Annotated in this window: 122 protein-coding genes and 2 pseudogenes (2 of these 124 running past the window's edge); 58 read left to right on the top strand and 66 right to left on the bottom strand. The window is 66.3% G+C overall.

Annotated elements, in window-relative coordinates; genetic code table 11:
• From J2739_RS13660 to J2739_RS13590, 16 genes are all read right to left on the bottom strand, one after another.
• Positions 1-317: the 5' portion of a hypothetical protein gene (locus tag J2739_RS13660; RefSeq protein ID WP_309902476.1), read on the bottom strand. 175 nt of this gene lie to the left of the window's left edge; only the first 317 of its 492 coding nucleotides appear in the window; it begins with the start codon at positions 315-317; the stop codon falls past the left edge of the window.
• Positions 317-1,483, bottom strand: coding sequence for an AAA family ATPase (locus J2739_RS13655; RefSeq protein WP_405053892.1), 1,167 nt, complete (start codon positions 1,481-1,483; stop codon positions 317-319). The genes J2739_RS13660 and J2739_RS13655 overlap by 1 nt, the downstream gene beginning before the upstream one ends.
• A 59-nt stretch (positions 1,484-1,542) precedes the next feature.
• A complete protein-coding gene (locus J2739_RS13650; RefSeq protein WP_309902473.1) occupies positions 1,543-2,427 on the bottom strand; it encodes a toprim domain-containing protein in 885 nt (294 codons plus the stop codon).
• The gene (locus J2739_RS13645) at positions 2,424-2,678 is read right to left on the bottom strand and encodes a helix-turn-helix domain-containing protein (protein WP_309902471.1); all 255 of its coding nucleotides are present in this window, start codon (positions 2,676-2,678) and stop codon (positions 2,424-2,426) included. Before J2739_RS13645 ends, J2739_RS13650 begins: the two co-directional genes overlap by 4 nt.
• A complete protein-coding gene (locus tag J2739_RS13640) occupies positions 2,671-2,862 on the bottom strand; it encodes a hypothetical protein (RefSeq protein ID WP_309902469.1) in 192 nt (63 codons plus the stop codon). The genes J2739_RS13645 and J2739_RS13640 overlap by 8 nt, the downstream gene beginning before the upstream one ends.
• Positions 2,859-3,065 (bottom strand): hypothetical protein, encoded by a 207-nt coding sequence (locus tag J2739_RS13635; RefSeq protein ID WP_309903011.1) that lies wholly within the window; start codon positions 3,063-3,065, stop codon positions 2,859-2,861. The genes J2739_RS13640 and J2739_RS13635 overlap by 4 nt, the downstream gene beginning before the upstream one ends.
• Before the next feature lie 207 nt (positions 3,066-3,272).
• A complete protein-coding gene (locus J2739_RS13630) occupies positions 3,273-3,932 on the bottom strand; it encodes a hypothetical protein (RefSeq protein WP_309902467.1) in 660 nt (219 codons plus the stop codon).
• 98 nt (positions 3,933-4,030) lie between these two features.
• On the bottom strand, positions 4,031-4,435 hold the full coding sequence (locus tag J2739_RS27910; protein ID WP_405053891.1) for an HNH endonuclease: 405 nt from the start codon (positions 4,433-4,435) through the stop codon (positions 4,031-4,033).
• Between the two features lie 161 nt (positions 4,436-4,596).
• On the bottom strand, positions 4,597-5,070 hold the full coding sequence (locus J2739_RS13625; protein WP_309902465.1) for a hypothetical protein: 474 nt from the start codon (positions 5,068-5,070) through the stop codon (positions 4,597-4,599).
• Positions 5,063-5,371: a hypothetical protein gene (locus tag J2739_RS13620; RefSeq protein WP_309902463.1), complete on the bottom strand. Its 309-nt coding sequence runs from the start codon at positions 5,369-5,371 to the stop codon at positions 5,063-5,065. The genes J2739_RS13625 and J2739_RS13620 overlap by 8 nt, the downstream gene beginning before the upstream one ends.
• Positions 5,372-5,502: 131 nt before the next feature.
• Entirely contained in the window at positions 5,503-5,724 is a 222-nt protein-coding gene (locus J2739_RS13615) for a hypothetical protein (RefSeq protein WP_309902462.1), read from the bottom strand.
• Between the two features lie 262 nt (positions 5,725-5,986).
• Positions 5,987-7,348: a tyrosine-type recombinase/integrase gene (locus tag J2739_RS13610; RefSeq protein ID WP_309902460.1), complete on the bottom strand. Its 1,362-nt coding sequence runs from the start codon at positions 7,346-7,348 to the stop codon at positions 5,987-5,989.
• A gap of 304 nt (positions 7,349-7,652) precedes the next feature.
• Positions 7,653-7,958: a hypothetical protein gene (locus J2739_RS13605; RefSeq protein WP_309902458.1), complete on the bottom strand. Its 306-nt coding sequence runs from the start codon at positions 7,956-7,958 to the stop codon at positions 7,653-7,655.
• A gap of 43 nt (positions 7,959-8,001) precedes the next feature.
• A complete protein-coding gene (locus J2739_RS13600) occupies positions 8,002-8,304 on the bottom strand; it encodes a hypothetical protein (RefSeq protein WP_309902456.1) in 303 nt (100 codons plus the stop codon).
• 79 nt (positions 8,305-8,383) lie between these two features.
• Entirely contained in the window at positions 8,384-10,672 is a 2,289-nt protein-coding gene (locus J2739_RS13595; protein ID WP_309902454.1) for a response regulator, read from the bottom strand.
• A 16-nt stretch (positions 10,673-10,688) separates the two neighbouring features.
• Entirely contained in the window at positions 10,689-11,138 is a 450-nt protein-coding gene (locus tag J2739_RS13590) for a response regulator (RefSeq protein WP_309903008.1), read from the bottom strand.
• 242 nt (positions 11,139-11,380) lie between these two features.
• Between J2739_RS13590 and J2739_RS13585 the strand changes: the two genes are divergently transcribed.
• On the top strand, positions 11,381-12,190 hold the full coding sequence (locus tag J2739_RS13585) for a response regulator (protein WP_309902452.1): 810 nt from the start codon (positions 11,381-11,383) through the stop codon (positions 12,188-12,190).
• Positions 12,191-12,204: 14 nt separating this feature from the next.
• Here J2739_RS13585 and J2739_RS13580 read toward each other — a convergent pair whose 3' ends face one another.
• The 9 genes from J2739_RS13580 to J2739_RS13540 form a co-directional block, all read right to left on the bottom strand.
• Complete coding sequence (locus tag J2739_RS13580) at positions 12,205-12,405, bottom strand: hypothetical protein (protein ID WP_309902450.1); 201 nt, start codon at positions 12,403-12,405, stop codon at positions 12,205-12,207.
• Positions 12,406-12,550: 145 nt separating this feature from the next.
• Positions 12,551-12,754, bottom strand: a complete 204-nt coding sequence (locus tag J2739_RS13575) for a hypothetical protein (protein WP_309902448.1) — start codon at positions 12,752-12,754, stop codon at positions 12,551-12,553.
• Between the two features lie 42 nt (positions 12,755-12,796).
• Positions 12,797-14,206 (bottom strand): type III secretion system inner membrane ring subunit SctD, encoded by a 1,410-nt coding sequence (gene sctD / locus J2739_RS13570; protein ID WP_309902446.1) that lies wholly within the window; start codon positions 14,204-14,206, stop codon positions 12,797-12,799.
• Positions 14,203-16,308, bottom strand: coding sequence for a type III secretion system export apparatus subunit SctV (sctV, locus tag J2739_RS13565; RefSeq protein WP_309902444.1), 2,106 nt, complete (start codon positions 16,306-16,308; stop codon positions 14,203-14,205). Before sctV ends, sctD begins: the two co-directional genes overlap by 4 nt.
• Positions 16,305-16,667, bottom strand: coding sequence for a type III secretion apparatus assembly chaperone SctY (gene sctY, locus J2739_RS13560; protein WP_309902442.1), 363 nt, complete (start codon positions 16,665-16,667; stop codon positions 16,305-16,307). Before sctY ends, sctV begins: the two co-directional genes overlap by 4 nt.
• A 2-nt stretch (positions 16,668-16,669) precedes the next feature.
• Entirely contained in the window at positions 16,670-17,059 is a 390-nt protein-coding gene (sctX, locus tag J2739_RS13555) for a type III secretion apparatus assembly protein SctX (protein ID WP_309902440.1), read from the bottom strand.
• Positions 17,056-17,448 (bottom strand): CesT family type III secretion system chaperone, encoded by a 393-nt coding sequence (locus J2739_RS13550; RefSeq protein WP_309902438.1) that lies wholly within the window; start codon positions 17,446-17,448, stop codon positions 17,056-17,058. Before J2739_RS13550 ends, sctX begins: the two co-directional genes overlap by 4 nt.
• Positions 17,448-17,753, bottom strand: coding sequence for a TyeA family type III secretion system gatekeeper subunit (locus tag J2739_RS13545; protein ID WP_309902436.1), 306 nt, complete (start codon positions 17,751-17,753; stop codon positions 17,448-17,450). The genes J2739_RS13550 and J2739_RS13545 overlap by 1 nt, the downstream gene beginning before the upstream one ends.
• On the bottom strand, positions 17,750-18,820 hold the full coding sequence (locus J2739_RS13540; RefSeq protein WP_309902435.1) for a hypothetical protein: 1,071 nt from the start codon (positions 18,818-18,820) through the stop codon (positions 17,750-17,752). The genes J2739_RS13545 and J2739_RS13540 overlap by 4 nt, the downstream gene beginning before the upstream one ends.
• A 351-nt stretch (positions 18,821-19,171) precedes the next feature.
• Here J2739_RS13540 and J2739_RS13535 point away from each other — a divergent pair, with 351 nt between their 5' ends.
• From J2739_RS13535 to J2739_RS13395, 29 genes are all read left to right on the top strand, one after another.
• Entirely contained in the window at positions 19,172-19,801 is a 630-nt protein-coding gene (locus J2739_RS13535) for an RNA polymerase sigma factor (RefSeq protein WP_309902433.1), read from the top strand.
• A 9-nt stretch (positions 19,802-19,810) separates the two neighbouring features.
• Positions 19,811-20,308, top strand: a complete 498-nt coding sequence (gene sctO, locus J2739_RS13530) for a type III secretion system stalk subunit SctO (RefSeq protein ID WP_309902431.1) — start codon at positions 19,811-19,813, stop codon at positions 20,306-20,308.
• A gap of 3 nt (positions 20,309-20,311) precedes the next feature.
• Positions 20,312-20,812: a hypothetical protein gene (locus J2739_RS13525; RefSeq protein ID WP_309902429.1), complete on the top strand. Its 501-nt coding sequence runs from the start codon at positions 20,312-20,314 to the stop codon at positions 20,810-20,812.
• Entirely contained in the window at positions 20,809-21,843 is a 1,035-nt protein-coding gene (gene sctQ, locus J2739_RS13520) for a type III secretion system cytoplasmic ring protein SctQ (RefSeq protein WP_309902427.1), read from the top strand. Before J2739_RS13525 ends, sctQ begins: the two co-directional genes overlap by 4 nt.
• The gene (gene sctR / locus J2739_RS13515) at positions 21,840-22,490 is read left to right on the top strand and encodes a type III secretion system export apparatus subunit SctR (protein ID WP_309902425.1); all 651 of its coding nucleotides are present in this window, start codon (positions 21,840-21,842) and stop codon (positions 22,488-22,490) included. Before sctQ ends, sctR begins: the two co-directional genes overlap by 4 nt.
• A gap of 10 nt (positions 22,491-22,500) precedes the next feature.
• On the top strand, positions 22,501-22,770 hold the full coding sequence (gene sctS, locus J2739_RS13510; protein ID WP_309902423.1) for a type III secretion system export apparatus subunit SctS: 270 nt from the start codon (positions 22,501-22,503) through the stop codon (positions 22,768-22,770).
• 4 nt (positions 22,771-22,774) lie between these two features.
• Complete coding sequence (gene sctT / locus J2739_RS13505) at positions 22,775-23,575, top strand: type III secretion system export apparatus subunit SctT (protein ID WP_309902421.1); 801 nt, start codon at positions 22,775-22,777, stop codon at positions 23,573-23,575.
• Complete coding sequence (gene sctU, locus J2739_RS13500) at positions 23,572-24,648, top strand: type III secretion system export apparatus subunit SctU (RefSeq protein ID WP_309902419.1); 1,077 nt, start codon at positions 23,572-23,574, stop codon at positions 24,646-24,648. Before sctT ends, sctU begins: the two co-directional genes overlap by 4 nt.
• Positions 24,638-25,039, top strand: a complete 402-nt coding sequence (locus tag J2739_RS13495) for a CesT family type III secretion system chaperone (RefSeq protein ID WP_309902417.1) — start codon at positions 24,638-24,640, stop codon at positions 25,037-25,039. The genes sctU and J2739_RS13495 overlap by 11 nt, the downstream gene beginning before the upstream one ends.
• Positions 25,040-25,048: 9 nt before the next feature.
• Positions 25,049-26,755, top strand: a complete 1,707-nt coding sequence (gene sctC / locus J2739_RS13490) for a type III secretion system outer membrane ring subunit SctC (RefSeq protein ID WP_309902415.1) — start codon at positions 25,049-25,051, stop codon at positions 26,753-26,755.
• Positions 26,752-27,918: a GNAT family N-acetyltransferase gene (locus J2739_RS13485; protein ID WP_309902413.1), complete on the top strand. Its 1,167-nt coding sequence runs from the start codon at positions 26,752-26,754 to the stop codon at positions 27,916-27,918. Before sctC ends, J2739_RS13485 begins: the two co-directional genes overlap by 4 nt.
• The gene (locus J2739_RS13480) at positions 27,915-28,946 is read left to right on the top strand and encodes a hypothetical protein (RefSeq protein ID WP_309902411.1); all 1,032 of its coding nucleotides are present in this window, start codon (positions 27,915-27,917) and stop codon (positions 28,944-28,946) included. Before J2739_RS13485 ends, J2739_RS13480 begins: the two co-directional genes overlap by 4 nt.
• Positions 28,947-29,029: 83 nt before the next feature.
• Positions 29,030-29,872 (top strand): hypothetical protein, encoded by an 843-nt coding sequence (locus J2739_RS13475; RefSeq protein WP_309902409.1) that lies wholly within the window; start codon positions 29,030-29,032, stop codon positions 29,870-29,872.
• Between the two features lie 62 nt (positions 29,873-29,934).
• Complete coding sequence (locus J2739_RS13470) at positions 29,935-30,231, top strand: hypothetical protein (RefSeq protein WP_309902407.1); 297 nt, start codon at positions 29,935-29,937, stop codon at positions 30,229-30,231.
• A gap of 35 nt (positions 30,232-30,266) precedes the next feature.
• The gene (locus tag J2739_RS13465) at positions 30,267-31,094 is read left to right on the top strand and encodes a hypothetical protein (RefSeq protein WP_309902405.1); all 828 of its coding nucleotides are present in this window, start codon (positions 30,267-30,269) and stop codon (positions 31,092-31,094) included.
• Positions 31,095-31,100: 6 nt separating this feature from the next.
• The gene (locus tag J2739_RS13460; RefSeq protein WP_309902403.1) at positions 31,101-31,703 is read left to right on the top strand and encodes a hypothetical protein; all 603 of its coding nucleotides are present in this window, start codon (positions 31,101-31,103) and stop codon (positions 31,701-31,703) included.
• A 3-nt stretch (positions 31,704-31,706) separates the two neighbouring features.
• Complete coding sequence (locus J2739_RS13455; protein WP_309902401.1) at positions 31,707-32,225, top strand: SycD/LcrH family type III secretion system chaperone; 519 nt, start codon at positions 31,707-31,709, stop codon at positions 32,223-32,225.
• 3 nt (positions 32,226-32,228) lie between these two features.
• A complete protein-coding gene (gene sctE / locus J2739_RS13450; protein ID WP_309902399.1) occupies positions 32,229-33,476 on the top strand; it encodes a type III secretion system translocon subunit SseC family protein in 1,248 nt (415 codons plus the stop codon).
• 15 nt (positions 33,477-33,491) lie between these two features.
• Positions 33,492-35,624: a coiled-coil domain-containing protein gene (locus tag J2739_RS13445; RefSeq protein WP_309902397.1), complete on the top strand. Its 2,133-nt coding sequence runs from the start codon at positions 33,492-33,494 to the stop codon at positions 35,622-35,624.
• Positions 35,625-35,631: 7 nt separating this feature from the next.
• Entirely contained in the window at positions 35,632-36,129 is a 498-nt protein-coding gene (locus J2739_RS13440) for a hypothetical protein (protein ID WP_309902394.1), read from the top strand.
• Positions 36,126-36,596 carry a tetratricopeptide repeat protein gene (locus J2739_RS13435; protein ID WP_309902392.1) on the top strand — a complete coding sequence of 157 codons (471 nt, stop codon included), beginning with the start codon at positions 36,126-36,128 and terminating at the stop codon, positions 36,594-36,596. The genes J2739_RS13440 and J2739_RS13435 overlap by 4 nt, the downstream gene beginning before the upstream one ends.
• The gene (gene sctI / locus J2739_RS13430; RefSeq protein ID WP_309902390.1) at positions 36,593-36,982 is read left to right on the top strand and encodes a type III secretion system inner rod subunit SctI; all 390 of its coding nucleotides are present in this window, start codon (positions 36,593-36,595) and stop codon (positions 36,980-36,982) included. The genes J2739_RS13435 and sctI overlap by 4 nt, the downstream gene beginning before the upstream one ends.
• Before the next feature lie 7 nt (positions 36,983-36,989).
• On the top strand, positions 36,990-37,832 hold the full coding sequence (sctJ, locus tag J2739_RS13425) for a type III secretion system inner membrane ring lipoprotein SctJ (protein ID WP_309902388.1): 843 nt from the start codon (positions 36,990-36,992) through the stop codon (positions 37,830-37,832).
• Entirely contained in the window at positions 37,829-38,500 is a 672-nt protein-coding gene (locus tag J2739_RS13420) for a SctK family type III secretion system sorting platform protein (RefSeq protein ID WP_309902386.1), read from the top strand. Before sctJ ends, J2739_RS13420 begins: the two co-directional genes overlap by 4 nt.
• Positions 38,470-39,228: an HrpE/YscL family type III secretion apparatus protein gene (locus J2739_RS13415; protein ID WP_309902385.1), complete on the top strand. Its 759-nt coding sequence runs from the start codon at positions 38,470-38,472 to the stop codon at positions 39,226-39,228. The genes J2739_RS13420 and J2739_RS13415 overlap by 31 nt, the downstream gene beginning before the upstream one ends.
• A gap of 50 nt (positions 39,229-39,278) precedes the next feature.
• Positions 39,279-40,601 (top strand): type III secretion system ATPase SctN, encoded by a 1,323-nt coding sequence (sctN, locus tag J2739_RS13410; protein WP_309903006.1) that lies wholly within the window; start codon positions 39,279-39,281, stop codon positions 40,599-40,601.
• 170 nt (positions 40,602-40,771) lie between these two features.
• Positions 40,772-41,218, top strand: coding sequence for a CesT family type III secretion system chaperone (locus J2739_RS13405; protein WP_309902383.1), 447 nt, complete (start codon positions 40,772-40,774; stop codon positions 41,216-41,218).
• A gap of 41 nt (positions 41,219-41,259) precedes the next feature.
• The gene (locus tag J2739_RS13400; protein WP_309902381.1) at positions 41,260-41,772 is read left to right on the top strand and encodes a type III secretion system chaperone family protein; all 513 of its coding nucleotides are present in this window, start codon (positions 41,260-41,262) and stop codon (positions 41,770-41,772) included.
• Between the two features lie 11 nt (positions 41,773-41,783).
• A complete protein-coding gene (locus J2739_RS13395; RefSeq protein ID WP_309902380.1) occupies positions 41,784-46,037 on the top strand; it encodes a hypothetical protein in 4,254 nt (1,417 codons plus the stop codon).
• A 75-nt stretch (positions 46,038-46,112) separates the two neighbouring features.
• Here the strand turns inward: J2739_RS13395 and J2739_RS13390 are convergent, their stop codons facing one another.
• Entirely contained in the window at positions 46,113-47,234 is a 1,122-nt protein-coding gene (locus J2739_RS13390) for an ATP-binding protein (protein WP_309902378.1), read from the bottom strand.
• Positions 47,235-47,424: 190 nt separating this feature from the next.
• Between J2739_RS13390 and J2739_RS13385 the strand changes: the two are divergent.
• Positions 47,425-48,429 (top strand): annotated as a pseudogene (locus tag J2739_RS13385) (sensor histidine kinase); the annotation flags it as partial.
• Positions 48,430-48,564: 135 nt separating this feature from the next.
• Positions 48,565-48,912, top strand: coding sequence for a sensor histidine kinase (locus J2739_RS28025; protein WP_473774981.1), 348 nt, complete (start codon positions 48,565-48,567; stop codon positions 48,910-48,912).
• Between the two features lie 110 nt (positions 48,913-49,022).
• On the opposite strand, the gene J2739_RS13380 is transcribed toward J2739_RS28025, so the two are convergent.
• From J2739_RS13380 to J2739_RS13360, 5 genes are all read right to left on the bottom strand, one after another.
• The gene (locus J2739_RS13380; RefSeq protein ID WP_309902374.1) at positions 49,023-50,501 is read right to left on the bottom strand and encodes a hypothetical protein; all 1,479 of its coding nucleotides are present in this window, start codon (positions 50,499-50,501) and stop codon (positions 49,023-49,025) included.
• Positions 50,502-50,749: 248 nt separating this feature from the next.
• Positions 50,750-51,190, bottom strand: a complete 441-nt coding sequence (locus J2739_RS13375; RefSeq protein WP_309902372.1) for a hypothetical protein — start codon at positions 51,188-51,190, stop codon at positions 50,750-50,752.
• 128 nt (positions 51,191-51,318) lie between these two features.
• Positions 51,319-51,765: an FHA domain-containing protein gene (locus J2739_RS13370; RefSeq protein WP_309902370.1), complete on the bottom strand. Its 447-nt coding sequence runs from the start codon at positions 51,763-51,765 to the stop codon at positions 51,319-51,321.
• A gap of 134 nt (positions 51,766-51,899) precedes the next feature.
• Entirely contained in the window at positions 51,900-52,700 is an 801-nt protein-coding gene (locus J2739_RS13365) for an alpha/beta hydrolase family protein (RefSeq protein WP_309902368.1), read from the bottom strand.
• Positions 52,700-53,875: a DUF3182 family protein gene (locus J2739_RS13360; protein ID WP_309902366.1), complete on the bottom strand. Its 1,176-nt coding sequence runs from the start codon at positions 53,873-53,875 to the stop codon at positions 52,700-52,702. The genes J2739_RS13365 and J2739_RS13360 overlap by 1 nt, the downstream gene beginning before the upstream one ends.
• Before the next feature lie 152 nt (positions 53,876-54,027).
• Here J2739_RS13360 and J2739_RS13355 point away from each other — a divergent pair, with 152 nt between their 5' ends.
• Complete coding sequence (locus tag J2739_RS13355; protein WP_309902364.1) at positions 54,028-54,207, top strand: hypothetical protein; 180 nt, start codon at positions 54,028-54,030, stop codon at positions 54,205-54,207.
• Positions 54,208-54,224: 17 nt separating this feature from the next.
• Here the strand turns inward: J2739_RS13355 and J2739_RS13350 are convergent, their stop codons facing one another.
• From J2739_RS13350 to flhB, 5 genes are read right to left on the bottom strand one after another with little or no spacing between them, the layout of a single operon-like run.
• Positions 54,225-54,965: an RNA polymerase sigma factor FliA gene (locus J2739_RS13350; RefSeq protein ID WP_309902362.1), complete on the bottom strand. Its 741-nt coding sequence runs from the start codon at positions 54,963-54,965 to the stop codon at positions 54,225-54,227.
• A 35-nt stretch (positions 54,966-55,000) separates the two neighbouring features.
• Positions 55,001-55,840 carry a MinD/ParA family ATP-binding protein gene (locus J2739_RS13345; RefSeq protein ID WP_309902361.1) on the bottom strand — a complete coding sequence of 280 codons (840 nt, stop codon included), beginning with the start codon at positions 55,838-55,840 and terminating at the stop codon, positions 55,001-55,003.
• Between the two features lie 55 nt (positions 55,841-55,895).
• Entirely contained in the window at positions 55,896-58,460 is a 2,565-nt protein-coding gene (flhF, locus tag J2739_RS13340) for a flagellar biosynthesis GTPase FlhF (protein WP_309902359.1), read from the bottom strand.
• Positions 58,457-60,550, bottom strand: a complete 2,094-nt coding sequence (flhA, locus tag J2739_RS13335) for a flagellar biosynthesis protein FlhA (protein WP_309902357.1) — start codon at positions 60,548-60,550, stop codon at positions 58,457-58,459. Before flhA ends, flhF begins: the two co-directional genes overlap by 4 nt.
• Positions 60,547-61,689, bottom strand: a complete 1,143-nt coding sequence (gene flhB, locus J2739_RS13330; RefSeq protein WP_309902355.1) for a flagellar biosynthesis protein FlhB — start codon at positions 61,687-61,689, stop codon at positions 60,547-60,549. Before flhB ends, flhA begins: the two co-directional genes overlap by 4 nt.
• A gap of 195 nt (positions 61,690-61,884) precedes the next feature.
• On the opposite strand from flhB, the gene J2739_RS13325 reads away from it, so the two are divergent.
• Both J2739_RS13325 and J2739_RS13320 read left to right on the top strand, forming a co-directional pair.
• Positions 61,885-62,094: a type II toxin-antitoxin system VapB family antitoxin gene (locus tag J2739_RS13325; protein WP_309902353.1), complete on the top strand. Its 210-nt coding sequence runs from the start codon at positions 61,885-61,887 to the stop codon at positions 62,092-62,094.
• A complete protein-coding gene (locus J2739_RS13320; protein WP_309902351.1) occupies positions 62,081-62,452 on the top strand; it encodes a type II toxin-antitoxin system VapC family toxin in 372 nt (123 codons plus the stop codon). Before J2739_RS13325 ends, J2739_RS13320 begins: the two co-directional genes overlap by 14 nt.
• 26 nt (positions 62,453-62,478) lie before the next feature.
• Here the strand turns inward: J2739_RS13320 and cheZ are convergent, their stop codons facing one another.
• The 18 genes from cheZ to fliE form a co-directional block, all read right to left on the bottom strand.
• Entirely contained in the window at positions 62,479-63,132 is a 654-nt protein-coding gene (gene cheZ / locus J2739_RS13315) for a protein phosphatase CheZ (RefSeq protein ID WP_309902349.1), read from the bottom strand.
• A 1-nt stretch (position 63,133) separates the two neighbouring features.
• A complete protein-coding gene (gene cheY, locus J2739_RS13310) occupies positions 63,134-63,532 on the bottom strand; it encodes a chemotaxis response regulator CheY (RefSeq protein WP_106560497.1) in 399 nt (132 codons plus the stop codon).
• A gap of 41 nt (positions 63,533-63,573) precedes the next feature.
• Positions 63,574-64,650, bottom strand: a complete 1,077-nt coding sequence (locus tag J2739_RS13305; protein WP_309902347.1) for a protein-glutamate methylesterase/protein-glutamine glutaminase — start codon at positions 64,648-64,650, stop codon at positions 63,574-63,576.
• Positions 64,647-65,261, bottom strand: coding sequence for a chemoreceptor glutamine deamidase CheD (gene cheD / locus J2739_RS13300; protein ID WP_309902346.1), 615 nt, complete (start codon positions 65,259-65,261; stop codon positions 64,647-64,649). The genes J2739_RS13305 and cheD overlap by 4 nt, the downstream gene beginning before the upstream one ends.
• On the bottom strand, positions 65,258-66,082 hold the full coding sequence (locus tag J2739_RS13295) for a CheR family methyltransferase (RefSeq protein WP_309902344.1): 825 nt from the start codon (positions 66,080-66,082) through the stop codon (positions 65,258-65,260). The genes cheD and J2739_RS13295 overlap by 4 nt, the downstream gene beginning before the upstream one ends.
• Positions 66,083-66,177: 95 nt before the next feature.
• A complete protein-coding gene (locus J2739_RS13290) occupies positions 66,178-67,485 on the bottom strand; it encodes an EAL and HDOD domain-containing protein (RefSeq protein WP_309902342.1) in 1,308 nt (435 codons plus the stop codon).
• A gap of 20 nt (positions 67,486-67,505) precedes the next feature.
• Complete coding sequence (cheA, locus tag J2739_RS13285; protein ID WP_309902340.1) at positions 67,506-69,530, bottom strand: chemotaxis protein CheA; 2,025 nt, start codon at positions 69,528-69,530, stop codon at positions 67,506-67,508.
• Positions 69,531-69,561: 31 nt separating this feature from the next.
• Positions 69,562-70,506 carry a flagellar motor protein MotB gene (gene motB / locus J2739_RS13280; protein WP_309902338.1) on the bottom strand — a complete coding sequence of 315 codons (945 nt, stop codon included), beginning with the start codon at positions 70,504-70,506 and terminating at the stop codon, positions 69,562-69,564.
• Between the two features lie 18 nt (positions 70,507-70,524).
• Positions 70,525-71,385 (bottom strand): flagellar motor stator protein MotA, encoded by an 861-nt coding sequence (gene motA, locus J2739_RS13275; protein ID WP_309902336.1) that lies wholly within the window; start codon positions 71,383-71,385, stop codon positions 70,525-70,527.
• Positions 71,386-71,430: 45 nt separating this feature from the next.
• On the bottom strand, positions 71,431-72,090 hold the full coding sequence (gene flhC / locus J2739_RS13270) for a flagellar transcriptional regulator FlhC (RefSeq protein WP_309903004.1): 660 nt from the start codon (positions 72,088-72,090) through the stop codon (positions 71,431-71,433).
• Between the two features lie 44 nt (positions 72,091-72,134).
• Complete coding sequence (gene flhD, locus J2739_RS13265; protein ID WP_309902334.1) at positions 72,135-72,509, bottom strand: flagellar transcriptional regulator FlhD; 375 nt, start codon at positions 72,507-72,509, stop codon at positions 72,135-72,137.
• Between the two features lie 245 nt (positions 72,510-72,754).
• The gene (locus J2739_RS13260; protein WP_309902332.1) at positions 72,755-73,057 is read right to left on the bottom strand and encodes an EscU/YscU/HrcU family type III secretion system export apparatus switch protein; all 303 of its coding nucleotides are present in this window, start codon (positions 73,055-73,057) and stop codon (positions 72,755-72,757) included.
• Entirely contained in the window at positions 73,054-74,394 is a 1,341-nt protein-coding gene (gene fliK / locus J2739_RS13255; RefSeq protein ID WP_309902330.1) for a flagellar hook-length control protein FliK, read from the bottom strand. Before fliK ends, J2739_RS13260 begins: the two co-directional genes overlap by 4 nt.
• Before the next feature lie 16 nt (positions 74,395-74,410).
• Positions 74,411-74,740 carry a flagellar protein FliT gene (locus tag J2739_RS13250; protein WP_309902328.1) on the bottom strand — a complete coding sequence of 110 codons (330 nt, stop codon included), beginning with the start codon at positions 74,738-74,740 and terminating at the stop codon, positions 74,411-74,413.
• Positions 74,741-74,765: 25 nt separating this feature from the next.
• Positions 74,766-75,173 (bottom strand): flagellar export chaperone FliS, encoded by a 408-nt coding sequence (gene fliS, locus J2739_RS13245; RefSeq protein WP_309902326.1) that lies wholly within the window; start codon positions 75,171-75,173, stop codon positions 74,766-74,768.
• Between the two features lie 19 nt (positions 75,174-75,192).
• Positions 75,193-76,635 carry a flagellar filament capping protein FliD gene (fliD, locus tag J2739_RS13240; RefSeq protein WP_309902324.1) on the bottom strand — a complete coding sequence of 481 codons (1,443 nt, stop codon included), beginning with the start codon at positions 76,633-76,635 and terminating at the stop codon, positions 75,193-75,195.
• Positions 76,636-76,749: 114 nt separating this feature from the next.
• Positions 76,750-78,075, bottom strand: coding sequence for a FliC/FljB family flagellin (locus J2739_RS13235; RefSeq protein WP_309902322.1), 1,326 nt, complete (start codon positions 78,073-78,075; stop codon positions 76,750-76,752).
• A gap of 176 nt (positions 78,076-78,251) precedes the next feature.
• On the bottom strand, positions 78,252-78,572 hold the full coding sequence (gene fliE / locus J2739_RS13230; protein ID WP_309902320.1) for a flagellar hook-basal body complex protein FliE: 321 nt from the start codon (positions 78,570-78,572) through the stop codon (positions 78,252-78,254).
• A gap of 264 nt (positions 78,573-78,836) precedes the next feature.
• On the opposite strand from fliE, the gene fliF reads away from it, so the two are divergent.
• The 14 genes from fliF to J2739_RS13160 all read left to right on the top strand — a co-directional run bounded on the left by fliF (position 78,837) and on the right by J2739_RS13160 (position 91,802).
• Positions 78,837-80,537 carry a flagellar basal-body MS-ring/collar protein FliF gene (fliF, locus tag J2739_RS13225; protein ID WP_309902318.1) on the top strand — a complete coding sequence of 567 codons (1,701 nt, stop codon included), beginning with the start codon at positions 78,837-78,839 and terminating at the stop codon, positions 80,535-80,537.
• Positions 80,534-81,529 carry a flagellar motor switch protein FliG gene (gene fliG, locus J2739_RS13220; RefSeq protein ID WP_309902316.1) on the top strand — a complete coding sequence of 332 codons (996 nt, stop codon included), beginning with the start codon at positions 80,534-80,536 and terminating at the stop codon, positions 81,527-81,529. Before fliF ends, fliG begins: the two co-directional genes overlap by 4 nt.
• 2 nt (positions 81,530-81,531) lie before the next feature.
• Complete coding sequence (gene fliH, locus J2739_RS13215) at positions 81,532-82,305, top strand: flagellar assembly protein FliH (RefSeq protein ID WP_309902315.1); 774 nt, start codon at positions 81,532-81,534, stop codon at positions 82,303-82,305.
• Positions 82,305-83,705: a flagellar protein export ATPase FliI gene (gene fliI / locus J2739_RS13210; protein WP_309902313.1), complete on the top strand. Its 1,401-nt coding sequence runs from the start codon at positions 82,305-82,307 to the stop codon at positions 83,703-83,705. Before fliH ends, fliI begins: the two co-directional genes overlap by 1 nt.
• A 19-nt stretch (positions 83,706-83,724) precedes the next feature.
• A complete protein-coding gene (fliJ, locus tag J2739_RS13205) occupies positions 83,725-84,180 on the top strand; it encodes a flagellar export protein FliJ (RefSeq protein WP_309902311.1) in 456 nt (151 codons plus the stop codon).
• A 19-nt stretch (positions 84,181-84,199) separates the two neighbouring features.
• Positions 84,200-85,561 (top strand): flagellar hook-length control protein FliK, encoded by a 1,362-nt coding sequence (locus tag J2739_RS13200; RefSeq protein WP_309902309.1) that lies wholly within the window; start codon positions 84,200-84,202, stop codon positions 85,559-85,561.
• Positions 85,562-85,699: 138 nt separating this feature from the next.
• A complete protein-coding gene (fliL, locus tag J2739_RS13195) occupies positions 85,700-86,191 on the top strand; it encodes a flagellar basal body-associated protein FliL (protein ID WP_309902307.1) in 492 nt (163 codons plus the stop codon).
• Between the two features lie 27 nt (positions 86,192-86,218).
• The gene (gene fliM, locus J2739_RS13190) at positions 86,219-87,220 is read left to right on the top strand and encodes a flagellar motor switch protein FliM (RefSeq protein WP_309902305.1); all 1,002 of its coding nucleotides are present in this window, start codon (positions 86,219-86,221) and stop codon (positions 87,218-87,220) included.
• On the top strand, positions 87,213-87,656 hold the full coding sequence (gene fliN / locus J2739_RS13185; protein ID WP_309902304.1) for a flagellar motor switch protein FliN: 444 nt from the start codon (positions 87,213-87,215) through the stop codon (positions 87,654-87,656). Before fliM ends, fliN begins: the two co-directional genes overlap by 8 nt.
• Entirely contained in the window at positions 87,653-88,132 is a 480-nt protein-coding gene (gene fliO / locus J2739_RS13180; RefSeq protein ID WP_309902302.1) for a flagellar biosynthetic protein FliO, read from the top strand. The genes fliN and fliO overlap by 4 nt, the downstream gene beginning before the upstream one ends.
• Complete coding sequence (fliP, locus tag J2739_RS13175) at positions 88,132-88,887, top strand: flagellar type III secretion system pore protein FliP (protein WP_309902301.1); 756 nt, start codon at positions 88,132-88,134, stop codon at positions 88,885-88,887. The genes fliO and fliP overlap by 1 nt, the downstream gene beginning before the upstream one ends.
• 14 nt (positions 88,888-88,901) lie before the next feature.
• Positions 88,902-89,171 (top strand): flagellar biosynthesis protein FliQ, encoded by a 270-nt coding sequence (gene fliQ, locus J2739_RS13170; protein ID WP_309902299.1) that lies wholly within the window; start codon positions 88,902-88,904, stop codon positions 89,169-89,171.
• A gap of 31 nt (positions 89,172-89,202) precedes the next feature.
• On the top strand, positions 89,203-90,000 hold the full coding sequence (gene fliR / locus J2739_RS13165) for a flagellar biosynthetic protein FliR (protein ID WP_309902297.1): 798 nt from the start codon (positions 89,203-89,205) through the stop codon (positions 89,998-90,000).
• 236 nt (positions 90,001-90,236) lie between these two features.
• Positions 90,237-91,802, top strand: a complete 1,566-nt coding sequence (locus J2739_RS13160; RefSeq protein ID WP_309902295.1) for a cation:proton antiporter — start codon at positions 90,237-90,239, stop codon at positions 91,800-91,802.
• A 118-nt stretch (positions 91,803-91,920) separates the two neighbouring features.
• Here J2739_RS13160 and J2739_RS13155 read toward each other — a convergent pair whose 3' ends face one another.
• The 8 genes from J2739_RS13155 to J2739_RS13120 form a co-directional block, all read right to left on the bottom strand.
• Positions 91,921-92,265: a hypothetical protein gene (locus J2739_RS13155; protein WP_309902293.1), complete on the bottom strand. Its 345-nt coding sequence runs from the start codon at positions 92,263-92,265 to the stop codon at positions 91,921-91,923.
• Positions 92,266-92,361: 96 nt separating this feature from the next.
• The gene (locus tag J2739_RS13150) at positions 92,362-92,670 is read right to left on the bottom strand and encodes a cytochrome C oxidase subunit IV family protein (protein ID WP_309902291.1); all 309 of its coding nucleotides are present in this window, start codon (positions 92,668-92,670) and stop codon (positions 92,362-92,364) included.
• Positions 92,671-92,682: 12 nt separating this feature from the next.
• Positions 92,683-93,390 carry a heme-copper oxidase subunit III family protein gene (locus tag J2739_RS13145; RefSeq protein WP_309902289.1) on the bottom strand — a complete coding sequence of 236 codons (708 nt, stop codon included), beginning with the start codon at positions 93,388-93,390 and terminating at the stop codon, positions 92,683-92,685.
• Positions 93,391-93,406: 16 nt separating this feature from the next.
• A complete protein-coding gene (locus J2739_RS13140) occupies positions 93,407-94,039 on the bottom strand; it encodes a cytochrome c oxidase subunit 3 (RefSeq protein WP_309902287.1) in 633 nt (210 codons plus the stop codon).
• Positions 94,036-95,808 carry a cytochrome c oxidase subunit I gene (locus J2739_RS13135; protein ID WP_309902285.1) on the bottom strand — a complete coding sequence of 591 codons (1,773 nt, stop codon included), beginning with the start codon at positions 95,806-95,808 and terminating at the stop codon, positions 94,036-94,038. The genes J2739_RS13140 and J2739_RS13135 overlap by 4 nt, the downstream gene beginning before the upstream one ends.
• Positions 95,809-95,839: 31 nt before the next feature.
• Positions 95,840-96,976, bottom strand: coding sequence for a cytochrome c oxidase subunit II (locus J2739_RS13130; RefSeq protein WP_309902283.1), 1,137 nt, complete (start codon positions 96,974-96,976; stop codon positions 95,840-95,842).
• Positions 96,977-97,014: 38 nt separating this feature from the next.
• Positions 97,015-97,530: a DUF1269 domain-containing protein gene (locus J2739_RS13125; RefSeq protein ID WP_309902281.1), complete on the bottom strand. Its 516-nt coding sequence runs from the start codon at positions 97,528-97,530 to the stop codon at positions 97,015-97,017.
• Positions 97,531-97,757: 227 nt separating this feature from the next.
• On the bottom strand, positions 97,758-98,243 hold the full coding sequence (locus J2739_RS13120) for a SixA phosphatase family protein (RefSeq protein WP_309902279.1): 486 nt from the start codon (positions 98,241-98,243) through the stop codon (positions 97,758-97,760).
• A 153-nt stretch (positions 98,244-98,396) separates the two neighbouring features.
• On the opposite strand from J2739_RS13120, the gene J2739_RS13115 reads away from it, so the two are divergent.
• The 9 genes and pseudogenes from J2739_RS13115 (at position 98,397) to J2739_RS13075 (ending at position 106,730) form a co-directional block, all read left to right on the top strand.
• Positions 98,397-98,789 carry a hypothetical protein gene (locus J2739_RS13115; RefSeq protein WP_309902277.1) on the top strand — a complete coding sequence of 131 codons (393 nt, stop codon included), beginning with the start codon at positions 98,397-98,399 and terminating at the stop codon, positions 98,787-98,789.
• 88 nt (positions 98,790-98,877) lie between these two features.
• The gene (locus J2739_RS13110; protein WP_309902275.1) at positions 98,878-99,618 is read left to right on the top strand and encodes a response regulator; all 741 of its coding nucleotides are present in this window, start codon (positions 98,878-98,880) and stop codon (positions 99,616-99,618) included.
• Positions 99,619-99,816: 198 nt separating this feature from the next.
• Positions 99,817-100,377, top strand: coding sequence for a thioredoxin family protein (locus J2739_RS13105; protein ID WP_309902273.1), 561 nt, complete (start codon positions 99,817-99,819; stop codon positions 100,375-100,377).
• 7 nt (positions 100,378-100,384) lie between these two features.
• A complete protein-coding gene (locus tag J2739_RS13100; RefSeq protein WP_309902271.1) occupies positions 100,385-100,507 on the top strand; it encodes a hypothetical protein in 123 nt (40 codons plus the stop codon).
• Positions 100,504-101,802, top strand: a complete 1,299-nt coding sequence (locus J2739_RS13095; RefSeq protein ID WP_309902269.1) for an ATP-binding protein — start codon at positions 100,504-100,506, stop codon at positions 101,800-101,802. The genes J2739_RS13100 and J2739_RS13095 overlap by 4 nt, the downstream gene beginning before the upstream one ends.
• A pseudogene (locus tag J2739_RS13090) lies at positions 101,799-102,563 on the top strand (cytochrome c biogenesis CcdA family protein); the annotation flags it as partial. The gene J2739_RS13095 and the pseudogene J2739_RS13090, both read left to right, overlap by 4 nt.
• A 115-nt stretch (positions 102,564-102,678) precedes the next feature.
• A complete protein-coding gene (locus tag J2739_RS13085) occupies positions 102,679-104,136 on the top strand; it encodes an NCS1 family nucleobase:cation symporter-1 (RefSeq protein ID WP_309902267.1) in 1,458 nt (485 codons plus the stop codon).
• A 142-nt stretch (positions 104,137-104,278) separates the two neighbouring features.
• Complete coding sequence (locus tag J2739_RS13080) at positions 104,279-105,250, top strand: JmjC domain-containing protein (RefSeq protein WP_309902266.1); 972 nt, start codon at positions 104,279-104,281, stop codon at positions 105,248-105,250.
• A gap of 79 nt (positions 105,251-105,329) precedes the next feature.
• Positions 105,330-106,730: a serine hydrolase domain-containing protein gene (locus tag J2739_RS13075; RefSeq protein WP_309902265.1), complete on the top strand. Its 1,401-nt coding sequence runs from the start codon at positions 105,330-105,332 to the stop codon at positions 106,728-106,730.
• Between the two features lie 12 nt (positions 106,731-106,742).
• On the opposite strand, the gene J2739_RS13070 is transcribed toward J2739_RS13075, so the two are convergent.
• The 4 genes from J2739_RS13070 to flgK form a co-directional block, all read right to left on the bottom strand.
• Positions 106,743-107,030 (bottom strand): hypothetical protein, encoded by a 288-nt coding sequence (locus J2739_RS13070; protein ID WP_309902263.1) that lies wholly within the window; start codon positions 107,028-107,030, stop codon positions 106,743-106,745.
• Positions 107,031-107,196: 166 nt separating this feature from the next.
• The gene (locus J2739_RS13065; RefSeq protein ID WP_309902261.1) at positions 107,197-107,436 is read right to left on the bottom strand and encodes a hypothetical protein; all 240 of its coding nucleotides are present in this window, start codon (positions 107,434-107,436) and stop codon (positions 107,197-107,199) included.
• A 241-nt stretch (positions 107,437-107,677) separates the two neighbouring features.
• Complete coding sequence (gene flgL / locus J2739_RS13060) at positions 107,678-108,889, bottom strand: flagellar hook-associated protein FlgL (protein ID WP_309902260.1); 1,212 nt, start codon at positions 108,887-108,889, stop codon at positions 107,678-107,680.
• A gap of 35 nt (positions 108,890-108,924) precedes the next feature.
• Positions 108,925-110,083, bottom strand: the 3' portion of a protein-coding gene (gene flgK, locus J2739_RS13055; protein WP_309902257.1) for a flagellar hook-associated protein FlgK. It continues 800 nt past the right edge of the window; only the last 1,159 of its 1,959 coding nucleotides appear in the window; the start codon falls outside the window, past its right edge; its stop codon occupies positions 108,925-108,927.

The following is a 110,083-nucleotide window of genomic DNA, read 5'->3' as shown; positions in this document are numbered from 1 at the left end:
AGCGTGTCGGCCAGAGTAGTAGCGTCGATCACGTTCGTGCCTCGCCTCACGAACAGATCCACGCGCGACACCAGCAGGTCAATTTCCGCCGTGTTCATAGCCGTGGTGTGCGGCCAGCACCAGCGGTCGGGATCTGGTGCCGGCTCATCGATGGCAGTCAGCCAATCGATCAGCGTTGCCTTACTGGCGCGGATCAACTCGCGCAGATCCGGTGTGAGCTTGCTTGCGGGGGCGACCTTCAGTGCCCGATCTGAGGTCAATTCCACGGCCAGGCCGGCAGCGCGCAGAAGGTCTGCAATATGATGCGCGGGAGCCATCAGAACACCTCCACGTCTTCGAGGGCGGGGCTCGGTACAGGCGGTGCCGAAGGTTCCAACCACCCCGAAGATTCCGTAGATTCCCCGTTTTCAAACGTGGAGCCTTCGGAACCTTCGGGGGAATCTTCGGGTGCAGATGGGTCCATCCTGCCTGGCAGGCGCCAATACCAACCGTCCTTCATGCCGCCCTTTTTGCGCTCGATGCGCAGCTTCTTGGATGCGTTCCAAATCTGCTTCTTGGTGAAACCGGCGTCCTTGAGCGGCTGGCAAGCGGCATCTGCGTTCGTCCAGCAGTCGGCTGTCAACTCCGCCCGCAGTAGGTCACTAGCATCATTGCCGTCTTGGCCTTGCTCATCCTGCTCTGCCAGAAGTTCGCGAGCGGTGCCTGTCACCGACTGTCCCCAGGCGATGCAGCTAGCCTGAATCCCAGGCAGAGGCTCTGTCTGGTCGATGTGGTACTCGAAGCCTCCATCGTCAGGACCAATGTTCGACTTGCCCCGCGCCAAGATGCGACGGTCTTCGCCATCGTCGCCCTTGACCTTGGCCGCCACCAGCACCACGCGAGCCACCGCCGTGAAAGCGATCGAGCCCACCACGCGGCTCGCTGGGTCCGTCCCTGCTCCGCCCTTGCTGAAGTGACTGATGCCCAGCACGGCGGTATTCAGCCGGGCTGCTAGATCGACCAGCGGCTGCAAGGCTCGGCGCACCTCTGTGTTCTTGTGACTGTCGCCCGCCACAGCCGACACCACAGGATCGACAACTAGGAGGCGCACGCCACCAATGGCAATGGCCTGCTGCTCCAACGCGGCCATGTCGCGCGCCGGATCGAAGGGCTGGACTTCACCGCCGATGCGCGTGCCGCTGACGAAATAGCAGCGCTTCCGATCAGCGCCGGCAGCGAGCAGGCGAGGAAGTAACGTATCGGCAGGATCGTCTTCCCCGCTCCAGATCAGGATGTTGCCCGATTCGCAGCGAGAACGGTCCGGCCAGCGACCGCCGATGGTGACGGTTGCCGCCACGGCGAGAGCAATGGTCGTCTTGCCCTGACCAGGCGCACCGGCCAGGATGTGCAGTTTGCCCAACGCCAACCAGTCAGGCCAAAGCCAGCGTACAGGCTCAGGCGTCAGATCATTGCCGTTGACGAGGATCACGCCATCGGCCGGCATTGGAATAGCCCCATCGAGGGCGGCCCGCACCGCGAGTGCGCTCTTGTCGAGTACCGCGCTCATACAGAAACCTCCACCGCGCCCGCCAACCGATGGAGGTCGTTGAAATCGGTGTCCTTGTCGCCCCTGGGTAGTCCGGTGAAGTTGGGCACCGCCAGCAGGGCGCCAGCCGCAGCGGCTGCTTGCCGAGCGGCGGTCAAACCGGGGTTACCGTCGGTCCTCCAGTCGTCGTCGGCCGCGATGATGATAGTGAGGCAGGGGTACTTGGCGCGCAGGGCCTGGGCTACTGGCTGCAGGTTGCCGGCGTTGAACGCGACCGCTACCGCGCTGCCGGTGTCTTCGTGGATTGTGGCGCCCGTGGCGAAACCTTCGCAAACTACGAGCTTGCCGCTGGGCCGGCCGATGGCGTGGTAGCAGCCGCGCACGCGACCACCGCGCAGGAAACGCTTGTCGCCGTCCGGTGAGATGGTTTGCAGGCTGTGCAGACGGCCCTCTGTATCGCGCATGGGCACCAGCAGGGTATGTCCAGCCTCTACCCGCACGCCGTGGCTGCGAACGCCTTTGCAGCTCAGGTACGGGTGCTGTTGCGCCGGCAGTGCCGAGGCCCATCGAACAGCAGCAGCGGCGGCGGCTTCTGCGTGGCGTCTCCGCATCTCGGCATCACGCTGACGGCGCATGGCGTCAATGCGCTGATCCATCGCTTTTCGCTCAATCGCCGACATCTCGCGTTCAGCCTTGGCGCACCAGCATTGCACCAACCCATCACGCCAATTGCCGAAGGCTCCTGCGGGTACGCCATCAAGGTGGAGCACGTACCAGGCGGCATCGTCACTGCGCTTGCCGGTGGGGCTGAAGCGGTGAATGCGGCCATCGCCGTGGATCTCGGCGGGAGACTGCATCCCGGCAGCGACTATCGCCTTGAGAAAGGCATCGATCGGGTTCATGCTGCACCGCCCTTCGGCTCGCCGATCAGCGTGTACAGAGCGACCCCCTGGTGGGTGAATCCTTCGGCGTCGATCACAACCACACGGGTGGTCTCGATGTTGAAACCTTGATGTCTCAGCTCGAAGATCCGAGTGGGCGCTTGAAAGCAACCGGCACGGCGCAGTTCGTAGCAGTTGTGCGGTCGCTGACGGAGCAGATGGAGGATGCGGCGACGCTGATCCTCGCTGGCGGTGGATTTGCGATCAGACATGGCTGAGTCCTCCACGCTGGATCAGCCAATCGGCCACGCCGTACGGCAGCCAGCCCCGAAGAGCCGAGACCACAATTGCGGCTTTGATGAAGCGCCGGGGGATGAGAAAATGCGTGCTGTGCTTCTTGATGATCGCCGTCGCGGGTGTTGGAACCATCCCGACGGCTTTTTCTTGGGAGGTCATTGCGCAGCACCTCCTCCCAGAAGCCGGCGGATCTCGGCCACCGGCCAGCCCAGGCGGCCATTGATCCGAATCGGGCGGATCGGTCCGTCTTCCTTGCAGGCCCAGCCTCTGAGTGTCTGTGGCTTGCGCAACAGGTAGTGAGCCGCCTGATCCGTCGGAACAGTTGGCCGTGCCACAAGATCGAGCGGTGGGAATGGGTTCATGGATTGCTCGACCACCACATGCGATGCATGCGTGGCCTGAGCGGTCGTAGTCTGCATACCTGACTCCAGCGCCTCTCGGCGTTAGGTTTGAAATCCCAGACTGATTGATGTCTGGCGCTATAGGTCAGCGCCTATTGGCGTTGAGGCGTTGATCCACGGCGCAACGATATTGCCTCCGGCGAGGTTGTTCCACTGCTTCAGAGCAGATTAGAGCAGTGCGGCGACGCCAATTGGTTCAATGGAATCTGGAACCAGAAACAGGACTTCCGCCTGAATGACTGGAGCTTTGTCGTGAGTGCGTTCGGGAACGTGAGTCGTGACGAATCGCTGAACTTCAGCAGTAACACCAAGGAAGAACCTGAACCCCTCGGCGGTTTGAAATGCGGCCTGCTCTAGACGACCTCCGTCGTTCAGAGATTGAATTAGCCTCAAGGCTCCCCAAAAGTGGGCCGCTCGCCTTGCTGCGTCGAAGTACTTGCGCAACTGTCCATCAGAGTATTTGAGCGCTTCGCCATCGCCGTAGGTTTTTCCGATGGCCCACTGCTTGTATACGGAGAGAGCCTTGCGCAGACTGGTGGCTTCGCCCTTCCGATGAAGGTCATACATGATCGCAATGAGGTCACCGGCCGCATGCCCTTGACGGGCGCTCTCTTCAGCCCATGATTCCAACTCGGATTGACTCGGCCAATCCAGAATGATGGTCTGCTGATGAGGCGTGAACGTCCGTTCGATACCGGCATCACGACTCCGCGCAAGATCCTTACGCAGCAGATAGGCCGACCGCGCCCGTTCGTCATTGGGAAACAGCATCGCGGCAAGCACCGTGTCACGGTCTACCTCGAACCGCCCTTCAAGCTCCAACTCCATTCGCACACCCTTCGTGCACACCCCTGAGAGGAGATGCCAGCCCGGCCCGTCAGGGAAACGGGTTTTCGGGGATCAGCCTAGGGCTGGCAAAAGACAGTCTACCTACCCGCCAAGTATTCGATGGCTGTCCTGTCGCCTTTCCCGAGGTTGCAGGGGACGCAGGCCGCAACGAGGTTCATGGCTTCATCGCCGCCGCCGAGCGCGCGCGGTAGTTGGTGCTCTACGTGCCACTTTCCTGCGAGGTCCAGCGACGTGCCGCAGTAGTGGCATCGCCCCTTGGATTTCTCGAATATGGCCCGTCGCTTTCGTGAAATATAGGGGGCGGGAGCTGGCGTAGGAGTAAGCAACGGCTCGTCAGGCCAAAGCTCTTCTTGTACCGCAATCGTCGGCTTCGCAAGATGCTTGTCGTTCGCCGCGCTGAGACATTGGCGCGCCAAAGAGATTGCCTCTACCTTGTCTTCTGACACGCTCAGCACTACGCCAGCTTGCGCTTGGACCACCATGTATCGGGTGATGTACAGGCCGCGCGAAACGCAGGGCGTGCTCGCCAGAGCATAGCGGCCATCGTCGCCGAAAACGCCTCCGTAGATTGGACGTTGCAGTAGGCGCTCCCCTGACATGGCTCAGTCCGGATTCGTGAACTTCAATACGGTGTTCGCGGGCGTCATCGCGACACCATCACCTTCTTGATCGCTTCACGCGCAGCCCGGCGCGCACGCTGATCAACCTCTGGACCGGTCTTGTTCGTAGGTTCAAGGCGCTTGATCAAATCCACCGCATATTCCGCTTCGCTCTCGAAACGAGCCTGAAAGTCCACGCGCTGCGCGGCAAACGCGATGTACGAGGCCATGTCCGACAAGAAAGCGATAGCCGCCCATTTTCTGCTCGCACGGTCATTTTCGGAGTCGCCGCCTTCACTGAGCGAATCGAGCATCGCCGACTGGATCGTGGCCTCGATCAACTTCTCGCTCTCATCCGGATTCTCACTGGCGAACGCCATCACGTCGCGAGCGATGCGATGGCCCGTCAACGTGCCCTCTCCCATGCGCTCCTGCTGAACAGTGCGCCAGATCGGAATGGGGCGGCCCTTCGGCGATCGTTGAACGCCGATGTTTTCAGGTACAGCTTTCTTAGCCATGGCTCGCATCCTTCATGGATTGCAGACACGCCATCAAGCGGCGCTCCTGGCTGATGTGGTCGCAGTCGTTCATCCAGTCACTGGCGACTTCCGCAAGGTCCAACTCTGTCGAGTCCTCGCCGAGATCACGCAGGCTGTTTGCCAGCAGCATCAGCAACGTGCGAGCCCGGGAATAGTGCTGCAGCACTTCCGAGGCCATCTCGTGCGCCAACGAGGAGCGCTGGCGAGGGCCCAGTCCCGCGTAGTAGTCAACGTCCGAGACACAGCCCTCAGCCACGCAGGCGATAATTTGCTTAGCCATGATGTGCAGATCCTTTCAGTGATGCACGTTACGGTTAGCCGGCTTCGGTGTTCCACCACCTCGGCCGGCGCCTTGATTGCCTCAGATCAAACCCCCATGCTGGTGGGTTTGCGCCCTGAGACGCGGCGTATCTAGTCGGGCTGCACGTAGGTCGCATGCAGCCGTTTGATTTCCCCCATCGCTCCCAAGTACGCTGGCACCCATGCAGGGATCGGCGTGATGCGGTTCACCCAACGACTGGGGGTGTTCTTGTCCACGCCGGTCTTGCGGCAAAAATCCGATTGCTTCCACCCAAGTTCAAGCAGTGCCGCCGCGAAGTCCTCGGGCGTCATCTGCTTAAGTTCTTTCGTCATGGCTTCACTGTAGCTCAGTTTATCGTTATGCGTAGAATTTTCTTGTTTTCGTACTCATTACTTAACATAACGCCCGTTGCACATCATCTGCGCTGTGGACAACTTCTGCCACCAATCGAAGTTCTCCGAGGGAAAAACGAGTGCTGAGCGTGTTGCTCAAAGAACGAGCGACCACGGGCAAGCGGAGTTATCCACAATCCGGCATGCGATTGGGTCGCACGGTTCAGCTCCTTAGCTCGGCCATCATGCAGCCCCATCCCCCTCAGTGCTTCACTGTCCGCAGCCTTCCGGGCTCCGCGTCCTCGTCAAACTGCACGCCAGCCAACCCGAGGATGTGAGCTTCGATTTGCCCGAGGTATGGCCGCAAGGCGTCCACACTGCGGGGACGATAGCCCTCTGCTGTGGCGCTGGGCTTATGCCCCATCACCTGCGCGATGGCACCCGCTGGAGCGCCTGCAGCCTCGCCAAGCAGCGAGAAGGAGCGACGCAAGCCGTGGATCGTCAGCCCAGCGATCACGGCTTCTCCGAGGGCTTTCGCATGGCTGGAGCGAACGTCTGCGATGCGGCCAGTCTTTCCCGAACCGGCGAACACGAACGCATTCACACGCGGCAATGACGCGATGAGTTGGGCGAGGTAGGGCGTGAGGGGAATCGTGCGGGTGTCCTCGACCTTGTCCGCAATCGTTATCTTGCGCCAGCGCAAATCGACATTCCCCCACCGCAGCGAAGCCAATTCCTCACGACGAGCCCCCGTCAGAAGCAGCGCGCGCAGATATACGGAAGCAGTCTGGTTGCTCAATCGCTCCACGGCGGTCCACCAGACGGGAACCTGCGCCGACTCCAATGCGTCCGTGCGCCGCTTCGTCGCAGGCAGTGTTTCCAGGATCGCCGAAGAGTTGCCGGCGTCACGGTTCACGAGATCCCGATATTCCTTGCGGCCAGCACACCAGCGCAGAAACCCTCGGAGCATCATCAGCGCACGGGCCGCCTGGTGCTTGCCGGCCTTCGCTTCATTCGCGTACCAATCTGCCAGGGCCTCTTCATCGATCGACGCGAGTGGCTGCGCCATCAGCGGATAGAGCGGCCCCGGCCGAGTGAGCCCCTCCCCTCTTTTCTTCTTGACGCCACCGGCTGCAGCCATGGCCTTGAGGTCGGCCTTATAGCGCGGCTTCCATGCATCCCGGCGCTTCGGCTTTCCCTTTTCAAGGTACACCGGCCACACGTCCCCCACAGTGACGGCACGCGCCTTGTCTTCGGCAGCCTTCGATTCGGCAGCAGCCTTACGCGCGGCTTCGTCGGCCTTGCGCTGGCGCTCCAGTTCGCGGGGATCTTGATCCCGATCCAGCAGACCGGCCAAGCGCCGAGCCTCCTTCTGCGCTTCCGGAATGCTCCAGGCCCGCACATCACCGATGGTGCGACGGATGGTCTTGCGGTCGAGCTTCTGCTCAAAGACGAACGACTTGGCACCGTTGGCCGTCACCCGCACACGAAGCCCGTTGCCATCACGGTCACGTAGGAACGCCTGGGCCTTGCCCTCGGGGCAGCGCAGGCGCTCGATCAGCCCCACCGTCAGCTCGTACGGCTGGCTCAGATTGATCGCTGCAGACTTGCTCGGCCGTGCCATGTTCACCCTTTCCGTGTAGCCACCATGTAGCCAAGATGTAGCCATTTCCCGGAATGCCGATCAACAAAACAGAGGCTAAGTACCTAATTTTTTCGAGAGATTTCCTCAATTCTACGAATACATCTCAACACAGGCAAACACTCTTTCACCCTCATTCGTAATGAGAAGGTCGGGTGTTCGAATCATCTCTCCGGCACCAAACAAAAGGGGGTTGGCCACATGGGCCAACCCCTTTTTTTGTGCCACGACCGCGCCGCTGCAAACGGACAGCCGGCCGCTGCCGCCGGCCCTGCCCCGTTGCGCATCAGGAAATCTTGTTTGCCGCCTCCTTCAAGGGCGCGTAGAGAGCGTGGATGCTCCCGCTCACCGTTTCCGTCCAGACCGACAGTTCCGCGTGCTCGGACTGCAGCTTGAGCAGATCCGCCGCGCTCACGTCAAAATTCTGGTCACTCATGGTCCGCAGCGTCTGGCCCATGCGTTCTTCGATCCCTCCGCTGACGAGCACGGCATGTGCAAGCGAGCTGACTCCAGAAAGTGAATCAGCATCGGCGGTGACCGGCTTGGCTGCGGAGACGGGAGCGGGGGCGATAGGCAGGTTGGTGTTGATCATCATGGTTTCCTCAGTGAGCGGAATCGTGGTCGTGGAAAGCGACTCATAGGCGGCGGCCGTGCTGCGCCAGGCGGCGCGACAGGGGACGGCTCGAAGCTGGCGCGTGCATCACCTCGCGTTCGATCCTTTCGTCCATCGTGCGAAGCGTTTCCTCGGCTTGGCGACGAACCTTCTCGACCGCTGCTTCGCCACCGACGCGCCGCAGCTCGGCCAAGCAAGCATTCGGCGTCATGCCATGTTCCTCGAGAAGGCGATGGTGAGCCTGCAGGGTCGCCCTTGCCAGCATGGCAAGCTCTTGCGCTTTTCCGGAAAGCGTAGCGGTTTCGCCGCGTTCGTACTGATCCACGAAAGGTCCTCGCGAGTGCTTCTGACCTCTTCTGGGTAACGGCGGCTCGAACGCGGTTCCTCGCGAACCACCGCTTCGTCTACACGCCGCAGAGCTTGGCAATGATCGCGCGGAGTCGCGCCGGAGCAACCGGCTTGTACAGCAAGGGCAGGCCATGCCGGCGGACAAAGCGCGCCGTCTGAAGCGATGTGTCCCCGGAAACGAGCACCGCCGGCAAACCGGGCCTGTAGCGACGCCGTAGGCGCGCCACGGTTTCGGTACCCAGTTCGCCGGCGTCCAGCCGGAGGTCGGAGATGACCAGGTCGGGCAGCACCGCCCCATCGAGCAGCACATCGGCCTGGTCGCCCGATTGCGCCGGGATCACGCGGCATCCCCAGCGCTCGAGAAGTCTTCGCGTCCCTTCGAGGATCAAGGCGTCATCGTCGATCAGCAACACCCGCAGGCCATCGAAACGGGTGTCGCTCAAGTCGTCTGGCGACAGAGTCTCCGGCGACGGGAACGATTGCCGGCTCGCTTCGCCCAAGCCCACGCGCAATGAAAACCTGGAGCCCCTGCCGGGCATGGAGCGCAGTTGCACCGGGCATCCCAGCAGTCGAGTACAGCTGCGAACGATGGCCAGTCCCAATCCAAGACCGCCTCGGTCGTCCCCGCTCCCTTCGATCCGGTAGAACTCGCCGAAGACTGCCTCCTGGTGCTCGGCAGGGATGCCGATTCCGCTGTCCCAGACCTCCAGCCGTACATCGCTGCCCGCTGGACGGCATGCGACGATCACGCCGCCCTTGTCCGTGTATCGCAGCGCGTTCGAAACAAGATTGGCCATCACGCGTTCCAGCAACGCCGGATCGCTGTAGACCGTCAACGGCGATGACGCGACGACGAAGCGGATATTCTTCTGCCGCGCCGTGGGCCCGAATGCCGCCCGCAATCGCGCAAGCAGCGGCTCCAATGGAAAGGCCATGAAATTCGGGGCGATCATCCCCGTTTCCAGCTTCGACATGATCAGGACCGAATCGAGCAACGACTGCGTGGAGTGCAGCGCAGACTCCATGTGGTTCAGCAGCGGATACGCGTGCTCGGGCAGCTTCGCGCTCTTGAGTTCGTCGATGAACAGCCCCAACGCATGCATGGGCTGGCGAAGGTCATGGCTCATGGCCGCCATGAAACGGGACTTCGCATGGCTCAGACGTTCCGCTTCGCTCTTCTGTGCAGCAAGCGCGGCAAGTTCGCGCACCCGCGCTTCGCGTTGCTTGTGGACCGTCAAATCAGTCAGGATCCCCAAGGTTCCGGTGTGCACGCCATCAGGGCCGGCCATGGGATAGAGCGACTCCATCACGAAGACGTAGCTCCCGTCGGCGCGCCTGACTGCGACGCCATGCTCGTCGCCGGATTCATTTGCAGAGGATGCGATGTTCGGGGGGTCGCGCACCAGCATGCCGTCCCACCGCCGCCCGTAGAGGGCGCTGGCCTCCAGTCCCAGGAGGCTGGCAGCCTGGCGATTGCAGAACGAAATCAGGCCATCGGCGTCGAGCATCAGGATGCCGTCGCGGCCGGTGTCGAGCATCCGCCGAAAGCGCTCTTCGCTGCCGCGCAGATGCTCGGCGGCACGTTCGCGCGAACTGACATCCTTGCCGATGCCGCGGTATCCCGCAAAGACTCCGTTGTCGAGTACAGGCACTCCGCTGATGCTGATGTGCAAGGTCTCCGCACCATCCGTCGCATGCGCAAACACGAAGTCTTGAAAGGGCTGCCTCCTTGCCAATGCCGTCTTGAATGCGGCCCAGGCGGCTTCGTCGTCACCTGAAGAAGCGTCGCACCAGCGGCGCCCCAGCAACGCCGCGGGCTCGATGCCCGACTTCTCCTGCAGGCCCTCGGAAAGGTAGGTCAACCGATGCTCGGCATCCTGCTCCCAGTACCAATCGGACGAAAGCTCGGCCAAGCTGCGAAATCGCGCTTCGCTCACCCGGAGCATCGCCTCATTGTGCTTGCGCTCGCGCGCATACTGCAGCGTCTTGATGAGGAGCCGGCCGGAAAGGTCCTGCTTGACCAGGAAGTCCTGCGCGCCCGCCTTCACCGCTGCAAGCGCCACAGCCTGATCTTCGTTCCCCGTCAGCACGACGATCGGCAACAACGCGTCTCTGCTCTGGACCTTGAAGAGCGTTTCGATGCCGAAACTGTCGGGAAGAGACAAATCCAGCACGACCATGTCCGGCCGCTGTTCGTCCATGCGCTGCAAGGCTTCGGCCAGGGACCGCGCGTCACGCATGCGGAAGCCATCGCGCCCCACCTCGTCGATCAGCAACTCCCGGATCAGTCGCGCGTCGCCGGGGTTGTCTTCCACCAGCAGGATGTCTTGCGCGAGTCCTTGCATGTTGCAGTCCGTGCCGCTACAGGTCGTCCCCGCGCGGCGGAAGCGACACGAGCGACAACCAGAAGCGGTCGATGGCGCGGATCACCTCGAGGAATCTGTCGAAGCTCAAGGGATCTTTCGCGATGTAGCAGTTGGCGTGCAGCTCATAGCAGCGAACGATATCCTCCTCCTGCTTCGATGTGCTCAGGACCACCGTGGGAATGCGGCGCAGCTCGGGGTGCGCCTTGATATCGGCGAGGACTTCGCGGCCATCGAGACGCGGCAGATTGAGATCGAGGAGGATCAAGTCGGGCCTCACCGAGTTTGCATGCCCGTTGCGGCGGTGCAGATAGTCGAGCGCTTCGACGCCATCCTTGACCCAATGCAGGTTGCAGAGAACCTGGCCCTCTTTCAATGCTTCGCGCATCAGCCGCATGTCCGCAGGGTTGTCTTCCACCAGCAGGATATGCGGTGTCCTGGGAACCATGCCATTGCTCACCTGCAAGTGCTCCTCGTCATGCGAAGGCAGTTTCGCAGCGGCTGCGCGCCCTCTCGTGGGCATCGATTATGGGGGCACGGCCCCCCGTGCACCAGAGTCATTCCCAGTGTTCCGCAAGCGTTGCGTCCAATGGAAAAATTTGCAAAGGGTGCTAGCATGAACCAAGCCATGATGGTGCGAGTCTCGATTCAGCGGACTCGTCAGGGCACTTCATTCGTATTACCAAAAGCATGATCTCTGAAAAGAGGACGCCCGAGCGCCCTTCGACTTCCGTCTCCGAAGCGGAGCACCCGGCGGGAGACGCCGGACTCAAGTTCCTGGTGGCCGATGATCATCATCTGGTCAGGGAGGGACTCAAGCTGACGCTGCTTCAGATCGATGCGCGAACCCAGGTCCTGGAGGCCGCCACGCTGGCCGAGGCCATCGAGACATTCCATGCCAATCCCGACATCGACCTGGTCCTGCTCGATCTGAACATGCCCGGCTCATCAGGCTTGTCAGGCCTGGATGCATTCCTGGCGCAATGCCCGGCCGCGCGCCTGGTCGTCGTGTCCGGCACCTTCGACATGAAGACCGTGCAGACTGCGATTCAAAAAGGCGCACTCGGCTTCATTCCCAAGTCGTCGGGCAAGCGGATCGTCCTGAGCGCGCTGCGCTTCGTCCTGGACGGTGGGATCTACGTTCCGCCGGAGCCATTCATTTCCGACAGCTCTGCCCAGGAAGGCGACGGCACCTTGCGTACCACGGCCGCCTTTTCCGCCAGGGCCGCCGCCAAGGGCCTGACCAACCGGCAGATCGACGTGCTTCGCGAACTTCTCGAAGGCAACTCCAACAAGCAGATTTGCCGCAATCTCAACCTCGCCATGGGAACCGTCAAGGCCCACGTGGCGGCAGTCCTGGCCGCGCTCGGCGTGAACACCCGCACGGAAGCGATTGCAGCCGCCGACCGGCTGGGCCTGCGTCAACTCCTGGAGCCGGCTTCGAGCGGCCCGACCGCGGCGCGCACCGGGACCGCGCCCGGCGACCTGATCCGCAAGTAGCCGCCGCTCGGGCGTCAGAACTTCTGGCAACAGCCCTTGAGCGTTTCGCCGCGCTCCTTCACGATGGAACTCACGATGTTCACCGTCAGGCTGTTCTGGTTCACCTCCTGGGTGTAATAGAGCAGGTGGGCGGCGTCCACTTCCTTGCCTGATTTGATGTCGGAGAGAGCCTTTTTCAGGTCCGATTCCGAGTCGGAGATGATTGTGGAAGTCATGGTTTCAAGTTCCCCGAGGGAAACTCCAGTTGTCGATGCCATCGTTGCTCCATTGGTTAAGCAATTGAAAGATCACGGAGCATGGCTGACTGCAATCCATGCCCCCTCTACTGAGGAACGCGGCACATGCCGCGGTTCCTGCGCGCTATCGGCCCCGGCCCATCGGCATCGACTCCAGCACAATTACGGCGGCTCCCACTGCAGCGATGGCGGCCTCCAGCCGCCGGTAGGTCTCGCGATCCAGCAGTTGCCGCTGCGCAACCGCGCAAGCGTTCTGCATTTCGCTCAGCCTGGCTCGCAATTCGAGGCGGTACTGGTCGTTCTTATCGTCGCGCAGCCGCTGCTCCACGTCGAAACCGCTTTGGTGTTCCTGAGATGTCATGCCTGCCTTTCAAGGTCCATAACGGAAACGGGTGCCGTCGGACAGCACGATTTCGCCGTCGCGCACGGCGACGACGGTATTCCCCGCGAGCGCACCGCCGGGTGCGATGCGTTGTCCGCTGGTGGTCACGATGTAAGGAAAGGCGCCGCCGACGACCGCTGCCACATGCGCTGCGATCGCATCCCGTTCCGGCTCCACGATGGCCTTGATCTTGAGAGTGCTGCCGTAATGCCGCGTGAAATCCACGAACAGCGCCTCCCAGGTGCGCCTGTCCTGGGGACTGAGAACAGCCTGCAGCTCGAGCTCGGGCTCCGTCGCCGTCACCCTGAACTTGCCGTCGAGGCCCGCTTCGCGCACACGGTCCATGAAGCGCTCGCGGACTTGTTCAGGCCGCAGAATGTCGAACTCGATCGGCTCGAACGCGGCCAGCTCGGCGCGCGCCCGTTCAGGAAAAGCGGCGGCCTCCGCTGCGCTCGAGGCCGAGCCCAGAATCCGCAGGACGTCGCCAGAGCCCGGCTCCATGCGCAGCTCGAGGCGGCCCGGCGCATGTTGGTTCTGGACGAAGCGCTTGACGGCGTCGCGCCGCTCGGCGTCCAGCACCACCTTGATTTCAACCGGCATGCGCAGCGTGGACACGCGTTCGCGCAACCTCTGCAGCTCCTTGTCGGTCCGCAGCCTGCCCTGCACGGCCCAGGGACCGCCTTCGGTGTGCTTCACCTCCAACGCGCCCGTCGGAAAGTCCTTCAGCACTTCCGCCACAGCCGAGGCATCATCCGCTTCCGTGACAGCGGGGCTGGGCCCCGGCTCCACCTGATCCGGCAATGCCGCGACGGCGCTGGCAACCGCCTCCGCAGGCCGCTGCACGGCCACGATCAGCGCCACGCCCAACAACAGAACGGCTGCGCCCAACACCGCATACCGGCGCGGCTCGGGACGCTTGAACAGTTGAAGCCGTTGAATGCCGAGAGGGCGCGAAGGCACGGGAGCCTGCGCCTCGGGTGCCGCGACGGCACGCTCGACGGGCGCTTCTACTTCCTCCTCGTCCGCGGCCTCGGCCGGCGCGCTCCGCAGCTGCAGCGCTTCGTCATCCGGCCACTCGTCGTCGACCGACGCGGCGGTGATCTTGACGAAACCGAACTGCAACACCGTGCCCAAGGGCAGCAGTTCGGGCCCAACCTCTTCCCCGGTCAAAGTCAGGACCCGCCCTTGCAAGGGCTCGACGGAAATACCGTCCGCATCGACGCTGATGCGCGCGTGCTCCTGCGCAACTTGCGCGCCGCCAAGGACAATCGCGCAGGTATCCGCCGCGCCGATCGCATAGCCCTGCCCGACCTGCAGCGGAAGGCGCGCGCCTGCCTGCGGTCCATGCAGGACGCGCAGTTCGATGGCATCGGCAAGCCCCGTGCTCTCGCCACTCATGTCGAGATCCTCGCCAGCGGCTGGATGTTGATGTCCTGCGTCAGCTCCTGGTAGGACAGCACCGCCAGATCTCCCGCATCCTGCTCAAGCAACTTGCGCACATAGCGGCGGATGTCCATGGATGTGAGCAGCACAGGCTTCTGAATCGCTGTCGAGGTGTCGCCGACCACCGACTTCACCGCCGCGACGATCTTCTTGCTGGCCGCCGGCTCCAATGCAAGATAGGAGCCGCCCGATGTCTGGCGAATGGCGGTGCGTACCTGGTCCTCGATGGCCGGAGACAACAGGTACGCGGGCAGCATGTTCTGCCCCGCCGAATACTTGTGGCTGACGAAGCGCTTGAGGGCCATGCGAACGTATTCGGCCAGGAGGACCGGGTCCTTCTCCTTCTGCCCCCAATCGACCAGTGCCTCCATGACAGCGCGCACGTTCCGGATCGAGATCTCCTCCGACACGAGGCGCTGCAGAATCTCCGCGATCTTGTGGATCGGCATGACCCGCGTCACCTCCTTGGCAAGCTCGGGAAACTTCGATTCCATTTCCGTGAGGATCGCACGAGTCTCCTGGATGCCCACGAATTCCGCCGCATGCTTTCGCAGCACGTAGGCGATGTGGTAGCTCAGCATCTGCGTCGGCTCCAGGAATGCAATGCCGGCCTTCGCCATGGTCGCACCGAGACTCGCCGGAGACCAGATCGACTCCAGGTTCGGCAGGAACTTCGCGTCTTTCTCGAAAGGAATCTGCAGCGCGGTCAGGTTCTCCGGCGATTCGCGCACCAGCAGATGCTCGGGACGCATCCGCCCCTGCGACACCGGCACCTCGCCCACCAGGATGGCATAGGCCTCGCCCTGCAATTGCTCGTTGAAGCGCAACTGCAAGCCCGGGAACACCACGCCAAGGTCGTAATACAGGGCGCGGCGAACCTTGATCAGCTCTTCATTCAGCACGCCTGCGGAGAACACCTTTTCAAGTTGCGCACTCACGTCCACCATGAGCGGTACGGTGGGCTGGAAGCTCTCCGGCCCCGCGTCCTTCCTGCCGCCGCCGGCTGCACTGCCGGCACCGGAGAGCTTGACGGCCGGCATGGTCGTCGTCTTGCCGGACGCATCCACCGTCTGCGTCTCTCCCTTGAAGAGCGTGTAGCCCACCACGCCCAGAACGGCGGCCAATGCCAGGAAGGTGAATGTGGGCATGCCCGGAATCAGTCCGAACCCGATCATCACGGCAGTCCCGATCATCAGCGCCTTGGGCTGGGACAGGATCTGCGCACCCACGTCGCGGCCGACGTTCGACGGGCCCTCGCCCGTGGTCACCCGCGTGACGATCATGCCCGCCGCAATCGAAATGAAAAGAGCGGGGATCTGGGCGATCAGCCCGTCGCCGATGGTCAGGATCGAATAGACACGCATCGCATCAGAGGCCGTCAAGCCCTTCTGCAACGTTCCGATCAGGATGCCGCCGAGCAGGTTCACGCACACGATGATCAGGCCCGCGATGGCATCGCCCTTCACGAACTTCATCGCTCCATCCATGGAGCCGTAGAGCTGGCTTTCCTTCTCGACCAGCCCGCGCCGCCGGCGCGCTTCCTCCATGTCGATCGCGTTGGCACGCATGTCGCCGTCGATGGACATCTGCTTGCCCGGCATCGCGTCCAGGGAGAAACGGGCGCCCACTTCCGCCACGCGCTCGGCACCCTTGGTGATCACCACGAACTGCACGATCGTGAGAATCAGGAAGACGACCAGGCCGACCACCAGGTTGCCTCCCACCACGAAGTTGCCGAAGGTGTAGATGATGTGGCCCGCATCTCCGTTCAGCAGGATGAGGCGGGTCGTCGCGATGCCGATGCCCAGGCGGAACAGCGTCGTGACCAGCAGCACCGAAGGAAACGACGAGAAGGCCAGCGGGCTGGGCAGATACATGGCCACCATCAGCAGGATGGCGGAGAGGCACATGTTGACCGCGATCAGCGCATCCACCAGCCAGAGCGGCAGCGGCAGGATCATCATGAAGATGATGCAGACGATCAGCGCCGCCATGATCAGGTCGTTGCGATCGACCAGCAGTTGGACGATCCGCTGCGCCTGTTTGGAGATCTTCATCGGCCGCTTCCCTTCAGGCTGGTGCGCTGTTCGGCCAGTCGCCGCTCGACGAAAATCTCGAACGCCAGTTCTGCTTCGCCGTGACGGCCCTGCGCCGCGAGCGCCTGGCCATGCAGCAGGTCCAGCACCGGCGAAGGCTCGCCCTCATCGCGCAACCGGCCCACGACGCGCTCGGACTCGCGCGGCTGTCCGGCCCGTGTGGCGGCGTGCGCCAGCGTCAGCGATGCGCGCCGATCATCCGGATCGAGCACGCACACCGCACGCAGCAACGCCAGCGCGCTGTCCGGCCGGCCATGCCGCAGGTAGAGCTGGCTCAGCAGATGCAGCACATCGAGGGATTCGTCGCGTACCTCGGCCATGCTCATCCTGCCACCAATGCCAGCCGGTACTGCTGGAGCAGTCCGAACAGGTCGCTCTGATCATCGAGCACCGCCACGGCCCGCTGCAGGAGCCTCGCATTGCGTGCATCCTTTGCCGCGGCCGCCTGCAGCCGATCGCGTGCGCTTTCCACCGCCTGCCAGAAGCGATAAGGCAGCAGCAGCGCCGCTTCGCTGATCTCGGGCGCCACCTGGCTCCAGAGGTAATCCTCTAAATTGGGAAGCGCGTACAACTGGTCCAGCAGCGATCTCTGGGCAACCCAGGCGGGACCCACTTCCGCCATGGGCATCTGCTCGGCCTGCGACCCTCGCACGATGGCGTCGATGCCGCTGTCGAACTTGAACGGGTTGCTCCCGGCGCGCTGAACGCTCACGGCATCCTCCCTGTGCGTGCGACGCGCTCGTGAAACCTGAAGAGCGCCTGTATCGCCTCTTCCAGCGTGCTGGGCAGGAATGAAGGTCTCGCGATGCGCAAGGTCGCCACGAGCTGGTCTCCGTCCAGCGCGAGCTGCGGCGTATGGCCCTGGCTGGCGCGGAAGTCCGCGAGATGCAGCGCAGCGCGCGCGGCCCGGTTCCGGGGCTCCGGCAAAGGAGCCTGGACCATCACGAGAACCTCGTCGCCCCCGCCGCGTGCCAGGTCGACCAGCGTCAGCTGACGATCCCCATCGATCATGAAACTGAGACAGCCCTGATCATCCAGCTGCAGACCCGGCACCCCGGCAGTCCGGCCGAACGAAGCGATGGCGTGATCGACCCAATCCATCATCCCTCCTGGTGCTGGGACTCGGACTCGAGCCGCGCTTCTTCCTGGTCGATCGCCTCGTCGAGCGCTGCTTGCACCGCATCCAGCGTTGCCATCCGGATCTGCCGGTCGTCGAATGCCTTCTCAGGCAGGTCTGCGAGCACGCGTTTCAGGCCCGTGAGGAATACGATCGTCGGTACGCCTTCCGGCAACTTGCAGTCCCTCGCCAGCCGATCGAAATGACGCGGCATTGGCGTTCCTGCTGCCAGGATGTCCAGAACGCCGTCGATCAAACGCGTCATCTCGATGGCCGGCCCATCGCTCATGAGGCGGCCTGCAATTCGATCGAGCGCCCCACTTCGCCGATCAGCCTGTGAAGGTCGTCGACCAAGGAGTGGAGCGTATAGATCAGCTGCAGCTGCGCATTGACCGCCTTCAGGCGTTCCTTGTTGAAAGCCTCGCGGATCGCCGCCTGCATCTCCACGCCCATCGCGCGGATGAGGTTGTGCACCGTCCTTTTGAGTGTTTCGGAGGTCGTCGCGCCGGACGGATTCCCTCGCAGGATCGAACGCAGCAGTTCGATCCAGGTGGTCGGCTCCTTGGTCGAGACATCGACACAGGTCGACAGGAATTCCAGTGGATTGGACTGGTCCTCCGCCAGGTGGGCCAAGCGAAAGAAACTGACCTCGCGCGTGCCGGACAGGTCACTGCCGCTTGCGAGTTCATGGACTTCATCCTTGATGACCGCACAAAGCGCTTCACGATCTTCGAGGCGGCCGGGAATCCCCTGCAGGCCAGCCAGCAAATCCATGAGGGCGGACGAGTCACGACCCAGCCCACGAATCTTCGCGAGCAACTCCTTGGGGTTGCCGAGCTCGCCCAGGGGCAATGCAGACTTCAACAGATCGACGAGTTCGTCCGGGTCCTCGGTCTCCCATACCAGTTCGGCAAACCGTTCCGCATCGGCGAATTCCTCGTCGAGCAACGGCATGCGCTGGCCGTCCTCCACCCCTTCCAGGACGGACAGCGCCAGGTACAGCTCCGCGATATGCGCACCGGCGCCTCCTCTGCGTCTGCGCAGGATCGAGGCGGCTTGCTGCGTGACGCGCTGAGGCCTGGCGCCAATCGTTCGCGCGCGCTGCAGCACTTCCGCCCGAGGCATCGGCTGAATGGGCGGCATGGCGATCCCGGACCGGTGCTCCAGCAACCGCGATGGATCGCGCCTGCCTTGCGCATTGCCTTCGACCGCCTTCTCGGCGACCCGGGCCGGCGGCGTCGCGCGCTTGGCGGAAGCGCCCATGATGCGCCCCTGCTCCGCCGGGCTGTCGTCCGGCCGCGGCGTGAACTGGGAAACGGGATTCGCGTGCTGCGTGACTCTGCTGATTTCTGCCATGACCTGCCCGTCGAGGGATTGAGTGCTTGCGGTGCGCAACGCCGATCGTGCCGCAGTTCCAGTGCGTCAGGGCGCGCGAAATGACCGGCCGGTGGCCTCGTCCGTCGATCCCGGCCTAGGCCACTCACGGACAGAAGAAGGGCCTGTGACGACCTAGTCCATCAGCCCCATGGAAAGTGCAATCGTCTGCAAGCAGACTGCGTCAGATGTTTCCATCGGTTCGCCGAGTCACCTGATCTGTTCGCAACGCTGCCGGTTGTGATCCAGGTCACACGAGGCGCACGGTCGGCGGCGCTCGCGCCACCGGCAATCCGCAATCCGCAACCGCTTCTTGCCTGAATGGGCCCCTTCATGACGCACGTCGTACCCCTGGAAGAACGCCCGAGTCCGATACGGATCGACAAGGCCAGCAGTCCGGAACCAGCCCAGCGCCCGCCGCGGCAACCCGTCGCAGCGCAGGACAAGGAGAAGGTGTTCCGCGGCCTGGTCAAGGATTACGGCGCCGCCCTGCACTACTTCGTGCTGCGCCGCGTCGGCAACCCGACCGATGCGGAAGAGGTCGCACAGCAGGCGCTCGTCGAGGCAGCGGCGAGTTTCACCGCCTTTCGCGGCGAAGCCGAGGTGTCCACCTGGACCTTCGGCATCGCCACCAATCTGATCCGCAATCATCTCAACCGCTCGCCCGAGCGCCGCTACGTCTTCGAGTCCGCCGACATTCTCGAGGAGCAGGAGGACCCCTCCGGCAATCCATTCGATCTGCTGGCGAGGCGCCAGGCCATGCACATCGTCGCCTGCAAGCTCGGCGAGCTGCCCTCGGGCATGGCAGAGGCGCTGATCCTCGTCTCTGTCGACGGGCTTTCGTACGAGGACACCGCGCTGCAGCTCGGCGTACCGGTGGGCACGGTGCGCAGCCGCATATCCCGCGCGCGTTCGGCCATCCGCGCCCTGCTGCGCGAAGCGGGCTGTGACGGCTGCCCCTGAGGAGTTGCCGTGGACACGATAGAAGGCCTCCTGCGCGTCAAGAGCATCCGCGAAGAAGGACGCGAGCGCGAACTGCGAAAAGCCAGGCATGAGCTCGAACACGCCACGCAAGCCTGGCGCGAGGCGAAGCACCAGCGTGAAACGCGGGTCGAGGAGCACCGCCGGCGCGAGGACGACCTCTATCGCGAGGTGCTGTCGCGTGCCATCGTCGTGCGCGAACTGGACGACCTCCACGCGGAAATCATCGCGATGAAGAAGGTCGAGCAGGAAGACGAGCGCGCGGTCGAGCAGGCGGACGAGACACGCAAACAGCAGCGCGAGACCACGGACGCGGCGACCTCCGCGTGGCGCATGGCGGCCCAGGCATGCGACAAGTACCGCGATCTGCACCAGCAGGCGGTCGCGCAGCGTCGCGAAGAAGACGAACTGAAGGCGGCCTTCGAGCTGGAGGACCTTCCCGTGCGCGCCGGCGGCCGCGCATTCGCCGATCCGGCCGAAGAGTCCTGAGGCATGGTCCGCAAGCCTCGTCAGGTCGATCTCGGCCCCATGTACCTGCCCTTGGGCGAAGAGGACGGCCTGGCGGCCGAACGAGCCGGCCTTGCCGACGACGCCGATCGCTTCGCCGCGCTCCTCGACGCCGCGCCACGCAGCGAAGGCCGCAGATCCTCGCAAACGACAGCATCGCAAGACGACGGCGCTTCGGTCTCGGACCTCGCCGACCACATCCACAGCATGTGGGAACGCGATCCCTCCGGCACGGACACCGAAGTGCGCGTGATCCCCGGCAAGGACGTGGCGCCCCACACCACGCTGCGCCTGCAGATGCGCGCCGGCACGCTGCATGTCGATATCCACTGCGATGCGTCCGCGAATCCAGCCTGGTTCATCCCGCGCCTGCCGTCCCTCGGCAGGGACCTGGGCTCGCGCCTGCAACGCCCCATCAGCGTGGGTCTCTTCGGGCCGCAAGGAGATCGGATCGGCCACTTCGAAGGCGCGGAGGGCCGTGCGTGAGCGATGCACTCGTCGCGGGCCACAGGCCACTCAAGCTTCCCGCGATCGCGCGGGACACGCTGAGCGCGCGCAACGTGCTCTGCCGGCGACGTCGCGCCGTGCGCGCCGCCTGGGGCGGCCAGGAATGGTCGTTCGGCCTGCGGCCGCACCGGCCGGACACGGCCGATCCGGCCTGGTATGTCGAATGCGACTGGGGCGGCGCCCGCCTCTTCGTCGCGCTCTCGGAATTCGCCGCACAACAGCTCTCGGCCGGACTGCTCGACCTGAACGCCGCGGCCGCCTGGCCGCCCGAGCTGGTCCTCGCGTGCATCGAAGACGCACTGGGAGACCTCTCCGCCTCGATGGAGCTGGCCACGCGCAAGCACGTCCAGATGTTGGACGTGACGCGCCATGCGCCGCCGGCGGACCACCTCGAGCGTTGCGCCTGGCAGGCCTGGGCCGGCAGTGTCCAGGTCGACGGCGAACTGTGGCTGGATGCATCGGCCATGCGCTATCTCGCGGCAGCGCTCAGGGAGCACCCTCTGGAGCCCGACGACAGCGCGTGGCAGGGCCTCCGTGTGCGCGCCAACCTGCTTGTCGGCTGGGTCGATCTGTCCCACGACGCGATTGCGCAGCTCTCCCGGCGGGACGTCATCGTCCTCGACGAGAGCCTGATCTCCAACAACAACCACGTCGTCCTGCAACTGGGGCCGGGCATCGGATTGCGCTGCGAGCTCCAGGGCCAGCAGTTGCAAGTCATCCAAGGAGTGCACGAAATCATGTTCGAACCCGACGACGCGGACCAAGCCGCGGCCGGCATTCTCGACGGCGTTCCCATCCGGCTCACCTTCGACCTCGGTGACCGCGAAATCGCCCTCGCCGAGCTGCGGACGCTCCAGCCCGGCTACCTCTTCAACCTCGGCCGAGATCCCAGGGGAAGCGTGAACATCCGCGCGAACGGCAGGCTGGTCGGCGAAGGGGAACTGGTCGACATCGAGGGACGCATCGGCGTCTGCGTGCTGCGCCTCGGCGCCGAAGTCCCCGCGCCATGATCAACCTCGACCCCATCGTCCTTGCGTTCACGCTGGGCCTGGTGGCGCTGGTTCCCCTCATCGTCGTCACGACCACGTCGTTCCTGAAGCTGTCGGTCGTGTTGTCGCTCGTGCGCAATGCGCTCGGCGTGCAGCAAGCGCCGCCGAACATCGCACTGTATGCGCTGGCGCTGATGCTGACGGTCTTCATCATGACGCCCGTCGGCTACGAAATGTCCGAGGCCTTCGAGTCCCAGCCAGCGCCGACCGCCAACCTTCAGTCGCTGCTCATCGCGGCCCGGGCGGGCGCCGAGCCGATGCGCAAGTTCCTCTTCGCCAACAGCAAGCAGGACCAGCGCGAGTTCTTCCTGAGCCAGGCCAAACGCATGTGGCCGCCCAAGGTCGCCGACGCGGCGCGGCACGACGACCTCGTCATCCTGATACCCGCCTTCGTGGTGAGCGAACTGACCGCCGCGTTCGAGATCGGCTTCCTCCTGTTCCTCCCCTTCATCGTGATCGACCTCGTGATCTCCAACATCCTCATGGCGATGGGAATGATGATGGTCTCGCCCGTCACGATCTCCCTGCCCTTGAAGCTGTTCCTCTTCGTCATGGTGGACGGCTGGTCGCGCCTGCTCCATGGCCTGGTCATGACCTATCGACTCTGAGGCCCATTGCATGGAAATCGTCGACGTCGTCTCCCACGCGGTGCGCGCCCTCCTGCTGGTGCTCTGGCTCTCGCTGCCACCCATCGTCGTGGCATCGGTGGTCGGCACCTTGTTCAGCCTGATCCAGGCGCTCACGCAGATCCAGGAGCAGACGCTCTCGTTCGCCATCAAGCTCGTCGCCGTCGGCTTGACGCTGTTCCTGACCTCGCGCTGGATCGGCGGCGAGATCTTCAACTACACGGTGACGCTTTTCGAAGCCATCCCGCTCGTTGCGCGCTAGGCCCATGGACCTTTACCACGCGCCGCTTCAGTTCATCACCACCTTCGGCTTTGCGATGCCGCGGATCCTCGGCGTGTTCTCGATCCTTCCGCTGCTCAGTCGCGAGGCCTTGCCGGCGATGCTGCGCGTCGGGGTCTCGGGCTGCTTCGCGATGCTGCTCATGCCCGGCCTGGCCGAAGGCGCCGCGCAGAACAGGGCCGTGCATGAAACGGCATTCATCCTCACGCGCGAGGCACTGCTGGGCACGCTCATCGGCTTCGTTCTGGCGCTTCCCTTCTGGGCCGTCGAAGCGATGGGAGACATCATCGACACGCAGCGCGGCACGAACCTCAGCCAGACGCTCAATCCGCTGACCGGCCACGAGACCTCGCCGCTCGGCCAGCTCTTCAACCAGGCCATCGTGACGTTCGCCTTCGTCACCGGCGGCTTCCTGCTGGTGCTGGCGGTCATCTACGACAGCTTCCAGCTCTGGCCCGTGTTCCAATCATGGCCCGCACCCGCGGCCGACGCTGCGCCCGTTCTGCTGCAGCAGCTCGACCGGCTCATGCGCCTGATGCTGCTGCTGGGCGCACCCGTGATCTTCGCGATGCTGCTGTGCGAAGCCGGGCTTGCGTTGGTCAGCCGCTTCGTGCCCCAGCTGCAGGTGTTCTTCCTCGCGATGCCGATCAAGAGCGCCGTGGCCATGGTGGTCCTTGCGATCTACGCGCCCATCCTCTTCGACGTCGCGCACACCACCCTGCGCGACACGTACGCGCAGGCGCTGCGCACGGCGAGCGAGGTCTTTCCCATGGCGAGGGCCCGATGAGCGAAAAGACCGAGCGGCCCACCGACCACAAGATCCGGCAAGCGCGGGAAGAGGGGCAGATCGCCAAGAGCAAGGACTTCACCGAGGTCGTGATGATGGGCGCACTGGTCGGCTACACGCTGTTTGCCAGCGGCGAGATCTTTCGGCGGTTCGCCGAGATGATCGCGCTGACCGGGCAGCTGGCGGGGCAGGACTTCCGCTCCGCGCTCGCGTCGGCCATCGCCTCCCTGCTCCACGCCGGCGTCGTCATCCTGTTGCCGTACATCCTGATCGTGATCGTGGTCGGCTTCCTCGTCGAAGCGACACAAACCGGGATGCTCGTCTCCTTCAAGGCCCTGATGCCCAAGGCCGACAAGATGAACCCACTGGCCAACCTGAAGCAGATGTTCGGCATGAAGAGCCTGGTGGAATTCCTCAAGTCGATGTTCAAGGTCCTGCTCCTGTCTTTCATCGTCTACTTCGTCGTTCGCGACTCGCTGGGGACCATGGTGAAGCTGCCGCTGGCCGGCATCGCCGAGTCGGGCGCGGTGCTCGGCGAGATGATGTGGATTCTCTTCAAATCCACCTTCATCGCATTCGCGGCTATCGCAGTACTCGACCTGGTGTGGCAGCGTCATGTCTACATCAAGGGCCTGATGATGTCCGTGGAGGAGATCAAGCAGGAGTACAAGCAAATGGAGGGCGACCCGCACATGAAGGGTCACCGCAAGGAACTCGCCAAGGAGATCGCGATGGGCGAGTCGGTGGGCCACACGCGGGATGCCAGCGTCGTCGTGACCAACCCCACCCACCTGGCGGTTGCGCTGTACTACAAGAGCGGGGAAACGCCGCTGCCGGTCGTCGTGGCCAAGGGCGCGGGCGTGGTCGCCGAGGCGATGAAGCGCGCGGCGCTGGAGTCGGGCGTCCCCATCATGCAGAACGTGCCCCTCGCGCGCGGCCTGATGCGCCGCGCGGATCTCTACCAATACATCCCATCGGAATTCATCGAGCCGGTCGCGCAGGTCCTCTTGGCCGTGCGCCGGCTGAAGGAAGAACTCGCCTGGGAGACTCAGGAGCTGCGCCATGATTTCTAGCCGTTCGCACGCGGGCCTCGCCGGCTATCTGTTGCGCAACCGGATCGATCCCGGCGCACCCCGCCACGATGGCGCGGTGGCGCTGATGTTCGATGGCAATGCACGCGTGCTGCTGCATCCAGGCGCGCGCGGCGAAATCGTCGCCGAGGCCCAGCTGTGCCTGCTCTCCGAGAACCCGGCCAGTGACGGCGAACGGATGCTGTCCGCCCTGCAGGCCGCATCGACGCGCCCGCTGCAGGAAGCCGCCCGGCTTGCACTCACGCCCGATCAGGATCGGCTCGTGCTGCAGGTGTCCGTGCCCGCCGATGCGTCCTCCGACCAGTTCGAACTGGGCCTGGCCCACTTCCTCGACGCGGTGAACGATTGGCGCGCACGGTTCGGAACGCTCTGAGGGCCAGGAATGAAAACGTCTTCTCGACCATTCGGCCGTCAATGCCTCGTTCGCTGCGCCCTCGCGGTCGCGCTCGTGTGCGGCGCCACTGCGTCGCCTGCCGCCACGACGCCGCAAGCGCTGGCATCGATCCCGTGGCCGGACAGCCCGTTTACCCTGATCAACGCCGGCCAGAAGCCCGACAAGATGCTGGCCAGCTTCACGCAGGCCTTCGGTTTGCGCCTGCAGCTCGACGACCCGCTGCCCGAAGAGACAGCGCCGGTGCTCGGGCGCATGACCGCCGCCACCCCGACCGAGTTCCTCAATCAGCTGGCCGCCACCTATGGCCTGACGTGGTATCACTACAGCGGCACCCTGTACGTGGCACGCACGGCGTCACGCCAGGCGCGCGTGGTGCCCACCAAAGGCCTGAGCGCGCAGACGCTCCGCCGCGTGATGGCGGAGATGGGCCTCCTCGAATCCAAGTTCGGCTGGAGCGAGATCGAGGAGAACGGGCTGGTCATGGTCTCCGGCCCCAAGTCGTACGTCGATCGCATCGAGGCCGCCATCAACACGCTGCCCGAACAGCGGCCGGAGCAGCAGATCCAGGTTTACCGGCTGCGCTACGCCGCCGTCGACGACCGCGTGATCGCCTATCGGGACAAGCAGATCTCGACACCCGGCGTTGCGACCGTCCTGCGCAATCTCATCGCCAACGGCGCGAGCGCCGGCGCCGCCACCGAGATCGCCGATCTCGCCGCGCCCTTGCGCACGGAAACCAGGAGCGCCACCGACGCCGGCAATGAATCCGCGCGCCCCGAGCTTCGGCGCACGGCTCCTTCGGCTGCCGGCACGCAACGCCCGGGGCCGGTCATCCAGGCAGATCCCCGCCTGAACGCCATCATCGTGAAGGACAAGCCCCAGAACGGCCCCATCTACCGGGCCTTGATCGATTTCCTGGACGTTCCAAGCAGCCTGATCGAGATCGAGGCCATGATCGTCGACGTCAATTCCGCGAACATGTCGGAGCTGGGCATCGACTGGAGCGCGGGGCTCGGCAAGCTCGCGGCGTCGTCGCAGGGCGGGTTGATCACCTTGTCGGCCGGCAGCATCCCGAGCGGCACCGCGGGCGGCACCACGGCCGTCACGAACGCCGCGAACTTCATTCTCGCGAGCATCCGCGCCATGGAAGGCAAGGGCACGGCCCGGGTCGTCTCGAGGCCTTCCATCCTGACCCAGGACAACATGAGCGCGCTCATCGATCTGGCGGACACGTTCTACATCCAGACCACCGGAGAACGCGTGGCCCAGGTCACGCCGGTGACCGTGGGCGTGACGCTGCGCGTGACACCGCGCGTCGTGGGCAGCGCCGACAAGCGCGCCGTGCAACTGGTCGTCGACATCGAGGATGGCGGCATCCAGGATGCCCGCATCGGGAACCTTCCCACCGTCCGGCGCAGCAACATCAGCACGCAGGCGATGGTCGGCGAAGCGCAGAGCCTCGTCATCGGCGGGCTGAACACCGAGTCCAAGAGCCAGCGGCGCGATGCCGTCCCGGTGCTCGGCGACGTGCCGGTGGTGGGCGCCCTGTTCGGCACTTCCACGACCAACACCAGCAAGCAGGAGAGGATCTTCGTGATCACGCCGCGCGTGGTGGTCGCCAGCGACGCGCGGCCCGCCCTGCCGCAGCAGGACGCTGCGCCCGCGGGCGCACCTGCCACCCAGGAGATTCAATGAGCGCCCTGCAAGCCGCCGTCGACAACGCGCGCAGCCCCGCCGCCGATGCAGACATCGCCCGCGTCCTGATGGCGATCGGCGCAAGCACGCCGGCGTCGGAATCGATGCCCGGCATCGCACTGGCGTTGCAGTCCGCCACCCGATTCAGGAACGTCTGGCCTTACCTGATCCTCTCGCTGCGAAAGAACCGCCGACTGGACCGCACGAGCATCGCGCGCATGCTCGCTGGCCTGTGGGCGGACTCGTCGGCGCCCTGGGACGCGGACAGCCTGCGCGGCCTGGCACGCGTCGCCCACGCCTGCTTCGACCTCAGCCTCGCCATGAGAGCTCTGCACGCGTTGCGGGATCTGCACGGCTCCGCGGGATCCGACCTCCTCCTCGAAGCCACCTGCCGCGCCGCGTGCGGTGACCTGGAACAGGCACTCACGCTGTGCGGAACGGTCCTGCAACGCGCGCCGCACAACGCCATCGCCGCCGGACTGCGCGATCGCTGGACCCAGCGCCTTCACAGCTGGCGCGGCCCCTGGCATGCCCGGGTCGTCGGCCGCGACGGCCTGCGGCTGGAACCCCTGCACGCGGAGCACGCCCCGCCGCTTGCCTGGCAGTACCGCGATCCGGAGATCGCCGCGAAGACCCTGCTGCCGCCACTGGAGGCGCCGGCGCTGGCGACGGATTGGATCGAACACAGGCTTGCCGATCGCCACATCGTCCCCTATGCCCTGCTCCATCGCGAGCATGGCTTCATAGGGTCCGTGGAGGTCACGGTGAGCGGCACCGAAGGGTTCCTCTGCGTCTGGATCGGCACGGACTGGCAGGGACAAGGGCTCGGGCGCCGAATGATCGCCATGGCCTGCGAACATGCGTTCCGTTGCGGGATCGAGATCATGCTCACGGCCGCATACGACCACAACAGCGCGTCGCTGCGCGCCCTGCGCGCCTGCGGATTCGCCGACGTGAACATCCGCGCGGAACCGCCCGATGAGGATCGCACCTTCCTCAGCCTGTCCGCCGCCTCGTTGGACCAGGACGAGATCGTGCGCCGCCTGATCGGCTTCTCGGACCGCACCGACACCGGCTTGCGCTTCCCGGCCGTGGCGTCGAACGACGGCAGTGCGGCCGAAGCCCAGCGCCAGATGCAACCAAGAGTAGAGGAAACACAATGATCGACAGGATGCACAAGCGGGACAAGCATCAGCCACCCGCTCTGATCAAGGCGCGCCCCCATGCCATGCCGCCCGGTGTCACGGAGGCCGCGCTCGAGCAGCACTTCGAGGCCCTGCTGCAGGAAGGGAGCGGTCCGGCCAACGATGAGATCGCGCAGCAGCACCGATTGCCTCCGTCGCCGCTGATGCCGAACTTCGAGGCAGCCCGCACTCAGGAGGGAGGGAACGCCCGCAGGGACAGCGCGCTCGCGGCCGCCTTCGCAACACCCCCGTTGCAGTCCGCCGAATCCCCGCCGGTCGATGCGCCGCAGAACCTCGACGCGTGGCGGACCGCCGACGCGCAAACGACCTTGCCGGAAGCCTGGGTTGGTACGCAGAGCGCGCAGGGCAACGAGCACGCTCCCGCCGCCCAGGACACGGAGGGTGCACAGGCCGCCCAGGGCAAGGACCCATCCGAGTCATGGGCCGGTCAGGCACTGCAGGCGGGCCCGGCGTCGCTCGACCCCCGGCTCGGCGCGCAGCGCAAGCTTCAGCTGCCGATGAAGATGCAGCAGGACAATGCGAAGGCCGCGATCCAGGAGCAGGCGGCTGCCCAGCCGGTGCGACAGCTGCCGCAGGTGCCGGCACCGGCGCCGCCCGGCGGCACCGCCTCCGAAGATCGCATCGACGGAATCGGCACTCCCGGCACTCCCGGCGCTCCGGCTGACATCGCGACCGCGCTCGCTCCCGCTTCGCCACCGCTGGTTTGGCGCTCCCAGGTGGACGCGGCAGCAGCCACCAACGCCCCGACAGACGCCTCGGCGATCGCAACGGACGAGGCGCTTGCCCAGGAGCTTGCGCAGGACGAACCCACGATGGACGCCTCGGCTCCGTCATCCCCGGCTCGGCAGCTGCAGCGGCGCCAGCAGTCGGAGCGACAGGAGATCCTGGCCGGGGAGACCGCGGCCGCGCAGACGATGCAAGCGCAGATGCTCGTACAGAGCAACACGCCGGAGTCCCTTCCTCTGCACCTGCTCGAATCCCTCTGACCACCGGGAACCGCACCATCGTCCCACGTTACCTATCTGTGACGGACCGCATTCGACCGACCCACCTGAAGTCTTAAACAGCCATGTCTGACGTCAAGATCACGCTCCCCAATTCCGACACCGTCTGGACGATCTCCAATGCGGGGCCCGACGCCAATGGCGATCTGACGGATGCCTACTCGATGCGCGTCGGCATCGCGAACGGCGCACAACTCATGGTCGACGCGGCGAAGGAGCTCTCCGACTTCGCGATGGATGTGCAATGGGACGCCCGCGCACTGTCGACAGCCCAAGACCTGTCGTCCGAAATCCAGGGCTGGGCCACGACGCCTCCCAGCGTGCAGGACCTCCTGAAGCTGTTCGAGACCGGCGTCATCCAGGCGACTCCCGACAAGGTCACGTTGCACTTCGCTGCAGAACCGCTCCAAGCCTGGGTGGATGTCGGATGGACCAGTGACCGTGTCGGCGAATTGACCAATGGCAATCGAACAGACATGGAGGACATCAAGCGGGTTCCTCCCGAATACCCCAATTGGGCCCTTCCCGACTACACCGATGTTGCTGCTGGTACTGCCAAGGATCCTTCAGGTGTGTATGAGCGACCGGACGGCACGTATTTCTATTTGGCGTACGTCCCGGCAACCCTGCCTGCGTATCCGCAGTACGACCCGCTGGCGAAAAGATCGTGGCAAGAGCTCGACATCGACTGGAGCAAGACAACCGTCGTCTCCATGCCACCCGTGGCCGACATCCTCCCGACCTGGATCCAATCGCTCAGCACGGTCAAGGACGACCTCACCAAAACCTCTCCGTTCAAGCAAACCTATCTGCAGGACAGGTCGGAATTCCTCGACCGACTCATCACCTTCGTAACGGGCCTGGTCAACACGATGAAGAAAACCCTCGAAGGCGCCTTGAAGCCATAGGCGCGCACAACCGGTTGTGTGGTCGTTGACCCGATTCATGGCACTCATTTCAAGCCACCGATATGAACACACCCAATCTTTCCGAGATCAAGACCACCATTGCCCAAGCGCGACGCGTGGCCGATCAGGCTCGACAGATGCTCCGCGATGCCGACCGGTTCTTCGCCGAACAGGGCTTCGACGAAGAGACATGTCTGCGAGAGTTGCGCCGGCTTGGCGGCGAGAACGCAGTACGGAAAGTTCAGGCGGACATCGAGAAGACATTGCGCTCCATCGAGGATGAAATCCAGCGCAACAGCGCCCTGGCGAAAAGCAGCCCCATCGCGCGGCGTGTCGCCTTCCGCAGAAATCGACTCTGAATCCCACCACCACGCACAGTGAAGGACGAACACGCATGACGATATCCGCGACCAATTCAACAAGCGCATTCATTTCCAAAGTCGACTTCACGCGTGGCGACGATCCGGCGGTCATCCTCCGGGCCCTGCAAGGGCTTCGCGTCGGGAACTTGGCCAAGGCATTGAGCAGCGGCATCGATGCAACTTCGGCAGGAATTCAGAGCGCTTCGCGCGATCAGGATCTCTCGAACCTGATATTGCGCCTCCAGGCGATGCCCGACACACCGGATGGCCAGAGCAAGGTGCTCGCGACCTTTTCGAGCGGTGTCACAGGAATGCCAGGCCCGCAGATCCCGGCTACCACGATCTTGAATGACCTCAATTCAATCGAGGATCGCAGCCTGACCCTTCCGAAGGAAACGTGGCTCTACAGCTTCGAAACACCGACCCTGCCCGCCCAGTCCGCCACTCCCGTCCTCATGTCCCCAAAGGACGTCGCGAAGGTCAAGACCGAATGCACGCTCGACCACACGGAGGGCGGCATCGACTATTACAAGAAGACGACCGGCTCCGGGACGGACCAGAAAACGAGCTACGTCGCCATCTACCAGAGCGAGGGCGCCTACTGCGCCCACGACTCGGACATTGCGGCCCTGATCTCCGATATGGAGGCGCGGATCAGTGAGTCGATGGCGCTGCTGAATGACCAGAGTGCACGGCTGAACGGAATGTCCGGCGAACTGCTGCGCGAGATCCGGGAGGACAAGCCGTTCAGGGAGATTGCCGAGAAAGAGGATGAGCGCCACGAGGAACGAAGTTCCGCTGCGCTGATGCCAGAGGTCCAGGGCGCCCCCTCCGCTGTTCCCCACGCCCGGAAAGGATGAAGCGCCATGGGCACCCCCGTTTCCAAGACTAAATCCGAACTGACCATCGAAAAGTACCTCAATGGCGAGGTGGGAACCACCGATGCGATGCGCAAAGTGACGATCGCTTTCATGATGCTCGCGAATGCAATCGGCAAGGTGATGGGCGCGCAAACGGTCCAAAGCAGGGAGGTCGCTGACCAGTTGAGCGCGATCCATGACTACATGGCGAATCTGAACTCCGTCGTCGAGAAGGCCGGAGCCGGCGAGGCAGAAACGGAGAACCTGCACCCCGTGTACAACGCTGGCACGAAAGAAGAGGTGGAGGAATACAGAAAAGCCCTTCTTGCGTATGGGAAGTTGAGCGCCGACCCCACTCAATACGACGAAGTGAAATCCGATGGTAAGGACCCGGAAACGTGGACCTGGAAGCTCAGCGTTTCATCGTGCAACACGGCACTCAAGAACATGCAGCTTGCGGTGGACAACCTCAGCAGCGAGTCGCAGACCGAGCAAGTGGCCCTGCAGACCTTGATGACCTACTTCAACAGTGACATCGATGCCGCCTCCGCATCGATCCAGAAGTCGGGCAGCCAAGCTCAAACCGTTCTGCGTCCGCTGGGGGGCTAGTCGATGCGCTTCGACCCCGAACGATTCGACCCGGACACGGTCGAGCCACTGCTGAAGCATCTGGCCTCGGGGGAAACGCTGGGCGCTTTGCTCGATCAGTCGCCCGAAGCGCAGAAAGTCATGTACCACCTCGCGTACACGCACTACGCGCAGGGCAAGTACACCGACGCCATGCGCTTCTTCGGCTTTCTGGTGATCTGCGACCACTGGGACCGCCGCTACCACATGGGCATGGCCGCCTGCCTGCAGATGCAGCTGCAGCATGCGGACGCCCTCAAGTACTACGGCATTGCTTCCATGCTCGACCTGACCGATCCGGCGCCGGTCATGCACATCGCCGAGTGCCATCTGGCGCGCGGGGAACGTCCCCAGGCGCGCAAGGCGCTCGACTACGCCATCGTCCAGGCGCGCGCGCACGCCCACCACAACCACCACGTCGCCCGACTCGAAGCCATGTTGGCGCTGCTCGGCAGCCGCGATCCCGAGGCCGCGCCCAAGCATTCAATGGAAGAAAGGACCTGACCCATGGCCATGGAAACACCTGACCTCTGGCTCACAGCGAATATCAGCGGCCTCTGGGCCTCGTTGGACTCGCCTCCGATCATTCCCAAGGCGCCATTGCTGTCGCTTTCGAACGTTCCGGACGGAAGCGCCAGCCAATGGATGCAGGCGTGGAAGCCTCCCCAGCTCGAGCCGGCGGAACTCGACATCGGCGCACTCTCCTGCCTGATCACCTCGATGCAGAACACCTTCACCGCTCTTCAGACCCAGACCAATCTCGACTCCATCGACAACAACAGGATGCAGAGGAAGTCCGACTTCGACAAGGCGCAGGAAGAACAAAAAAAGGCCGAAGCGAAAGCCAAGGAAGCGAAGGAAGCGGCCGACAAGGCGATGATCGGTGAGTGGATCGCCGCCGTCGCGGGGGTCATCGGCGCCGTATTTGCCGCCATCGGCGCCGCGGTGGCGACCGGCGGGCTCCTGGTGGCCGTTGCCGTCACCGGGGTGATCATGGCCGTGCAAAGCCTGGCCAACACTGCCTGTAAGCAAGCCACGTTGGATGGGCACGGGGTCAAGGTCCAGGACGCAACCGGCGCCAACCACGACCTGAATTTCTCCTGGGGCCTGGCCGTGGAAATGACGCAGGCCAAGGCCGTTGCCGACGGCACCATCCTCCGCAACGATGGCAAAGGCCACGTCATCGACGCGCACGGCAAGATCATGACGGATGCCGAAGTGAAGGCCGCCCTCGAAAAAAATCCCGCGGCGAGGGTCATGTCGGACGAGCAGATGTCCACCGAAAGAATGGCCGTGACGGTCGCCATCGAGGCCGGCCTGGCCGTTGCCATGATCGCCTGCGGAATCCGGGGCATGGTCAACGCCGGGAAGAGCGTCGCGGATGCCGTCGAGAAGACCACGAAGTCCGTCCGCCTCGGCATCGAAGCCGGCAACAAGACCTGGGAACGCGTGGGCCGCGGGGCCGAAGCCGTTTCGTCGGTCAACGAGGTCCTGGGCGCCGCGGGTGACATCACCAGTGGCGGCTACGCCATCCATGGCGCCAATGTGCAGCTCGAAAGCTCCAATGCGCGCGCCGAGCAGTTCTACTACGAGAAGAAGATGAAGGTGGCCCTGCTCATCATGCGCGAGCTGCAAACCGCGTGCAAGCACCTCATGCAGGACCTGACCAGTACCACCGAGGCCATGACCCAGCAGATCAAGGAAGCCGGCGACCTGAACGAGTCGATCGCGCGCAGGATCGTTCAGGCCAACTAATCAAGGATATCCCCAATGACCTACTCAGTGACCTTTTCCGTTTCAGGCAAAGACTACGCGGTCGATCCCGCCGCGATCGCTCCCAGCGACCTGCTCAGCCTGGCTCAGCTTGCCGCGAGCGGCGACAAGGCGTCTCTCGAGACCTTCGTCACCATCCTGGCGAGGTACCCCGCCTCCGCCTACAAGAGCCTTCCGCACATGCCGCCCGTGCCCGACGGTCCGTTGTCGATGCTCGACGACGACACGCTCAAAAGACTGGGCATCGACGTTGCCAGCATCATTGCCATGGCCATGCTCGTCTGCCTGAGGGCGGAACAGGAAATGCGCCAGATGGGCATGGAGTTGAGCCGCTCCGAGGTGGAGCAGATGATGACCAAGGCGGTCGAAGAAATGCATACCACCAAGGCGGCCAACCAGTCCCAGTGGAACGCCGATATTGCAGGCGCCGTTGCCGGCATCGTCGGCGGCGCGGCCGGCGGGTTCGCGGGGGCAGCGAGCTTCAGGCAAATGTACAAAGGCGACAAAGCTGCCACCGCCGGCAAGCGCGATCAGGAGAAGCTGCGTCTGGAACAGGAGAAGCTTGCGAAGACGCGCGCCGAAAGCGACCAGGAATTCAACACCGCGATGTACACCATCGCAGCGAAGAAGACGAAGCTCGATCAAGATGCGGCCAACGTCAAGAAGACCAGGGAGGAGGTCAGCAAGCTGCGCGAAAAGCTTCTGACCGACAAGAACGACCAGCAGCAGTGCGACGAGAACGAAGCCGCCAAGGCCAAGTTGGCGGACGTCGACGCAAGACTCAAAGCCGCCAAGGAAGAAGAGCGTAAGACGTCGCAGGCCTTGAAGGATCTGGACGAACAAGGCTGCGAGGACGGCGTCGATCCGGACTTCTACCGTGCACACCTCGAAAGCCAACGCCACGCCCAGCGGGACGAGATCGACCAGCTGGAGGCCGAGCGGAGCACCCTGATCGATCAGGAGACCATCGACCATCCTGTCGCCGTCGCGAAATGTCTCGAGCGCGAGAGCGACGCAGTGGCGGATGAGATTGCAGCGAAGCAGGAAGAGAAAACCACGCTCGAATCCAAGGCCGCCGATGTCGATGCCAGGCAGGCACGCCTGGACGCCGAGGCGAGCGACACGCACAAGCGACTCAAAAGCGGGGACAAGAGCGCCGAGAGCGCGAACGAACGGATACTGAACGAGAGGGCGGCGCTTTCCGCCGAGAAGGAGAAGTTCAGGCAGGAGCTGGACGACAAGAACACGGAGATTGCGGACCTGAAGGCCAAGAAGGTCAAGATCGACGCCAAGCTGGATGGGTTGGTGCCGGCTGCTGCCATCAAGGCGCAGCGCGATGACCTCGCCGCCACCGTGAAAGTGCGAGCCCAGAAGGTGGATGCACTCAAGAACAAGGCAGACCAACTGCAATCCGAGGTCGACCGCTGCAAGGTCGACCTTGACGCGGCCGACCGGGAAGTCGAACAGTACAAGAACGGGCCTCCTGCGCTGCTGGCTGCCGCGACAGCCAAGCAGAGGGAGCTGGCGACCAGGATGCAGGACAAGGACAAGGAGCTGTCCATGGCTCAGGCGGATCGCAGATCGGAAGCCAAGGCCCTGCAGACCGAAAGCCAGGAGCTCGAGTCCAAGGAACTCGAGTTCAGCGAGTACGAAAAGCTCGATGCCACGCAGAGCCGCGCCAAACAGCAGGAATCCGAGCTGGAGGTGGCCAGGAACAAGGTCAACCGGGAGAAATCCGATCTGGTGGTCAAGCAGAAAAGCGAGAGCGAGAAGCTGAGTGCGCAGCAGAAGCAACTCGATGAAGACTTCAGTGTCGCCAACGAGAAGGCCGATGCGAACAGGATCGCGGTGGAGAAGGCGGCCGCTTACCGCACCGGATTCGATGCGATCGGGAAGATGATGTCCGGCAGCTTGGAGGTGGGGAAGGCCTTCTACACGCTGGACGCCGCCGATGGGCGCGCCGACGCGCAGTTCGTCGGCCGCGAGTTCGAGATCCTGCAGATCGCCCAAGGCATCTACAACACCTTCGCGGACAACATGTATTCCGGCGTGAGCGAGTCAAGGCAGACCTTGAATGGCCTCCTGCTCGACAACGCCAAGCTGAACCAGAAGATCGCGGAGAGGATGTGAGGCGCGGATGATCTCCGATTCAAGCACGGCCGCCCGCCCCACCGCTCCCGACGCACCGGTCGACCTGGGCACGCTGCTGCGCGACCTGCAGCAGCGGCTGCAGGCGATGTCGAGGCGGCTTTCCGAGGCGCAGATCAACAGCGTCTACGCCACCGCCTACAACCTGCTGCAGCAAGGGAGCATCGACCGCGCCGACCGCCTGTTCGGGATGCTCATCGCGCTGCGCCCGAACTGCGCGAAGTACTGGCACGCCGTGGGCATCTGCCGCCGGCGCAAGAACGACTTCGCATTCGCCGTGGAGGCCTTGGGCCGCGCCTTCGAGCTCGATCCCGCGTCCCTCGAATGCGGGCTCCTGCAGGTCGAGGCGATGATGCTCATGGAACGCAGGGCCGAGGCCGCGGAGCTTCTGGCGCGCGTCGAAGCCCTGGCGCGGGAACACGCTGACGCCATCTCGTCATGGCGTGCCGAAGGCTTTCGCGAACTGCTCGAAAGGCCCGCGTCATGAACAACGCCGCCGCGACCGCCTTCCCGCTGAGCCGCGAGGACCTTCAGCTGATCGCGCAGATCGGCTTCTACGCAGCGCAGTCGAATCAGCAGGGCGCGGCCACCGCGCTCTTCAAGGCATTGCGGGTGGTGCGGCCGGACGCGGTCCTCCCCTTCGTCGGGCTCGCCCTGGCGGACATGGGGGCCGGCCGCCATGCCGAAGCGGCACGCTTCCTGCGCGACGAAGCGCTGCGCGAGCACCCCGGCGACCCGGAGCTCTGCGCCTTCCTTGGCCTGGCGCTGACGGAGGCCGGCCGAGGCGCCGAAGCCCGCAGGGTGCTGGAGCCGATGGTGGATCGCGAGCGGGCCGCAGGCCGTGGCGATCAGCCCTACGTACGCATGGCGCTCGGCTTGCTGCATCCCCCGCAATCCGCGGCCCGGCTGGGGACAGCTCATCCACACATCGAGAACTCGAGGAGCGAAGCATGACCGGCGAGATCACTTCACTGATGGCCCAGGGCACCCTTCCCGCAGCCCGGCTGGACGAGCCCTTGCTGGGGCCCGCGCCCGCCGCGGACGTCGCGCGCTTCGCCGAGGCCATGGGTGCGCACGCCCCGCCCGCGCCCCTGGTGACGAGCGTGAACGGCATCGAGCCCGGGTCCTTCTTCGACTCGGTACGGCTCATCGGAGAGAACTACGCGCAGATGTCGGTCGAGATGAAGGACGTCCTCGGCAAGGGGCCGTCGAACCTCGGTGCGTGGGATCTCGTGAAGCTGCAGTTCGACCTCATCAACACGTCGATGCAGGTGGAACTGGTCAGCAGGACGGTGCAGAAAGCCGCGCAGCACGTCGACCAGCTGACCAAACTGCAATAGGGTCGGCATGCACGCGATCCTGCGCACATTGACATGCACCCTCGTGGCGCTGGTGCTGGCCGGGTGCGAAGGCGCCGTCCAGCTCTTTGCCAACATGAGCGAGCGCGATGCCAACGAGGTGCTTGCGGCCTTGAAGGAGACGGGCATCGATGCCCGCAAGGTCCCGGGCAAAGAGGGCGTCAACCTCGAGGTCACCCAGCCTTCCGTCGCGCGGGCCATTGCGTACCTGAATGCCGAAGGCCTTCCGCGCGAGCGCCGCAGCAACATGGGGGACGTGTTTCGCAAGGAAGGCCTGATCTCCTCGCCGCTGGAGGAACGGGCGCGCTACCTCTGGGCGCTCTCGCAGGAGCTGTCGGAGACGATTTCGCAGATCGATGGCGTCGTCCGCGCGCGCGTGCACGTGGTGCTGCCCGAGCGCAGCGCCGGCAGCGACCCGGCGATGCCGTCGTCGGCCGCGGTGTTCGTGAAGTACCGCCGCGGCGCCAACCTGGAAGACGCCACGCCTCAGATTCGCCGGCTGGTTGCCAGCAGCATTCCCGGCCTGCAGGCCGACAAGGTGACCGTGGTGCTGGTGGCCGCAGGGCCCCGGGTGAGCAATGGCAACGGCATCAATGGCAGCGGCAACAGCGGCGGCGCGCAACGCCCGCTCACCGCGAGCGCCAATGGGATCGAGAGCAGCATCATCGGCGATCTGCGGGCCTGGTGGCTTCCACTGGCCGGGGCCGTGGTCCTGGCCGCCTGCGCGCTTGCCGCGGGCGCCTTCGCGGGGTGGCGTGGGCGGCGGACGCGCACGCAGGGCGCCGCCGTCGAGGCGGTCCGGACAGACCCGGGCGGAACCGAGCCGACATGAAGCCCGCCCCCGCCTCCGCGCCCAAGCGCCTGACCCGGGAGCTGGCGGAGATGCGCCTGCGGCTCCATGAGTTCGATCAGTGGCCGGCCGAGTACGTGAACGCGTCGCGCCGCGAGGAGTTCACTCCCCCGCCCTTGCCCGAACGTCTGTGGGACAACGCCCGAGCCCGCCGGCATCTGTCCCGCCACATCACGCGCACGCTCGACTTGCGGCCCTGCACTGGCAGGCGCCAGGGCGCCGAGTGGCCCATCGCCCTGCTCCAGGCAAAGGCACTGCGCCAGCTTGCCCTCCACATCACGGCGGTCGCGTCGTCCGCGCAGGTGCGGCGCTGCCTGCTGCGTGAAGACGTGCTGGCGTGGCGCGAATGGCTTTCGGCCGCCCCCTTCGAGTTTGCGCAGCGCTCGGCAAGCCTGCTGCCGGTCAAGCCGGGCCTCGACACGGCGATCGACCGCGCGCTCACCGCCGAGTCGGTGGGACTGCGCTGGCTCGCGCGCGCCGCACAGACCTGGCCGGAGCCTGTGACACGCCGCTTTCTGCTGAAGATGCCGCGCAAGGACGCCGACAGCCCGTGCGACGCCGACCCCACCGCCGCGATGCGCCTCGCATCGTCCGTCCTGTCCATCGTGGAGCCCCGCTGGTGTTCATTGCTCGCGAAGAATCTTCACTGAGCCGCCTCGACCTTTCCGGCAAGGTCATCAAGGCCCAGGACTTCTGGGCGTACAAGGAGGCCAGGCAGGCGGTGGAGGAAGCGCTGCGCCGAAAGGCGGAGATCCTGCAGTCGGCGCAGGAGGCCTATCACGCCGAGCGCGAGCGCGGTTACCGTGAAGGCAGCGAATCGGCTCGGCTGGAGCAGAGCGGCAACATGGTCGAGATCGTCTCGCAGACGGCGCAATACTACGGCCGCGTCGAAGCCGAAATGGTCGACCTGGTGCTGGACGCGGTGCGCAAGGTGGTGAGCGACTTCAGCGACCGCGACCGCGTCTCGACCGTGGTGCGCAACTGCCTCGACCTGGTGCGCAGCCAGAAGAACCTCAGCCTGCGCGTGCATCCCTCGCAGGTGGACCACGTGCGCGGACAGCTCGACGCGCTGCGGCGGCAGTTTCCCTCCGTGGCCCAGATCGACGTGCATCCGGACGCGAAAGTCGCCCTGGACGCGTGCATCGTCGAGTCCGACATCGGCATCGTCGAGGCGAGCCTGGCCGGCCAGGTCGAGATACTGCGGGAGACGCTGGTGGGCGTGTTCGCGCCGAAGCCGGAGCTCGAAGCGGACCCCGCGTTCGCCGATCGCGACGCGGACGAAGACGACGAAGGCGCATCAGCGCCCGACGACAACGCGGAAGCGCAAGAGGAAGACGAGCCCTGGGCGCGTGCAACGGACGGCGTGGAGCGTCCGTGAGCACGGGCGACTCCCTCTTCCAGCTGCCTCCCGCGCGCACGCCCAGCGAACTGGGCTACATCGCACGAACGCTGCGCGGCGCCGTCGCCCAGACCGCGACGGTCAAGATCCGCGGGCGCGTGGTGCAGGTCGTGGGCACGATCGTCAAGGCCGTGGTGCCCACCGTGCGCATGGGCGAGGTCTGCATTCTGCGCAATCCCGGCGACGACCTGGAGGTGCAGGCCGAAGTGGTCGGCTTCTCCAAGGGAACGGCACTCCTGGTGCCGTCCACCGGCACCCAAGGCATCTCCGGCGACACCGAAGTCTTTCCGACTGGGCGGGAGCAGATGGTCCCTGTCGGCAATGCCCTGCTCGGCCGCGTGCTCGACGGGCTGGGCCAGCCGATCGACGTGGCGCAGAAAGGCCCGCTGCTCGTCAGCAAGCAATACCCGGTCTACGGCCCCGCTCCCGACCCGCTGAAGCGCCGCGTGATCAGCGAAGCGCTCCCGATGGGTGTTCGCGCGCTCGACGGCCTGCTCACCTGCGGCGAAGGACAGCGCATGGGCATCTTCGCTGCGGCGGGCGGCGGCAAGTCCACGCTCATGGCCATGCTGGTCAAAGGCGCCGACGTGGACGTGACGGTGGTCGCCCTGATCGGCGAACGCGGGCGCGAGGTGCGCGAATTCCTCGAACGCGACCTCGGGCCCGAAGGCATGGCGCACGCGGTGATCGTCTGCGCCACCTCCGACCGGTCGTCCATGGAGCGCGCGCGCGCGGCCTACGTCGCCACCGCCATCGCGGAGTACTTCCGCGACCAGGGCAAGCGGGTGCTCCTGCTGATGGATTCGATCACCCGCTTCGCGCGGGCTCAGCGCGAGATCGGCCTTGCCGCGGGCGAGCCGCCCACGCGCCGCGGCTTTCCGCCCAGCGTCTTCGCGACACTGCCGCAGTTGATGGAGCGCGCGGGAACCAACGAGAAGGGCTCGATCACCGCCCTGTACACGGTGCTGGTGGAGGGCGACGACATGACCGAGCCCGTGGCCGACGAGGCGCGCTCGATCCTGGACGGCCACATCATCCTCTCGCGCAAGCTCGGCGCCGCCAACCACTACCCGGCCATCGACGTGCTGGCCTCGGCATCGCGGGTGATGAACGCCCTGATCACGCCCGAGCACAGGGCCGCCGCCGGGAAGGTGCGCGAGCTCATGGCCAAGTACCAGGACATCGAGCTGCTGCTGAAGGTGGGGGAATACAAGAAGGGCGCGGACCGCATCGCGGACCTCGCCATCGACCGCCACGACGCGATCCGCGACTTCCTGCGGCAGCCGACGGACGAACACACCGACTTCGGGGACATGCTGAAGCGGTTGAAGGCGTTGGGATCGGGCGCTTGATGCCCAGCCGCGGGGCACGGGAGCCCCGAATTAGAGCGGGGTCGGGAACCCGGCCAATCTCGCCGTTACTCAAGATTTGCGCAAGATTTGATCTTTCCGCCGGAGGTCGTCTTGCGAGTGCGGAGCCATCCGCTCCGCCCATCCATACAGCATCTCTCACGAGGAGTTCCATGTCCGACGCAACAAGCCCCTGGCGCAGCCAGTTCATCGACCTCGCACTGGACCTGCGACGGCAGGCCGGCAAGCCTGCGGCCAGTTTCCAGGACGACCCCGACTCGCCCCTCGGCATGAAGTTCCACATGGACGGCGTCCTGTTCGAGATGACGCATCTGGAGGGGATGGGCGCCACGGCCGACCGCTTCCTGGTGCAATGCCATTTCGGCCCACTGGTGATGGATCAGATCGCGGATGCACTCCAACATGCGCTCGTGCTGAACCTGGACATGGCGCGCTCCGGCTCGGGCGTGCTCGGGATCGACGAGTCGCTCAATCATCTGGTCTACAGCTGCTTCGTGTCGCTTCACGGCGCGACGTCGGAAAACATTTCGGAGGCACTTCGGGACCTGGCGCGGCTGGCGCACGAGTGGCGGGCGGTGTACTCGGTCACGCTGCACTGAGGTCCTGTGCTCCCCGCATGCATAACAAACCCGGAGACTGAATGAATCCTGCCCCAGCTCACGCGGCGCGCGACCATGTGATCGCAATGCTGACCCTATTGCCGGCCCGCCTCGGCGGCAGATGGCCTCTCGACGACACGAGCGGGCCCGACACGGCCGCTTGGCGCATTGCGGAGAGCATGGCGGTGACCTTGTGCATCGGCGCACAGGAATTCACCTTTCTTCATTCACTGGAGGCTCCACTCAGCGCCTGTCTGCTCTTCGAGTCCCTGTGCGGGATCGCCCCGCCGGCATCGAAGATCGATTGCTACCGCAAGCTGCTGGCCATGAATCGCGCGAACGACGTCCATCGGTCTCCCATCTACGCACTCGACCCGGCGACCAAGAAGATCATTCGCAGCTCGGCGTATGCACTCGATTCGCTCGACGTCGACATGTTGGCGTCGGAAGTGATCGAAGCCGGCCTTCAAACAATGCTCTTGCGCGAGGAATTCGCACTCACCTCCGAGCCGCTTCCTGCATTGAGCAGATCCTCGCTGCTTCTACAAATCTAAGGAAACCAGGAATGAATAAGAGTTCCAACAGGAAATTCGACCTTCCCCGCATCGATACGAGCTTCAATAGACCTCTCTCGGAGAAACCAAAGGGCAAGACCGAATTCCTTGGAGACGACTATGAGCTGACCTCTGTCCGAGTCCATGGCCAGGAGACACCGCGAGAATTTTTACCAGAATCACCGGAACTCCCGCCAATGAGTGTTCGAGTGAACCTCGAGAAAGAATTTGCGAATGTATTCAGCAACGAGGTGAACCATTGGGGAAAAAAATATCACGACCCGACAACGGGTGGTCCTGGCGATCCCGAGTTCAAGCGGAGCATCGACAACTATGTCGAGTTCCGAGCAGAGATCATGGAACTCAAGGACCAAGGCGCCCCACCTGAGGAGTTGGCGCCGCACTTCCAGAAGCTGGGGACCATGCTTGCGGACGCCTTTGGCATGCTTGACCCTGGGACAAACGATTGGAGTCCCACGGTCCAGACTGCGGTCGAGCAGGGAGCCTGGGCCTACGCGCAGCCTTCGGTGAGGTCGTTCTGTATTACCCAAACGCCCGCAATCCTCAGGGGCACCGCCAGCTTCCTCGCAACACTGTTTGCCGGCGACCATGCAGGCGTCGTCAAGCATGTCGTGAACTTCACATACCCATTCGCTCAGGTGCCGCTCTCCATCTGGGCGTCCCAAAAGAATGGGTATTGGCAAAGCGAGGCCGTCCAACTCCAGAAGCGCGAGAATCCGACATGGACCCCCAACGTGGTGTCCTCCAAGATCATCGAGGAAGATGGCACGGACGGCGAGTTGCGATTGCTCTCAGATGTCGACGAAGATCTCGAGGAACTGAGACAGGTAGACCAACTCCTGAAGCACGCCGACATGGGAGAGCTCCAGCGGGGTTTGCAGCAACTCCACGGCCGCTCCTTTGTTGCGCGTGGCGAGCTCCTCGCCATGCTCACGCGAGTAACAAAAACCCTTGGCGCCGTGCAACGCTCCGGAAAGCGGGCGCCGCCCAGTAAGATCGAGTGGGTCCTCCTCAACGATGAGTCGCCCTTGGCGACAAAGATGGAACTGCTTTCCGAGATCACGAGCGGGCGGGCTGCACTTCGAGTCCCTGAGAGGCAGCGGATCAAGCGCCTGCTTAAACAAGTCGAGCAATGGGCCGTGCTTGAGGAAGAACTAGAAGCTGCGATCCAGAAATGCAAGGCCGGCGGTACGCCGCATTCCAGTCCCGCGCTGAAGAAGATGCTGACGGAGACCGCATTCGAACGCATGAAGGTCTTCCGCTATCGCATGCTCAATGTCGTGAGCAATCAAGCCTTCGTTCGAGATATCAGAACGTGCTTCTTCATGGGAACGACGCTGACCCAGCTCTGCGGCCAGGTTGCGGAGTACATCACCGGGAATGAACTGGCCCTGGTGACATCAGATGAGATCCAAGCCATCCTGGGCGTTGTACAGGCCGCCGTTTATGCCTGGCAATACCCGAAGGGAATCGCCAAGGACGCCTTGAGCAAGCTGGCAACACAATGGCAGATCATCGCGATGACCGGCACAGGGAATTTCATCGGGACGGATGGCAAGGTCGATCCGAAGAAGCTCGACAAGGCGGTCACAGGACCTGTGATGATGCGGCTGAGCACCTTCGCGTCATTGCTCCAGTTCGACAAGCTGGTCTATACCCAGGCGCTTTTCGGCTGGATGATAGATCGGGGAACGTTCGACAACGATGAAGCGGAGAAGGTCAAGGTCCGCGTCAAGTTCAAGGTCACAGTCAAGGAAACCGGATTGCGAGAGGAGCGAATACTCGAAGAGGAAGTTTCCTGCACATATGAGTCTTTATCGGAGGAATTTGCCAGACTGGAGAAGCCCGACAATCGGGAGGCTCGCAAGGAATTCATCAAGCAGGTCGCGGCGCAACGCCTGCTTTCGACGGCGGACATGAAAAAGGTCGACCGCATCCTCCAGCTCTACGATGACAATGAGATCAACCTGGCGAACAAGACCACTGCATCGAAACTGCTGGGCGAGGGGAGCACCTTACCGACGGGGACTCAAGAGATTCTCCAGGGTTCACTCGATTTCGCCCTTCCTGCGTCGCTCAAGATCGCAGAGTCCATCAGGAAAGCGAACGCAAAGCTCGACCAGGAGCTCTTTGTACGTGCGGGCAAGATCGAGCAGCGGAGCGAGCTACCCAGCCAGGCCGCACAAAAGCTGGGCCAGGCATTTGCCTGGGTTCTCGCAGGAACGGGCGGATTTCTCTTCATCAAATCCTTTTTTGCCCTGGGCGTGGAGGTCGCCATCCTGAATGGCGACCTGAGCGAACAGGCGGCGGATTCTCTCGCGGCAGGAATCCTGGCCGGAAAGATCGGCGGCAATCTTCTTGCCTTGGCGAGCACGGTCTTCTCGCTCGGTTTGAACCACGCCTACCACGAGTACATCGCGACCAAGAATCTGCAGCGCCAGAATGCCGCCGGAGGACCTTCCATCGTTAACGCGCCATTGCCAAGCCTGGCTGGAGGAGCGTGGCGGGACTTCATGGCATTCATTGGGGTCGAGAACGCACAGGTAGAGGAAGTCACGGGCTACACCACGTTGGTGGGCACTCAAATCGAAAAGGACGATTGGCCGCCCAAGCTGAAGTTCGTTCGCCGATCGACACTGACAGAAGCGATGCGGGAGCAGATGTTTGCCGCAAATTTGAGGTCGTGGTGCGCCTACTTTGACGAGGATCAAGGAACGCTGGAAGGCAGGACCGAAGCCGACCTGGAAGATGCCATCGCGCGGCTTCGCGCGAAACTCAGAAAGCTGCTCGATCACGAGCATGCCTCACCCACGTCTGCCAAGGACCGCGGTGATGTCACGATCGATCTCGGCGCTTCCTCACAGGATGGGCGGATCGAAGACCTGGAGCCGCCGAGAGTACCGCCCCTTGACATAAGAGCGCTGGGCAACAGTCCTTCGCGTCCGCAGAGCCCCCGAGAGCAAAAAAGCGATGTGCTGACTCCCCGAACTCGGAGGCGGAAAGACAAGGGCGATCGGCTGCAGAAGCTCCATGTCATGCACAGCCGGTACACGGGGGCGAGCAAGATCCGCAAGCAGAGAGCCCAGGTCGACGCGGCGGACATCCAGGACCTCCGAACGGAAGACGACGTCATGGCACCGGACGAAGACGATTACACGCTGGCAGCGACACGGCCGATCCAGGCCAGCGCGCCATCAAGGTCGACCGGAGCGCTTCAATGGCAGGAATCGCGCGGTGTTCATGTTGCGCGTCAAGGGAAAGTTTTCTATGTCTCTCCAGATCCGACGAGACACACGAATGCGATCCCCGCCTTCTCGGTGCCGGACGACGAGGGCCGCGGCCTTTTGCACATCGTGGATCGCAAGTTTCCTTCTTTGGCCGTGAGCAACATGCTGCAACTGGAGCTCGGCGGGAACAGGAACTGGGAGACATTGACCAGCGAGGACGAGTTCGCGTTGTTCTTCGAGAATCATCTGAGCGATCGCTCGCAGGATCAGTCGATGCGCATCGCGGCCATGCCGATGGAGGACCTGGCCACGTTCACCCAGCAGATGACGCTGCAGAAGGGACCCGCGTGGCGGCCGATGACAACGGCGAAGGTGCGCTACGTGCCTGAAGCCGAAAGTCCTCAAGACGCCATCCAGCCGGCCGGTACCCCTTTGCCTCTGCTGCAACGGGCGCATGCCTTCGGCGTCACCTACGAAGCCTTCGATCCTCACAGTGGCGCGGTTCGGAGCTCGGTGATGTTGCGTTACGACGAATTGCGCGACATGTATTCCGTCATCGACCCTGGATCGAGCAAGCCTATCGAGACTCCCTGGCAGGAGCCGACAGAGGCACTGCAGTGGTACATGGAAAAGATCAGTTCAGACCATGCCGATGTGGCGAAGAACATGATTTTCACGGTTCTCTATCATGTTCCAGCGCAGGAGCCTGACGAAAGACTCACTTCGGCTCGAGTGCAGCTTGTTCTTGAAGATGCGAACGCTATAGCGTTTGACTGGCTCGGCCAGTCGAGTGATGTTGCTCGTGCTCAGCAACAGATGGCGGATGTCTGCCATCAGCTCGAGGCGGAGAACTCATGGCGTCTTTTGCGGCGCGCGGACGAAGATGCCGATCAATTCATAGGAAACCGTGCGCATATTGCAAAGTTGCACGCCGCACATTCGATCCTGGCGTCGATGCGGATGATGCCCCCGCTGCCTCAGCTGTCCGACGCGGTCTTGCCGCTCGTCGAGGACTGAGAACTGCGATGCGATCTGGCCGCGGCCCTGCGCCGCGGCCTTCACCGCCCGAATATCAGCCTCGGCTCTGCCAGGCTATCCAGGCTTCGGCAAATGAACCTCAACCGTCGCCCCCCGCCCCAACTCCGACACCACCGTGATGCGCCCTCCGTGGCGCTCCACCACCTTCTTGCAGATCGCCAGCCCGATGCCCGTGCCTTCGGAACGGTCCCGCGGGTGGAGCTTCTGGAAGATCATGAAGATCCTCTTGAAATACTGCGGCTCGATCCCGATGCCGTTGTCCCGGACTTCGACGACCCACTCCGCGCCTTCATCCCTCGCGGCCACCTTCACGTGCGGCGCGGTCCCTTCCGCCTGAAAGGTCAGGGCATTGCCGATCAGGTGCTGGAACACCTGCGTCATGGCCACCGCGTCGCCAAGGATCGTGGGAAGCGGTTCGCGCTCGACCGTTGCGTGCGATCGCTGAATGACAGGCGCGAGGCTGGCCAGCGCGTTGTCCACAGCCAAATCCAGCGGCAGCGCGTGCATCGGCACCTCGCGCCAGCCTGCCCTCGAAAAGGCGAGCAGATCGTCCATCATCGCCTTCATGCGCTGCACCCCTTCGACGATGTACGCCATGAACTCCCGCGCATCCTCGTCGAGCTGCGGTGCATGGCGCCGCTCCAGCAAGCGGGTATAGCTCGCGATCGTACGAAGCGGCTCTGTGAGGTCGTGCGACGTGATGTAGGCGAACTGCTTCAATTCCTCGTCGGCTCGCGCCAGCGCCGTGGCCTTGAACCGGATTTCCTCCTCGGCCTTTCTCAGTGCGGCCTCCAGCAGTTCGATCCGGGCCGCCGCCTGCTGGCGTTCGGTGATGTCGCGCAGCATTGTCACGATCACCCATCGGTCCGCCTGCCGGATGGCCCGGTGCCTGACTTCGCAGACACACGTGCGGCCCTCCGCCCGCTCCACCACCCACTCGGCCGTCCGCGCCCCGGGCGACTGGGCGATCACCTGGTCGTACAGGCTGCCGAGATGCTCCAAGTCTCCGAGGGATCGGCTCGTCTCGTTGGGGCGCCGCGCCATGAGCGCCTCACGCGAGAGGCCCAGAAGGCTGCACGCCGCCTGGTTCACTTCGAGGTGCTTCATCGAAGCCCGGTCGATCAGGAAGACGGCATCGTCGTTCAGGTCGAGTGCGGAGGCAAAGTCGGGATTCATGGCTTCGCTTTAGCACGGCGGCGGAGTGGACGTCAACAAACCCTCTCCGCGCAGATGCGTCTGCTGGATTCGAGGCGCATTAGCATAGCGCTCGACCTCCGGACCTAGTCCTGAAGTCGGAGTGCGCGAGCAGTTCGCGCCTGTATGATGGCCGTGTCCTCTGTCACGGCACGCATCCAGCCGCCAACCCATGGACAACCATACCGAGATCGCCGAATCGCCTCCAGGCTCCAGCGCCGCCCCGCTCGACTGGGCAAGGGCTGCGCTGGAGCAAAGCGGCGATGGCATCGAAGTCGTGGATCGCCGCTCGCTGCGCCTCGTCGATCTCAATGCTGCCGCCGCGAAGCGCATCGGCCATTCGCGGGACGCGCTGCTCGGAACACCGCCCTGGTCCCACATGGAGGGCGGCACCCAGGCCTCCTACGAAGCCCTCTTCGACGAAGTCATCAAGGCATTCCCGCGTTCGCTGTCCAGCGAACAGCGCTATCGGCTGCCCGATGGCTCGTTCATGGAGGCGGAAGTCACGCAGACCGCCCTGCGCGTCGGCGACCGGTGGCTGATGGTCGTCGCCACGCGCGACATCACCGATCAGAAGAAGGAGCAATTCCGCTCGACACTGCTGTCCCAGGCATTCGACTCGAGCCATGATTGCATGCTCATTGTCGATCGCGGGCGCATGCAGCACATCGACTGCAACGAGGCGGCCTGTCGCCATCACGGCATGACGCGGCATGACCTTCTGCAGGTTCCGCCATGGATGCTCTGGTCCGATGGCAGGACGCGCGAGGAGCTGGAGCGCGAGTACGACGACGCGATCGCCCTCTGGCCGCTGCCGCGGCGCCGCATGGCGCCGGCTGCCGGCTCGCGCACGGACACCCAGGCCCTGACCGAAGAACATCAGCAGGCGATTCGCGTGGACGGGCGGTGGATGCTGGTCGTTACCACCCGGGAGGTGCGCGACGACACCATCCGGCAGGAAGTCGCCGCGCTCACGCGCGCCAACGACGAGCTCAAGCAGTTCGCCTACGTGACTTCGCACGACCTCTTCGAGCCTTTACGGATGATGAGCAGCTATTCCGAACTGCTGCGGCGCCGCTACGGCGACCGGCTCGACAGCGACGCCCGGGACTTCATCGACTACATCGCGGGCGGCGCCGAGCGCATGAAGCGCCTGATCGATGACCTGCTGCTCTACTCAAGGACAGAGCGCTCGTCCGTTCCGTTGAAGCAGCTTCGGCTGGACGGCGTGCTCGACGACGCGCTGGCGAATCTTGCCAACGCGATCGAACGATCCGGCGCGGTCATCGAGCGCGGCCCCCTTCCGGAGGTGATGGGCGAGCCCACCGGCTTGATGCAGGTGTTCCAGAACCTCATCGGCAACGCCATCAAGTTCACAGCCCCGGGCGTCCGTCCGAGGGTCCGCATCAGCGCGTCGGAGGACGAGGCGAACTGGATCGTTACCGTGCGCGACAACGGCATCGGCATCGCGCCCGAGCACTTCGAGCGCATCTTCGTCATCTTTCAAAGACTCCATGCCCAGGACCTCTACGAAGGCACCGGCATGGGCCTGGCCATCTGCAAGAAGATCGTCGAACGGCACGGCGGTCACATTCGGGTCGACTCCGCGCCCGGGTCCGGCACGAGCTTCAGCGTTTACCTTCCCAAGGCGGCCGCGTAGATGCCCGGCCGCTAGGGCGCGGCCTCAGTCTTCCCGCGGAAGCATGATCGTTTCAACGGCGCGCTCAACTTCGACATCCTGTTCGACTTGCTGCGCCGAAGAGTCTTCGTCTACGTGCCATAGTGCGCATTCAGCGCCGCAAGCATATTCCTTCTCGATGAACTATCTGTTTGTCTGGCCAAAGCGGCGCGCCAGTCCAAACAAGTCTTCCGCAGATCATCGTTGATGGCAGGCGGCCAAGCGGGAGGCAGCAAGTCGCAGAACTCAACCCACCTGTCGCGGGTAGGGGAATAGCGACCGAACAGAAGCAGGATCGCCATCAGTTGGGATGCGTTCAGATCGGTCTCAATTCCATTCAAACCTTCACGCCAATTTTGCGACATGTGGAGCAGACTGCGGCATTTTTCGGGAGCCAACTCCTTCACGAATTCGACCATATCCTCGAAGGAGTCAAGCGTTTTCAACTCCAAGAGAGCGGGTTGGCGCTGCGTCGGCGCAAGGCCTTGCACTGCTTGCAAAAATTTGCTCAAGTCCAACGTGATGCTGTCGCCACCAAAGCGAAGAGGGGCCTTGTTGCTCGCCGCAAGCGCCGAGATTGACCTCTGGAGTTCTGGCCGCCGCGAGTGCTGCACCAAGGTTCCCGATCGCTCAAAGACTTCCGATGGCGAGGGGCCATAACGCTTGACCAGTTGCGTGTACAGCTTGTCGAACCTAAGAATTCGCGGACTGACCAAATCTCTCCTGAAATTCAAGCAATCCTGACGCACTTTGTCGTCCAGCGTGGGCGGCCAGTTGAAAGGAAGAAGTTCCATCAGTTCAGATGTATCTTCCGGCGTGCCACGCGTGAACAGGTACAGCACGGCCATCAGCTGTGACGCTCCAGGGTTACGTTCATCCTCCAGTGTCCGAGGATTTTTCCAGCGCCGCGATATCGCCAAGAGCTGCAAGCGCTTTTGGGAATCCAGATCCCGAACGCACTCGATCATGTCAAGGAAGGAGTCCTTCTTCACCAGTTTGAGAAGTAGGCGGCTCTTCCTCTTTCGCCTGCTCAATAGCTCCTTCAACGCCTTTGTCAAGTTTTGAAAACTCAGATCGATCCCGCTTTCATGCAACGGATCGCCAGGCGTGAGCTTTGCGGCCGCAGGCTCGGCTCTATCGTCCGCTATTCGAATGGTGACGAGGTCGTGACCGTCCGGCAGTCCCGCGACGTCAAGGTCTCGCTTCTGCGACTGCCGCGACGGCCTGAGCACTTCGCCCACAGCCTGCGATGCGCCCAGATCGCAGATGGCCTGCGAAGCATTGGAGATCTGCTCTTGCGCGTGCTGCGATGACATCAGCCGCTTCTGAGGCTCGTTCGCATGAAAGACCGCTCCGAGTGCGACCGAAGAGCAATGCAAGCCGATCAGCCCGTCGGATGACTCTTCCCCGGCGAATGGCCACGCCCGCTTGCCGAACGAAGCATTGTCATCTCCCGCCTGCGCGCTGTGCGGCGGAGGATTGGCCTGCGCCTGGATAGTTGCGGTCTGCGAGTCGAATGGCGCTATTTCATAGACGTCCAATCCCTTGCGGCCCTGGACATACTTGTCCATGAAAGGCGGAAGCGCCGTGTTAAAGACCGGCGAATAGTGTGGGAGTTCCGGTGGATAGTCGTGCTGTCTTCTGAACACGACCTGCTCGACATTCGGCAGAGTTGTCGCCTGGAGATATGCAGGTGTGCGGCCACCCTGGGGATGACGCTCTCCAACTCCATCGGGTTGAACGGATGTGGCACCGGGCGAATTCAGAACCGAAAGGGGCTGAAGGCAAGCATTGATCTGATATCTGGAAGTGCTGTTCCTCATGGAGCGTTCGGCCTTTCAGGAGAAGCAGGCCCTTCGCCGCCCTCATCGTCCGGCACCTGCAGCATGCAGTGCCACAAGCGATGCCGCTGCGCATGAGCATTCAACTCGTTGCCCAAGGTGACCAGATCGAGCGCCGCCCGCGGCCAGGTGTCCGACAGAAAGACCTCGCGGGTTGCCGGATTGACGATGAGCGCGCACGCGGCCTGTTCATGCGCGGGATGGGGCAGCACGTGCACCCATGCTTCGGTGCGTTCGGCCAGCCAGGCGACCTCCTGCATCGAGCCCGGCACGCTGTAGAGGGTGACCTCCTCGCGGCTTTCGTCTTCCTGGAGATGGATCAGGACATCGCTGCCGACGAGCAGCGTGCGTGGTGCGTGGACCGATGCGCCGGCGTTCCCCTCCGGCAGGGGACCCAACAAGGATTCGATGGCGGACATGAAGCGGTAAGCGGCTCCGCCATGCGGCGCCGCCCTCTGGGTGGTTGTTGTTCTTGTACGTAACCCCTGCCGCTTCGAGGTTCCGGCCCACCGCCAAGGGACGGCCCGCATGGATGGAGAGACCGCCACTAACGATGGTGATGCGCAACCGCCCCGCTGCGGCTGCCCGTGGCCCTGCCGCGTCGGAAGAAGGCCGCCCAGTCGCTGCGCTCGCGCCCGGCGTGAAGCTCATGCAGGTCGTCGGCGCGCGTCACCAGGCGCAGCGCATCCTCGCCGGGCAGGGCCCTCGAGCTGTAGAGAAAGCGCAGCTGGCACTCGCCCATGGTGATCGCATCGCCGTTCTGCAGCGCATGCGCCCAGATGCGCTCGTTGTTGACGAAGGTGCCGTTGAAGCTCGCCAGGTCGGTGAGCACGAAGCGGTCGCCGGTCCAGTGGATGGTGGCGTGGCGCCGGCTGACGCCGAGGCTGTCGATCTGCACGTCGCATTCGGGATCGCGGCCGATGGTGGTGACGGGGCCCTGGATGTTGACCTGCCTGACGCTGCCGTGCCGGGCGAGGATGATGAGTCTGGACATGTTGTGTGTGGCTCGCTGTTTGATTGGCTCTGAGTGCTTTTCGGCTCAGTTCCGCGATTCCTGAAGGGGCCGCAGCAAACAGGCGTATTAAAAATTTCGCGCTTTTGCGCGGCGTGCGCATGGCGCACGGGCGCTCAGGCGCTTGTGCTGGGCCAGGCCTCGTAGCGCTGGGCCTGCTGCCGCGGCCGCGCGTTCTCCTCGGCCTTCGCGGCCAGGCGCATTTCGGTCATCCAGGCCACCACGATCTGCACGTAGGCCTGTCGCCACACCTTCTTCGACATCGCGTGGTCGACACCGGCCATCACGCGGTGACTCACGGAGCGCGCGAACCTGAAGGCCGCCAGGTAGTTCTCGATCACCGGGTGGGGCACGATGACATCGTTCTCCGATTCGACGATCAGCACGTCGCCGAAGAAGTCTTCGCAGGCCGCGAGCGCGCGGTTCTTCTCGGGCTCGATGGTGGTCTGGCGATACAGCGTGAGGTCGTCGCCGTTGAGCCGCCGCTTCGGCTGCTCCCAGTTCTCGTCGCGGTAGATGGCCGGCACGCGCAGGCCCAGCCAGCGCACCGGGCGCAGCGAGGTCAGCACGGCCGCGAGATAGCCGCCGTAGCTGCTGCCGATGACGGCGACGGCATTGGGGTCCACGGCCGGATGGCCGACCAGCGTGTCGTAGGCGGCCAGCACATCGCGCAGGTTGTCCTCGCGCGTGACGGCCTCGCGCTGCGCGACGTGGCGCGCGTGGCCGCGCAGGTCGAAGGTCAGGCAGATGCAGCCCAGCGCAGCCAGTTCGTGGGCCAAGGCGATGTCCTGCTGCTGGCTGCCGTCCCAGCCGTGCACGAGGAGCACGCCGGGGACCATGGTCGAGGCCGCGACCAGCGTGCCGGCGATGTGCACGCCGTCGACGGGGATGTCGATCAAGGCATGTCGCGTGGGCATCAGGGCTCGACCACGGTGTACTTCGTGATCGGGCCGATGGAGGCATCCACGCCGCTGAAGTACACGCACGCATTGGGCGGCGGCACCACGCCGTCGCCATAGACCTCGAAGCAGGAGGCGTTGACCACGCCGCGCTCGGGCTGCTCCTCGAAGACCTCGAGCGCCGCGATCTCGGCGCCGCTCGCGCCGCCGACGCGCCAGGACTGCTCCAGCACGCCGGAACACCAGCGCCCGGCGCTGCTGGTGCCCTGCGCCACGTCGTAGTTGATGCGCGAGGCGAAGAAGCCCGGGAAGGCGCCCGCGACGGCGCGATGCAGACTGCGCGCCTGCTCCACCGCCAGCCGGATCTCCTCGGGAAAGCTCAGCGTGAGCAGCGCGTCGAAGCCGCCGCGCGCCACGGTGAGGTCCGAGCCGCCGTAGACCTTGTGGCCGTGGTTGTCGGTCGTCAGGCGCTGGCAGCCGTAATAGCTGGCGATGGCCCGGCCCACATGCACCTGGCCCACGCTGTAGGTGACGGGCTGCTCCAGGTTCTCTTCCAGCACCAGGCCATGCTCGGCGATTTCCGCCGCATCCATGGCCGCGAGGCATTCCTCCAGCGCGTGCCGGTCGCGCACCACCGTCTGGCCGCGGCCACCGGTGGCACGCACCGGCTTGACGCGCACCGCGCCCTGTTCCAGCAGGCGCAGGCCGGCGCGGCTCGCGTCCTCGCGGGCGAAGACCGAGAAGCCCTGCAGCACGGCGTGGGCGACCTGGCCGGCGAAGGCGTGGCTCCACCCGGGCGGCGCCGCCGCGGCCGGATCGACCAGCGGATGAACCAGCGCCTTGGTCAGCACGAAGGGATGGGGCACCACCCCGCCGAACAAGGCGTGATGGCTCGCAATGCCGAGTGCGCTGGGCAGTGCGTCGCCGACCAGCGTGTCGCTGGGCACGAAGTACACCGGCGCGGCATAGCTGCGCGCGCTGTCGTACTCGCCTTCGAAGCGGGACTTCTTGAGCCGGGCCAGCCGCCAGGCGATCTGGGCGCGGGTCGCGCGCTCGTGCTCGCTGGCGTAGGCATGGTGGTCCGCCGTCAGCGCGACCACGGTTCCTTCGAGGTCCGGCTCGCCGAGCACGGCCCCTTCACCGGGGAGCGTCTGGGCTCCGCCGGGCAGCGCGCTGAAGATGGGTGTGACCATGCCAGCCATGCTGGGCGATGACGCGGCGGAAATCAAACCCTGGGACCCTGCTTGCGACGTTTTCCTACAAGGCGAGCCGAAGCCGGTCGGGTGGATGCGCTCGGGACCCGGCGCTACATGAACGCATGTCCGTTCATTCGCAAGGAGTCCGCATGTCGAATTCGCAGAACGACCGCAAGGGGCAGACCGAGCACAACAAGGCCGGCCACCAGCCCACCACCCAGCGCAACGAACCGAAGCGCACCCCCGAGAGCCGCAGCGACCGCGAGAGCAAGGCCGGGGCCGGAAACCAGGCGCAGGCGAGGCGGGGCGGGCCGGGCGGGGGGCATTGATCGACGGGCGCTGAGGCTCAGAGCAGATCCTGGAGCTTCGCCCGCAGGCGGCTGATCGCCTGGCTGTGCAGCTGGCACACGCGCGACTGGCTCACCTCGAGGATGGCGCCGATCTCGCGCAGGTTGAGCTCCTCCTCGTAGTAGAGGTTGAGCAGCAGCCGGTCGCGCTCCGGCAAGCCGGAGATGGCGTCCACCAGCTGGTGGCGAAAGCCGCTCTCCAGCAGTTGGGCCAGCGGATCGTCGCCCTCGCCACCGCGCTCGCTGCGCGCCTCGCCCGCATGGCGGTCCAGGAAGGGGCTGTCGCCCTCGCCGTCCGCAGAGAAGTCCTCGACGTAGAGCAGCTGGCAGCCCTGGATCTCCTGCAGGAGGCCCTGGTAGGCCTCCAGCGTCATCTTGAGTTCCTTCGCAATTTCGCCCTCGGTGGGCGCGCGGCCGAGCCGGTGCTCCAGCGCCTGGACCGCGGCCTCGACCTTGCGCGCGGACTGGCGCAGCCCGCGCGAGCCCCAGTCGTTGGCGCGCAGCTCGTCGAGCATGGCGCCGCGGATGCGCTGGCTGGCAAAGGTCTCGAACTGCGCGCCGCGGTTGTCCTGGTAGCGCGTCGACGCATCGAGCAGGCCGATCATGCCGGCCTGGATCAGGTCGTCGAGCTCCACGCTGGCCGGCAGCTTGGCCAGCATCTGCAGCGCCATGCGGCGCACCATCGGCTGGTGCTGCTTCAGCAGATGGGACTTTTCAATGGTTCCCTGTGCGGTGTACACGGTGGTCCTTTTTCCTTCTGCAAATGGCCGTGGCGTCAGCAGGCCGCGGCGGTGTTCTTGCCCGGCATGCCGGGCGCGGTTTGCGGCGCCAGGCTCGCGCCCGGTCGCCAGGGCCACTGGCCCATCTCATCGGCGATGCGACGGCAGTCGGCCGCCGCCGGGCTGCCCGGATAAGCCTCGACCACGGTGCGGCGCAAGCGCCTGGCGTCGGCCATGTGGGGCTCGGCCCGCACCCAGCCGGCGGGCTGCAGCGAGACCGCGAGGTAGCGGCTGCCCGCCTGGGCCAGGTTGCGCGCGACCTGCTGCGCCGCCGCGGGCTCGGCCACGCCGTTGACCAGAAAGCGAAGCTGCCGCAGCGCGTGCGCGTAATGCAAGTGCTTGATACCGGCGTAAGTGGCGGTGATGGAGGCGGCATGCGGCTGCATCACCAGCACCAGCTCGTCGGCCGCCTCGGCCAGCGCGGAGAGCCGGCCTTCGCGGTCGAGCGCGGCATCGACCAGGATGAGGTCGCCCTGCCACAGCGTGCGCGGGTCGCGACAGCCGGCAGGCGTGCGCGGCACCGCCGGCAGCACCTCGACACCACAGGGCGCATGCGCCGCCGCGCCCTGCAGGCTGCGACGTCCGGCGGCCACGTCGGCCAGCGTGCCTGCGGCGTCGATGCCCCAGGCGGCGCAGGCCGTCCCGGCGCCCGTGCCATGCTCGTCGAGCAGCAGCACGTCCCTGCCCTGGCAGGCCAGGGCCGCGCCCAGGTTCATCGCCACGCTGGTGACGCCCACGCCGCGTCCCATGCTCGCGAAGGCGAGCACGCGGGTGCGCGTCTGCGCCAGCAGGCGGCGCAGGCCGTCGGCCTGATCCGAGACCACCTTGCTGCTCACTGCGCATCCTCCGCGCTGCGCGCTGCGGCATTCGTCCCGCGAGGGGCTCTTCGATTCATGTGCCCAGCGCCTCCAGCAGCAGGAACAGCTTGGCCACGCCTTCGTAGAGAACGTTGCCGGACGGCGTGCGGTCGGGCCGCAGGCGCCGCCCCGTCAGCTGGCTCAGCAGCACGCGCGTCCGTCCTGCCCATTCGCCCTGGGCCTGCAGCAGGCGCCACACGGTGGTGCTCGCCTGCCCGGCGATCAGCACGCGCTTCATCATCTGCGGGTCGCCCAGCTCGCCCAAGCCACCCACGAGTTGGAGGCCTTGCCGGATCAGGCGGAAGCAGGGCTCGGCCTCGACGGCCCAGGCCTGCCATCGCGCGAGCTGCGCGGCGCCGACCTCGACGCCGATGTTCGACAGCAGATAGGCCTGCGCGAGGATCTTGCGGGTCTTGGGCTCCATCACGCGCGTCACCACGCAGCGCAACATCGGCAGGCCGTGCTCGCCGCGCAGCAGCACCTCGGCATGCGCTTCGGCCTGCAGCGCCGGCTTGCCCTTGAAGCGCACGGCATGCGGCTCGCCGAAGTCCAGCGCCAGCCGCGCCAGGGTGCTGCCGCGGCCGGCGGCCGCGTCGGCGATGGCGGTCGAGCCCGGCGCACGCGCCAGCCAGCCCAGCCCGCGGGCCTGCATGCCGCCCATGAACTCGAGGGTGGGCAGGCGCGGCAGCAGGTGGACGACCGGCTTGCCGAAATCCTGCTGGGCCAGCCATTGCAGCGGGCGCTGCCCGGGCTTGCGCGCCGCCTCGCCGGCCGTGCGTGCGCCGGCGGTGGAAAGCCACTGATTGGGCGCGGCCAGGGGCCGGCCGTCGCGGTCCGACAAGAGCAGACTGCCCTCGCATGCAAAGGCATCGCCGCCCTCGTTCGACTTGAGGCCGAGCTGCCCGCCGAGCGCCAGCACATGGCGGTCGCAGCCGGTGGCGATCTCGCTCCAGGCATGGGCCTTCAAGGATTGCAGCACCGACTTGTGCAGCACGTTCTCGTCGCCTGCCATGCGCCACAGCTCGCGCGCCGCGTCGAAGCCCAGGTCGGCATCGGCGAGCGCCTTAGAGGCCCAGGCCACCTCCTGCGCATCGTGAGCCATGGCATCGATGAGCTGCTGGTATTTCCTCCGAAGGCGCTCGGTCTCGGCTTGCGCCTGCGCCACCTGCGATGCACCCTCGGCGGGCGCCGGCCGGTCCTGCAGGTCGCTCTCGCCAGGCACGAAGAGCGCGCTCGGCGCCTTGGCCTGGAACACGCTGTCGACCAGCGCGGCGCGGTCGGCCGGCGCCAGGTTCTCCGGGACCTTCTGGCCGCTGGAGACGTAGTGCACCGGCAGCCGGTGGCGGATCACCGTGTCGATGAGCGCCCCCGGGTGCGTGGCCTCGTCCACCTTGGTGAAGATGCAGCCGGCCAGCGCATTGCCGCTGCCGGCGTCCCCGTGGCGGTAGGCATGGACCACCTCGTTGAGGGTGTCGCCATGGCTGGTGGCATTGAGCAGCAGCAGCCGCTTCACCGGCCGCGCGCTGCTGCCGAGCATGGCAATCTGCTCCGAGACGGCGCGGTCGCGCTGACTCATGCCCACGGTGTCGATCAGCACCATGTGCTTGTTGCGCAGGTCATTGAGCACCAGCTGCAGGTCGGTCGCATCCTTCACCGCATAGACCGGCACGTTGAGGATCTGGCCGTAGATGCGCAGCTGCTCGTAGGCGCCGATCCGGTAGCTGTCGGTGGTGACCAGCGCCAGCTTGTCGGCCCCGAAGCGCATCACGCAGCGCGCCGCAAGCTTCGCGGTGGTGGTGGTCTTGCCGACGCCGGTGGGGCCCATCAGCGCATAGACGCCGCCCTCGGCGAGCAGCGCATCCTCGTCGTCCATCACCGGCAGGGTGCGGATCAGCTCCGAGCGCACGAAGGCCATGCCCTGGGCGTAGCTCTGGTTGGCCGGCAGATGCTCCAGCATGGCCTTGGCGAGGCGGGCACTGAAGCCGGCGCCCAGCAGCGTGCGCAGCAGGCGCCCGCGCATCGGGTCGCGGCGCTGGCGGTCGTTCCAGACCACGGTGGCCAGCTGCTCCTCGATCATGCCGCGCATGGAGTGAAGCTCGCTGAGCACCGGGTCGGCATGCGGCGTCGCAGCCGCCGGTGCTTCAGCCGCGGCTGCGAAAGTCATGGTGGGCGCAGCGGACATGGCCTGCTGCAGCAAGGGCGTGACGGGCACCGCGGGGCGATAGGGCACGGAGGGCATGAAAGGCATCGGCGGCATCGAAGGCACCGGCATCGGAGCGGGCATCGCGGCGGTCGGCACCGGCGCAGGCACTGCGGCGGCAGGCCTGGGGGCGGGCGCGGGGTTCGCCGCCGAGGCCACCGGCGCCTGCATTGCAGCAGATGCGACGGGCCCGGCCATCGCGGCAGGCGCCGCGTGCTCCGCCACCTGCTCCATCTCCTCCGGCGCCATGGCGACGATCTCGACCCCTTCCGCGACGACGCGGTTGGTCAGCACCATCGCCTCCGAGCCCAGTGCTTCGCGGGCCAGCCGCAGCGCCTCGCGGCTGGTGGCGGCGACGAACTTCCGTGCGGCGCTGCGCACGTCCGTGATGATGTTCAAACTCTTCCTCCGATGGTGGCGGTGATCTTGATGTGGCGGGAATCAGGGATCTCGGCATGCGAGAGCACCTTGAGCTGCGGCAGGCTGCGCCGCAGGAAGCGCGAGAGCAGCACGCGCAGCGGGTGCTGCACCACCAGCACCGGCACCAGGCCCATCTGCTCCTGGCGTGCCATCGCGGCCTGGGTCTGCGCGAGCAGGTTGTCGGCCAGGCCCGGCTCGATGCCGCTGTTGCTGGTCAGCGCCTGCTGCAGCATGCCGTCGAGCGTGGGGTCGAGGCCGAGCACCTGCAGCTCGGCGTCGCCCGGGAACAGCTGCTGCACGATGGCGCGGCCCAGCGCCAGGCGCGTGAGCGAGGTCAGCTCGGTGGCGTCCTTCACGGTCGGCGCGTGCTCGGCCATCACGTCGAGGATGGTGCGCATGTCGCGGATCGGCACCTCTTCCTCGAGCAGGTTCTGCAGCACCTTGTGCAGCGTGCTGAGCGTCAGCACCTTGGGCACCAGGTCCTCGGTGAGCTTGGGCGCGGTCTTGCCGACCTGGTCGAGCAGCTGCTGCACTTCCTGGCGGCCCAGCAGCTCGGCCGCGTGGGTCTGGATCAAATGGTTGAGGTGCGTGGCCATCACCGTGCAGGCGTCGACCACCGTGTAGCCGAACACCTGCGCCTGCTGGCGCTGGCTGGCGTCGATCCACACCGCGGGCAGGCCGAAGGCCGGGTCCTGCGTGGGCGTGCCGGGCAGCGTGCCAGTGGCCTGGCCGGGGTTGATCGCCATCCACTGGTTGGGATAGGCCTCGCCGCGCCCGATCGCCACGCCCTTCAGGCTGATGATGTAGCTGTTGGGCTGGATCTCGAGGTTGTCGCGGATGTGCACCACCGGCACGAGAAAGCCCAGCTCCTGCGCGATCTTCTTGCGGATGCTCTTGATCCGGCCCAGCAGTTCGCCCTGCTGCGACTGGTCCACCAGCGGGATCAGCCGGTAGCCGACTTCCATGCCCAGCGGGTCGACCAGGGCCACGTCGTCCCAGGTGGCTTCGGTGGCCTCCGGCGCCGGTGCGGCGGCCGCGGCCTTGGCGGCGGCCGCCTGCTCGGCCTGCTGCGGCGCGCGCAGCAGCAGCCGGCGGCCGAACCCCACGAGGCCGCCCGCGATCAGCAGGAAGGCCACGTTCGGCATGCCGGGGATCATGCCCATCAGGCCGATGATCGCGGCCGTGAGGAACAGCACCTGCGGGTTGGAGAACAGCTGGCCGGTGAGCTGGCGTCCCACGTCCTCGTCGGTGGTCACGCGAGAGACGATCACGCCGGCGGCGGTCGAGATCACCAGCGCCGGGATCTGCGCCACCAGGCCGTCCCCGATGGCCAGCAGCGTGTAGGTCTTGCCGGCCGTCGAGAAGTCCAGCCCGTGCTGCACCACGCCCACCACCAGACCGCCGATGATGTTGATCACCATGATCAGCAGGCCGGCGACGGCGTCGCCGCGCACGAACTTGCTGGCGCCGTCCATGGAGCCGTAGAAGTCGGCCTCCTGCGCGACCTCGGTGCGCCGCTTGCGCGCCACGTCCTCGCCGATCAGGCCGGCGTTGAGGTCGGCGTCGATCGCCATCTGCTTGCCGGGCATGGCGTCGAGCATGAAGCGCGCGCCGACCTCGGCGATGCGGCCCGCGCCCTTGGTGATGACCATGAAGTTGATCAGCACCAGGATGATGAAGACCATCACGCCGACCGCGAAGTTGCCGCCCACCAGGAAGTGGCCGAAGGCCTCGATCACCTTGCCGGCGGCATCGGGCCCCGTGTGCCCTTGCATCAGCACCACCCGCGTGGAGGCCACGTTGAGCGACAGCCGCAGCAGCGTGGAGAACAGCAGCACCGCCGGGAAAGCCGCGAAGTCCAGCGCCTTCATGGTGTACATGCTGACCAGCAGCACCATCACCGACATCGCGATGTTGAAGGTGAACAGCAGGTCGAGCAGGAAGGCCGGCAGCGGCAGCACCATCATGCTCAGGATCATGATGATGAGGATGGGACCGGCCAGGCCTTTCATCTGGGCGCCCGAGAGGCTCTGCGGCGGCAGGCGCAGGAAGGTGGCGATCGCGTTCATGCGGCGTTCGGCGTGTATTGGAGGTCCTGGGGAATGGGCAGGTCGCCCGGCGTGCGCGGCGCATCGCCACCCTCCGCGTGCCAGCGCTTGAGCTGGTAGACCCAGGCCATCACCTCGGCCACCGCGGTGTAGAGGCCGGTGGGAATCTCGTCGCCCAGGCGGGTGTGCTTGTAGAGCGCGCGCGTGAGCGGCGGCGCCTCGAGGATCGCGACCTTGTTCTCCTTGGCAATCTCGCGGATGCGCTCGGCCACGCGGTCCGTGCCCTTGGCCACCACGCGCGGCGCGCGCATGTCGCTGTCGACGTACTTGAGGGCCACCGCGAAGTGCGTGGGGTTGGTGACCACGATGTCGGCCTTGGGCACCTCGGACATCATCCGGCGCTTCGCCATCTGCTGCTGCTGGCGGCGGATCTGCGCCTTGATGTGGGGGTCGCCCTCGCTCTCCTTGTGCTCCTGGCGCAGGTCCTCGCGCGACATGCGCAGCTTGCGGTAGTAGCTCCACAGCTGCCAGGGCACGTCCACCATCGCGATCAGCAGCAGCGCGGCGGTGATGAGCGCGCAGTTGCGCGCCACCAGCAGGATCATCTGCGGCAGCGCGGCGCGCTCGGACTGGGCCATCAGCGCATTGACCTGGTCCAGGCCGTCCCTGATCACCAGCCAGGCCACCCCGCCGATCAGCAGCGACTTGGCCAGCGCCTTGAACAGCTCGGCGAGGGACTGCGTGGAGAACAGGCGCTTGACGCCCGCGATGGGATCGAGCTTGTCGAACTTGGGGCCCAGCGCCTGCGTCGAGAACAGCCAGCCGCCAAGCATCAGCGGCGCCACCAGCGCAGCCAGCACGAGCATGCCCATCAGCGGCGCCATCGCGACCAGCGCCTGCATGGCCAGCAGGCCGGCCTGCGTCAGCATGAAAGAGGTGTCGAAAGCCGCGGCGCGCTCGAAGCGCAGGCCATGGCCGAGCGAAGCACGAAAGTGACTGCCGAGCGGCTCGGCCATCGACCAAAGGCCGGCGACCGCGGTGGCGAGCAGAACGAAGGTGGCCAGTTCGCGAGAGCGCGCGACGTTGCCTTCCTCGCGCGCCTTCTCGAGGCGCCGCGGCGAGGCCGGTTCTGTCTTTTCGAGATCGCTTTCTTCAGCCATTCATGCTCCGGGCGAGCATCGACGGGTATCGCCGAGTCGTGGCTGATTATTCGATCGGGGGGCGCTGGACAATCACTTGATGAGGGGCAGGAATGCCCTCCAACTCGGGCGTTAGGGCCTCCTCGCCGTGCGATACTTCGCATCAAACACGACATCATTTGATGCTGTGTTTGGAACTTCCAAAAGGAGAATGCGATGCGCACCACCGTGACCTTGGACGACGAGTTGCTCACTCAAGCTCGAACGTTCACGGGCATCCAGGAGAACTCCGCGCTGATTCAACAAGCGCTCAAAGCGCTCGTCCAGAGGGAGGCCGCGCGCCGGTTGGCGCGCCTGGGAGGCAGTGCGCCGGGGCTTCAGGCAGCGCCTCGACGCAGGGGAAAAGTCGCCGATGGTCCTCGTTGACACATCCGTGTGGATCGACCACCTCGCACGAGGCGATTCGGGATTGCGATCGCTGCTGGAGGAAGGTGAAGTCCTCATGCACCCGTACATCGTCGCGGAAATCGCGCTGGGCAGCCTGACCCGGCGCGACGAGACAGTCGGCGCGTTGCAGGCCTTGCCCGAAATACCGCTGGCGCGCCATGTCGAGGTCATGGCGTTTCTTGCCAACGAGCGGCTGTTCGGCGTCGGAATCGGCTATGTCGATCTTCACCTGCTCGCCGCGACGCGCCTCGCTGTGGGCACGAAGCTCTGGACACGCGATCGACGCCTTCTGCAGGCGGCACTCAAACTGGATCTGGCCGCGTTCGCTGCACATTGAGGCCCTGAGGGGGACCGGAGTGCTCCTCAGAACCCGAGACTCTCCAACAAATCATCCACCTGCGCCTGATCCGTGACCGCCTCCGGGTTGTCAGCCTTGATCTGCGGCCCGTTCATCAGCCCGTTGCCTTGCACGGCCGCGATCTCCGGCCGCTTCTCCTTCGGCGAGTTGTCGATCAGCACCTGCAGCAGCTGCGTCTCGACCTCGTTCACCACGTCCATCATCTTCTTGATGACCTGGCCCGTGAGGTCCTGGAAATCCTGCGCCATCATGATTTCCATCAGCTGCGAGTTGATGGCGCTGGCGCGCTCGGGCACCTGCTGCAGGTAGCCGCGGGTGTCCATCACCAGCCCGCGCGCCTGGTCCAGCTCGATCGGGTTGGCGAACCACTGGTCCCAGCGCCGGCTCAGGTCCTTGGCGCCGTTCGACAGGGCCTCCTGCATCGGCTGCGCGACATCGATGGCGTTGAGCGCGCGGTGGGCCGCCCGCTCGGTCATGGTGGCCACGTAGCTGAGACGGTCGCGCGCATCGGGAATGGCCTGCGCAGCGCGCTCGACCTGCTTGTCCAGGCCCAGCTCGCGCATGCCCTCGCGCAGCTGCCGCGTGAGGTGGCCGATACGGCCGAGGAGCTCTTCGTGCGTGTTGCCTTTTTCCGCGGCGTCCGGCGTGCTGGCGCTCATCTCAAGCGCTCTCTTTCTGGAGTTTCTCGAAGATCTTGTTGAGCTTCTCTTCCAGCGTGGCCGCGGTGAAGGGCTTCACCACGTAGCCGTTGGCCCCGGCCTGCGCCGCGGCGATGATGTTTTCCTTCTTGGCCTCGGCCGTGACCATCAGCACCGGCAGCTTCGCCAGCTCCGGATCGGCGCGGATCGTCTTCAGCATGGTCAGGCCGTCCATGTTGGGCATGTTCCAGTCCGACACCACGAAGCCGAAGTCGCCGCCGCGCAGCTTCTCGATGCCGGCGGCGCCGTCCTCGGCCTCGTCGACGTTGAGGAACTCCAGCTCCTTCAGCAGGTTGCGCACGATGCGGCGCATGGTCGGGAAGTCGTCCACGACCAAAATTTTGATGCTCTTGTCGATCACGATGGCTCCAGCTTCATGGTTCAGATTCAAAGGCCCCGGCGTCACACGCGGTTGGTGCGCTCGCCGAAGGTGCGCAGGTGTGCGAGCACGCGGCGGCTCATCTCGTTCAGGGGCGACACCTCGTCGACGGCGCCGAGCAGCACCGCCTCGCGCGGCATGCCGTAGACGACGCAGCTCGCCTCGTCCTGCGACAGCGTGTGGGCGCCCGCCTGCTTCATGCGCAGCAGGCCCTCCGCGCCGTCGCGGCCCATGCCGGTGAGGATCACCCCGATCGCGTTCTTGCCCGCATGCCGGGCGGCCGAGTCGAACAGCACGTCGATCGAGGGCCGGTGCCGGTTCACCGGCGGCTCCTGGTTGAGCTGGGCCACGTAGTTGGCGCCGCTGCGGCCCAGTGCCAGGTGATAGCCGCCGGGCGCGATGTAGGCATAGCCGGGCAGCACGCGCTCGCCCTGCTCGGCCTCTTTCACATGGATGCGGCACAGGCCGTCCAGCCGCTGCGCGAAGGAGCGCGTGAAGCCGGGCGGCATGTGCTGCGCGATCAGCACCGCGGGCGCGTCGGGCGGCAGCGGCTGCAGCACTTCGCGGATGGCCTCGGTGCCGCCCGTGGAGGCGCCGATGATGATCAGCTTCTCGGTGGACAGCAGCGGGCTGCGCAGCATGGGCTCCTGCGCGCTCTCGGCCGACGCTCGCGTGGCGGCGGGCCGGGGCGGCAGCAGCCGCGCCTGCGCGGCCGCGCGGATCTTGCCGGCGATGAGCTCGGTGTAGTGAATCAGCCCGTCGCGCACGCCCAGTTTCGGCTTGGTGACGAAGTCGATGGCGCCGAGCTCCAGCGCGCGCAGCGCGATCTCGGAGCCGCGCTCGGTCAGCGATGACACCATCACCACGGGCATCGGCCGCAGGCGCATCAGCTTCTCGAGAAACTCGAGGCCGTCCATGCGCGGCATCTCGACGTCGAGCGTCAGCACGTCGGGGTGGGTCTGCTTGATGAGGTCGCGCGCCACCAGCGGATCGGCCGCGGTGCCCACGACCGTCATGTCGCTCTGGCTGTTGATGAGCTCGGTCATCACGCTGCGGATCAGCGCCGAATCGTCGACGCACAGGACCTTGATCTTCTTCACGACAGGCAGCTTCCCGTGTTCTTGTTGGCGACGGCGAGCCGCCGCAGCAGCTCGCCCTCCTCGCGCTGGACCGACTGGACCTCGCCCTGGGCACGCAGCTTGCGCACCACCGCCTTGCCGCTGTGCGGCAGCAGGCAGACGCGGCGCGCATGCGGGCCGCGCAGGTCCTGCGCGGCCACCGTGATGCGCTCGGTCTCGAGGTAGCGCAGCACGAAGTCGGCATTGCGGTCGCCGATGTTCAGCGTGGTCATGTGGGCGAGCACCGCGGCACCGCCGAAGACCTTGGCCTGGAGGCGCTCGCGCCGTGCGCCTGCCCGCAGCAGCTCGCGGAGGAGCACCTCCATCGCATAGGCGCCGTAGCGCATCGACTCCGCCTCGCCGCGAATGCTGCCGGGCTCGCCGTCCTCCGGCAGCATGAAATGGTTCATGCCCGCGACGCCGGCGTCGCGGTCGACCAGGCAGGCCGAGACGCAGGAGCCCAGCACCGTGGTCATGACGGTGTCGGCAGCGGTGACGTAGTACTCGGACGGCAGGAGCTTGACGGCCATCCGATCGAAGTCGCGGTCGAAGTAGTGGTGGCTGGCGACGGAGCCTGGGACGGCGGCGCTCATGGCCTGGACTTCCGGTTCACTTCGTAGACCGTCTGGCCGATCGCCTTGAAGTTCGGACTGACCAGCGACGCGTTCTCCGAATGCCCGGCGAACAGCAGCGCGCCGGGCTTGAGCAGCGGCTCGAAGCGGTCGAGGATGCGCTTCTGCGTGGGCTTGTCGAAGTAGATCATCACGTTGCGGCAGAAGATCGCGTCCACCGGCTCTTTCACCGGCCAGCCGGGGTCGAGCAGGTTGAGCCGCTCGAACCTGACCATGGCCGCGAGCTCGGGCCGCACGCGCACCTTGCCGGCGTTGGCGCCCGTGCCCTTGTTGAAGAAGCGCCGCAGCCGATCGGCGGGCAACCGGTCGACCTGCTCCAGCGTGAAGACGCCGGCCGACGCCTTGGCCAGCACGGCGGTGTCGATGTCGGTGGCGATCACGCGGGCCGTGGAGGCGCGCTCACCGAGTGCCTCGGCCAACGTGATGGCGATCGAATACGGCTCCTCGCCGGTCGAGGCCGCAGCGCACCAGATGCTGACCGGTTGCTTGCTGCGCTTCGCATGCTCGGCCAGCACCGGGAAGTGATGCGCCTCGCGAAAAAACGAGGTCAGATTGGTGGTCAGCGAATTGATGAAGGCCTGCCACTCCTCGCCGTCATGGTTGGACTCCAGCATCTCGAGATAGCGCGAGAACTCGGGCAGCCGCAGCTCGCGCAGGCGGCGCGACAAGCGGCTGTAGACCATCTGGCGCTTCTGCGCGCCCAGGGCGATCCCTGCGCGGCGATGGATCAGCGTGCGGATCTTCGCGAAGTCGTGGTCGGTGAAGAGGAACTCGGAGTTCACGGTCGGTGCCGGTGCAGGGCTTTCAATGTACATAGCGCTCGCCATTTGCAATGCCTCGAACAAGTGCGCAAAAGGCTTGCATCTCGGATCAGCTGTCAGGCGGATCCGGCGGGGCCCAGATCCTGGGCCCAGGCCAGCGCCGACAGGTGCGCGGCGTTGACCTGGTCGGCACTCATGAAGAGCGCCTCGGCCAGGCTGGCGGCGCGCGCGCCGTCTTCCTCGCAGCTCTCCGCCAGCGCGAGGAAAGGCCCGTACACACCCTGGCGCGACAGGATCGCCTGCTGCACCGCCTCGCTGAGCTGCACCTTGCCGAGCACCTCCTGCATGGAGACGCCGAGCAGCCGGTCGATCAGCGAGAACATGCCGACCACGAAGAGGTTGTCGGCATCCGAGGCCGGGAGCATGCCCCTTCCCATCAGCTCGACGAAGCGCCCGCGCAGGACGGCCTTCTTCATCATGAAGGGCGGACTCGCCTTGGCGTTGCTCATCGCCAGCAGCACCGAGAGCCAGCGGAACAGCGGCGCGTAGCCGAGCATGGTCACGGCGTGTCGCATCGAATGGATCTCGACGCCGGCGCCGATGGCCGGCGAGTTGATGTAGCGCAGCAGCCGGTAGGTCAGCGCGGCATCGCGCTTGAGCACGGCCTCGATCTCGCGCAGGTCCTGGTTGCGCTGGATCATCTGCATCAGTTGCACGATCAGCATCGACTCGGGCTGCAGCGCGCCATCGGCGGGCGCGTCGTCCTCGCCGGGCTGGAGGCGCGGTCCGTCGACGAACACCTCCAGCTGCTGTGCAGCGGCGGCATCGAAGTCCTCCCATTCGCCCATGCGCGTGACGATGAGCTGCAGCGGCGGCAGGCCCGGCCGCGGCTCGCCGCGCAGCCGCTCCACCAGCGCGCGGTCGCCTGCGCCCACGTCGAAGTGGGTCAGGAGTGCGCGCAGTTCTTCCTCCTGCGGCAGCGCGTGGGCGCCGCAGAGCATGAAGTGAAAGCCCTGCTCGCGCAGGAACAGCACGATGGGCCGAAGCTCCTCGTTCACGAGGAGCTCGAGCGTCGCGCACAGCACGACGTTCTCGGGCGGAAGCAGCTGCAGCTCTCCGGTCACGATCGACTCGGCGGTGACATCGACGAACAGCAGGGTGCGTCCGAGGGCCCATCCGGTCTTGGGCGCATTGAGATGCTTGCCGACGCAGGTCATGAGCGCCTTGAACTGCGCGAGGCCGTCCGCCGCCTTGTCCGGCGCGGCCGCGTGCCAGGCGAGCCGATAGCCCATGACGCGCTTGCCCGCATCGAGCAGCTGGGCGTAGGTCACGTAGCCGCTGGCGTCGCGTTCATCGGCGGCGGGCACGTGCGCGGGCATGGCGTTGCCGCTGGATTCCTGGCGGCGGAAGAAGTCGAAGCGCATGGCGTGGGTCTCCCGTGCGCTCAGGCCGCGATCGCGTGCGTCCTGGACGCGATCGCCAGCGCGGCGGCACTGGCCGCCCGGGCCCGCTGAATGCGCGGCATGGCGCCGACGTCGATGATGAAGGCCACGCTGCCATCGCCCAGGATGGTCGCGGCCGAGATGCCGGGCACCTTGCGGTAGTTGGTCTCGAGGTTCTTCACGACGACCTGGTGCTGGCCGAGCAGCTCGTCCACCAGCAGCGCGAAGCGCGCGTCGTCGGCCTGCACGATCACCAGGATGCCCTGCGTCGGTTGGGTTTGCGCGCCGGCCACGTCGAACACGCGGTGCAGCTCGATCAACGGCAGGTATTCGCCGCGCACCTTGATCACATGGCCGTCGGCGGTGATCGAGTGCAGATGCTCCGCCTGCGGCTGCAGCGATTCGATGACATAGCTCAGCGGCAGGATGTAGGCCTCCTCGCCGACCTTGACCGACATGCCGTTGAGGATGGCGAGCGTCAGCGGCAGCACGATGCGGGTGGTGGTGCCGCGGCCTTCGCGCGAGCTGATCTCCACGTGGCCGCCCATCTCCTGGATGTTGCGCTTGACCACGTCCATGCCCACGCCGCGGCCCGAGATGTCGGTGACCTGCTCGGCGGTGGAGAAGCCGGGCGCGAAGATCAGCTGCCACACCTCCTCGTCGGGCATGCCGTCGCTCACCGCCAGGCCCTGCTGGCGGGCCTTCGCGAGGATCTTGCCGCGGTTCAATCCGGCGCCGTCGTCGCTGACCTCGATCACGATATTGCCGCCGTGGTGCTGGGCGGACAGCAGCAGCTGGCCAGTGGCTTCCTTGCCCTTGGCCAGGCGCAGCTCGGGCGTCTCGATGCCGTGGTCCAGGCTGTTGCGCACCAGGTGCGTGAGCGGGTCCACGATGCGCTCGATCAGGCCCTTGTCGAGCTCGGTTTCCTTGCCGTAGGTGTCGAGCCGCACCTGCTTGCCGAGCTTGGCGCTGACATCGCGGATCACGCGCGGGAAGCGGCTGAACACATAGTCCATCGGCATCATGCGAATGGACATCACCGACTCCTGCAGATCGCGCGCGTTGCGTTCCAGGTGGCCGAGGCCGCTCAGGAAGCGCTCGTAGGCCACCGGGTCCAGCATGGTGGCGGCCTGCGTCAGCATCGACTGCGTGATCACCAGCTCGCCGACCAGGTTGATCAGCTGGTCGACCTTCTCCACGTCGACGCGGATCGAGCTCGACTCCTTGGCGTTCGCCGCGGCCGGTACGCCGGCGGCGGCCACCGCCCTGGGCGCCTGGACTTGCAGGCTTTCCGCGGCCGCGGGAGCCGAGGCTTCGGCGGCCGGTGCCGCGGCTTCGGGCGCCGCCGCCTCGCGCGTGATCTCGATCTGCGATTCGTCGATGACGAAGCAGCACACCGCAATGATGTCGTCGGGGCTGCAGGTGGTCTCGAGCAGCACGGTCAGCTGGTCGCCGGAACGCGTGCGCGACAGCAGCTTGCCCAGGTTGCCCAGCTCGTCGGCGAGCAGTTCGCATTCGCTCTCGGACAGGCGCGAGAAGCGCACGCGCAGCGCGCTCTGCGCCGCGGACGCCGACGGCGTGGGCGCGGCGGCTGCCACCGGGGCTGGCGCCGGCGCCGGCGCAGGCGCGGGCTCGGCGGCGCCGTTCTCCAGCGCCAGCTGTCGCAGTACGGCGCAGATGTGCGCCACCCTCTCAGGCTCCGGTTCTTTGCCCGCCTGGTAGGCCGTCAGTTGTTCTTGCAAGGCGTCCTTCGTTTCCAAAAAGGCATCGATCATCGAAGCGTTCAGGTTCAGCTGGCCATGGCGCGCCCGGTCCAGGAGGGTCTCCAGCAGGTGCGTGGTGTCTGTCAGCGCAGCGAAGCCGAAGGTGGCCGCGCCGCCCTTGATCGAGTGCGCGGCGCGGAAGATGGCATTGAGCTGCTCGTCATCGGGCGACGCGACGTCGAGTGCGAGCAGCAGCTGCTCCATCTCGGCCAGCAGCTCGACCGCTTCGACGAAGAAGGCTTGTGTGAATTGACTGAGGTCCATGGATGCTCCGTGTCCGGCTTCTTCAGGCGGGCTAGTTCTTCTGCAGCGACGGCTTGTACGCCGTCACCTTGATGTTGTCGGGCGGCGGCAGCGCGGGCCGCGGCGAGAGGCGACCGGCACGCGTCGTTCCGACGGCGGCGTCGCCGCTGTTCTCGCGCTCGATCTGCTGCTGCGTGCGGTGGTTCAGCACGATGATGCTGATGCGGCGGTTGATCGGATTGCGCGGCTCGGCCTTGTCCAGGTGCATGCTGTCGGCCAGGCCGACCACGCGCAGCACCTTGTCCTCGGCCATGCCGCCCATCACGAGCTCGCGGCGCGACGCGTTGGCCCGGTCGGCCGACAGCTCCCAGTTGCCATAGGAGCGGTCGCCGTTGGTGTAGACGACGGCGTCGGTGTGGCCCGACAAGGTGATCTTGTTGGGCAGTTCCATGAGCACCGGCCCGATCTCGCGCAGGATGCCGCGCACGTGCGGCAGCAGCCGCGCGCTGGCCAGATCGAACATCGGGCGGTTCTCGTTGTCCACGATCTGCAGGCGCAGGCCCTCGGTCGTGATGTCGATCAGGATCTGCGAACGGAACTGCTTGAACACCGGGCTGTTCTCGATCAGGTCGTCCAGCCGCTTCTTCATGCTGGCCAGGCGGTCGGCATCGGCGGTGTCCTCCATGTCGGCCTGCGCCAGGCGGACCTCGCCGTCGACCTGCGTGACCGGGTCCATGCCGCCGCCGGGAATGACGCTGGTGCTGGTGCTGCTCTTCTCGCCGCCGTTGATCGCCACTTTCAGCGGCATGCGGAAATGCTCGGCGATGCCTTCGCGCTGCTTGGGCGAGGCATTGGACAGCAGCCACATCACGAGGAAGAAGGCCATCATGGCCGTCATGAAGTCGGCATACGCGATCTTCCAGCCGCCGCCGTGATGGCCGCCGCTGCCGTCACCGGCAACGCGCTTGACGACGATGCGCCCCTTGTCTGCGCTCATGTCCTTGCCCTCGCGATCTCATCGAGCCTTGACTTCGCGCACATGGCTGTCGAGCTCGGTGAAGGTGGGCCGCTCGGTCGAGAACAGCACCTTGCGGCCGAACTCCACCGCCAGCTGCGGCGCATAGCCGTTGAGGCTGGCCAGCAGCGTGACCTTGGCGCACTGGTACATCTTCATGGCCTCGGCCACCTTCTGCTCGATCAGCGAAGCCAGCGGCGACACGAAGCCATAAGCCAGCAGCACGCCGAGGAAGGTGCCGACCATGGCGTGGGCGATCAGCGCGCCCATCTCGGCAGGCGGCAGGTCGGCCGAGCCCAGTGCATGGACCACGCCCATCACCGCGGCCACGATGCCCAGTGCCGGCAGCGCGTCGGCGATGCGCGAGAGGCTGTGGCTCGGCACCTCGGCCTCGTGCTTGATGGTCTCGATCTCGTGATCCATCAGGGCCTCGATCTCGAAGGCGTCGGTGTTGCCGCTGATCACCAGGCGCAGGTAGTCGCAGAGGAACTCCATCATGCTGGGGTCGCCCAGGATGTTGGGATAGCGCGCGAAGATCTCGCTGGAGGCCGGCGCTTCGACGTCGGTCTCGAGCTTCATCATCCCTTCCTTGCGCGCCTTGGCCAGCAGCTCGTAGAGCAGCGCCAGCAGGTCCATGTAGAGCTGCCGGTTGTGCTTGGACGAGCGCAGGAGCAAGGGCAGCTCCTTGAGGGTGGCCTTGATGGTCTTGCCGTTGTTGCCGGCGATGAAGGCGCCGAGGGCGGCGCCGCCGATCATCAGCAGCTCCACCGGCTGGAACAGGACGCCGAAGTGGCCGCCCATCAGGGCATAGCCGCCGAAGACGGCCCCCACGACCACCAGATAGCCAACCAGAACCAGCACGCGCTTCCCCTCTGCCCCTCAGGGCATCGAACCGAGAACCTGCCTTCAGGGCAGGACCGTCTGCGGTGCCCGTTCGATGGGCGCCACCTCCGGTTTATCGGCAGGGGAAGCCAGTTTCTGAAGTCCGGTTTCGTTCGTGGTGCCTGCGCAGGCACGCTTCGCGCCGCGCACCTTGCCCGCGCGCGATGGCGGGCGGCACAGGACGCACACGTAGCCGTTCTTGCTGTCGTGGGCGTGCGCCACGAACCGGCCGCCGCAACGGCAGCAGGTGCTCAACTGCAGCATGTCGCTGTTGAAAAAGCGCACCATGGTGTAGGCACGCGTGAAATCCAGCACACTTTCTCCGCCCAGCGATTCAATTTGCTCCATATAAAGGCGATAGCTCTTGATCAGCGCCTGCAAGCCGCTCTCGTTCGCGTGCGTCAACATGAATTGATACATGTTGTAAAACATCGACGAATGAATATTGGCCAGCCACGTCATGTACCAATCGGTGGAAAAAGGCAGCAATCCCTTGGGCGGGGAAACTCCCCTGAGTTCCTTGTAGAGGCGGATGAGCCGTTCGCGGCTCAGGTCCACCTCGGCTTCTAGGAACTGCAGGCGCGCCCCGAGCTCGATGAGCTCGATCGCCAGCTGGACCTCACGCACTTCGCGCAGCACGCTTTTCTGCGTGGCCCGGCTGCCCCCGGCCGACGGGGCCGACATATCGTCAACAGCGCTGCGAGCACCCTGGAGCGAGCGCGCGCCGCTCATGCCACCGCGCCGGCTTCACGCATCTGGAGCCGTCGTGCCGACATGAGGATCGACATGTGGGCTTGCTGCAGCAGGGAGTCTTTTTCCTCGCCGACGACAGCCGACATCGAGGGATGGTCGTCCAGGCGGAAGCTGCACAGCAAGAAGTTCGAGGTCGCCAGCTTGAGGATCTGGGCGAGCGACATGCCGGCCAGCATGTCGGCCAATTCGCGGCTTACGCCCAGCTTGAGCATGGCGGCCGCGCGGTCGTGCTTGACGAGCTTCTGCGCGAGCAGCATGTAGGCAAGATTGATGTCCCCGATTTCTTTTGAAATGTCGCCGTTTGCCTCGTTCATAACCTTATCCATTTCCACTTTTGCACTCCATTCCATCAAGACTCGAGTGTATGCAGCCTGCTTATGATTTGTAACTTTGGCTGGTTTATGTTCGGGGAAGTGAGGAATAAATTACGGACTTTGTACGCCTTGTCCTACAACACGGTCATCCGGGCGTTTGCCGCTTGAGCAAAACTCATGTTTTTTCATAAAAACGGGACCGTCTAATACGACAGAAGAAAGTAGTAATTTTTGCCTCCCACAATTAAGGCCGCGACCGGCAGAGCAACAAAAGTATTAAATTAACTTCGCCCGGGACTTCGCTGAACGGCGGCATCCTCGGCCTGTTCCAAGCCATGGATCCAGGCCATCACCTCAGCCACCGCCAGGTACAGCTCGGGCGGGATCTGCTGGTCCAGGTCGACCTGCATCAGCAGTCGGATCAGGTCGGGCGAGGCATGGACGTAGAGCCCGTTGTCGCGGGCCTCGCGCATGATCGATTCGGCCACCACGCCGTAGCCCTTGGCCACGACGATCGGGGCCGGCGCCTTGTCCGGGTAAGAGAGGGCGACCGCGCTCGGGCGTTCGCTGCCGGCCGCGGTCATCGACCCGCCTCCGGCTTCGTCGCTGCGCTGCTTCGCTCGCGGATCTGCAGCCCTTGCAGCCGAAGCCCCGCCGCCTCGAAGCGCTGCTCGAGCGCGGAGCCGTGCGAGCGCATGCGGCTCGCGGCCATGGCTTGGCTCGCCACGAACCGGCCCTGCACCACACCGCCGGCGAGCGAAAGCCGCAGCTCGACTGCGCCCATGCGCGGCAGTTCCAGCGACAGGGTCGTCGTCCAGCGCCGCGGCGCCTGCTCTTGCGCGTCGTCGCCCTCGCGGGCGCCCTCCTCCTGGATCGACCAGTCCATCGCCACTGCAGGCCAGGCCTGGCCGGTCCAGCGGAAGATCGCGGTGGCCAGCAGGTCGAGCTGCTGGTGCACCACGGTCGCGGTCTGAGGATGAATGACTTCGCCCGCCCCTGCTGACGGCGCGGCGAACGGGCCCAGCCCGACAGCGGCGCGGCCATGCCGGGCGGCCAGCGTCTCGGCGGGTTGCTCGGACATCGCCTTGAAGGGCGCCGTGATGGAGGCGGCTTCGCCTGCACGGTAGGCCGTGCGCACGCGCTCGGCATCGAGGGCCGGCACTGCGTCAGCGCTGCCGGAAAAGGATGGCATCGCCTCCTGCATGACCGCGCCCCGAGGGTCCTGCGGGGGCCATGACGCGACGGCCTCCCTGCGATCCGCAGCACTCCCCGCCGGCGCGTCTGCAGCCATCGGCAGCGAGGGCGCGGGCATGGTCCGCACCGTTGCCGCCGCCCCGGCCGCAGGCGCGGCCTCGTGCGCCAAGCGCGCCGCTGCATCCACGCCGGTGACAGGCGCAGCCGCATCGCCGCGCGCCGGCATCGAAGGCGCCCAGCGCGCCTGCGGCTCCTGTGCCATCTGGGCCAGCGTGCGCGTACCCGTGGCGAACTGAATCAGATGGGACTCGTAGAAGAGTCCGCTGCGATCCACGGCCTGCGCCAGTGCGCCCGCCAGCACCGCCCCCGCAGGCGCCTCTTGCGCGGCAGGCCACAGCGGCAACGCTGCACGAACCGGCCCTGCGTCCGGGAGCTCCGCCAGCAGCGCACCGATCACCCGCGCCGCCGCGGACAGCTGCGCCGCGCCGGGCGCCGCGGCCGCCGCCTCGCCCGGTGCCGGGGGAGCGGACAGGCCGGCCGGCAGCTGGCGCCCCAGCGCGAGGTGGGAAGGAAGGCGGACATCGTTGACGACGGGACTGATCTGGACCACCGGCCCGGCGGCTGCGTCGGTCGCGACCTGCCCCTGCTGCAGCGCGACCAGCGCCAGCCGCGGCGCGAGCTTCGCGGCCAGCAATGTGTTGTCGACCGGGGCGCCGAGCTTGTTCATGCCGGTGGATTGCGCCTCACCGGGTTCCGTAAGCCCTGTCGAGCTCGTTGCGGTTCTGCAGGTCGGCCATGGTGGCGACCAGGTGCGCCAGCTGCGGCTTGACCAGCTCGCACACCGTCCGCTGGTCGGCCTGGATGCGCTGCATCAGGCGGCGCACCTCCTCGACCTGCGCGGTGTCCAGCGACTCCTGCGGCGAGACGGTGCGCAGGCGCTCGATCACCCCGGTGCATTGCGCTTCGAGTTCGGGAAGCCGGTCCCATTCCTTCGCCCGCGCCAGTGCCGCCATCAGCGACAGGATCGAGGCGAGCTGGGCATAGCAATGGACGACTTCGCTTCTGGCTGCCATCTTTTTCTTTCGTTCTCGTCGCGCTTCACTGATCGATCTCGCGCCACGCCGACGCCACGTTCTCCAGCAGGGCCTCGGCCTCGTCGAGTGCGCGCGGGTCGTCGTGCAGGTTGGCCTGCAACAGGCGGCGGATCACGTAGTCGTACAGCGATGCCAGCCGGTCCACCAGGTCGGCGCCCTCGGGGCCCGCGGCCTTGGCGTCCAGCCCGGCCTTCAGGCCGTTGTCCACGATCGCGATCGCCTTGGAGATCGCCTTGCCCTTGGCCGCGATGTCGCCGCTCGCCAGGTGGTGGCGCGCCATGCCGATGGCGGCGGCGGCGCCGTCGAACAGCATGCAGATGAGCTGGTGCGGCGAGGCGCTCATGGCCTGCGTTTCGACGCCGAGCCGCGCATAGGCGCCGGCGCCGGTCCGATGGGTATGGGGGGTGTACATGGTTGCTCCTTGCCGAGGCTTACTTGCCGCTGTTCGCCATGCTCTGGAACTGCTGCGTGAGGTAGCTGCTGGTGCTGTTCATCCGGCTGACCAGCAGGTCCAGCTGGGTGAACTGCGCGCGGTAATACTCGACCTTGGTGTCCACGCGGGCCTTCATCTCGTCGTACTGCTTGTCGAGGTCCTTCAGCGACTGGGTCATGCCGTCGGTGGCGACCTTGAGGGCACCACCCGTGCCGGTGACCTTGTCGACCAGCGCGCTCAGCTGCTTGCCATAGCCCGCCGTGCTGCCGCCGGCGCTCGAGAACAGGCCGGCCACGCCGTCCAGGTCGTTGGCAAGCGCGGTCTTCAGCTTGTCGGCATTGACGCTCATCGTGCCGTCCTTCTCGAAACCGACGCCGACCTCCGACAGCGTCGCCATGGTGCCGCCGCTCTGCGGCGAGGTGAGCGCCTGCCGAAGGCTGACCTGGATGTTGCGCAGCGTCGAGTCGCCCAGCAGGGCCGCGCCGGTCTTGCTGTCGGCGTCGAAAGCGGTCAAGGTGCCGGCCGTGCTCTGCAACGCGTTGTACGCCTTGACGAAGTCGTTGATCGCGCTCTCGACACTGCCCGTGTCGCGTGCCACGCCGAGGCTGCTGGTGCCGAGCTTCAGCGCGTTCAGCGTCACGCCCTGGATCGATTCCTTCACCGTGTTGCTCGCGCTGGTGACGGCGATGCCGTTGACCGTGAGCTCGGCGTTCTGCGCCGGGAGGGTCTGCTGCAGGTTCTGCGTGCCCGCCGGATCGTGGGCCAGCAGGTCCGACAGTGCCGCGTCGCCGGTGACGGCAATGCGCATGCTGGAGATCTTGCCGGTCTCGGTCGACGTGAGCACCAGGCGGTTGGGCGTGCCGCTGCCGTCGTTCACGATGCTGGCAGCCACCCCGGCCTTGGCCGCGTTGACCGCATCGCGGATACCTTCGAGCGTGTTGTTGCCCGTATCGATGGTGATGGTCTTGGCCGTGCGGGTCGCGTCGGGCGTGAAGCTCGCACCGCTGTACTTGCCGGTCACCGCGTCGTAGCTGCCGCCGGCGATGGTGCCGAAATCGATGGTCAGTGTGCCGGTGCCGATGGCGGTCTTGGCGCTGGCCTGGCCGGCCGCCACCACCGACTGCGCCTGCGCGAGCTGAGTGACGTTGATGCTGTACGTACCGGCCGACGCGGTCGCGCCGGCGCTCGCCGAGAGCACGTCGGCGGCACCGGCGGTGGCCTTCACGCCCTGGAAGAACGCCGGGTCGCCCAGCTTCCTGGCCGCGGTTTGCAGGGTGTTCAGCGCGCTCTGCAGCTGGCCGTAGGCAGAGAGCTTGCTCGTGAAGCTGACCTGGCGCTGCTGCAATTGCACCAGCGGCTGGCTTTCCGCGGTCTGGAGATTGGAAAGCAGGGTGCTCAGGTCCAGGTTGGAGCCGATGCCCAGGCTGCTGATCGATGCCATGAATGCGTTCCTTCTTGCTTCGCTGTCCCCTGCGGCCTGCGAATTCCAGGCCGCAGGGGACAGCGCAGGCGCCGCCGGGCTTGCGCCCGGAAGACCTGCGATGTTCTTCTTCGATCAGCGCAGCAGCGACAGCACGCCCTGCGTGGTCTGGTTGGCCTGCGCCAGCACCGAGGTACCGGCCTGCTGCAGGATCTGCGCGCGGGTCATGTTCGACACTTCGGTCGCGTAGTCGGCGTCTTCGATGCGCGAGCGCGAGGAGGACAGGTTGGTCACCGTGGTGCCGAGGTTCGAGATGGTGGAGTCGAAACGGTTCTGCACCGCACCCAGCGAGCTGCGCAGGTCGTCCACCATCTTGAGCGCGGCGTCCAGCTTCTTCAGCGGATCGACGGTCGAGGCACCGGCGAATTCGGTGGTGGCGGTCACGGCGCCGGCGGAGCTCAGCTCGATCGGCGCACCGGCCGGCGTGCCTTGCGTCACGGTCGTGCTGTCGGCGTCCACCAGTGAGTCGTTGTTGACCGTGTAGTTCTTGCCTTGCACGGTGACGTAGGCCTGGGCGGCGCCGGCGGCGTCGGCACCGACCTTGACCAGCTGCGCCGTCAGCGTGACGGGCGAGCCGGTCACGATGCCGTTGGCCGCGTCGGCGAAGTCGACGTCGACAGTGTTGATGTCCACCGAGCCGGTGGCGGAATCGACCGAGGCCGCGTAGAAGTCGTCGCCGAACTTCACGACGTACTGGTCGGTGGCGGCGCCGGTGGCGTCCTTCACGTTGTGCAGCGACAGGTCGCCGGCGCCCACGGTCTTGCCCGTGGCGGTCGACAGGGCCGTTGCGGCGGCGCTCAGGTTGGTCGCGTTGGGGGCGCCCGTGCCCGGGTCCACGGTCAGCTCGGCGGCGCCGACGTTCAGGGCCTTCTTCGAGATCGAGAAGCCGCTCAGGTCGAGCGAGTTGGAATCGATCTTCTTGAGGTCGATGTCGATGGTCTCGCCGTCGTTCGCGCCGACTTGGACGGACAGCTTGCTGTTGCCGGAGAGCACCTTCACGCCGTTGAAGTCGGTCTGCGCAGAGACGCGGTCGATTTCAGCGAGGCGCTGGTTGATTTCGTCCTGGATCGACTTCAGGTCGCTCGACGAGTTGCTGCCGTTGGCGGCCTGCACCGACAGTTCGCGCACGCGCTGCAGGTTGTTGTTGACTTCCTTCAGCGCGCCTTCCGTCGTCTGCGCGAGCGAGATGCCGTCGTTGGCATTGCGCTGGGCTTGCGTCAGGCCCTTGATGTTGGCCGTGAAGCGGTTGGCGATGGCCTGGCCGGCGGCGTCGTCCTTGGCGCTGTTGATGCGCAGGCCGGACGACAGACGCTGGATGGCCGAGTTCAACGACGACTGCGACGCGTTGAGGTTGTTCTGCGTGAGCAGGGAGAGACTGTTGGTGTTGATGACTTGCGCCATTTCAAACTCCTGTAGACAAAGGTTGTGGAATCCGGCCCTCCGGCCGCAACGCTGGACCCGCTCCCACCGTGAGACTCAAGCCATCGTTGTTGAAGTTATCGGCGGGTCTCTTCAAAGCTTTAGGGTCTGCACGAAAAAGATGCACACCCCGCCGGTTCCACAACCCACAGGACCGATCAGGCCGGCAGGCTCATCACTTCCTGGTAGGCGGCCACCAGTCGGTTGCGCACCTGCAGCCCGGTCTGGAAGGCCACGTTGGCCTTCTGCAGGTCGACCATCACGTCGTTGAGTGCGACGCCGGGGCGCCCCAGCTCGAAGGCCTCCGCCTGGCCGTAGGCCTTGTTCTGCGCGCTGCTGATCCCCTCGAGCGATCGCCGGAGCTCGGCGGCGAAGCCCGCCTGCGGGGCCGCCTCGGCGGCGGGGCGCGGCGCAATGCCGGACTGGAGCGCGGTCGCCCGCATCTGCTGCAGGACGGATTCGATGGCGGAAATGGACATGAAGACCTTTTCTTTTCTGGGATGACGCTGGCGTTGGAAACAGAAGCGCCATGGCACTCCCGCGTGTTTTCAGCGTAACAGCGGGGCTGCGAAAGAGAAGCGGCCAACTGACGGCAAAAACCCCGGCTGTTCGACCAATCGAATTGGCGAGCGCTGCCGAGAATCGATCGCGACACAAAAAGGCTGCTCGCGACTTCAACGCATGACTCCTCTTCGACGACTTCACCCGCTCCGCCACGCTCCGGCCTTCGCCGGGGCCTGCGCATGAGCACGGCAGCGCCTGCGGGCGCGATGCCGGCAGCGCCGCCCGCGGCCGCGTTCCTGGAACGGCTGCGCGCCCAACCCAAGCTGCCGCTGATCGTCGGCGCCGCGGCGCTGGTCGCGGCCGCCGCGGCCTTCATGCTGTGGAGCCGGCAGCCGGACTACAAGGTGCTCTACACCAACGTCTCCGACCGCGACGGCGGCGCGATCATCGCCTCGCTGACGCAGATGAACGTGCCCTACCGGTTCGCCGAGGGCGGCAGCGCGATCCTGATCGCCGGCGACAAGGTCCCCGAAGTGCGGCTCAAGCTCGCGGCCCAGGGCCTGCCCAAGGGCGGCGGCGTGGGCTTCGAGCTGATGGACAACCAGAAGTTCGGCACCAGCCAGTTCGCCGAGCAAGTCAACTACCAGCGCGGCCTCGAGGGCGAGCTGGCGCGCTCCATCGAATCCATCGGCACCGTCGAGTCGGCCCGCGTCCACCTCGCGCTGCCCAAGCCATCGCTCTTCGTGCGCGAGCAGAAGAAGCCGTCGGCCTCGGTGGTGCTGAGCCTGCACCGCGGCCGCAGCATCGACGAAGGCCAGGTCAGCGCCATCGTCCACATGATCTCCAGCAGCGTGCCGGAGCTGGACCCCAAGAGCGTGACGGTGGTGGACCAGCGCGGCAACCTGCTGTCGGCTGCCAATGCCGGCGCGCGCGGGCTGGACGTGAGCCAGCTCAAGTACGCGCAGGAGATCGAGCAAGGCTACATCCGCCGCATCGAGGCGATCCTGCAACCCATCCTCGGCGCGAGCAATGTGCGGGCCCAGGTCGCGGCCGACATCGACTTCTCGGTGGTCGAGCGCACCGAGGAGAAGTTCGCGCCCAACCAGGACCCGCGCAATGCCGCGGTGCGCAGCGTGCAGTCCAGCGAATCGAACCAGCTGGGCGCCACCCCGCCGGGCGGCGTGCCGGGCGCGCTGTCGAACCAGCCGCCGATGAATCCGAGCGCACCGATCACCGCGCCGCGGCCGCCGGCCAACGGGCCCGCCAATGGCGCCACGCCGCCCGGCGCGAACACCACGACGACGGCGACCACCAGCACCGCGCCCGCCGGCCCCAGCAGCTCGCGCAAGGACTCGACCACCAACTACGAGCTCGACCGCTCGATCCGCCACGTGCAGCAGGGCGCCGGCGCGGTCAAGCGGCTGTCGGTGGCCGTGGTGGTGAACAACCTGGGCAGCGCCGACGGCAAGGCCCGCGCCCTGACGCCGGCCGAGCTCGACCAGATCCGCAACCTGGTCAAGGAAGCCATGGGCTACAGCCAGGAGCGCGGCGACTCGCTCAACGTGCTGAACAGCGCATTCGCCCGCGACGGCCAGGACGACCCGCAGGCCGAGGTGCCCGTCTGGAAGGACCGCGACAACATCGAGCTTGCCAAGAGCATCGGCCAGTACCTGCTGATCGGCGTGCTCGCCCTGTTCGCCTGGTTCGCCGTGCTCCGTCCGCTGCTGCGCAAGCACCTGGCGCCGCCACGCGCGGCCGCGCCCGAAGCGGACCCCCCGGCCGCCGCCGCCGATTCCGATGACGAGGCGAGCGCGGCCCAGCTGAGCGCGCTCCAGCGCGAAGCCGAGCGCCGCCAGGCCGACCTCGATTACGTGCAGCAGACCGCCGAGCAGGACCCGCGGCTGGTGGCGACCTTGATCAAGCACTGGATGAATCCATGAGCGCCGTTGGCACCCGAAAAGCCGCCATCCTGCTGATGTCCCTCGGCGAGGACCGCGCGGCCGCCACCCTGCACCACCTGCCCACCACCGAGGTGCAGGCCCTGGGCGCGGCGATGGCCAAGCTCAGCCAGGTATCGAAGGAAGAACTGGCAGCGGTCCTCTCCGAATTCCGCCTGGAGACCGAGCAGCTCTCCGCCCTGCACCTGGGCTCGGGCAGCTACATCCGCGCGGTGCTGCGCAAGGCGCTGGGCGACGACCGGGCCAGCAACCTGCTGGAGGACATCCTGCAGCCCGACGAGCCGCACGGCGGCATCGAGCGCCTCAACGACCTGGAAGCCGGCGAGGTGGTGGAGCTGATCCGCGACGAGCACCCGCAGATCCTCGCCACGCTGCTGATCCACCTGGACCGCAAGAAAGCCTCCGAGGTGCTCGAGAAGCTGCCGGTGCGCCTGCGCCACGACGTGATCATGCGCGTGGCCACCTTCGGCGGCGTACAGCCGGCGGCGCTGGCCGAGCTCACCGACGTGCTGACCGAGATGCTCTCGGGCGAGGGTCTCAAGCGCAGCCGCCTGGGCGGTGTGCGCACCGCGGCCGAGATCGTCAACCTCATGAGCACCGCGCAGGAGGAAGAAGCGATCGCCCATGTGCGCGAGCACGACGAGGGCCTGGCGCAGCGCATCGTCGAGGAGATGTTCGTGTTCGAGAACCTGCTGGACCTGGAAGACCGCTTCATCCAGCGCGTGCTCAAGGACGTGGAATCCGAATCGCTCATCGTGGCGCTCAAGGGCTCGACGCAGGAGCTGCGCGACAAGTTCCTCAAGAACATGTCGCAGCGCGCCGCCGAAACGCTGCGCGAGGACATCGAGCTGCGCGGCCCGGTGCGGGTGTCGCAGGTCGAAGCCGAGCAGAAGGCCATCCTGCAAGTGGTGCGCCGCCTTGCCGATGCTGGCGAAGTCGTGATCGCCGCCCCGGGCACGGACGACTTCGTCTGATCATGAACCCGTCCAGAAATGCTTCATTCGCTTCCGGCGCGCGGCTGGCATCGGCCTACGCGCCTGCGCGGCCGCCCGCCGCGCCAGAGCCCGCCGCCAGGCCGGTGCTGTCGGCCTGGCAGCGCTGGGAAATGGGCACGCTCGAGAGCGAGGACGCGGCGCGCGACAACAACGTGCATGCCCTGGTCGTTCCGCGTGTCGACGCCGAAGCGCTTGCGCGCGACAACGAGCTCTCCCGCCTGCGCCTCGAGGCGCGCAACCAGGGTCGTGCCGAAGGCCACCGCGAAGGCCTGGCCAAGGGCCGCGCCAAAGGCCATGCGGAGGGCCTGGCCTGCGGGCTCGCCGCCGCCAGCGCGCACGCCGAGCAGCTGCGCGCGCTGGCCGCCACGCTGCCGGCCGCGCTGCGCCGCGCCGAAAGCGAGCTGGCCGACGCCATCCTCACACTGGCCCTGGACGTGGCACGCCAGGTGGTGCACCGCACGTTGCGCGCCGAGCCCGACTGGGTGCTGCCGCTGGTGCAGGACCTGCTGCATGCCGAGCCCGCGCTGCAAGGCGAGCCGCGGCTGCTGCTGCATCCGGAAGACCTTGCGCTGGTGAAGAACAGCCTGGGCAACGAGCTGCAGATCGCCGGCTGGCAGCTGCGCGCCGACGACAGCCTGGCGCGCGGCGGCTGCCGCGTGCAGTCCGCCAGCGGCGAGATGGACGCCAGCCTGGAAACCCGCTGGAAAAGCGTGACCGCGGCACTCACCCGCGACATCGGCGCAGCGGAGCTCTGATGCCGACCGCCACCGCCAATCCGCACCTGCAGTCCTGGCTCGCCACGCTTTCGCAGGCGCGCGTCGACGTCAACCGAACCGCCGCCACCATCACCCACTCCGGCCGCCTTACGCGCGCCGTCGGCCTGGTGCTGGAAGCCATCGGCCTGCAACTGCCCGTGGGCAGCGACTGCCTGATCGAACTGCCGCCCGGCTATCCCCATCGGCATGCCGAGGCCGAGGTGGTCGGCTTCGCCGGCGATCGCCTGTTCCTGATGCCGCAGACGGAGGTGGCCGGTCTGCTGCCCGGCGCGCGCGTGTTCGCGCGGCCCGGCATGGCCGATCACGGGGGCGACACCCACACCAAGCGCCTGCCGGTGGGCGAAGGCATGCTGGGCCGCGTGGTCGACGCCGTCGGCCGCCCGCTCGACGGGCTCGGCCCGCTGGACGTCGCCCGCAAGGTGCCGCTCAGCGCACCGCCCATCAACCCGCTGACCCGTGCGCCCATCGACGCCGTGCTCGACACCGGCGTGCGCGCCATCAACGCCATGCTGACCGTCGGCCGCGGCCAGCGCATGGGCCTGTTCGCCGGCTCCGGCGTGGGCAAGAGCGTGCTGCTCGGGATGATGGCGCGTTACACCAGCGCCGAGGTGATCGTGGTCGGCCTGATCGGCGAGCGCGGACGCGAGGTCAAGGACTTCATCGAGAACACGCTGGGCAAGGAAGGCCTGGCGCGCGCCGTGGTGGTCGCCGCCCCGGCCGACAACTCGCCGCTGCTGCGCCTGCAGGGCGCGGCCTACGCGACCTGCCTGGCCGAGTACTTCCGCGACCAGGGCAAGGACGTGCTGCTGATCATGGACTCGCTCACCCGCTACGCGATGGCACAGCGCGAGATCGCGCTGGCGGTGGGCGAGCCGCCCGCCACCAAGGGCTATCCGCCTTCGGTCTTCGCCAAGCTGCCCGCGCTGGTGGAGCGCGCCGGCAACGGCGCGCGCGACGCACAGGGCCGCGGCGGCTCGATCACCGCCTTCTACACCGTGCTCTCCGAGGGCGACGACCAGCAGGACCCGATCGCCGACTCCGCGCGCGCCATCCTCGACGGCCACGTGGTGCTGTCGCGCACGCTGGCCGAGGCCGGGCACTACCCGGCGATCGACATCGAGGCCTCGATCAGCCGCGCGATGACGGCGCTGATCCCGCCCGCGCAGTTCGACACCGTGCGCCGCTTCAAGCAGATGCTGTCGCGCTACCAGCGCAACCGCGACCTGATCAGCGTCGGCGCCTACGCGCCGGGACACGACCTGCAGCTGGACCAGGCGATCGCCCTCTATCCCAAGCTGGAGGCCTTCCTGCAGCAGGGGATGGACGAGCGCACCGACTATGCAGGCTCGGTGGCGCGCATGGCCGGTGTGTTCGATTGACCCCCGCAAGGCGCTCACGATGACCAGGAAGCTTCCCCTCGACACCCTGCAGGAGCTGGCCCGCACGCAGAAGGAGGAGGCGGCACGCCGCCTGGGCCTGCTGCAGAGCGCGCAGGTCAGCGCGCACCAGAAGCTGGACCTGCTGCTGCAGTACCGCCATGACTATGCCCAGCAGCTGCAGTCGCTGATGGCGCACGGCCTGCCGGCCTCGCAATGGCGCAACTTCAACAACTTCCTCGGCACGCTCGACGGCGCCATCGAGCAGCAGCGCGCCATCCTCAAGCAAGCCGGGCTGCGGCTGGACCGCGGGCGCGGCGACTGGCAGCACCAGGCGCGGCGCCTCAACTCCTTCGACACCCTGGCCGATCGCCTGCGCCGCCAGGAGCTCGCCGCGCAGGCCAAGCGCGAGCAGCGCGACAGCGACGAGCGCGCGGCGCGCAAGTTCATCGACCGCGCCGCCCAACCGAATTTCTGATCCTTCTCCAGGAACCGCCATGTCCACCTTCATTCCGTCCGTGGCCCTCCCCGCGAGTCCGGCGCAGCCGGCCCCCTCCGCCGGTCCGCGCGGCCGCTTTGGCGGCGACGACGACGGCGCACGCAGCTTCGGTGCTGCGCTGGAACGTTCGCGCGCCGGCGCGCGCCAGGCGCAGGATGCCGACGAAGCGGCCAGCACCGATGCCGCGAGCACGCCACGGAAGCCGGGCCGGCACGTCGGCAAGACGGACGAGCCGGGCTCGGCGCTGCTGACCATCGCACTGTTCGCGCCGCAGACCGTGCCCGCAGCGCCGACAGCCACCGCATTCGCGGCCGGCGGCACCGGCACGGGCGCGGCGGCACTGCAAGCGACCGACGCGGCCGTGCGGAAGGATGCATCGCTCGCGGCGACGGCCGCTGCCGCATCGGCCTCCGGCACCGGCACGGCGGGCACGGCCGATGCCGCGCCCGCCGAGGACGACGGCGCGGGCCGGCACGCCGAGCCCGCGGCAACCATAAGGCGCGTGGACGGGACCACGGCGGCCGGCGCCTCGGCCGCGCCGTCGAACAATGGCCTCGCGCTGCCTGCGACGCCGGCCCCCGGCGCGAGCACCGCGACCCTCGCGCAGCCAGCCGCGGCCGCCCCATCGGCGGCGCCGCTGGCCAGCGCCCTGCCGTCCGCGAAACTGGCGGGCGCGGCCGGCACGACGTTGGCCGCCACCGATGCGAAGGCTGCCGCGTCCACGCCTTCGCTCGACGTCGGCGAGGCCAAGCCCGTCGCCGCGGAACCCGCCCTTCCCGCAAGCGCGACGGACACGGAGTCCGCCTCCACGCCCGCCGCGCCACCCGCCGTGCTCGCATCGGCCGCCCCGATGCAGCCCGCGCTGGACCGTGCCCTCCCCGCGGCCAGCCCTGCACCGGCCCAGACGATTTCACCGCCCGTCGGCAGTGCCGAATGGGCCCCGGCGCTGGGCCATCAAATGGTGCGCATGAGCGCCGGCGGCCAGCAGGTGGCCGAGCTCAACCTCAACCCGGCAGGTCTCGGCCCGCTCAAGATCACCCTCAGCGTCGGCGACAACCAGGCCCAGGCCATGTTCGTCTCCGCGCACGAGTCGGTGCGCAAGGCGGTCGAGGCGGCGCTGCCGCAATTGCGCAGCACGCTGGCCGAACAAGGCATCAGCCTGGGCCAGACCTCGGTCGGCGCCGAGTCGCGGCCCTGGGCCGGCGCGGGCGGCTTCGCGCAGCAGCAGGAGCAGCGCCAGGGCGCGTCGGCGAACGGCGCTGCGTACCCGGGCGGCGGCCGCGGCGAATCCGCGGTCGCTCCGGTGCCCACGCGCACATCCGCGCCATCGCGCAACGCCGGCGTCGACACCTTCGCTTGACATGGCCGACGCCGCAGCCTTGCGCCCTTCGCGCGCGGCGGAAACGAACGCGCGATCTGAGGCCTTTTCCCGCGCTTGATCGGCGCTTCGTTTCGCCGCCCCTCGACCAAGAATAAGACCAACCTAACGTTGCTTCCCATGGCCACCAGTACCTCCCTTCCCTCCGCTGCCGCGGCGCCGCGCTCCTCGAAGCTGCTGATCGGGCTGCTGCTCGTCGCCAGCCTGGCCGCGCTGGCCGGCGGCGGCTATGCATTGAGCCGAAGCCGCCTGTTCGCGCATGAGGCACCGGCCGCCGCGCCTTCCAACACGATGCCCAAGCCGATCTTCGTGACCCTGGAGCCGCTGACCGTCAACGTGCAGTCCGAGGGCCGCAGCCGCTTCCTGCACATCGGCATGGCGCTCAAGGTCAACGACGAAGCGGCCAAGGCGCAGCTGGTCGAGTTCATGCCCGAGCTGCGCAGCCGCCTGCTGCTGCTGCTCTCGAACCGCCAGCCCGAAACGCTGCTCTCGACGCAGGACAAGGCCAGGCTCGCCGAGGAGATCCGCACCGAGCTCAACCGGCCGCTCTCTGCCGGCGCACCGCCGCAGGCGATCGCCGGCGTCTCCTTCAACACCTTCGTGGTGCAGTGATCAGCCTCCGCATCGGACACATCACCCATGGCCTATGAACAGGTGCTGTCGCAGGACGAGGTCGATGCGCTGCTGTCGGGCGTCACCGGCGGCGCCGTCGACCAGCGCCGCGCACCCGAGCCCCGTACCGAGGGCCTGCCCGTCTACGACCTCGGCGCGCCCGACCGTGTGGTGCGCGGGCGGATGCACACGCTCGAGGTCATCAACGACCGCTTCGCGCGGAACCTGCGCAGCGCCCTGCTGAACTTCATGCGCCGCAGCCCGGATATCTCGGTCGAGCAGATCCAGATCCAGCAGTACGGCGAGTTCGTGCGGCACCTGCCGGTGCCGACCAACATCAACATGCTGCACATGAAGCCGCTGCGCGGCACGGCGCTGTTCGTGTTCGACCCGAAGCTGGTCTTCCTGGTGGTCGACAACCTGTTCGGCAGCGACGGCCGTTACCACGTGCGGGTCGAGGGGCGCGACTTCACGCGCACCGAGCAGCGCATCATCAAGCGCCTGCTCAACCTCAGCCTGCAGTGCTACGGCGAGGCCTGGCAGCCGGTGTTCCCGCTGGCCTTCGACTACATCCGCGCCGAGATGCACGGCAAGCTCGCCAACATCGTGGCACCCAACGAGGTGGTGATCACCACCACGCTGCAGATCGAGTTCGGCCCGGTGGGCGGCTTCCTGCACGTGTGCATCCCCTACTCGATGATCGAGCCGATCCGCGACCAGCTGTCCAACCCCGTGCAGGACGAGGTCGAAGTCGACAAGCGCTGGGTCAAGCAGATGTCGCAGCAGATGCAGAGCGCCGACGTCGCGCTGACTGCCGACTTCGTGACCATCGACACCACCATCGGCGAACTGATGCGCTTGCAGGTGGGCGACGTGCTGCCCATCGAACTGCCCGCCACCGTGCTCGCGCGCGTCGACGGCATTCCCGTGATGGAGTGCGGCTACGGCGTTTCCAACGAACGCTATGCGCTGCGCGTGCAACAGATGATCTCCCACCAAGACAGCGATCCGAAGAGCGACCATGACTGACAACACTTCCTCCGGCGGCGACATGGACGACTGGGCCAGTGCCCTGGCCGAGCAGACCGCGGCCTCCGCACCCGCGCCCCCGCCCGCCAGCGCACCCGCGCCCGTGGCCGCGCCGGCCGGTGCCCAGGTCTTCCAGCCGCTGCAGAACACCCCCGCCGGTGCGGCGGCCTCGGTGGACATCGAGCGCATCCTCGACGTGCCGGTGCAGCTGATGGCCGAGATCGGACGCACGCGCATCACCATCAAGAACCTGCTGCAGCTGTCGCAAGGCTCGGTGGTGGAGCTCGACGGCCTGGCCGGCCAGCCGCTGGACGTGCTGATCAACGGCTACCTGATCGCGCAGGGCGAGGTGGTGGTGGTGAACGAGAAGTACGGCATTCGCCTGACCGACATCGTCACGCCCTCCGAGCGCATGCAGAAGCTCAGCCGTTCATGACGCCGATCCGCTCTTGCGCGCGCGGCACGGCCGCGCTGGCGGCCTGTGCGAGCCTGCTGTGCGCGCACGCGGCCCTGCCCACCGTGCCCGCGCCCGCCGCCGAGGCGGCGCCGGCCGTCGGCAGCTCCGGCCTGCTGCAAGCCGGGCTGGGCATGGTGCTGGTGCTCGGCCTGATCTTCCTGTGCGCCTGGCTGGTGCGGCGCTTCGGCCTGCCGCGCTTCGGCGGCAGTTCGCTGCTGAAGGTGGTGGGCAGCACCATGGTCGGCCAGCGCGAGCGCGTGGTCGTGGTGGAGGTGGGCGAGACCTGGCTGGTGCTGGGCGTCACCGCGAGCCAGGTCAACGCGCTGCATTCGCTGCCGGCGCAGGTGCTGCCCGCGGCACCGGCTGCCGCGGTCGGCGGCAGCACGAAAGCCGTCGACCTGTTTGCGCAGAAGCTGCGCGAATCCCTCGGCATCCAGGCCAAGCCGGGCGCCTGATGCGAAGCGCCTTTCGCCGCCACCTGCGTCGCGCAGGCCTGCTGCTCGCGCTGTGCCTGCCCGCGTTCGCCTTCGCTCAGGGCCTGCCGGGCCTCACCAGCACGCCCGGGCCGGGCGGCAGCCAGACCTGGTCGCTCAGCGTGCAGACCCTGGTGCTGCTGACCTCGCTGAGCTTCCTGCCGGCGCTGCTGCTGTCGATGACCAGCTTCACCCGCATCCTGATCGTGCTGGGCCTGCTGCGCACGGCGCTGGGCACCCAGTCCTCGCCGCCCAACCAGATCCTCGTCGGCCTCTCGCTGTTCCTCACCTTCTTCGTGATGGCCCCGGTCTTCGACAAGGTCTACGACGAGGCCTACAAGCCGCTTTCCGAGAACAAGATCAGCACCGAGCGCGCGCTCGAACGCGGCATCGCGCCCTTCAAGACCTTCATGCTCAAGCAGACGCGCGAGAACGATCTTGCGCTGTTCGCGAAGCTCGCCAAGGTGCCGGCGATGGAAGGGCCGGAGGACGTGCCGCTGCGCATCCTGCTGCCCTCCTTCGTCATCAGCGAGCTGAAGACCGCCTTCCAGATCGGCTTCACCATCTTCATGCCCTTCCTGATCATCGACCTGGTGGTCGCCAGCGTGCTGATGTCGATGGGGATGATGATGGTGCCGCCCGCTTCCATCGCCTTGCCCTTCAAGCTCATGCTCTTCGTCATGGCCGACGGCTGGCAACTGCTCATCGGCGCGCTGGCCCAGAGCTTCTTCACGTAGATCGGAATCCAGGAATGACACCCGAATCGGTCATGTCCATCGGCAGCCAGGCCATCCACGTCTCGCTCCTGCTCGGCGCGCCGCTGCTGCTGGTGGCGCTGGTGGTGGGGCTGGTCATCAGCATCTTCCAGGCCGCGACGCAGATCAACGAGGCCACGCTGTCCTTCATCCCGAAGCTGCTGGCCGTGTTCGCGGTGCTGGTGATCGCCGGGCCGTGGATGCTGGGCCACATGGTGGACTACATCCGCACGCTGTTCTCGAGCATCCCGCAGCTGGTGGCGTGAGCGTCGCTCGGCCGGTAGGCGATTGCCCCCCATGAACCCTTCGGTCTTCTCCGTCACGTCGGCGGAGCTGAACGCCTGGATGGTGACCTTCCTCTGGCCCTTCGTGCGCATGCTGGCGTTGGTCGGCACCGCGCCGATCTTTGGCGAACCGACCGTGCCGCGGCAGCTCAAGGTGGCGATCGCGGCGCTGCTCGCCATCGCGCTGGCGCCCGCGCTGCCGGCGATGCCGCAGGTGCCGGTGGTCTCGATCGGCGGCATCTGGATCCTGGTGCAGCAGGTGCTGATCGGCGCGGCCATCGGCTTCACGATGCGACTGATGTTCGCCGCCGTGCTGGCCGCGGGCGAGTACGTGGGCCTGCAGATGGGCCTTTCCTTCGCGTCCTTCTTCGATCCGATGAGCGGCGGCGCGACCATGGTGGTGGCGCGTCTGCTGCACATGCTGGCGATGCTGATCTTTCTCGCGCTGGACGGTCACTTGCTGCTGGTGGAGGCGCTGGCCGGGAGCTTCCAGGCCCTGCCGATCGCCGACGCCCCGCTGGCGGCGCAGGGCTGGCTGCTGCTGGTGCGCGGCGGCGCGCAGATTTTCGCGACCGGCTTCATGCTGGCGCTGCCGCTGGTCACCGCGCTGCTTACGCTGAACCTGGCGATGGGCATTCTCAACCGCGCCTCGCCCCAGTTCAGCATCTTCGCGGTGGGCTTTCCGCTGACGCTGCTGGCGGGGATCGGGATGCTGCAGTTGCTGATGCCGCAGCTGGGTGCGTTTCTGGCGCCGCGCTTCACGAGCGGGATGGCGTCGGTGATGGCGTTGATGCAGGGGTTGCGGCCTTGAGGAAGGGCGATCCGGGGGCACGGCGCGATGCGGCATCCTGCTCGCCCATAGCCTGCTGAGCCTGTGCCGCTGGAGCGACGTGCCGGCAGGAGGAAGCGACCCTAGTGGTTGAGGTACAACTGCACCCGACTTCGACCGCACGCTCAAGTCGAACCCAGTTCGTCTCGGGCATGCGATCGCTCGTTGCCGGATGCTTGCCCTCCCGCTGTCATCAAGCTCAAGGTCCCCTTCCCCACATGGCCACATTCGAATGGATCATCGTGCTGCTGCTCGGCGCAGCGTTGCTCGCCGCGCTGGCGATCCGGGTCGGCGCGCCGTATCCGACCTTCCTTGCGCTCGGCGGCGCATTGCTCGCCTTCGTGCCGGCCAGCCCGAAATGGACCCTCGATCCGCATCTCGCGCTGGCGCTCTTCGTCGCGCCCGTGCTGCTGGACGCCGCCTACGACACCTCGCTGCGGGACCTGCGGGCGAACTGGCGGCCGGTCACCGGGCTGGTCGTCGCCGCGGTCGGCACGACGGTCATTGCGGTCGCGCTCGCGGCGCGCTGGCTGGTGCCCGGCATGCCATGGCCCATCGCGATCGCGCTGGGTGCGATCGTCGCGCCGCCGGATGCGGCTGCCGCGACCGCGGTGATGCGGCAGATGAAGCTGCCGCACAAGCTCCTGAAGATCATCGAAGGCGAAAGCCTGCTGAACGACGCAAGCGCGCTGCTCATCTACCGGCTGGCCATCATGGCCGCGATGGCCGGACCTCTCGGCTTCGCCAGCTTCGCGCCGGTGTTCCTGCTGACGGTCTTCGGCAGTCTTGCGGCGGGCGTGGGCTGCGCCTATGCCTTGCGGCCATTGACGAGCGGTCTGCGCGAGGTGCCGATCGCGCTCATCGTGCAGTTCGCCTCGACCTTCGGCGTGTGGATCGCGGCGGAAGCCATCGGGCTGTCCGGCATCCTGACCCTCGTCGCGTATGCGATGACGATCGCGCGCCGCAGCGGCCCGCAGATGCCGGCGCGCATGCGCGTGCCGATCTTCGCGGTGTGGGAGGCGGTGGTCTTCGTGCTGAACGCGTTCGCCTTCGTGCTGATCGGGCTGCAGTTGCGGCCGATCTGGGAGCGGCTCGACGCCGGCGGTGCGCGGGCCGAGGCGGTCGTCACCGCAGCGGTGGTGCTCGGCGTCACGATCGCGGCGCGCTTCGCGTGGGTAATGAGCTATCACACCCTGAAGCGCCGGCTTCACAGCGCCGGCGCCGAGAGCGCAGATCCGCGGCCGAAAGCCGGCAACGCCATCGTGCTCTCGTGGGCGGGCATGCGCGGCATCGTCACGCTGGCCGCGGCCTTCGCGATTCCCGAGACGCTGCCGAGCGGAGCGCCCTTCCCCTACCGCGACCTGATCCTGCTTTGCGCCTTCACGGTGGTGCTCGGCACGCTGGTGCTGCAGGGCCTGACGATGAAGCCGCTGATCCGGCGCATGGGCCTGGTCGACGATGATCCGGTCGGCCGAGAGGTCCGGCTGGGCCGCACGCATGCGTACCGTGCGCTGCTCGACGCCATCAAGGACGACGACTCGCTCTCCGGGAAGCTGCTGCGCAAAGAATACGGCGCCGTCATCGCGCTGAACACCGGCCACACGGGCAATGCACCGCTCGACGAGGTGCCGGGCGGACCGCTGCGGCGCCGCGCGATTGCGGTCGCGCGGCAGCGCGCGTTCGAGATGCGGCGCGACGACGTGATCGGCGACGACGCCTATCGCGTGCTGGTGCAGGAGCTCGACTGGGCCGAGCTGAGTGCCGGCGGCGGCAGACGGGATTGAAGAAGGCGCCAATAAACCTGTGCTCGCCGCTGCGGCGTGTCCTCGAGGCCGCTCGTTGCCGACGGCCGGACCCGTCGCAGCCGCTCATCCAACAGGGGATGGCAATCGACCGCAGGTCTCAGGGAACATCGTCACCGTGATCGTGCGTCTGCGCGTCCGAGACCGCTTCCTCGCCGCGCCACCTGTTGGCGCGCCACCAGGCAAGCAGTTGCTCGAAATCGCCACCGAAGACGCGCTGCTTGAGCTCCTCCGCCACCATCGAGCAATGCGCGGCGCTGGCGAGGTCGAGCAAGGTGCGGGTCGCGATGTGGTCGCATTCGAGGTACGTGCGCTGGAGCGCCTCGATGCTGGCGGAGGCCAGGTGCGGCCGGTCTGGCGCCGGCGCCTGTGCCGGCGCTGGCGACGCGGCCGCCATCAGGACCAGCGCCGCCGCAGCGGCGCCAAGCAACAGTGGTGATGCCATGACTGACTCCCTTCGATTGCGCGTGTTCATCGCGTCAGGGCAGTCTAGAGATCTCCGACCGCCGCGCGAATCCCTCGCTTAGGGGAGCCCGCTGCCTCAGTGGAAGAAGAGCAATCGCGTGAACAGGGTATGCCCGGCCTCCGCGGCCATCAGCCAGACCAGCACCAGCAGCGCCAGCGGCGGCAGCAGGATGGCATAGACCAGCGACAGCCGCTCCCATGCCATGTGCATGAAGACGGAGACGATGAGGCCGGCCTTCAGCAGCATGAAGAGGATGATCAGCCCCCAGCGCAGGTAACCCTGGATGTGCAGGTAGTCCACCAGGTACGACATCGTGCTGAGCACGAACAGCAGCCCCCAGATCTTCAGGTAGAGGCTGATCGGATGTTGCTGGCCGGGATTCATGGTCTTGTTTCCTCACCAGAGATAGAACAGCGCGAAGATGAAAACCCAGACCAGGTCGACGAAGTGCCAGTAGAGCCCGGCGATCTCGACGATCTGGTAGTTGCCGCTTTGCTCGTAGTCGCCGCGAATCAGCTTGAAGGCGACGGTCAGCAGGTACACCACCCCGCAGGACACGTGCAGCCCGTGGAAGCCGGTGATCATGAAGAAGGCCGAGCCGAACTGCGCCGCGCCCATCGGATTGCCCCAGGGCCGCACGCCCTCCTGCATGATCAGCTTGGACCACTCGAAGGCCTGCATGCCGACGAACATCTCGCCGAACATCGCGGTCACCAGGATCAGCGCCGCGGCGTTCGCCCGGTCGCGGCGGTAGGCGAAGTTCACCGCCATCGCCATCGTCCCGCTGCTGCTGATGAGGACGAAGGTCATGATCGCGATCAGCAGCAGCGGCACGTCGGCGCCGCCCACATGGAGCCCGAACACCTCGCTGGGATTGGGCCAGGGCACGGTGGTGGAAACGCGCACCGTCATGTAGCCGGTGAGGAAGCAGCTGAAGATGAAGGTGTCGCTCAGCAGGAAGATCCACATCATCGCCTTGCCCCACGAGACGTGGAAGGCTTCGCGGTCGGAGGACCAGTCGGCGATCAGCCCGCGCCAGCCGGAGACAGTGGCGGCGGGCGCCAGGATGGGTGGTGCGATCGGAGGGACGGCGGCGGTGTTCATGCGTGGGGTTCCTCGTTCAATCGGTGCCGCAGATGAATCGCGCGACCTCGGGCGTCAGCCAGCCGAGCATGGCGAAGAGCACCACCCACACCGCCAGCAGGAAGTGCCAGTAGCGCGCGCACAGCGCGATGCGCCAGCCCAACCCGACCAGGTCGGCCGTGGGATGCCAGGCGGCGCGCGCCGTCCAGCCCCAGGCGGCGAGGCCGCCGGCCACATGCAGCCCATGCACCGCCGTCAGCAGGTAGAAGAAGCTGCCGCCCGGATTGCCCGCGGGCATGACCTGCGCCGACAGCAGCGCCCGCCAGGCCCACAGTTGCACCAGCAGGAAGGCCAGCGCGCACAGGCCGCCCGTCAGCAGCAGCCGGCGGGTGCGGCGCACCGCGACGCCGCGCGCTGCCGAGGCGGAGGCCTGCAGCGCCGCGCTGCTGCTCGCGAGCAGCGCCGTGCTGAGCCCCAACTGCCAGGGCAGCGCGATCGCGACCGCATCCTCGCCGCTCATGCGCATCACGTAGGCCGTGACGAACAGCCCGAACAGCACCGTCGCCATGCCCATGAACACCCACAGGCCGAGGCTCGCCGACGACGCCGCGGCGAGCGGGTCCGGACGCGGGCCGCCGTAGCCGTGGCGAAGCGCGGCGCTGGTGTTCATGCCGTGGTCCCCCTGGTCCCGCCCTTGCCGGACTCCGGCTCCTCCTCCAGCCCGCCGGCCTCGGGCGGCGCGTTCTGCGGGATGTAGTCCTCGCGCGCGCCCGGCACCCCGTAGGCATACGCGCCGCGGTAGACCACCGGCAGCGTCGGCCCCCAGTTGCCGTGCACCGGCGGCGTCTGCGGGGTCTGCCATTCGAGCGAGGCGGCGCGCCACGGGTTGCCGCCCGCCAGCCGCCCGTGCCGCAGGCTCCAGGCCAGGTTGAAGATGAACAGCAGCTGCGCCATCCCGACGGCCAGCGCCACCACCGTGATGAAGGCATTGAGGCTGAAGGCCGAGGGCGGGATGAACTGGTACTGGTCGAAGTTGTAGTAGCGCCGCGGCATGCCCAGCAGGCCGAGGTAGTGCATCGGGAAATAGATGAGGTAGGTGCCGATGAAGGTGATCCAGAAATGCAGCTGGCCCAGCCGGTCGTCCAGCATGCGACCCGTGACCTTCGGGTACCAGTGGTAGATGCCGCCGAACACCACCAGCAGCGGCGCCACGCCCATGACCATGTGGAAATGCGCCACCACGAAGTAGGTGCCCGACAGCGGGATGTCGACGCTCACGTTGCCGAGGAAGAGCCCCGTCAGCCCGCCGATCGCGAAGGTGCAGATGAAGGCCAGCGAGAACAGCATCGGCACCGACAGGTGGATATCGCCGCGCCACAGCGTCAGCAGCCAGTTGTAGACCTTGATGGCGGTGGGCACCGCGATGATCAGGGTGGTGGTGGCGAAGAAGAAGGCGAAGTACGGGTTCATGCCCGCCACGAACATGTGGTGGGCCCACACCACCAGGCTGAGGCCGCCGATCGCCACGATGGCCCAGACCATCATTCGGTAGCCGAAGATGCGCTTGCGCGCATGCACGCTGATCAGGTCGGACACGAGGCCGAAGGCCGGCAGCGCCACGATGTAGACCTCCGGATGGCCGAAGAACCAGAACAGGTGCTGGAACAGCAGCGGGCTGCCGCCCTTGTACTGGGTCGCCTGCCCCAGCGACAACAGTGCCGGCATGAAGAAGCTGGTGCCCAGCGAGCGGTCCAGCAGCAGCATCACGCCGCTGACGAAGAGCGCAGGGAAGCCCAGCAGCGCCAGGATGGTGGCCACGAAGATGCCCCACACCGACAGCGGCATGCGCAGCAGGGTCATGCCCTGGCAGCGCGCCTGCAGCACGGTGGTCACGTAGTTGAGGCCGCCCATGGTGGTGGCGACGATGAAGATCAGCAGCGAGACCAGCATCAGCACGATGCCGGCCTCGTGCCCCGGCGTGCCGGGCAGGATCGACTGCGGCGGGTAGAGCGTCCAGCCCGCGCCGGTGGGCCCGCCGGTCACGAAGAAGCTCGTCATCAGCACCAGCACCGACAGCAGGTAGACCCAGAAGCTCAGCATGTTGAGGTAGGGGAACACCATGTCGCGCGCCCCCACCATCAGCGGGATCAGGTAGTTGCCGAAGCCGCCGAGGAAGAGCGCGGTGAGCAGGTAGATCACCATGATCATCCCGTGCATGGTGACGAACTGGTAGTAGCGCTCGGGGGTGATGAACTGGAAGGTGCCGGGGTAGCCCAGCTGCAGCCGCATCAGGTTCGACAGCACCACGCCGATCACGCCCACCGTGATGGCGGTGCAGGCGTACTGGACCGCGATCACCTTGTGGTCCTGGCTCCAGACGTAGCGGGTCCAGAAGCTCTTCGCTTCATGGTGGGGGACGGGAACGACGATGCTGGACATGGCTTCCTTCACTCCTCGTGCGGCGCGGCGCTCATCGCTGCGCCTTCTGTTGCGGCGCGGCCGGCGGCGGCGCGGGGCCCAGGCTCTTGATGTAGGCCACCAGCGCCGACAGCTCTTCCTCGGTCAGGGGAATCTTCGGCATCACCGGCGCGAAGCCCTTGACGGTGCGCGTCTGCGGGTCGCGGATGAAGGCACCGAGGTAGGCGTCGTCCACCAGCGCGGTGGAGCCGTCGCTCATGGTCTCGGTCTTGCCGAACAGGCCCTTCCACGTCGGGCCCACGCGGGTGCTGCCGTCGACCGAATGGCAGGCCGCGCAGCCCTTGGCATTGGCCAGGGCGCGGCCCTGCGCGACCTGCCCGCCCTCGCCGGTCGGCGGCCGTTGCGTCACCGCGAAGGTCTCCTTGTCCTTCAGCCAGGCCTGGTAGGCGGCAGCGTCCTCCACCACCACGACGGCGCGCATGTTCGGGTGGCCCACGCCGCACAGCTGCGCGCACATCGCCTCGAAACGCCCGGCCTTGGTGGGCGTGAACCAGAAGGTGCTGATCTGCCCCGGCACCATGTTCATGCGGGCGCGGAAGGGCGGCACGTAGAAGTCGTGCAGGACGTCCTGCGAGCGCAGGATCACGTGCACCGGCTTGCCCAGCGCCAGGTGGACCTCCTGCTCGGCGATGAGGATGTCGTCCTGCCCCGCCGGGTCGGCCGGGTCGAGGCCGAAGGGATTGGTCGGGCTGACATGGCGCGTCTCGCTCAGGCCCAGCTTGCCGTCGGCACCGGGCATCCGGAAGCGCCACTGCCACTGCTGGCCCAGCACCTCCAGTACCACCGCATCCTGCGGCGGCTTCACATAGTTGGCATAGACGACCAGGCCGGGCGCCAGCAGCGCCATGATGCCGACGGTGGTGATGCCCAGCAGCCAGCGCTCCAGCGACTTGCTCTCGGGTTCATGGGCCACGCCCGGGCGGCCCGGGCGGTGGCGGTAGCGCAGCAGCGCGTACACCACGAACAGGTTGATGCCGACGAAGAAGATCCCCGTGATGATCAGCGTGATGGTCAGGGTGTCGTCCATGGTCTTCCAGTTGGACGCCAACGGCGTGAGCCACCAGGGATTGAGCAAATGGAACAGCACCGACCCGACGACGATGAGCGCCAGCACGACAGCCATGATCATGTGCGGGCCCTTTCGTCCATGCGCCGCTCATGCGCGTTTCAGGGAAAGGCCGGGACCTGCCGCTCCTCGCCGGCGAAGCGGGCCTCGGGATGGTCGCGCTCGAGCAGCGCGCCGATGTCTGCCACGCGTGCGCGCGGCAGGTCGACCATCAGCAGCACCCGGCCGGAGGCGATCGCGCTCTGGAAGCGCGCCAGCCGCGGGCTGGGAATGGAGATGCCGATCATGCTGGAGGACCAGGCGCCGAACAGGCCGCCGAGCACCGCCAGCGCCACCGCCACCTCCCATTGCGGCGAGTCGCCCACGATGGGGAACAGCAGCGCGGCCACCATGCCGGCGACCACGCCCACCACGCTGCCGATCACCAGGCCGCTTTCGGCGGCGTGTACCAGGTCCGAGGTCTGCCAGATGTTGGCCGCATGAAGCCCGCGCATGTCCGCGCCTTCGGGGCCCGCGAAATGGATGTGCGCGGGATCGACCTGCGCCTGCACCAGGTCATCCATCACCCGCCGGGCGCTCGCCACGTCGGGGATCAGCCAGTAAATGCGTCTTTTCATGGCGCCCTCCTTTGCCGTCTTGAGGACGTAACAAGGAAACCACGCAACCCTTATATGTCAGCGCGAAAGGGTTATCAAGAGTACTCGCCGCCCAATCAGCCGAACGACCCGCCCGGAAGCCCGGCGCGGCGATGATGCCCGGCGCGCCGTCGCAGCGGGCGGGGCCTCCTCGCTGCACGCCTGCGGACTCCACCATGCGGTCCTGGAGCGCGTCATGCGCAATCGACTCAGCGCTTCGGCGTATCGAGCGTCACCTTCGCAGCGTCGAGCACGCCGATGTCCGTCCATGCATCGGTGTCGAAGCCGATCTCCGCGACGGCGCAGGTCGGCATGCCGGTGATCTCCGGCGCGAGCCGGTGCGCAAGCTCGGCGAACTCCGGGTTATGGCCGAAGAGCATCACCCGGCCACACGCCTCGTCGAGCGCGCGAATGACGGCAAGCAGACGCTCCGGACTGGACGCGTAGAGCCTGTCGTCGATCACGATGTCCCGGCGCCGGTAGCCGATCTCGTCCGCGATGAGCTGCGCCGTCGTCAGCGCTCGCAGCGCGGGGCTCGATACGAGCTGATCGGGCTTCGCCCCGCTCTTGTTCAGGCGCTGGCCCATCATGGACGCGTCGTGCAGGCCGCGGTCGTTCAACGGGCGCTCCCGGTCGGGCAAGGACGGATCGTCGCGGCTCGATTTCGCGTGTCGCACCAGGAACAGGGTTTTCATCGCGCAAGCCTTTCTGCCGGATCGGCAGCACGCCCCGAATCTACGAACTCGTCACCGGCTGTCAATCGGAAGGGAGCACCAGTTGCAGCGGGCGGTCGTGGATTGCCCTTCAGTTCGCCGCGGCGTATCGTGTCTGCCTGGAAGGAGCCGCCGATGCCTTCAAGAAAAACCCTCGCGTCCAGCGAAACCCGCAGCATGCACCCGATGCCTTTGAGCGCATTGGGCTACCCCGAAGCATTGGCGCCGCTCTCTGAGGCCGATCTGTGCGAGCGCGCAGTCCAGGCCATCTGGCACAGCCTGGATGAGCACGATCTGGTGGACGAGCTGGTCAGGAGCGATCTGGCGGCGGTCCTCGAGCCGCTCATAGCCATCGGCCTGGGGGAGCGCGCGCAGCGGCTGATCAAGACCCTGCGCCTGCCGGACCCCATCGATGCCTCGAACCTGTATTGGCTCACGCGCCGGCTCCTCACTTTCGTGCCGGAACTGCAGTCGGCGGCAAGCGCATTCCGCCGGCAAGAAGGCCATCCGCCCCCGCCCCTGGCCTGACGGCATCGAAGCCTTCCCTGCGCGCAGGCTTGCTCCGATGCGGCGCTACATTTGCGGCTGCACTCGAGCCCTGCAAAGCCGCGCCGCCATGAACGCCAAGAGCACCGACCACATCCTCATCGTCGACGACGACCGGGAGATCCGCGAACTGCTGACCACGTACCTGGTCAAGAACGGCCTGCGCGTCGCCGCGGTGCCCACGGGCCGCCACATGCGGGCGGCGCTGGAGGCGTCGGGGCCCTTCGACCTGATCATCCTCGACCTGATGTTGCCGGGAGAAGACGGCCTGTCGCTCTGCCGCGACCTGCGTTCGGGCAAGTACAAGACGACGCCCATCCTGATGCTGACCGCGCGCAACGAGGAGGCCGACCGCATCCTCGGGCTGGAGATGGGCGCCGACGACTACCTGGCCAAGCCCTTCGCGCCACGGGAGTTGCTCGCACGCTTGCGCGCGGTTCTGCGCCGCACGCGGATGCTGCCGCCGAACATGCGATCGACCGAGGGCGCCACCCGCCTCGCCTTCGGCGAATGGCAGGTCGACACCACCGCGCGCCACCTGGTCGACGAGAGCGGCGTGATGGTGGCCCTCAGCGGCGCCGAGTACCGGCTCCTGCGGATCTTTCTCGACCATCCGCAAAAGGTGCTGACCCGCGACCAGCTGCTGAGCCTGAGCCAGGGCCGGGAAGCGGAGCTGTTCGAGCGTTCGATCGACTTGCTGGTCAGCCGGCTGCGCCAGCGCCTGCGCGACGATGCGCGCGAGCCCCGCTACATCAAGACCGTGCGCAGCGAGGGGTACGTCTTTTCGTCGACGGTCGAGGCGCGGGACTGAGACGCGGCCTGCCTGCCGCGCGCCGGCCCAGCGCATGCGATCGCCGCGCGAAGACGCTTTGCCAGCCGGCCATTGCCCTGCGTTGTGCAACGTAGTGTGTCGACTTTGTGCGGCGATACAGAGGCGTACCCCTTTCGTGGAAATCGGGGCGCCAGGGTTGAAGATGCGGCTCATCTCGACACCCAGGAGTCCGACACCATGAACATCCGCCTCAGCGCTTCGCTCTTCGCCGTGGCCCTCGCGGCCTCGTTTGCAGCGCTCACCTTCGCCGGCCCTCCTCAGGGCGGCACCATCGCGGTGGCCGGACAGCAGCCGGCGCCCGAGTTCCGGGAGATCGAGAAGTGGCTCAACACCGAGCCCCTGAAACTGGAAACGCTGCGCGGCAAGGTGGTCCTCGTCGATTTCTGGACCTACACCTGCATCAACTGCCTGAACCACCTGCCCTACGTCCAGGACTGGCACGCCAGGTACAAGGACCGCGGCCTGGTCGTGGTCGGCGTGCACACGCCAGAGTTCGCCTACGAGAAGTCCACCCGGAACGTGCAGGAGGCGATCAGGAAACTGGGCATCCGGCACGCCGTCGCGCAGGACAACAACTACGCGACCTGGAAGGCCTTCGGCAACCAGTACTGGCCGGCCGTCTACCTGATCGACAAGCAGGGCCGCATCGTCTACTCGCACTTCGGGGAGGGCAGTTACGACCTGACCGAGAAAAAGATCCAGGCCCTGCTGGCGGAACCGGCGCCCGCAGGGTCCTGAGCGCGACATGAACAAGCTCTGGCTGGCCCTGTGGTTCTTCGCCGGCGGCTTCGCCCACGAAGTCCGCCATCCGCTGAACTGCCCCCTCATCGCATCGCGCCGGGTGACCCGGCCGGAGCGCCGTCCATGACCCCTCGCTCCCTGTTCGCCCGCGTGACGCTCATCATGGTCGTGGGCCTTGCGATCGCGCAGTTGCTGACCTTCGCGGCGATCCGCTACGAGCGCGGCATTGCGCTTCGCGAGCTGATGATGAGCGGGATCGAACGCGATATCGCGAGTTCGATCGCCATCCTGGACCGCCTGCCCGCCGCCGAGCGCGAAGCCTGGCTGCCCCGGCTGGAGCGGCGCAACTACCGCTTCATGCTCGGCGGAGAGGTCGCGGGCCCGCAGCCGCAGCCGGGGACGTCGCAGGAGTTCGCCACCGCCATCGTGGACGCGCTGCGCCCCTTCGCAGTCGTGAAGGTGGCGCAGGCCGCCCCGGACGACCTGCAGGTCCAGGTGAAGATGCGCGACGGCAGTACCGTGGTGGTCCATGCGCGCCGGGTGGGCATTCCGGTGTCGAACTGGGTCCTGTGGGTGCTCGTGCTGCAGCTCGCGGTGCTCGGCCTCTGCGCCTGGTTCGCGGTCCGCCTCGTCACGCGGCCGCTGGCCCGGCTCGCCGAGGCCGCGGACGAACTGGGGCCGGACCTCAAAGGCCGGGAGCTCGCGGAAGAGGGCCCCAGCGAAGTCGCGCACGCGGCACGCGCGTTCAACGCCATGCAGCGAAGGATCGCAGGCTACATGGCGGAACGCGTGGAGATCCTGGCCGCCATCTCCCACGACCTCCAGACCCCCATCACCCGCATGCGGCTGCGCACCGAAATGATGGACAACGAGAAGGACCAGCTGAAGTTCCGGCAGGACCTCGACGCGATGCATGCGCTGGTCAGGGAAGGCGTCACGTACGCGAAGACGCTGCACGGCGCCACGGAGCCGCCCTGCCGCGTCGATGCCGATGCGCTGCTCGAGAGCATGGTCGCCGACTACGAGGACGCTGGCCAGCAGGTGCTGCTGGAGGGGCGCATCGGCGCGCCCATCGTGACGCGTCCGAATGCGCTGCGCCGGATCGTCGTGAACCTGGTCGACAACGCGCTGAAGTTCGGCAGCGAGGTGCGCATGCGGGTGCGTGTCGAAGCGGATCGGCTGGTGGTCGCGGTCACCGACAACGGCCCGGGCATCCCGCCCGATCAGCTCGAAGCCGTTCTCAAGCCGTTCTACCGGGTCGAAAGCTCGCGCAACCGGAGCACGGGCGGCACCGGCCTCGGGCTGGCCATCGCGCACCAGCTCGCCACCGCGATGGGCGCGCAGCTGAGCCTGCACAACCGCGCCGAAGGCGGCCTGGAAGCCCGGATCGCCCTGACGCTCCAACAGGATCTCGCACCATGATCATCATCGCGATCGCCTACGTGGGCGGCATTCTCACCATCCTGAGCCCCTGCATCCTGCCGGTGCTCCCCTTCGTCTTCGCGCGCGCCGACCGCCCGTTCCGCTCGCATGGCCTGCCGATGCTGCTGGGCATGGCCTTTGCATTTGCCGGCATCGCCACGCTCGCCGCGGTGGGCGGCGGTTGGGTGGTGGCGCTCAACGAGTACGGGCGCTACGCTGCGATGGCCCTGCTCGGCCTGTTCGGCCTGGCGCTGCTGCTGCCCGCCTGGACCGATCGCATGAGCCGGCCTTTCGTCGCCCTCGGCATGCGGCTGTCGGCGCCGGGCGCGACGCCCTCGTCCGCGCGCCCTTCGCTCCTGTCGCCGCTCCTGCTGGGCATCGGCACGGGCCTGCTGTGGGCGCCTTGCGCAGGGCCGATCCTCGGCCTGATCCTGACGACCGCCGCCCTCAACGGCGCCGGCGCCGGCACCTCGCTGCTGCTGCTGGCCTATGCCGCGGGCGCGTGCACCTCGCTGGCGGCCGCACTGCTCTTCGGCGGACGCGTGTTCTCGGCCCTGAAGGGGTCGCTGCGCACGGGCGAATGGGTGCGGCGTGCCGCTGGCGCGGCCGTGCTGGTCGGGGTCGTCGCCATTGCGCTGGGCCTGGACACCGGCGTGCTCCGCCGGATCTCTTCCGCCAGCACGTCGGCGCTGGAGCAGACGCTGCTGGAGAAGATCGGGCACCCCGGACCTTCGTCGCCGCGCGTGCGACCCGATGCCGCCATCGACGCGCCATCCGTCCCGCTGCCGGGCAGCGCCCAGCACCAAGCTCGAGAAGCTTGACGGGTGCTTCGGCGCGCGGTATTCCTGTGTCCTGCCAACCAAGGAGGCACATGCGATGGAAATCCGCGACCCTTCTCCCGGCCTCTACAACGAGGACCTGGCACCTGCCAAGGTGCGCAACTGGGGCTCCTTCAGCATCTTCAACGTGTGGACCTCGGACGTGCACAGCCTGTGGGGCTACTACCTCGCGGCCAGCCTGTTCCTGCTGTGCGGCAGCTTCACCAACTTCCTGCTCGCGATCGGGCTGAGTTCGCTGGTGATCTTCTTCCTCATGAACCTGATCGGCTATGCCGGCGAAAAGACCGGCGTGCCGTACCCGGTGCTGGCGCGTGCATCCTTCGGCGTTTGGGGCGCCAACCTGGCGGCGCTGGTGCGAGCCGTGGTGGCGTGCTTCTGGTACGGCGCGCAGACCGCGGCCGCGTCAGGCGCGGTGGTCGCCTTGCTGATCCGCAGCGACAGCATGCTCGCGTTCCACAAGAGCACGCAGGTCCTCGGCCATTCGGGACTGGAAGTGATCTGCTACGTGCTGATCTGGGCGCTTCAACTGCTCATCATCCAGAAAGGCATGGAAACGGTGCGCAGGTTCCAGGACTGGGCCGGCCCCGCGGTATGGATCGCGATGCTGATCCTGGCGATCGGCCTGTGCGTCAAGGCGGGCGGCTTCTCCTTCGACCACGGCATTCCGATGGACGTGCTGCTGGCAAAGACCAAGGACGCCGGCGTGAGCGGCGAGCCGGGCTCTTTCTGGGCCCTGATGGCGGTGGGTGCGACCTGGATCACCTACTTCGCGGCGCTGTACCTCAATTTCTGCGACTTCTCGCGCTACGCCAGGGACAAGGACGCGGTGAAGAAGGGCAATCTGTGGGGCCTGCCGGTCAATCTGATTGCCTTCTCGCTGGTCGCCGGCATCACCACCATCGCGGCCTTCAAGGTGTATGGCGAGGTGCTGCTGCACCCGGAGCAGATTTCCGCCAAGTTCGACAGCTGGCTGCTGGCACTGATCGCCGCGCTGACCTTCGCGGTGGCCACGCTGGGCATCAACGTCGTGGCCAACTTCGTGTCGGCGGCGTTCGACATTTCCAACGTGTTTCCCAGGCAGATCAGTTTCAAGAAGGGCGGCTACATCGCGGCGGCCATCGCGCTGGCGCTGTATCCGTTCGCGCCGTGGGAAGGCAACGCCGCGCACTTCGTCAATGCCATCGGCGCGACGATGGGGCCGCTGCTCGGAGTCATCCTGGTCGACTACTACCTGGTGGCCAAGCGAAACGTCAACGTCGCTGCGCTTTACCAGGAGCACGGCGAGTACCGCTACGAAGGCGGCTGGAACGTCAACGCGCTGGTCGCTGCGGGCATCGGCAGCGTCTTTTCGACCTTCCTGCCCAACTTCACCAGCGTTTTGCCGAGTTGGTGGAATACCTATGGGTGGTTCTTCGGCGTGGCCATCGGTGGCGGCGTGTACCTGGTCATGGCGACGCTGCGGCCGCGCCACGCGATAGCGCCCGTCCGGGCTTGACGGGAGAGGGAGCAAGACCGATGGATTCGCGCGCGCCGAAGATGGCAACCCAGGCAAATACCGATCGCCACGCCGGAATCTCCTAGTACTATCGTTTTCATCTCGGAAAGTGACGGCTCGTTAGAGCTGGAGGGAGGTTCCGATGCGCCATGGCAGCCAGAGTTTCACGTCCCGCAGTGCGGGCGCGTACCGCCTTTGGGTCGACGATCCAGCGGCCTTCTCGACGCACCGGATCACACCCCTGCATCACAACTTCCATGAACACCCCTTGTTCCAGGTCGCCGAGTTGATCAAGCTGGGCAAGGAGCTCGCGCCCTTCGAGCAGTGCCGCTTCATGCGACCGGGGCTGAGTCCGGCATCGGTCATCGCACACGACAGCCGCCACCCGGGCGGCCGCAGCATCGACGAGTTCTTCGAGCGGCTGGAAGAACCGAGTTCCTCCGTCGCGCTCTACAACATCGAAGTCATCCCGCGCTACCAGGCGCTGTTGCGGGCGGTGGTCGGCACCATGCAGGACAGCGTCGAGTCGGAGCAGCCCGACGTGTTCCGGGTGAACGGCTTCGTCTTCATCTCGGCGCCGCCGTCGGTGACGCCCTTCCACATCGACCGCGAGAACAACTTCTGGCTGCAGCTGCACGGCCGCAAGATCATGAACGTCTGGGACCACCGTGACCGGCGCATCGTGCCGGCCGAGGCGGTGGAGGACTTCATCGTCACGCATTCGCTGCGGAAGGTCCGCTACAGCGAAGACTTCCGCGCCCACAGCGTGGAGATCCATGCGCGCCCGGGCGACGGCGTGTACTTCCCGAGCACCTCGCCGCACATGACGCGCTCCGACCCGGACTGGACCGGTCCCGGCGATCGCGTCTCGATCTCGGTCGGCGTGACCTTCTACACCTCGGTCACGCGCAAGGTCGCGCGCGTGCACCAGGTCAACCGGCTCATGCGCCGGTGCGGCTGGTCGCCCCGCTTCCCCGGCGAATCGCCGGGGACCGATGCGATCAAGGCGTCTCTGGGCGGGGTGGTCGGGTCCGTTCGTTCGAAGCTGATCGCACTCAGCCCCTCGGCACGGCGATTCAAGCAGGCGACCGCGCCGCCGCCCGGCTCCTACTGAGCTTGCAGGCGTCTTCATCCGGACGAAGGGGCCCTGGGAACTACACTCCCAACCCCTTTTTTCCGGAGCGATGACGCCCATGAAGAAGAACGCCAAGTCCGCCTGGCTCCAGGCTGCGCTCGAGTACATCCCCGCCTGGCTCGGCTTCCAGCTCGAGCGGCATCGGCAGGTCGGCTGCAGCGTCGCCATCGCGCAGGGGCAGGCGCTCGTCGCGGAGTTCGCCCTCGGGACCGCCGACCTGGGCACCGGGGAAGCACTCACGCCCCGGCACCGCTTTCGCATCGCCTCGCACTCCAAGACCTTCACGGCCAGCGGCGTGATGCTGCTGCGGGAGCAAGGCAAACTTGGCCTCGACGATCCGATCGGCCGCCATGTGAGCGGCCTGCACAAGGCGCTCACCAAGGCACGGGTCGGCGAGCTGCTGTCGCACGGCGCCGGCGTCGTGCGCGACGGCGCGGACAGCGGGCAGTTCCTGGATCGGCGGCCCTTCCTCTCCCGCGCCGAGCTGCGGGCCGAACTGGCGAAGAAGCAGCCGCTCGCGCCCGGCCTTCAGCTCAAGTACTCCAACCACGGCTACGGCCTGCTGGGGCTGATGATCGAGGAGATCAGCGGCACCGAATACTCGGCGTGGATCGCGCGCCATGTGATCGAGGCGGCCGGCCTGCGCGAGACGGTGCCCGACATGCCGCAGCTGCCGAAGTCAGCGCCCTTGGCCAAGGGGCACAGCACCGAATTCCCCTTCGGCCAGCGCCTGATCGTGCCGGGCGACAACGTCTGCCATGCCATCGCGCCCGCGGGCGGCTTTGTCTCGACGGCGGCCGACGTGGCCCGCTTCTTCGCGCAGCTGGCGCCCGAGAGCCGGAAAAGCATCCTGTCCGCCGCCAGCCGGCGCGAGATGATGCATCGCCGCTGGCGCGACCCGTGCAGCACGCTGGAATCGCACTATGGCTACGGCACGATGATGAGCGGGGCGGGGCCGAAGGAGTGGTACGGCCACACGGGGGGGCTGCAGGGCTTCGTGTCGCGCACCTCGCGCTTCCCCGAGTCGGGCTTCACGATCACGGTGCTCTGCAATGCGCTGGATGGCTGGTCCTACGCGTGGGTGGACGGCATCCACGGCATTCTTTCCGCATTCCAGCGCCATGGGGCGCCGGGGCGCAAGCAGGCCGCCTGGAACGGCCGCTGGTGGAGCCTGTGGGGCACCAGCGACCTGGTCGCCATGGGCGAGGTGGTCTGCCACGTCGCGCCGGCGATGAGCGTGCCCTTCGACGCCGCCACCACGGAATTCCGCATCTCGGGCAAGGACAACGGCGTCATTGCCAAGACCTCCGCGTACAACAGCCCCGGGCAATCGATCCGCCTGGTGCGCGATCGCGAGGGACATCCGGCCGAGCTATGGGTCGGCGGCACCCAGTTGCTGCCGAAGGAGGCCATGGTGGCCGAGGCGCGGCAGCGCTACCGCACGGCAGCAGCCTCGTGACCGGCCGCGCGCTCAGGCGGCCACGAAGCTGAGGCGCGCCTCGTGCGCCAGCGCATCGCGAACGATGGGCCGGGCGTCGTCGTCGACGAAGTCGTAGAGCGCATCGGGAATCTCGTCCTCCTCCAGCGCAAAGAGGATCTCGATGGCGTCCTGCTGGGGCTCCGAGAACGTGCCGGCCTGAATCAGCTGATTGAACCGCGCAGCGGTCTCCTTCGGTGCCAGCTGGCGCAGGTCGAGCAGCTCGAGCACCAGCTCGATCTGCGAGGGGGTGAGGGGCTTCGGTGCGGCAAAACGCTTCATGGCCTTTGAATCCTTTCAGTAGAGCTCGGGACTTCTTCCGTTGCTGTGGAATCAGTCTCCGAGGCGATCCTTAAGAGTCGCTGAAGCCCGCGTAAAGAAGCTTTGCTGGTCGTGAAAACTTTGGCTGCGCGTGAGGTAAGTCGCGTGGCGGCTCATGGGTCGTTGTTCAGGCGATACGGCCGGAGCCAGGTGCGGAAGCCGCGAGCGTCGACCAGCCCAGGCGGGTGACTCCGTGCACCACGACACCGAGCAACGGGCTCCCGGCCCACGGGGGCAGCACGACCTGCATCGTGGCTTCCACATGGCCGGCGCGCACCAGCACGCTCACAGCTTCGAACTCACCATCCTCCGTGAGGATCAAGGGGAGGCTTTCGCGCGCGATCCGGTGGAGGAGCGAGAGAGGCATCGAGGCGACTATCGCTTCAACGCTCGGAGAACACTACACACTAATTCGTATAACCAGCCCATCCTAGAACCATGAACCGGCAATGGACCACCGCTCTCGATATCGACACGCCCGGACGCGCGCTCGTCGAGATCTCGCGCCAAGTCGCTGATCGGGTCGGCTCGTGGATGTCTCGATACGTCCGATGCGTGCCCTGCCCCCCCGATGGTGGGGGAGCAAGGCAAAGCGCAGCGCGCCTCGCTCACAGGTAGTTGAACAACGCAATCCCGTGCAGCCGCGCAAAGGTCTGCTGCGTTGCCTGCAGCGAGGTCTGCCGCTGCAGGAATTGCGAAATCGCCGCCGCCGGGTCCAGGTCCTGCAGGTCCGAGAGGTAGGCCTTGTCGATCAGGTCGCGCGAACCTCCCGCGGCGTCCAGCGCATCGATCTCGTTCATGCGCGAACCGACCGAGGAGCGGACGGTCAGCACGTTGTCGTGCGCGTTGGTGATCTTCACGTTGGCGGTCGAGAGCGCGTTCTGCAGCCTGGCCTGCGCCGCCGGGCCGCCGCCGGAGAGCGGCTGGCGCAGCGCGCTCACCACGCTGTCCATGGCCGCGAAGATGTCGGTGCCGGCGTTCCTGGCCGTGGCGACCTCGAAGCTGTCGCCGTCGGCCGGCGTTCCGCTCATGCTGAGCTGCACGCCGCCGAAGTTGATGGGCGTGCCCGCGGTGTAAGGGCCGGTGGCCGCCACCACGGGCGGCGTGTCGTGGGTCGTCACCGTGTAGTTCCCGCCGGCGAAGCTGATGCTGAAGTCCTTGCCGTAGAGCGGCGCCGTGGCATCGGTCACGCCGACCGCGCCGAACACGACGGAGCCCGTGTTGGCGGCACTCGCGCTGCTGACGTAGCCCGCGCTGCCCTGCACGGACTGGAACACGCTGCGGCCGTCGTCGGTGGCGGCCATCTGCCGCGAGACATCGATCTGGATCAGGCGCTGTCCCTGGTCGCCCATGTACTGGATGGCGCCGCCGGCCTGCGCGACGAAAGGCGGGTTGGCGCTCTTGTAGCCGGCGAACAGGAACTGGCCGTTGCCGTCATCGGCGTTGGCCACGTTCACCAGCTGGTCGAGGTTGCTCTGGATGGCGGTGGCCAGCGACGCGCGGTCGGCATCCGACAGCGTCCCGTTGCCGGCCTGCACCACCAGGGTCTTGACGTTCTGCAGGATGTCGGTGGCGGACTTGAGCGCGTCCTCCTCTTTCGACAACGAGAGCGTCGCGCGGCTGCGGCTGGTCGCGTACTGCGAGGACTGCGCCAGCGCGTCGGAAACGCCCAGTGCGCGCGCCGCTGCCACCGGGTCGTCGGCGGGGGTCAGGAACTTGGTGCCTGCCGCGAGCTGCTGCTGGATGCGGAACAGCTGCTGCTGTTGCGAACCGATGCCGTTCATGCTCTGCGTGTAGAAGGATTGGGTGCCGATGCGCATCGCGACTCCTGGAAATGATGGGGCCCGCGGCCTGCTTAGTTGCGGATGCCGAGGATGGCGTCGAACATGGTCGACGCGGTCTGGATCACCTTGGCGTTCGCCTGGTACATCTGCTGGAACATCAGCAGGTTGGCGGTCTCCTCGTCCTGGTTGACGCCGGAGATCGAATCGCGGCTGGCGCGGATCTGCTCGGTCACGCTGGTCTGCGTGGTCTCGGCCGTGCGGATCTCCATGGTGCGGTTGCCCACCGCGCTCACCAGCTGCGCGAAGGCGCCGCCGAAGGTGGAGGTTCCGGCGTCCATGACGGTCTTCTTCTGCAGCGCGCCCAGCAGCAGCGCATTGCTGCCGTCGGAAACGCCGCCGCTGTTCTTCCGGAGGGTGAAGGTGTCGCCGTCGGCCGGCGCGCCTGTCATCTTGACCGTGACGCCATCGAAGCGCATCGAGGCGCCCGGCGTGTAGGGCACGGCCGTGCCTGCCGCGTAGGTGGTCGACGTGCCGTCGGCCAGGGTCACCGTCACGGCGGACGTCGCCGGAAAGCCGCTGAGCTCGCCGGTGGCGCCGTCGAAGCTCAAGGTGACGGGTGCCGCCAGCGGCGTGGCCAGGTAGCCCGCATCCACCGTGGGCGCGGCCAGCGCGCCGCTGCCTTGGTTGCCGGCGGTGTTGCCCGCGATCAGCGGCGACGCGGCAGCCACCTTCGCCGGGTCGATCACCAGCACGTCGACGTCGCGCGCGCCGGTGCGCGTGGGCTGCACCAGGAAGCGGTCGCCGGCCTGGGCCGTGCCGCTGCCGGCGCTGAGGCTCACTCCGTCGAAGCTGATGGGAAAGGCGGTGTAGTTGCCGATCACCTGCTTGTCGGTGAGCCGCGTCACCGAGTACGTCAGCGTGCCGGCCACGTCCTTCGCCTCGACCGCGTAGTCGCTGATGCTCAGCTGCGAGGGGTCGGTGACGCTGGCGCCGAGCACCAGGTCGCCGGTGTTGTGGGCGTTGGAGAACACGCCCGGCGCGGCCTTCGAGAAGAAGTCGGTGCCCGGCACGCCGTTGAGGTCGACCCCCAGCTTGTGCTGGTCGTTGAAGGCGCTGGTGAGCGCCATGGCCAGGCGGCCGATGGCGTTCTGCGAGGTGCTGAGCGTCTCGTTGCGGAAGGCCATCAGTCCGCCGACGGAGCCGCCGCTGAACACGCTGTCGGCCAGCTCG

The organism is Variovorax soli (assembly GCF_031454625.1).
GTDB classification, from domain to species: Bacteria; Pseudomonadota; Gammaproteobacteria; order Burkholderiales; family Burkholderiaceae_C; genus Variovorax; species Variovorax soli_A.
This window is presented reverse-complemented; position numbering and strand designations above follow the sequence as displayed.

What these genes read in the sequence shown, in the direction of transcription:
- sctY (WP_309902442.1), bottom strand. Translation starts at nt 16,667, where the DNA reads ATGGCCGAGGTACGCGACGAATCCCTCGATGTGCTGCATCTGCTGAGC.
- J2739_RS27910 (WP_405053891.1), bottom strand. Translation starts at nt 4,435, where the DNA reads ATGGTGGTCCAAGCGCAAGCTGGCGTAGTGCTGAGCGTGTCAGAAGAC.
- flhB (WP_309902355.1), bottom strand. Translation starts at nt 61,689, where the DNA reads ATGGCTGAAGAAAGCGATCTCGAAAAGACAGAACCGGCCTCGCCGCGG.
- J2739_RS13495 (WP_309902417.1), top strand. Translation starts at nt 24,638, where the DNA reads ATGATTTCTAGCCGTTCGCACGCGGGCCTCGCCGGCTATCTGTTGCGC.
- fliS (WP_309902326.1), bottom strand. Translation starts at nt 75,173, where the DNA reads ATGTACACCCCCCATACCCATCGGACCGGCGCCGGCGCCTATGCGCGG.
- J2739_RS13150 (WP_309902291.1), bottom strand. Translation starts at nt 92,670, where the DNA reads ATGAATCCCGGCCAGCAACATCCGATCAGCCTCTACCTGAAGATCTGG.
- J2739_RS13485 (WP_309902413.1), top strand. Translation starts at nt 26,752, where the DNA reads ATGAGCGCCCTGCAAGCCGCCGTCGACAACGCGCGCAGCCCCGCCGCC.
- J2739_RS13470 (WP_309902407.1), top strand. Translation starts at nt 29,935, where the DNA reads ATGAACACACCCAATCTTTCCGAGATCAAGACCACCATTGCCCAAGCG.
- J2739_RS13110 (WP_309902275.1), top strand. Translation starts at nt 98,878, where the DNA reads ATGAACGCCAAGAGCACCGACCACATCCTCATCGTCGACGACGACCGG.
- fliG (WP_309902316.1), top strand. Translation starts at nt 80,534, where the DNA reads ATGAGCGCCGTTGGCACCCGAAAAGCCGCCATCCTGCTGATGTCCCTC.
- J2739_RS13540 (WP_309902435.1), bottom strand. Translation starts at nt 18,820, where the DNA reads ATGGCAGAAATCAGCAGAGTCACGCAGCACGCGAATCCCGTTTCCCAG.
- J2739_RS13135 (WP_309902285.1), bottom strand. Translation starts at nt 95,808, where the DNA reads ATGTCCAGCATCGTCGTTCCCGTCCCCCACCATGAAGCGAAGAGCTTC.
- flhD (WP_309902334.1), bottom strand. Translation starts at nt 72,509, where the DNA reads ATGGAATGGAGTGCAAAAGTGGAAATGGATAAGGTTATGAACGAGGCA.
- J2739_RS13400 (WP_309902381.1), top strand. Translation starts at nt 41,260, where the DNA reads ATGAATCCTGCCCCAGCTCACGCGGCGCGCGACCATGTGATCGCAATG.
- fliO (WP_309902302.1), top strand. Translation starts at nt 87,653, where the DNA reads ATGACGCCGATCCGCTCTTGCGCGCGCGGCACGGCCGCGCTGGCGGCC.
- J2739_RS13610 (WP_309902460.1), bottom strand. Translation starts at nt 7,348, where the DNA reads ATGGCACGGCCGAGCAAGTCTGCAGCGATCAATCTGAGCCAGCCGTAC.
- J2739_RS13645 (WP_309902471.1), bottom strand. Translation starts at nt 2,678, where the DNA reads ATGTCTGATCGCAAATCCACCGCCAGCGAGGATCAGCGTCGCCGCATC.
- fliD (WP_309902324.1), bottom strand. Translation starts at nt 76,635, where the DNA reads ATGGCATCGATCAGCAGCCTGGGCATCGGCTCCAACCTGGACCTGAGC.
- J2739_RS28025 (WP_473774981.1), top strand. Translation starts at nt 48,565, where the DNA reads ATGGGCGAGCCCACCGGCTTGATGCAGGTGTTCCAGAACCTCATCGGC.
- flhC (WP_309903004.1), bottom strand. Translation starts at nt 72,090, where the DNA reads ATGTCGGCCCCGTCGGCCGGGGGCAGCCGGGCCACGCAGAAAAGCGTG.
- J2739_RS13360 (WP_309902366.1), bottom strand. Translation starts at nt 53,875, where the DNA reads ATGGTCACACCCATCTTCAGCGCGCTGCCCGGCGGAGCCCAGACGCTC.
- J2739_RS13475 (WP_309902409.1), top strand. Translation starts at nt 29,030, where the DNA reads ATGTCTGACGTCAAGATCACGCTCCCCAATTCCGACACCGTCTGGACG.
- J2739_RS13545 (WP_309902436.1), bottom strand. Translation starts at nt 17,753, where the DNA reads ATGAGCGATGGGCCGGCCATCGAGATGACGCGTTTGATCGACGGCGTT.
- fliH (WP_309902315.1), top strand. Translation starts at nt 81,532, where the DNA reads ATGAACCCGTCCAGAAATGCTTCATTCGCTTCCGGCGCGCGGCTGGCA.
- J2739_RS13065 (WP_309902261.1), bottom strand. Translation starts at nt 107,436, where the DNA reads ATGCCTCTCTCGCTCCTCCACCGGATCGCGCGCGAAAGCCTCCCCTTG.
- flhA (WP_309902357.1), bottom strand. Translation starts at nt 60,550, where the DNA reads ATGAACGCGATCGCCACCTTCCTGCGCCTGCCGCCGCAGAGCCTCTCG.
- sctC (WP_309902415.1), top strand. Translation starts at nt 25,049, where the DNA reads ATGAAAACGTCTTCTCGACCATTCGGCCGTCAATGCCTCGTTCGCTGC.
- J2739_RS13460 (WP_309902403.1), top strand. Translation starts at nt 31,101, where the DNA reads ATGGGCACCCCCGTTTCCAAGACTAAATCCGAACTGACCATCGAAAAG.
- J2739_RS13395 (WP_309902380.1), top strand. Translation starts at nt 41,784, where the DNA reads ATGAATAAGAGTTCCAACAGGAAATTCGACCTTCCCCGCATCGATACG.
- flgL (WP_309902260.1), bottom strand. Translation starts at nt 108,889, where the DNA reads ATGCGCATCGGCACCCAATCCTTCTACACGCAGAGCATGAACGGCATC.
- J2739_RS13080 (WP_309902266.1), top strand. Translation starts at nt 104,279, where the DNA reads ATGCGCCATGGCAGCCAGAGTTTCACGTCCCGCAGTGCGGGCGCGTAC.
- J2739_RS13365 (WP_309902368.1), bottom strand. Translation starts at nt 52,700, where the DNA reads ATGCCCACGCGACATGCCTTGATCGACATCCCCGTCGACGGCGTGCAC.
- J2739_RS13325 (WP_309902353.1), top strand. Translation starts at nt 61,885, where the DNA reads ATGCGCACCACCGTGACCTTGGACGACGAGTTGCTCACTCAAGCTCGA.
- J2739_RS13070 (WP_309902263.1), bottom strand. Translation starts at nt 107,030, where the DNA reads ATGAAGCGTTTTGCCGCACCGAAGCCCCTCACCCCCTCGCAGATCGAG.
- J2739_RS13200 (WP_309902309.1), top strand. Translation starts at nt 84,200, where the DNA reads ATGTCCACCTTCATTCCGTCCGTGGCCCTCCCCGCGAGTCCGGCGCAG.
- fliR (WP_309902297.1), top strand. Translation starts at nt 89,203, where the DNA reads ATGAACCCTTCGGTCTTCTCCGTCACGTCGGCGGAGCTGAACGCCTGG.
- J2739_RS13585 (WP_309902452.1), top strand. Translation starts at nt 11,381, where the DNA reads ATGATCTCTGAAAAGAGGACGCCCGAGCGCCCTTCGACTTCCGTCTCC.
- fliI (WP_309902313.1), top strand. Translation starts at nt 82,305, where the DNA reads ATGCCGACCGCCACCGCCAATCCGCACCTGCAGTCCTGGCTCGCCACG.
- J2739_RS13235 (WP_309902322.1), bottom strand. Translation starts at nt 78,075, where the DNA reads ATGGCGCAAGTCATCAACACCAACAGTCTCTCCCTGCTCACGCAGAAC.
- fliL (WP_309902307.1), top strand. Translation starts at nt 85,700, where the DNA reads ATGGCCACCAGTACCTCCCTTCCCTCCGCTGCCGCGGCGCCGCGCTCC.
- J2739_RS13650 (WP_309902473.1), bottom strand. Translation starts at nt 2,427, where the DNA reads ATGAACCCGATCGATGCCTTTCTCAAGGCGATAGTCGCTGCCGGGATG.
- fliM (WP_309902305.1), top strand. Translation starts at nt 86,219, where the DNA reads ATGGCCTATGAACAGGTGCTGTCGCAGGACGAGGTCGATGCGCTGCTG.
- J2739_RS13370 (WP_309902370.1), bottom strand. Translation starts at nt 51,765, where the DNA reads ATGTCCAGACTCATCATCCTCGCCCGGCACGGCAGCGTCAGGCAGGTC.
- J2739_RS13095 (WP_309902269.1), top strand. Translation starts at nt 100,504, where the DNA reads ATGACCCCTCGCTCCCTGTTCGCCCGCGTGACGCTCATCATGGTCGTG.
- J2739_RS13440 (WP_309902394.1), top strand. Translation starts at nt 35,632, where the DNA reads ATGATCTCCGATTCAAGCACGGCCGCCCGCCCCACCGCTCCCGACGCA.
- fliQ (WP_309902299.1), top strand. Translation starts at nt 88,902, where the DNA reads ATGACACCCGAATCGGTCATGTCCATCGGCAGCCAGGCCATCCACGTC.
- fliJ (WP_309902311.1), top strand. Translation starts at nt 83,725, where the DNA reads ATGACCAGGAAGCTTCCCCTCGACACCCTGCAGGAGCTGGCCCGCACG.
- J2739_RS13525 (WP_309902429.1), top strand. Translation starts at nt 20,312, where the DNA reads ATGGTCCGCAAGCCTCGTCAGGTCGATCTCGGCCCCATGTACCTGCCC.
- sctD (WP_309902446.1), bottom strand. Translation starts at nt 14,206, where the DNA reads ATGAGTGGCGAGAGCACGGGGCTTGCCGATGCCATCGAACTGCGCGTC.
- J2739_RS13445 (WP_309902397.1), top strand. Translation starts at nt 33,492, where the DNA reads ATGACCTACTCAGTGACCTTTTCCGTTTCAGGCAAAGACTACGCGGTC.
- fliK (WP_309902330.1), bottom strand. Translation starts at nt 74,394, where the DNA reads ATGAACAAGCTCGGCGCCCCGGTCGACAACACATTGCTGGCCGCGAAG.
- fliF (WP_309902318.1), top strand. Translation starts at nt 78,837, where the DNA reads ATGAGCACGGCAGCGCCTGCGGGCGCGATGCCGGCAGCGCCGCCCGCG.
- J2739_RS13160 (WP_309902295.1), top strand. Translation starts at nt 90,237, where the DNA reads ATGGCCACATTCGAATGGATCATCGTGCTGCTGCTCGGCGCAGCGTTG.
- J2739_RS13130 (WP_309902283.1), bottom strand. Translation starts at nt 96,976, where the DNA reads ATGATCATGGCTGTCGTGCTGGCGCTCATCGTCGTCGGGTCGGTGCTG.
- cheZ (WP_309902349.1), bottom strand. Translation starts at nt 63,132, where the DNA reads ATGAGCGCCAGCACGCCGGACGCCGCGGAAAAAGGCAACACGCACGAA.
- fliP (WP_309902301.1), top strand. Translation starts at nt 88,132, where the DNA reads ATGCGAAGCGCCTTTCGCCGCCACCTGCGTCGCGCAGGCCTGCTGCTC.
- sctT (WP_309902421.1), top strand. Translation starts at nt 22,775, where the DNA reads ATGGACCTTTACCACGCGCCGCTTCAGTTCATCACCACCTTCGGCTTT.
- J2739_RS13640 (WP_309902469.1), bottom strand. Translation starts at nt 2,862, where the DNA reads ATGACCTCCCAAGAAAAAGCCGTCGGGATGGTTCCAACACCCGCGACG.
- J2739_RS13535 (WP_309902433.1), top strand. Translation starts at nt 19,172, where the DNA reads ATGACGCACGTCGTACCCCTGGAAGAACGCCCGAGTCCGATACGGATC.
- fliE (WP_309902320.1), bottom strand. Translation starts at nt 78,572, where the DNA reads ATGTCCATTTCCGCCATCGAATCCGTCCTGCAGCAGATGCGGGCGACC.
- J2739_RS13405 (WP_309902383.1), top strand. Translation starts at nt 40,772, where the DNA reads ATGTCCGACGCAACAAGCCCCTGGCGCAGCCAGTTCATCGACCTCGCA.
- J2739_RS13320 (WP_309902351.1), top strand. Translation starts at nt 62,081, where the DNA reads ATGGTCCTCGTTGACACATCCGTGTGGATCGACCACCTCGCACGAGGC.
- J2739_RS13590 (WP_309903008.1), bottom strand. Translation starts at nt 11,138, where the DNA reads ATGGTTCCCAGGACACCGCATATCCTGCTGGTGGAAGACAACCCTGCG.
- J2739_RS13120 (WP_309902279.1), bottom strand. Translation starts at nt 98,243, where the DNA reads ATGAAAACCCTGTTCCTGGTGCGACACGCGAAATCGAGCCGCGACGAT.
- J2739_RS13105 (WP_309902273.1), top strand. Translation starts at nt 99,817, where the DNA reads ATGAACATCCGCCTCAGCGCTTCGCTCTTCGCCGTGGCCCTCGCGGCC.
- J2739_RS13390 (WP_309902378.1), bottom strand. Translation starts at nt 47,234, where the DNA reads ATGAATCCCGACTTTGCCTCCGCACTCGACCTGAACGACGATGCCGTC.
- J2739_RS13375 (WP_309902372.1), bottom strand. Translation starts at nt 51,190, where the DNA reads ATGTCCGCCATCGAATCCTTGTTGGGTCCCCTGCCGGAGGGGAACGCC.
- J2739_RS13435 (WP_309902392.1), top strand. Translation starts at nt 36,126, where the DNA reads ATGAACAACGCCGCCGCGACCGCCTTCCCGCTGAGCCGCGAGGACCTT.
- sctU (WP_309902419.1), top strand. Translation starts at nt 23,572, where the DNA reads ATGAGCGAAAAGACCGAGCGGCCCACCGACCACAAGATCCGGCAAGCG.
- J2739_RS13620 (WP_309902463.1), bottom strand. Translation starts at nt 5,371, where the DNA reads ATGGCTAAGCAAATTATCGCCTGCGTGGCTGAGGGCTGTGTCTCGGAC.
- J2739_RS13290 (WP_309902342.1), bottom strand. Translation starts at nt 67,485, where the DNA reads ATGCGCTTCGACTTCTTCCGCCGCCAGGAATCCAGCGGCAACGCCATG.
- J2739_RS13260 (WP_309902332.1), bottom strand. Translation starts at nt 73,057, where the DNA reads ATGACCGCGGCCGGCAGCGAACGCCCGAGCGCGGTCGCCCTCTCTTAC.
- J2739_RS13465 (WP_309902405.1), top strand. Translation starts at nt 30,267, where the DNA reads ATGACGATATCCGCGACCAATTCAACAAGCGCATTCATTTCCAAAGTC.
- J2739_RS13595 (WP_309902454.1), bottom strand. Translation starts at nt 10,672, where the DNA reads ATGCAAGGACTCGCGCAAGACATCCTGCTGGTGGAAGACAACCCCGGC.
- J2739_RS13085 (WP_309902267.1), top strand. Translation starts at nt 102,679, where the DNA reads ATGGAAATCCGCGACCCTTCTCCCGGCCTCTACAACGAGGACCTGGCA.
- J2739_RS13455 (WP_309902401.1), top strand. Translation starts at nt 31,707, where the DNA reads ATGCGCTTCGACCCCGAACGATTCGACCCGGACACGGTCGAGCCACTG.
- J2739_RS13250 (WP_309902328.1), bottom strand. Translation starts at nt 74,740, where the DNA reads ATGGCAGCCAGAAGCGAAGTCGTCCATTGCTATGCCCAGCTCGCCTCG.
- sctR (WP_309902425.1), top strand. Translation starts at nt 21,840, where the DNA reads ATGATCAACCTCGACCCCATCGTCCTTGCGTTCACGCTGGGCCTGGTG.
- J2739_RS13480 (WP_309902411.1), top strand. Translation starts at nt 27,915, where the DNA reads ATGATCGACAGGATGCACAAGCGGGACAAGCATCAGCCACCCGCTCTG.
- motB (WP_309902338.1), bottom strand. Translation starts at nt 70,506, where the DNA reads ATGAGCGCAGACAAGGGGCGCATCGTCGTCAAGCGCGTTGCCGGTGAC.
- J2739_RS13625 (WP_309902465.1), bottom strand. Translation starts at nt 5,070, where the DNA reads ATGGCTAAGAAAGCTGTACCTGAAAACATCGGCGTTCAACGATCGCCG.
- sctS (WP_309902423.1), top strand. Translation starts at nt 22,501, where the DNA reads ATGGAAATCGTCGACGTCGTCTCCCACGCGGTGCGCGCCCTCCTGCTG.
- sctV (WP_309902444.1), bottom strand. Translation starts at nt 16,308, where the DNA reads ATGAAGATCTCCAAACAGGCGCAGCGGATCGTCCAACTGCTGGTCGAT.
- J2739_RS13380 (WP_309902374.1), bottom strand. Translation starts at nt 50,501, where the DNA reads ATGGACAAGTATGTCCAGGGCCGCAAGGGATTGGACGTCTATGAAATA.
- J2739_RS13115 (WP_309902277.1), top strand. Translation starts at nt 98,397, where the DNA reads ATGCCTTCAAGAAAAACCCTCGCGTCCAGCGAAACCCGCAGCATGCAC.
- sctE (WP_309902399.1), top strand. Translation starts at nt 32,229, where the DNA reads ATGGCCATGGAAACACCTGACCTCTGGCTCACAGCGAATATCAGCGGC.
- J2739_RS13140 (WP_309902287.1), bottom strand. Translation starts at nt 94,039, where the DNA reads ATGAACACCAGCGCCGCGCTTCGCCACGGCTACGGCGGCCCGCGTCCG.
- J2739_RS13125 (WP_309902281.1), bottom strand. Translation starts at nt 97,530, where the DNA reads ATGAAAAGACGCATTTACTGGCTGATCCCCGACGTGGCGAGCGCCCGG.
- J2739_RS13550 (WP_309902438.1), bottom strand. Translation starts at nt 17,448, where the DNA reads ATGGATTGGGTCGATCACGCCATCGCTTCGTTCGGCCGGACTGCCGGG.
- J2739_RS13145 (WP_309902289.1), bottom strand. Translation starts at nt 93,390, where the DNA reads ATGAACACCGCCGCCGTCCCTCCGATCGCACCACCCATCCTGGCGCCC.
- fliN (WP_309902304.1), top strand. Translation starts at nt 87,213, where the DNA reads ATGACTGACAACACTTCCTCCGGCGGCGACATGGACGACTGGGCCAGT.
- J2739_RS13605 (WP_309902458.1), bottom strand. Translation starts at nt 7,958, where the DNA reads ATGATCAACACCAACCTGCCTATCGCCCCCGCTCCCGTCTCCGCAGCC.
- sctI (WP_309902390.1), top strand. Translation starts at nt 36,593, where the DNA reads ATGACCGGCGAGATCACTTCACTGATGGCCCAGGGCACCCTTCCCGCA.
- J2739_RS13580 (WP_309902450.1), bottom strand. Translation starts at nt 12,405, where the DNA reads ATGACTTCCACAATCATCTCCGACTCGGAATCGGACCTGAAAAAGGCT.
- J2739_RS13655 (WP_405053892.1), bottom strand. Translation starts at nt 1,483, where the DNA reads ATGCCGGCCGATGGCGTGATCCTCGTCAACGGCAATGATCTGACGCCT.
- J2739_RS13630 (WP_309902467.1), bottom strand. Translation starts at nt 3,932, where the DNA reads ATGGAGTTGGAGCTTGAAGGGCGGTTCGAGGTAGACCGTGACACGGTG.
- J2739_RS13075 (WP_309902265.1), top strand. Translation starts at nt 105,330, where the DNA reads ATGAAGAAGAACGCCAAGTCCGCCTGGCTCCAGGCTGCGCTCGAGTAC.
- J2739_RS13355 (WP_309902364.1), top strand. Translation starts at nt 54,028, where the DNA reads ATGTCGAATTCGCAGAACGACCGCAAGGGGCAGACCGAGCACAACAAG.
- J2739_RS13420 (WP_309902386.1), top strand. Translation starts at nt 37,829, where the DNA reads ATGAAGCCCGCCCCCGCCTCCGCGCCCAAGCGCCTGACCCGGGAGCTG.
- J2739_RS13635 (WP_309903011.1), bottom strand. Translation starts at nt 3,065, where the DNA reads ATGAACCCATTCCCACCGCTCGATCTTGTGGCACGGCCAACTGTTCCG.
- J2739_RS13615 (WP_309902462.1), bottom strand. Translation starts at nt 5,724, where the DNA reads ATGACGAAAGAACTTAAGCAGATGACGCCCGAGGACTTCGCGGCGGCA.
- J2739_RS13100 (WP_309902271.1), top strand. Translation starts at nt 100,385, where the DNA reads ATGAACAAGCTCTGGCTGGCCCTGTGGTTCTTCGCCGGCGGCTTCGCC.
- sctJ (WP_309902388.1), top strand. Translation starts at nt 36,990, where the DNA reads ATGCACGCGATCCTGCGCACATTGACATGCACCCTCGTGGCGCTGGTG.
- cheD (WP_309902346.1), bottom strand. Translation starts at nt 65,261, where the DNA reads ATGAGCGCCGCCGTCCCAGGCTCCGTCGCCAGCCACCACTACTTCGAC.
- J2739_RS13155 (WP_309902293.1), bottom strand. Translation starts at nt 92,265, where the DNA reads ATGGCATCACCACTGTTGCTTGGCGCCGCTGCGGCGGCGCTGGTCCTG.
- cheA (WP_309902340.1), bottom strand. Translation starts at nt 69,530, where the DNA reads ATGGACCTCAGTCAATTCACACAAGCCTTCTTCGTCGAAGCGGTCGAG.